Annotated in this window: 104 protein-coding genes, 1 tRNA gene and 2 pseudogenes (1 of these 107 only partly in view); 42 read left to right on the forward strand and 65 right to left on the reverse strand. The window is 61.4% G+C overall.

What is annotated here, in order from left to right; translation table 11 throughout:
- Positions 1-62: 62 nt before the first annotated feature.
- On the reverse strand, positions 63-245 hold the full coding sequence (locus ACOQOT_RS12080; protein WP_420559513.1) for a YdcH family protein: 183 nt from the start codon (positions 243-245) through the stop codon (positions 63-65).
- Between the two features lie 299 nt (positions 246-544).
- On the opposite strand from ACOQOT_RS12080, the gene ACOQOT_RS12085 reads away from it, so the two are divergent.
- A complete protein-coding gene (locus ACOQOT_RS12085) occupies positions 545-751 on the forward strand; it encodes a YdcH family protein (protein WP_420559514.1) in 207 nt (68 codons plus the stop codon).
- A 13-nt stretch (positions 752-764) separates the two neighbouring features.
- Here the strand turns inward: ACOQOT_RS12085 and ACOQOT_RS12090 are convergent, their stop codons facing one another.
- Entirely contained in the window at positions 765-1508 is a 744-nt protein-coding gene (locus ACOQOT_RS12090) for a GGDEF domain-containing protein (protein WP_420559515.1), read from the reverse strand.
- Positions 1509-1751: 243 nt separating this feature from the next.
- Here ACOQOT_RS12090 and purE point away from each other — a divergent pair, with 243 nt between their 5' ends.
- The 3 genes from purE (at position 1752) to ACOQOT_RS12105 (ending at position 4104) form a co-directional block, all read left to right on the forward strand.
- Positions 1752-2255 (forward strand): 5-(carboxyamino)imidazole ribonucleotide mutase, encoded by a 504-nt coding sequence (purE, locus tag ACOQOT_RS12095; protein WP_420559516.1) that lies wholly within the window; start codon positions 1752-1754, stop codon positions 2253-2255.
- Positions 2256-2273: 18 nt separating this feature from the next.
- Positions 2274-3374: a 5-(carboxyamino)imidazole ribonucleotide synthase gene (locus ACOQOT_RS12100; protein ID WP_420559517.1), complete on the forward strand. Its 1101-nt coding sequence runs from the start codon at positions 2274-2276 to the stop codon at positions 3372-3374.
- Positions 3375-3507: 133 nt separating this feature from the next.
- Complete coding sequence (locus tag ACOQOT_RS12105) at positions 3508-4104, forward strand: PAS domain-containing protein (RefSeq protein WP_420559518.1); 597 nt, start codon at positions 3508-3510, stop codon at positions 4102-4104.
- A 24-nt stretch (positions 4105-4128) separates the two neighbouring features.
- Here the strand turns inward: ACOQOT_RS12105 and ACOQOT_RS12110 are convergent, their stop codons facing one another.
- The gene (locus ACOQOT_RS12110) at positions 4129-4785 is read right to left on the reverse strand and encodes a COQ9 family protein (RefSeq protein WP_420559519.1); all 657 of its coding nucleotides are present in this window, start codon (positions 4783-4785) and stop codon (positions 4129-4131) included.
- Between the two features lie 57 nt (positions 4786-4842).
- On the reverse strand, positions 4843-5400 hold the full coding sequence (gene def / locus ACOQOT_RS12115) for a peptide deformylase (RefSeq protein WP_420559520.1): 558 nt from the start codon (positions 5398-5400) through the stop codon (positions 4843-4845).
- Positions 5401-5649: 249 nt separating this feature from the next.
- On the opposite strand from def, the gene rpsU reads away from it, so the two are divergent.
- Positions 5650-5922, forward strand: coding sequence for a 30S ribosomal protein S21 (gene rpsU / locus ACOQOT_RS12120; RefSeq protein WP_420559521.1), 273 nt, complete (start codon positions 5650-5652; stop codon positions 5920-5922).
- Between the two features lie 173 nt (positions 5923-6095).
- A complete protein-coding gene (locus ACOQOT_RS12125) occupies positions 6096-6704 on the forward strand; it encodes a glutathione binding-like protein (RefSeq protein ID WP_420559522.1) in 609 nt (202 codons plus the stop codon).
- Between the two features lie 12 nt (positions 6705-6716).
- On the opposite strand, the gene ACOQOT_RS12130 is transcribed toward ACOQOT_RS12125, so the two are convergent.
- From ACOQOT_RS12130 to ACOQOT_RS12180, 11 genes and pseudogenes are all read right to left on the reverse strand, one after another.
- A complete protein-coding gene (locus ACOQOT_RS12130; protein ID WP_420559523.1) occupies positions 6717-7196 on the reverse strand; it encodes a GNAT family N-acetyltransferase in 480 nt (159 codons plus the stop codon).
- Positions 7196-7546 carry a DUF6614 family protein gene (locus tag ACOQOT_RS12135; RefSeq protein WP_420559524.1) on the reverse strand — a complete coding sequence of 117 codons (351 nt, stop codon included), beginning with the start codon at positions 7544-7546 and terminating at the stop codon, positions 7196-7198. The genes ACOQOT_RS12130 and ACOQOT_RS12135 overlap by 1 nt, the downstream gene beginning before the upstream one ends.
- Before the next feature lie 98 nt (positions 7547-7644).
- Positions 7645-9051: an NAD(P)(+) transhydrogenase (Re/Si-specific) subunit beta gene (locus ACOQOT_RS12140; RefSeq protein ID WP_420561943.1), complete on the reverse strand. Its 1407-nt coding sequence runs from the start codon at positions 9049-9051 to the stop codon at positions 7645-7647.
- 12 nt (positions 9052-9063) lie between these two features.
- Positions 9064-9435: pseudogene (locus ACOQOT_RS12145) on the reverse strand (NAD(P) transhydrogenase subunit alpha); the annotation flags it as partial.
- Complete coding sequence (locus ACOQOT_RS12150; protein ID WP_420559525.1) at positions 9378-10517, reverse strand: Re/Si-specific NAD(P)(+) transhydrogenase subunit alpha; 1140 nt, start codon at positions 10515-10517, stop codon at positions 9378-9380. The gene ACOQOT_RS12150 and the pseudogene ACOQOT_RS12145, both read right to left, overlap by 58 nt.
- Before the next feature lie 163 nt (positions 10518-10680).
- Positions 10681-10830 carry an aa3-type cytochrome c oxidase subunit IV gene (locus ACOQOT_RS12155; protein WP_081875561.1) on the reverse strand — a complete coding sequence of 50 codons (150 nt, stop codon included), beginning with the start codon at positions 10828-10830 and terminating at the stop codon, positions 10681-10683.
- A gap of 146 nt (positions 10831-10976) precedes the next feature.
- Entirely contained in the window at positions 10977-11969 is a 993-nt protein-coding gene (locus tag ACOQOT_RS12160) for an alpha/beta fold hydrolase (RefSeq protein ID WP_420559526.1), read from the reverse strand.
- A complete protein-coding gene (locus tag ACOQOT_RS12165; RefSeq protein ID WP_420559527.1) occupies positions 11969-12406 on the reverse strand; it encodes a PaaI family thioesterase in 438 nt (145 codons plus the stop codon). The genes ACOQOT_RS12160 and ACOQOT_RS12165 overlap by 1 nt, the downstream gene beginning before the upstream one ends.
- Before the next feature lie 63 nt (positions 12407-12469).
- Complete coding sequence (locus ACOQOT_RS12170; RefSeq protein WP_420561944.1) at positions 12470-13783, reverse strand: ABC1 kinase family protein; 1314 nt, start codon at positions 13781-13783, stop codon at positions 12470-12472.
- Positions 13784-13875: 92 nt separating this feature from the next.
- Entirely contained in the window at positions 13876-15714 is a 1839-nt protein-coding gene (locus tag ACOQOT_RS12175; RefSeq protein WP_420559528.1) for a M3 family oligoendopeptidase, read from the reverse strand.
- A gap of 194 nt (positions 15715-15908) precedes the next feature.
- Positions 15909-16751, reverse strand: a complete 843-nt coding sequence (locus ACOQOT_RS12180; protein WP_158597189.1) for an OmpA family protein — start codon at positions 16749-16751, stop codon at positions 15909-15911.
- Between the two features lie 426 nt (positions 16752-17177).
- On the opposite strand from ACOQOT_RS12180, the gene ACOQOT_RS12185 reads away from it, so the two are divergent.
- Positions 17178-18668, forward strand: coding sequence for a sigma-54-dependent transcriptional regulator (locus tag ACOQOT_RS12185; protein WP_420559529.1), 1491 nt, complete (start codon positions 17178-17180; stop codon positions 18666-18668).
- Between the two features lie 103 nt (positions 18669-18771).
- Here the strand turns inward: ACOQOT_RS12185 and ACOQOT_RS12190 are convergent, their stop codons facing one another.
- The 5 genes from ACOQOT_RS12190 to ACOQOT_RS12210 all read right to left on the reverse strand — a co-directional run bounded on the left by ACOQOT_RS12190 (position 18772) and on the right by ACOQOT_RS12210 (position 22825).
- Positions 18772-19212, reverse strand: coding sequence for a hypothetical protein (locus ACOQOT_RS12190; RefSeq protein WP_420559530.1), 441 nt, complete (start codon positions 19210-19212; stop codon positions 18772-18774).
- A gap of 117 nt (positions 19213-19329) precedes the next feature.
- Positions 19330-21087: an alpha/beta fold hydrolase gene (locus ACOQOT_RS12195; protein ID WP_420559531.1), complete on the reverse strand. Its 1758-nt coding sequence runs from the start codon at positions 21085-21087 to the stop codon at positions 19330-19332.
- A 160-nt stretch (positions 21088-21247) separates the two neighbouring features.
- The gene (locus ACOQOT_RS12200) at positions 21248-21514 is read right to left on the reverse strand and encodes a DUF2312 domain-containing protein (RefSeq protein WP_045447128.1); all 267 of its coding nucleotides are present in this window, start codon (positions 21512-21514) and stop codon (positions 21248-21250) included.
- 121 nt (positions 21515-21635) lie between these two features.
- Positions 21636-21947, reverse strand: a complete 312-nt coding sequence (locus ACOQOT_RS12205; RefSeq protein WP_420559532.1) for a DUF1244 domain-containing protein — start codon at positions 21945-21947, stop codon at positions 21636-21638.
- A gap of 23 nt (positions 21948-21970) precedes the next feature.
- Positions 21971-22825, reverse strand: coding sequence for an N-formylglutamate amidohydrolase (locus ACOQOT_RS12210; RefSeq protein ID WP_420559533.1), 855 nt, complete (start codon positions 22823-22825; stop codon positions 21971-21973).
- A gap of 43 nt (positions 22826-22868) precedes the next feature.
- On the opposite strand from ACOQOT_RS12210, the gene ACOQOT_RS12215 reads away from it, so the two are divergent.
- Genes ACOQOT_RS12215 through pyk form a run of 3 tightly spaced genes read left to right on the forward strand, consistent with a single transcriptional unit; the run spans position 22869 to position 26085 of the window.
- Positions 22869-24149 (forward strand): glycerate kinase type-2 family protein, encoded by a 1281-nt coding sequence (locus ACOQOT_RS12215; RefSeq protein ID WP_420559534.1) that lies wholly within the window; start codon positions 22869-22871, stop codon positions 24147-24149.
- Between the two features lie 26 nt (positions 24150-24175).
- Positions 24176-24646: a DUF1036 domain-containing protein gene (locus ACOQOT_RS12220; RefSeq protein ID WP_420559535.1), complete on the forward strand. Its 471-nt coding sequence runs from the start codon at positions 24176-24178 to the stop codon at positions 24644-24646.
- A gap of 5 nt (positions 24647-24651) precedes the next feature.
- Positions 24652-26085 carry a pyruvate kinase gene (gene pyk / locus ACOQOT_RS12225; RefSeq protein ID WP_420559536.1) on the forward strand — a complete coding sequence of 478 codons (1434 nt, stop codon included), beginning with the start codon at positions 24652-24654 and terminating at the stop codon, positions 26083-26085.
- Positions 26086-26123: 38 nt separating this feature from the next.
- Here the strand turns inward: pyk and ACOQOT_RS12230 are convergent, their stop codons facing one another.
- The 6 genes from ACOQOT_RS12230 to ykgO all read right to left on the reverse strand — a co-directional run bounded on the left by ACOQOT_RS12230 (position 26124) and on the right by ykgO (position 30653).
- A complete protein-coding gene (locus tag ACOQOT_RS12230) occupies positions 26124-27125 on the reverse strand; it encodes an alpha/beta fold hydrolase (RefSeq protein ID WP_420559537.1) in 1002 nt (333 codons plus the stop codon).
- Between the two features lie 83 nt (positions 27126-27208).
- Complete coding sequence (locus ACOQOT_RS12235; protein WP_420559538.1) at positions 27209-27904, reverse strand: tetratricopeptide repeat protein; 696 nt, start codon at positions 27902-27904, stop codon at positions 27209-27211.
- 97 nt (positions 27905-28001) lie between these two features.
- On the reverse strand, positions 28002-29060 hold the full coding sequence (locus ACOQOT_RS12240) for a saccharopine dehydrogenase family protein (RefSeq protein ID WP_420559539.1): 1059 nt from the start codon (positions 29058-29060) through the stop codon (positions 28002-28004).
- A gap of 71 nt (positions 29061-29131) precedes the next feature.
- Complete coding sequence (locus ACOQOT_RS12245) at positions 29132-29785, reverse strand: HAD family hydrolase (protein ID WP_420559540.1); 654 nt, start codon at positions 29783-29785, stop codon at positions 29132-29134.
- Entirely contained in the window at positions 29782-30399 is a 618-nt protein-coding gene (locus ACOQOT_RS12250) for an HAD family hydrolase (protein WP_420559541.1), read from the reverse strand. The genes ACOQOT_RS12245 and ACOQOT_RS12250 overlap by 4 nt, the downstream gene beginning before the upstream one ends.
- Before the next feature lie 128 nt (positions 30400-30527).
- Entirely contained in the window at positions 30528-30653 is a 126-nt protein-coding gene (gene ykgO / locus ACOQOT_RS12255) for a type B 50S ribosomal protein L36 (protein ID WP_045447145.1), read from the reverse strand.
- Positions 30654-30945: 292 nt separating this feature from the next.
- Between ykgO and ACOQOT_RS12260 the strand changes: the two genes are divergently transcribed.
- Positions 30946-31962: an alpha/beta fold hydrolase gene (locus tag ACOQOT_RS12260; RefSeq protein WP_420559542.1), complete on the forward strand. Its 1017-nt coding sequence runs from the start codon at positions 30946-30948 to the stop codon at positions 31960-31962.
- Positions 31963-31978: 16 nt separating this feature from the next.
- On the opposite strand, the gene ACOQOT_RS12265 is transcribed toward ACOQOT_RS12260, so the two are convergent.
- The gene (locus ACOQOT_RS12265; RefSeq protein WP_420559543.1) at positions 31979-32341 is read right to left on the reverse strand and encodes a DUF4345 family protein; all 363 of its coding nucleotides are present in this window, start codon (positions 32339-32341) and stop codon (positions 31979-31981) included.
- 362 nt (positions 32342-32703) lie between these two features.
- On the opposite strand from ACOQOT_RS12265, the gene ACOQOT_RS12270 reads away from it, so the two are divergent.
- On the forward strand, positions 32704-33387 hold the full coding sequence (locus ACOQOT_RS12270) for a CPBP family intramembrane glutamic endopeptidase (RefSeq protein WP_420559544.1): 684 nt from the start codon (positions 32704-32706) through the stop codon (positions 33385-33387).
- 28 nt (positions 33388-33415) lie between these two features.
- Here the strand turns inward: ACOQOT_RS12270 and ACOQOT_RS12275 are convergent, their stop codons facing one another.
- Positions 33416-34996, reverse strand: a complete 1581-nt coding sequence (locus ACOQOT_RS12275) for an MFS transporter (RefSeq protein ID WP_420559545.1) — start codon at positions 34994-34996, stop codon at positions 33416-33418.
- Positions 34997-35292: 296 nt separating this feature from the next.
- Here ACOQOT_RS12275 and ACOQOT_RS12280 point away from each other — a divergent pair.
- Positions 35293-36521: pseudogene (locus ACOQOT_RS12280) on the forward strand (acyl-CoA dehydrogenase family protein).
- A gap of 147 nt (positions 36522-36668) precedes the next feature.
- On the opposite strand, the gene ACOQOT_RS12285 reads toward ACOQOT_RS12280, so the two are convergent.
- Positions 36669-37322 (reverse strand): TetR/AcrR family transcriptional regulator, encoded by a 654-nt coding sequence (locus ACOQOT_RS12285; RefSeq protein ID WP_420559546.1) that lies wholly within the window; start codon positions 37320-37322, stop codon positions 36669-36671.
- 76 nt (positions 37323-37398) lie between these two features.
- On the opposite strand from ACOQOT_RS12285, the gene ACOQOT_RS12290 reads away from it, so the two are divergent.
- Together ACOQOT_RS12290 and ACOQOT_RS12295 are read left to right on the forward strand one after the other, a co-directional pair.
- Positions 37399-37869 carry a DoxX family protein gene (locus tag ACOQOT_RS12290; protein ID WP_420559547.1) on the forward strand — a complete coding sequence of 157 codons (471 nt, stop codon included), beginning with the start codon at positions 37399-37401 and terminating at the stop codon, positions 37867-37869.
- Positions 37870-37948: 79 nt separating this feature from the next.
- Complete coding sequence (locus tag ACOQOT_RS12295; RefSeq protein ID WP_420559548.1) at positions 37949-38650, forward strand: nitroreductase; 702 nt, start codon at positions 37949-37951, stop codon at positions 38648-38650.
- Here ACOQOT_RS12295 and ACOQOT_RS12300 read toward each other — a convergent pair.
- On the reverse strand, positions 38630-38944 hold the full coding sequence (locus ACOQOT_RS12300; RefSeq protein WP_420559549.1) for a hypothetical protein: 315 nt from the start codon (positions 38942-38944) through the stop codon (positions 38630-38632). The two genes, ACOQOT_RS12295 and ACOQOT_RS12300, sit on opposite strands and share 21 nt — an antisense overlap.
- A 172-nt stretch (positions 38945-39116) precedes the next feature.
- Here ACOQOT_RS12300 and ACOQOT_RS12305 point away from each other — a divergent pair, with 172 nt between their 5' ends.
- The 8 genes from ACOQOT_RS12305 (at position 39117) to ACOQOT_RS12340 (ending at position 48267) form a co-directional block, all read left to right on the forward strand.
- Positions 39117-39728: a glutathione S-transferase family protein gene (locus ACOQOT_RS12305; RefSeq protein ID WP_420559550.1), complete on the forward strand. Its 612-nt coding sequence runs from the start codon at positions 39117-39119 to the stop codon at positions 39726-39728.
- Between the two features lie 96 nt (positions 39729-39824).
- The gene (locus ACOQOT_RS12310) at positions 39825-40670 is read left to right on the forward strand and encodes a TauD/TfdA dioxygenase family protein (RefSeq protein WP_420559551.1); all 846 of its coding nucleotides are present in this window, start codon (positions 39825-39827) and stop codon (positions 40668-40670) included.
- A gap of 167 nt (positions 40671-40837) precedes the next feature.
- Positions 40838-41896, forward strand: a complete 1059-nt coding sequence (locus ACOQOT_RS12315; RefSeq protein WP_420559552.1) for an SPASM domain-containing protein — start codon at positions 40838-40840, stop codon at positions 41894-41896.
- A gap of 258 nt (positions 41897-42154) precedes the next feature.
- Entirely contained in the window at positions 42155-42745 is a 591-nt protein-coding gene (locus ACOQOT_RS12320; RefSeq protein ID WP_420559553.1) for a TetR family transcriptional regulator C-terminal domain-containing protein, read from the forward strand.
- A gap of 25 nt (positions 42746-42770) precedes the next feature.
- A complete protein-coding gene (locus ACOQOT_RS12325; protein ID WP_420559554.1) occupies positions 42771-45113 on the forward strand; it encodes an efflux RND transporter permease subunit in 2343 nt (780 codons plus the stop codon).
- A gap of 77 nt (positions 45114-45190) precedes the next feature.
- Complete coding sequence (locus ACOQOT_RS12330) at positions 45191-46051, forward strand: outer membrane lipoprotein-sorting protein (RefSeq protein ID WP_420559555.1); 861 nt, start codon at positions 45191-45193, stop codon at positions 46049-46051.
- Between the two features lie 111 nt (positions 46052-46162).
- Positions 46163-47386, forward strand: a complete 1224-nt coding sequence (locus ACOQOT_RS12335; RefSeq protein WP_420559556.1) for a hypothetical protein — start codon at positions 46163-46165, stop codon at positions 47384-47386.
- A 101-nt stretch (positions 47387-47487) separates the two neighbouring features.
- Positions 47488-48267: an SDR family oxidoreductase gene (locus ACOQOT_RS12340; RefSeq protein ID WP_420559557.1), complete on the forward strand. Its 780-nt coding sequence runs from the start codon at positions 47488-47490 to the stop codon at positions 48265-48267.
- A gap of 68 nt (positions 48268-48335) precedes the next feature.
- On the opposite strand, the gene bfr is transcribed toward ACOQOT_RS12340, so the two are convergent.
- The 4 genes from bfr to ACOQOT_RS12360 all read right to left on the reverse strand — a co-directional run bounded on the left by bfr (position 48336) and on the right by ACOQOT_RS12360 (position 50539).
- A complete protein-coding gene (bfr, locus tag ACOQOT_RS12345) occupies positions 48336-48812 on the reverse strand; it encodes a bacterioferritin (protein ID WP_420559558.1) in 477 nt (158 codons plus the stop codon).
- Positions 48813-48921: 109 nt separating this feature from the next.
- Positions 48922-49119 (reverse strand): (2Fe-2S)-binding protein, encoded by a 198-nt coding sequence (locus ACOQOT_RS12350; RefSeq protein ID WP_420559559.1) that lies wholly within the window; start codon positions 49117-49119, stop codon positions 48922-48924.
- 134 nt (positions 49120-49253) lie between these two features.
- Complete coding sequence (locus tag ACOQOT_RS12355) at positions 49254-49886, reverse strand: pyridoxamine 5'-phosphate oxidase family protein (protein ID WP_420559560.1); 633 nt, start codon at positions 49884-49886, stop codon at positions 49254-49256.
- A gap of 185 nt (positions 49887-50071) precedes the next feature.
- Positions 50072-50539 (reverse strand): carboxymuconolactone decarboxylase family protein, encoded by a 468-nt coding sequence (locus ACOQOT_RS12360; RefSeq protein WP_420559561.1) that lies wholly within the window; start codon positions 50537-50539, stop codon positions 50072-50074.
- A gap of 287 nt (positions 50540-50826) precedes the next feature.
- On the opposite strand from ACOQOT_RS12360, the gene ACOQOT_RS12365 reads away from it, so the two are divergent.
- Positions 50827-51309 carry a GNAT family N-acetyltransferase gene (locus ACOQOT_RS12365; protein ID WP_420559562.1) on the forward strand — a complete coding sequence of 161 codons (483 nt, stop codon included), beginning with the start codon at positions 50827-50829 and terminating at the stop codon, positions 51307-51309.
- 50 nt (positions 51310-51359) lie between these two features.
- On the opposite strand, the gene ACOQOT_RS12370 is transcribed toward ACOQOT_RS12365, so the two are convergent.
- From ACOQOT_RS12370 to cpdR, 3 genes are all read right to left on the reverse strand, one after another.
- Positions 51360-52532: an NAD(P)/FAD-dependent oxidoreductase gene (locus ACOQOT_RS12370; RefSeq protein WP_420559563.1), complete on the reverse strand. Its 1173-nt coding sequence runs from the start codon at positions 52530-52532 to the stop codon at positions 51360-51362.
- A 175-nt stretch (positions 52533-52707) separates the two neighbouring features.
- Positions 52708-52782 (reverse strand) — tRNA-Val (locus ACOQOT_RS12375).
- A 177-nt stretch (positions 52783-52959) separates the two neighbouring features.
- Positions 52960-53322 (reverse strand): cell cycle two-component system response regulator CpdR, encoded by a 363-nt coding sequence (cpdR, locus tag ACOQOT_RS12380; RefSeq protein WP_045447189.1) that lies wholly within the window; start codon positions 53320-53322, stop codon positions 52960-52962.
- Between the two features lie 413 nt (positions 53323-53735).
- Here cpdR and ACOQOT_RS12385 point away from each other — a divergent pair, with 413 nt between their 5' ends.
- From ACOQOT_RS12385 to ACOQOT_RS12400, 4 genes are all read left to right on the forward strand, one after another.
- On the forward strand, positions 53736-54572 hold the full coding sequence (locus ACOQOT_RS12385) for an N-formylglutamate amidohydrolase (RefSeq protein WP_420561945.1): 837 nt from the start codon (positions 53736-53738) through the stop codon (positions 54570-54572).
- A 460-nt stretch (positions 54573-55032) separates the two neighbouring features.
- Positions 55033-55938 (forward strand): lytic transglycosylase domain-containing protein, encoded by a 906-nt coding sequence (locus ACOQOT_RS12390; protein WP_420559564.1) that lies wholly within the window; start codon positions 55033-55035, stop codon positions 55936-55938.
- Between the two features lie 161 nt (positions 55939-56099).
- Entirely contained in the window at positions 56100-57662 is a 1563-nt protein-coding gene (locus ACOQOT_RS12395) for an FMN-binding glutamate synthase family protein (protein ID WP_420559565.1), read from the forward strand.
- An 18-nt stretch (positions 57663-57680) separates the two neighbouring features.
- Positions 57681-58430, forward strand: a complete 750-nt coding sequence (locus tag ACOQOT_RS12400; protein WP_420559566.1) for an HAD family hydrolase — start codon at positions 57681-57683, stop codon at positions 58428-58430.
- Between the two features lie 6 nt (positions 58431-58436).
- Here the strand turns inward: ACOQOT_RS12400 and ACOQOT_RS12405 are convergent, their stop codons facing one another.
- Positions 58437-59327 (reverse strand): diacylglycerol/lipid kinase family protein, encoded by an 891-nt coding sequence (locus ACOQOT_RS12405; RefSeq protein ID WP_420559567.1) that lies wholly within the window; start codon positions 59325-59327, stop codon positions 58437-58439.
- 416 nt (positions 59328-59743) lie between these two features.
- On the opposite strand from ACOQOT_RS12405, the gene ACOQOT_RS12410 reads away from it, so the two are divergent.
- The 5 genes from ACOQOT_RS12410 (at position 59744) to hisN (ending at position 65451) form a co-directional block, all read left to right on the forward strand.
- The gene (locus tag ACOQOT_RS12410; protein ID WP_420561946.1) at positions 59744-60586 is read left to right on the forward strand and encodes a UDP-2,3-diacylglucosamine diphosphatase; all 843 of its coding nucleotides are present in this window, start codon (positions 59744-59746) and stop codon (positions 60584-60586) included.
- A 73-nt stretch (positions 60587-60659) separates the two neighbouring features.
- Positions 60660-61763: a glycosyltransferase family 4 protein gene (locus ACOQOT_RS12415; RefSeq protein ID WP_420559568.1), complete on the forward strand. Its 1104-nt coding sequence runs from the start codon at positions 60660-60662 to the stop codon at positions 61761-61763.
- A gap of 121 nt (positions 61764-61884) precedes the next feature.
- Complete coding sequence (locus ACOQOT_RS12420) at positions 61885-62472, forward strand: YceI family protein (RefSeq protein WP_420559569.1); 588 nt, start codon at positions 61885-61887, stop codon at positions 62470-62472.
- Between the two features lie 164 nt (positions 62473-62636).
- Positions 62637-64481, forward strand: a complete 1845-nt coding sequence (gene typA, locus ACOQOT_RS12425) for a translational GTPase TypA (protein WP_420559570.1) — start codon at positions 62637-62639, stop codon at positions 64479-64481.
- Positions 64482-64623: 142 nt separating this feature from the next.
- Positions 64624-65451 carry a histidinol-phosphatase gene (gene hisN, locus ACOQOT_RS12430; protein ID WP_420559571.1) on the forward strand — a complete coding sequence of 276 codons (828 nt, stop codon included), beginning with the start codon at positions 64624-64626 and terminating at the stop codon, positions 65449-65451.
- Positions 65452-65456: 5 nt separating this feature from the next.
- On the opposite strand, the gene ACOQOT_RS12435 is transcribed toward hisN, so the two are convergent.
- Both ACOQOT_RS12435 and ACOQOT_RS12440 read right to left on the reverse strand, forming a co-directional pair.
- Positions 65457-66428 (reverse strand): alpha/beta fold hydrolase, encoded by a 972-nt coding sequence (locus ACOQOT_RS12435; RefSeq protein WP_420559572.1) that lies wholly within the window; start codon positions 66426-66428, stop codon positions 65457-65459.
- Positions 66425-66775 (reverse strand): SCP2 sterol-binding domain-containing protein, encoded by a 351-nt coding sequence (locus tag ACOQOT_RS12440; protein WP_420559573.1) that lies wholly within the window; start codon positions 66773-66775, stop codon positions 66425-66427. The genes ACOQOT_RS12435 and ACOQOT_RS12440 overlap by 4 nt, the downstream gene beginning before the upstream one ends.
- Positions 66776-66954: 179 nt before the next feature.
- Here ACOQOT_RS12440 and ACOQOT_RS12445 point away from each other — a divergent pair, with 179 nt between their 5' ends.
- On the forward strand, positions 66955-68508 hold the full coding sequence (locus ACOQOT_RS12445) for an acyl-CoA carboxylase subunit beta (RefSeq protein WP_420559574.1): 1554 nt from the start codon (positions 66955-66957) through the stop codon (positions 68506-68508).
- Positions 68509-68758: 250 nt separating this feature from the next.
- Here the strand turns inward: ACOQOT_RS12445 and ACOQOT_RS12450 are convergent, their stop codons facing one another.
- The 6 genes from ACOQOT_RS12450 to ACOQOT_RS12475 all read right to left on the reverse strand — a co-directional run bounded on the left by ACOQOT_RS12450 (position 68759) and on the right by ACOQOT_RS12475 (position 74349).
- Positions 68759-69535, reverse strand: coding sequence for a PepSY domain-containing protein (locus ACOQOT_RS12450; protein ID WP_420559575.1), 777 nt, complete (start codon positions 69533-69535; stop codon positions 68759-68761).
- A 110-nt stretch (positions 69536-69645) separates the two neighbouring features.
- Positions 69646-70497, reverse strand: a complete 852-nt coding sequence (locus ACOQOT_RS12455) for an ABC transporter ATP-binding protein (RefSeq protein ID WP_420559576.1) — start codon at positions 70495-70497, stop codon at positions 69646-69648.
- A gap of 9 nt (positions 70498-70506) precedes the next feature.
- Positions 70507-71250 carry an ABC transporter ATP-binding protein gene (locus tag ACOQOT_RS12460; protein ID WP_420559577.1) on the reverse strand — a complete coding sequence of 248 codons (744 nt, stop codon included), beginning with the start codon at positions 71248-71250 and terminating at the stop codon, positions 70507-70509.
- Positions 71247-72215 (reverse strand): branched-chain amino acid ABC transporter permease, encoded by a 969-nt coding sequence (locus ACOQOT_RS12465; protein ID WP_420559578.1) that lies wholly within the window; start codon positions 72213-72215, stop codon positions 71247-71249. The genes ACOQOT_RS12460 and ACOQOT_RS12465 overlap by 4 nt, the downstream gene beginning before the upstream one ends.
- Entirely contained in the window at positions 72212-73114 is a 903-nt protein-coding gene (locus tag ACOQOT_RS12470; RefSeq protein WP_420559579.1) for a branched-chain amino acid ABC transporter permease, read from the reverse strand. Before ACOQOT_RS12470 ends, ACOQOT_RS12465 begins: the two co-directional genes overlap by 4 nt.
- Positions 73115-73128: 14 nt before the next feature.
- Positions 73129-74349, reverse strand: a complete 1221-nt coding sequence (locus ACOQOT_RS12475; RefSeq protein ID WP_420559580.1) for an amino acid ABC transporter substrate-binding protein — start codon at positions 74347-74349, stop codon at positions 73129-73131.
- A gap of 250 nt (positions 74350-74599) precedes the next feature.
- Between ACOQOT_RS12475 and ACOQOT_RS12480 the strand changes: the two genes are divergently transcribed.
- Together ACOQOT_RS12480 and ACOQOT_RS12485 are read left to right on the forward strand one after the other, a co-directional pair.
- Positions 74600-75070, forward strand: a complete 471-nt coding sequence (locus ACOQOT_RS12480) for an Hsp20 family protein (protein WP_420559581.1) — start codon at positions 74600-74602, stop codon at positions 75068-75070.
- Between the two features lie 276 nt (positions 75071-75346).
- Positions 75347-77578, forward strand: coding sequence for an ATP-binding protein (locus tag ACOQOT_RS12485; RefSeq protein WP_420559582.1), 2232 nt, complete (start codon positions 75347-75349; stop codon positions 77576-77578).
- 27 nt (positions 77579-77605) lie between these two features.
- Here ACOQOT_RS12485 and ACOQOT_RS12490 read toward each other — a convergent pair whose 3' ends face one another.
- On the reverse strand, positions 77606-78019 hold the full coding sequence (locus tag ACOQOT_RS12490) for an Hpt domain-containing protein (protein ID WP_420559583.1): 414 nt from the start codon (positions 78017-78019) through the stop codon (positions 77606-77608).
- A 149-nt stretch (positions 78020-78168) separates the two neighbouring features.
- Complete coding sequence (locus ACOQOT_RS12495) at positions 78169-79179, reverse strand: glutathione S-transferase family protein (protein WP_420559584.1); 1011 nt, start codon at positions 79177-79179, stop codon at positions 78169-78171.
- Between the two features lie 95 nt (positions 79180-79274).
- Between ACOQOT_RS12495 and ACOQOT_RS12500 the strand changes: the two genes are divergently transcribed.
- The 3 genes from ACOQOT_RS12500 (at position 79275) to ACOQOT_RS12510 (ending at position 87253) form a co-directional block, all read left to right on the forward strand.
- A complete protein-coding gene (locus ACOQOT_RS12500) occupies positions 79275-80627 on the forward strand; it encodes a dicarboxylate/amino acid:cation symporter (RefSeq protein WP_420559585.1) in 1353 nt (450 codons plus the stop codon).
- A 471-nt stretch (positions 80628-81098) separates the two neighbouring features.
- A complete protein-coding gene (gltB, locus tag ACOQOT_RS12505; protein WP_420559586.1) occupies positions 81099-85832 on the forward strand; it encodes a glutamate synthase large subunit in 4734 nt (1577 codons plus the stop codon).
- A 2-nt stretch (positions 85833-85834) separates the two neighbouring features.
- Complete coding sequence (locus tag ACOQOT_RS12510) at positions 85835-87253, forward strand: glutamate synthase subunit beta (RefSeq protein WP_420559587.1); 1419 nt, start codon at positions 85835-85837, stop codon at positions 87251-87253.
- Between the two features lie 65 nt (positions 87254-87318).
- On the opposite strand, the gene ACOQOT_RS12515 is transcribed toward ACOQOT_RS12510, so the two are convergent.
- From ACOQOT_RS12515 to ACOQOT_RS12545, 7 genes are all read right to left on the reverse strand, one after another.
- Positions 87319-87606, reverse strand: a complete 288-nt coding sequence (locus tag ACOQOT_RS12515) for a GIY-YIG nuclease family protein (protein WP_420559588.1) — start codon at positions 87604-87606, stop codon at positions 87319-87321.
- Between the two features lie 274 nt (positions 87607-87880).
- Positions 87881-88339 carry a hypothetical protein gene (locus tag ACOQOT_RS12520; protein WP_420559589.1) on the reverse strand — a complete coding sequence of 153 codons (459 nt, stop codon included), beginning with the start codon at positions 88337-88339 and terminating at the stop codon, positions 87881-87883.
- A 29-nt stretch (positions 88340-88368) separates the two neighbouring features.
- Positions 88369-89820, reverse strand: coding sequence for an MBOAT family O-acyltransferase (locus ACOQOT_RS12525; RefSeq protein WP_420559590.1), 1452 nt, complete (start codon positions 89818-89820; stop codon positions 88369-88371).
- A gap of 124 nt (positions 89821-89944) precedes the next feature.
- Positions 89945-91279: a hypothetical protein gene (locus ACOQOT_RS12530; protein ID WP_420559591.1), complete on the reverse strand. Its 1335-nt coding sequence runs from the start codon at positions 91277-91279 to the stop codon at positions 89945-89947.
- Positions 91254-92288, reverse strand: a complete 1035-nt coding sequence (locus tag ACOQOT_RS12535; RefSeq protein WP_420559592.1) for a DUF459 domain-containing protein — start codon at positions 92286-92288, stop codon at positions 91254-91256. The genes ACOQOT_RS12530 and ACOQOT_RS12535 overlap by 26 nt, the downstream gene beginning before the upstream one ends.
- Before the next feature lie 381 nt (positions 92289-92669).
- Positions 92670-94199, reverse strand: coding sequence for a VWA domain-containing protein (locus ACOQOT_RS12540; RefSeq protein ID WP_420559593.1), 1530 nt, complete (start codon positions 94197-94199; stop codon positions 92670-92672).
- 20 nt (positions 94200-94219) lie between these two features.
- Positions 94220-95161: an AAA family ATPase gene (locus ACOQOT_RS12545; RefSeq protein ID WP_420559594.1), complete on the reverse strand. Its 942-nt coding sequence runs from the start codon at positions 95159-95161 to the stop codon at positions 94220-94222.
- A gap of 236 nt (positions 95162-95397) precedes the next feature.
- On the opposite strand from ACOQOT_RS12545, the gene ACOQOT_RS12550 reads away from it, so the two are divergent.
- Together ACOQOT_RS12550 and ACOQOT_RS12555 are read left to right on the forward strand one after the other, a co-directional pair.
- Positions 95398-97485: a 3-hydroxyacyl-CoA dehydrogenase NAD-binding domain-containing protein gene (locus ACOQOT_RS12550; RefSeq protein WP_420559595.1), complete on the forward strand. Its 2088-nt coding sequence runs from the start codon at positions 95398-95400 to the stop codon at positions 97483-97485.
- Positions 97486-97654: 169 nt separating this feature from the next.
- Complete coding sequence (locus ACOQOT_RS12555; RefSeq protein ID WP_420559596.1) at positions 97655-98356, forward strand: glutathione S-transferase family protein; 702 nt, start codon at positions 97655-97657, stop codon at positions 98354-98356.
- A gap of 70 nt (positions 98357-98426) precedes the next feature.
- On the opposite strand, the gene ACOQOT_RS12560 is transcribed toward ACOQOT_RS12555, so the two are convergent.
- Together ACOQOT_RS12560 and ACOQOT_RS12565 are read right to left on the reverse strand one after the other, a co-directional pair.
- Positions 98427-99404 carry an NAD(P)H-dependent flavin oxidoreductase gene (locus ACOQOT_RS12560; protein WP_420559597.1) on the reverse strand — a complete coding sequence of 326 codons (978 nt, stop codon included), beginning with the start codon at positions 99402-99404 and terminating at the stop codon, positions 98427-98429.
- An 82-nt stretch (positions 99405-99486) separates the two neighbouring features.
- A complete protein-coding gene (locus ACOQOT_RS12565; RefSeq protein ID WP_420559598.1) occupies positions 99487-100536 on the reverse strand; it encodes a formylglycine-generating enzyme family protein in 1050 nt (349 codons plus the stop codon).
- Positions 100537-100604: 68 nt separating this feature from the next.
- Between ACOQOT_RS12565 and ACOQOT_RS12570 the strand changes: the two genes are divergently transcribed.
- A complete protein-coding gene (locus ACOQOT_RS12570; RefSeq protein ID WP_420559599.1) occupies positions 100605-101027 on the forward strand; it encodes a helix-turn-helix domain-containing protein in 423 nt (140 codons plus the stop codon).
- A 163-nt stretch (positions 101028-101190) separates the two neighbouring features.
- Here ACOQOT_RS12570 and ACOQOT_RS12575 read toward each other — a convergent pair whose 3' ends face one another.
- The 8 genes from ACOQOT_RS12575 to ACOQOT_RS12610 form a co-directional block, all read right to left on the reverse strand.
- On the reverse strand, positions 101191-102312 hold the full coding sequence (locus ACOQOT_RS12575; RefSeq protein ID WP_420559600.1) for an acyl-CoA dehydrogenase family protein: 1122 nt from the start codon (positions 102310-102312) through the stop codon (positions 101191-101193).
- 37 nt (positions 102313-102349) lie between these two features.
- The gene (locus ACOQOT_RS12580) at positions 102350-103558 is read right to left on the reverse strand and encodes an acyl-CoA dehydrogenase family protein (RefSeq protein WP_420559601.1); all 1209 of its coding nucleotides are present in this window, start codon (positions 103556-103558) and stop codon (positions 102350-102352) included.
- Between the two features lie 30 nt (positions 103559-103588).
- On the reverse strand, positions 103589-104200 hold the full coding sequence (locus tag ACOQOT_RS12585) for a glutathione S-transferase family protein (RefSeq protein ID WP_420559602.1): 612 nt from the start codon (positions 104198-104200) through the stop codon (positions 103589-103591).
- A gap of 202 nt (positions 104201-104402) precedes the next feature.
- Positions 104403-105644 carry a lytic murein transglycosylase gene (locus ACOQOT_RS12590; protein WP_420559603.1) on the reverse strand — a complete coding sequence of 414 codons (1242 nt, stop codon included), beginning with the start codon at positions 105642-105644 and terminating at the stop codon, positions 104403-104405.
- A 194-nt stretch (positions 105645-105838) separates the two neighbouring features.
- Positions 105839-107521, reverse strand: a complete 1683-nt coding sequence (locus ACOQOT_RS12595) for a methyl-accepting chemotaxis protein (protein ID WP_420559604.1) — start codon at positions 107519-107521, stop codon at positions 105839-105841.
- A gap of 26 nt (positions 107522-107547) precedes the next feature.
- Positions 107548-108360, reverse strand: coding sequence for a hypothetical protein (locus ACOQOT_RS12600; RefSeq protein ID WP_420559605.1), 813 nt, complete (start codon positions 108358-108360; stop codon positions 107548-107550).
- Positions 108361-108533: 173 nt separating this feature from the next.
- Complete coding sequence (locus tag ACOQOT_RS12605) at positions 108534-109913, reverse strand: alpha,alpha-trehalose-phosphate synthase (UDP-forming) (protein ID WP_420559606.1); 1380 nt, start codon at positions 109911-109913, stop codon at positions 108534-108536.
- A gap of 16 nt (positions 109914-109929) precedes the next feature.
- Positions 109930-110780: the final stretch of a glycoside hydrolase family 15 protein gene (locus tag ACOQOT_RS12610; protein ID WP_420559607.1), read on the reverse strand. 940 nt of this gene lie beyond the right edge of the window; the window shows 851 of its 1791 coding nt (coding positions 941-1791); its start codon lies off the right edge, out of view; its stop codon occupies positions 109930-109932.

A 110780-nucleotide genomic window follows, 5' to 3' on the forward strand; every position in this document is an offset into this window, starting at 1 on the left:
CCTGTTCCGGCGTTTCCAACTCATCTCGTCTGGAAGACCGTGTGCGGCCTCCCGTGAGGGCCTCAGGCCGCTTGAGGAGAGGCCAAGGTCAGCTTTTCGATCTCGTCCTTGAGCCTCAATTTTCGTCGCTTGAGCTCTGTAATATGGAGGTCATCGCTACCGGGACTAAGGAGTTCACGTTCGATTCGTTTCTCCAATTCCTCATGCCGACGCGTCAGTTCGGCAACATGCGATTCCAGAGCCATACATACCCTCCTTTTCGGTGTTTGGGGTAACCTGAAAAGTGTGACTCTTTTTTTTCGGCTTGTCGAATTTCGCGGATTTCTGCGGTAAAAATGCCGCAGCTTTTGAGCGGCCCGAACCGCGTAAAGGACAGAGTAAAAAATTTGTTTCGCAAGGCGCCGGAATGGCGGGCCAAGCGCCGCTCTCCTTACAAAGAGACATGGACTTGGCCCGGCGCGCGCGGCACTCTATGAGCCGCTAAAGAGGCAGAACCCGGCGCAAGACAAACGCCCAAATGGATCAAAGGGGATGCGGCCCGTTCATGGATAGTATCGACGAAGAGGAACTGCGCACGCTGCTCATCGCGCTGAAGGAAGAACACCGGGACCTCGACACCGCCATCATGGCGCTTGAAGCGCTGACCTATCCCGATCACCTGCAGATCAAACGGCTGAAGAAAAAGAAGCTGGAACTGCGCGACCGCATCCTGAATATCGAAGACGAACTTTTCCCCGACATCATCGCGTGAAGCAAGTGCGGCGCTAACCGCTTTTCTTGATCTCATACATGGCAAGATCGGCGCGCTTGAGCGCCTCTTCCGGATCTTCCGAACCGGTAAGGCCAACCGCGCCTGCCGACGCGCCAAGATCGATCGCCACCCCGTCGATCTTCACGGGGTTCTGCGCGATTGTCTCGACGATCTGCTGCGCCTTGCGCCGCGCCGCCGTTTCATCGGCGCGCATCATGATGACGCCGAACTCATCCCCGCCCAACCGGCCGATCAGATCGGATTCGCGCACCTGGGAGAGAATGAGCCGCGCGATATGGCGCAGCGCCTCGTCGCCCGCCGCATGGCCATGGGCATCGTTGAGGCTTTTGAAGCGGTCAAGATCGATATAAACGAGGCCCGCCGGTTCCCCGTGGCGCTGGCCGTAAGAAAGCACACGGGCCAGCTCACGCACAAAGGCGCGGCGGTTGAGAAGCGGCACAAGCGGGTCATGATCGGCAAGCTGCTCGGCATCGCGCAGCCGCGCTTTAACCCCGTCAAGCTCACGGCGCAGTTCCGCCACCTCGCCCATCAGCGTCATCAAGGCGTTGCGCACGGCTGGTGTCAGCTCGGTTTCCGGCACGCCCATGATCGAGGTTGTATCGGTGATAACGCGCCCGCCTGCAGCCCCGGCAGCGCCCTGCGCCGCCCCGGCTCCTCCGGTTTTCGCCGTGCCCCCATAGGCCCGCGAGGCAGCGCTGCCTGCGGCCGATCTGGATTTACTATCGCCAACTTTCATGCAAAGCGCCCCATAGGCTCAAAATACGGCAGTCCGGCGCACCGCGCCAAGGAAATTTGGTGCATTTGCGCCGTCTCCGGCCCTCCCTGCCCCGATTAGGGGTATCCCAAGACTTAGCGCCGCAATCCTTGCCTTAAAGCCCCTTCTGCCTATAATCCGCCGCTTTCCGGCGTCCTCTCACGGGGCGCCGCCAATTGAGCGAAGATGGCAAACCCGTCTTTTCACGACCGGCCGGAGGAAGGCATGACCACGTCGAGCGAGACAGCCAAAGTGGGCATCATTATGGGCAGCCAGTCCGACTGGCCGACCATGAAACATGCCGCCGACGTTCTGGACGCGCTCGGCGTGCCTTACGAGGCGCGTATCGTCTCCGCCCACCGCACCCCGCAGCGCCTTTACGATTATGCCCATAGCGCCAAATCCCGCGGCCTGCAGGTGATCATTGCAGGCGCCGGGGGCGCCGCCCACCTGCCGGGCATGGCTGCCTCCATGACGCCGCTGCCCGTGCTCGGCGTACCGGTAAAGAGCCGCGCGCTTTCAGGTCAAGACAGTCTTCTTTCCATCGTGCAGATGCCCGGCGGCATTCCCGTCGGCACGCTCGCCATCGGCGATGCGGGCGCAAAGAACGCAGGGCTTTTGGCAAGCGCCATTCTGGCCCTGCAGGACGAGGCACTGGCCGCGCGCCTCGACGAATGGCGCAAGGCGCAGAGCGAGGCCGTCGCCGAAACCCCCGAAGACAGCCAATAAGAAGACAGCCAATAAAACATGACGCACACGCCGCCTTCTTCCGCACCGCTTGCCCCCGGCGCCCGCATCGGCATTCTGGGCGGCGGCCAGCTTGGCCGGATGCTCGCGGTCTCCGCCGCCGAGCTGGGCTTCAACTGCCATATCTATTGCCCGGAAGAAAACCCGCCCGCAGGCGAGGTTGCCGCCCGCACCACCTGCGCGGCCTATGAGGACGAAGCCGCCCTCACCCGCTTTGCCGAAAGCGTCGATGTTGTCACCTATGAGTTTGAAAACGTGCCGGAAAAGGCCGCAGCGCTTCTGGAAGCCCATGTACCCGTGCGTCCCGGCCCGCTCGCCCTCGCCACGGCACAAGACCGGCTGACGGAAAAAACCTTCCTGCGCGAGGCGGGTATCGCCACCGCGCCCTTCGCCGCCGTTTCAAGCCTCGAGGATTTGAAACAAGCCGTGGAAACGGTCGGCCGCCCGTCGATCCTGAAGACCCGCCGCTTCGGCTATGACGGCAAGGGCCAGGTGAAGATCGAAGGCGACACGGATCTTGCCGCCGCCTTTGAAGAGATCGGCAAACAGCCCGCCATCCTGGAAGGCTTCGTCCCTTTTACCCGCGAGATTTCCGTCATCGTCGCGCGCGGTACGGACGGTAAGATCGCCGCTTACGATCCCGGCGAGAACGTTCACAAGGATCACATTCTGCACACAACGACCGTACCCGCCGCCATCGGCGAGACAACCGCGGCAGAAGCCATGGAAATCGCCCGCAAGCTGATAGGCGCGCTTTCCTATATCGGCGTAATGGGCGTGGAGATGTTTCATCTTGAAACAGAAGGCGCGCTGGTCGTGAACGAGATTGCACCCCGCGTGCACAATTCCGGTCACTGGACCCAGGATGGCTGCGCGGTGTCGCAATTCGAGCAGCATATCCGCGCCATTACCGGCTGGCCGCTCGGCGATCCGGCCCGCCACGCCGACACGCAAATGCTCAATCTGATCGGCGATGATGCCCATAATTGGCAGGCATTTGCACAAGATGCGAAATGCCATGTTCACCTTTACGGGAAAAAGGAAGCACGGCCGGGCCGCAAAATGGGCCACGTTAACCGTATCCGCGCGCTTTCCCGCTAAACTTCTCCGTGATCGGAACACGCGGCGATCCGCCGCATCGACTTTTGGTTAATCCGCCCGCATCAACACGCCGGGCGGGAGGGGGACCGAACCACAAACCACCGCGAGACGTATGGATTTAGACCCCACCCAGATGAGCGACACGGATATCCGTAAGGAACTGCAGGCGCTTCTCCCGGCCGATACTCCCAAATCCTTTCTCGATCTTTGGGTCTATTGGTATTCCATCCGCTATGGGAAAGTGCTGCCGGATGTGGCCGATTTCGACCCGATGCGCATCACCCGGCTTCTGCCCGACATTTCCGTTTTCGAACGGCGCAAACCGGACGAGCTAATTTACCGTCTGGCCGGCACCGCTATCGCAGAGCGCATGGGCCATGACCCGACGGGCGAGAACCTGGTCGATCTGACCGATCCGGCGCGGCACACTTTCGTCACCGATCTTTTCACCGGGATCATCGAAACCCCGGCAGGTGCCTTCGTGCGCTACGAAAACACCTATGCCTCGGGCCGCAAGGCCATGGTGCAAAGTTTCTTCCTGCCCATGGTCGGGCCGAAGAAAGAAGCCGGAGCCGGGACAAGCCAAGGCTTCCTGCAGCGCGTCCTTTCCATCCATCATATGGAAGCGGCAAAGGAATATGAAAGCGAGCGCCAGCGCACGACGGTCGGCAGCGACATCGACAAAACCGTCTGGATCGATATCGGCCAGGGCGTGCCGAAGAACGGCTGACCGTCTTAAAAAGCCTGTTCTCTTTTAGCGCGGGCCCGGATAACGCAGCCGCCCCAGAAAAGAGACGGGATCGGGAAATTTCGACAGGGCCTTGGCAAGCTTCGCCTTGCCCTTTTCGATCTGCATCACATCGGCAATGCGCCGGTCGAGAAAGGCATATGTCTCGGCGAAATCTTCCGATGTATCCCCGAACCAGACAAAGAGCGTCGAAACGAAAACGCCGGAGAGCAGTGCGCGCTTCGTATAGAAATTAAAATCCGTCGCCGTATCGCCCGCCGCCAGCCAAATGGCATCCACCGTCCGGTAAAGCGCCTGCGCGCCGGTAAAATGCGTGGGCGAGAGGGAAAGCACGGCAGCCGCCCGGCGCACCGCCTCGCGGTTATCCGCATCCACCTCAAGACGCACCCGCACCGCATGGGTGATCCGCTCACGGATTTTCATCGAGGCAAGATCGTCCTTCGCCAGCCGCTCCAGCATTGCCTTATCGCCGCGGGCGAAGAAATGGGCGATCGCATCCCGCACCCCGTCCGGGAAAAGCAGCCGCACCTCGCCTTGCTCGAGCCCGGCTTCCTCGCCTGCCCGGATGAGCCCCTGCAACGTCCAGCCATCGAAAGCGACATCCGGAAGCGCGGCATCCAAAACCGCGTCTTTCTTCTGCTCTTCGGTCAATTTCGCTGCCATTGGTTTAGCTCCCATCGGGGTTTGACGCCCATCGGTTCTGCTTCTAAGAGCGCCCTCTTAAGGCTTGCGTCCGGAGGCAAGCCAATGGCGCACCTCGCTTTCGAAAATCAGTTTGCCGAGATCGCTCATCCGCTGGGGATAGAGAATCCCGTCGAGATGATCGCATTCATGCTGCACGACGCGGGCATGAAACCCCTTGGCGCGCCGTTCCATGGGCTTGCCGTCGAGCCCCACGCCCTTATAGACGATATCAGTATAGCGCGGCACCAGCCCGCGCAGGCCCGGCACGGAAAGGCACCCTTCCCAGCCCTCTTCCATCTCATCGCTCTGGGGCTCGATTTCAGGATTGATGAGCACGGTGAGCGGGGCCGTATGGTCGAAAGCCTCCTCCTCATCGAGGCCGCCTTCGGCCCGCGCGCCCGGCGCCTGGAAAATCACCACCCGAAGGCCCTCATGGACCTGCGGGGCGGCAAGCCCTGCCCCATTGGCATCGATCATGGTCTCGATCATATCTTCCACCAGCGCGCGGATTTCCGGCGCGCCGGGGTCTTTCACCGGCTCGGCAGGCAATTTCAGGATCGGATGGCCCATCCGGGCGATTTTTCGGATCGTCATGGAGGTTAATATGGGGGGCGCCGGAAGGCCCGTCAAAGCCCGAAAGCGGGGGTTTTAAGGGGCCGATCGCCGCATCCGGCCCTCTTTAGTCCCGCCCGGCCTGTCTGCGATCCTCTTGAGGCCGGAATAAGCCCTGAAAGGCTGGACAAGGCTCGAATCTTTTGCTAGTTAACCGGCCTCAGCGGGGCCCTTGATGTGGCCCCGGCATTTCTTTTGGCCGTTTAAAGGTATCTGACCGTTTAGACGCCATTGGAACTGAAATCAGGAAATTTGACCGAAAGGCAGGGATTCCTCGTGCAGGTACTCGTTCGCGACAACAACGTCGATCAGGCGCTCAAAGCGCTGAAGAAAAAAATGCAGCGGGAAGGTATCTTCCGTGAAATGAAGCTGCGTGGCCATTTCGAGAAGCCTTCCGAGAAGAAAGCCCGCGAAAAAGCCGAAGCGATCCGCCGTGCGCGCAAACTGGCCCGCAAACGCGCTCAGCGCGAAGGCCTGCTGCCCGGCAACAAGCGCGGCCGCTAAGCCTTCAAGGCCAAAGAGCCAAGCGGCGGGGACAGCACAAAGCTCTCCCCCGCATCCCAAAGCCCCCTAACGGGGGCTTTTTGCGTTTGGCGGAAATGGTGGCGCCTTTGTCCGCCGCAGCTTACCCGACACCAGTATATTGCGTCCTCATGCCCCCCAAGCAGGAGTACGCCTTGAAGCTCTATATCATCCGCTCCGCCTGCTCGCTCGCCGCTCATATTCTGGTGCGTGAGGCCGGCCTCAATATCGATCTCGTTAAAGTGGACTTGGCAACCAAGAAGCTTGCCGACGGCACGCCCTATAGCGACATCGTGCCGAAAGGCCAGGTCAGCGCCATGACCCTGGAAAACGGAGAGCTGCTCACCGAAAATATCGCCGTCCTTGCCTATCTCTCCTCGCTTGCCCCTGAACACAATTTCATGGGCACACCGGGCTCGATGGAGTCTTTCCGCGTCCTGGAATGGCTCTCCTTCGTTTCAACGGAAATGCATAAACAGATTTACTGGACGACGTTCAACACCGAGGCCCCGCGCCCTTACAAAGCCTATTTGCGCACTTTGCTGCACAGGCGTTTCGACACGCTTGCCCGGCAACTGGAAAAACAGGACTTTATTGCCACCGGCAGTTTCACGGCGGCGGATGCTTATCTGACATGGGCGCTGCATTTGGCGGGTCTTCTGGGCGAAACGGTGATTGCCTGGCCGGCCCTCGAGGCCTACCGGACGCGCATGTTCGCCCGCCCCGCCGTTGTCCAGGCGCTTGCCTTCGAAGCGGCGGACTGACCGGCACCAAGGCTAGAGATACTTGCGCAGCGAGACCTCGTAGAGCCCATAGCCCGATTTCTCATAAAAGCGCTGGGCGCTCTTATTGCCCGCAACGGCGAAAAGCCGGACCTGGGTGAGCCCCAGCGCTTTGAAATGGGCCTCGGCCGCCGCCATAAGCGCCTGGCCGGCGCCGCTGCCGCGCGCGGCTTCTTCCACATAAATATCGGCGATATAACCGAAGCGCCGCTCCGTCTCGGCAACGAAGAAACCGGGGTCGGTGTCCACCATGGCGGCGATGAAGCCGAGGGGCTTACCCTCCTCTTCCGCGATCAGCATGACGCCCTGATGGGCGGCGGCTTCCTCTTCCAGATGGCTGAGATGCGGCTTCGCCATTTCAGGGCCGGGCGTGCGGTTTGCCTCCAGTGCGCGCTCATATTCCTGCAGCGCCGCCATGAAACGCAAAAGAACGGGCCGGTCCTCCGGCCCCGCGACGCGCACCTGAACAGTCACTAGAACTTCTCCTCGCCGCGAATGCGCTGGGGATCGGGGAAATCCCGGTAAAGCGCAAAGGTCACATCCTCGACCAGGGAATTAACGCCGTGATGGGCGGTCTCGATAGGCTCGCCCCGCGCCGAGACGAGCTTGAACGCCTCATCGAGCTGCGCGAGATCCTTCACCTCGATCATGAAATGAAATTCGGCCAGATGCGCCGGGCCGAGCCCGAGCTTGCGGCGGGTGAGCCTGTAGCTTTCGATCTTCCCGCGCGCTTTCAGATCGCCCATGTAATTGGCAAAAGCCTCGGCAAAGGCGGTATCGCTCACCCCCGCCTTCAGGTTGCACCAGCCGTGATAAATATCCATCGCCTCATCCCTCTTTTGGCCGACAGGCTAAAGAAACATGGCCAAAGAAAAAGGGCGGCGCAAGCGCCGCCCTCTTATCCGGATGGAACCGATCCGCCTTAAAGAGACTTCACGATCTCTTCCACCATCTTCTTCGCATCGGCAAAGAGCATCATGGTGTTGTCGCGGAAGAACAGCTCGTTCTCCACACCGGCATAGCCCGAGCCCATGCCGCGCTTGACGAAGAGCACCGTCTTGGCTTTTTCCACATCCAGCACCGGCATGCCGAAGATCGGGCTGGCCGGGTCGGTTTTGGCCGACGGGTTGGTCACATCATTGGCGCCGATGACGAAGGCGACATCCGCCTGGGAGAACTGGTTGTTGATGTCTTCCAGCTCGAACACTTCGTCATAAGGCACGTTGGCTTCGGCCAGGAGCACGTTCATATGCCCCGGCATACGGCCTGCCACCGGGTGAATGGCGTAAGAAACTTTCACGCCTTCTTCCTTCAGCACGTCGGCCATCTCTTTAAGCGCATGCTGGGCCTGCGCCACCGCCATGCCGTAGCCGGGCACGATGATGACGGAACCGGCATTCTTCATGATGAAAGCCGCATCATCCGCCGAGCCCTGCTTGACCGGACGGGTTTCGACCTGGCCTGCGCCTGCGGCCGCCGCATCCGCGCCGAAGCCGCCGAGGATCACGCTGATGAAGGAGCGGTTCATGCCCTTACACATGATGTAAGAGAGAATGGCGCCCGAAGAGCCCACCAGCGCGCCCGTGATGATGAGCGCGAGGTTACCCAGCGTGAAGCCGATACCTGCCGCTGCCCAGCCCGAATAGGAGTTGAGCATGGAGACCACCACCGGCATATCCGCCCCGCCAATCGGAATGATGATCAGGAAGCCGATAATGAAGGAGAGGATCGTGATCGCCAGGAAGAGCTCGACGCTCTGATTGGCCGGATCGAGGCAGAGGAACACGATGCCGCCGACAATGGCCAGCGCCATGAGGATGTTGATCACATGACGGCCCGGCAGAATGATCGGCGCGCCGGACATATTGCCGTTGAGCTTGGCAAAGGCGATGACCGACCCGGAAAAGGTGATCGCACCGATGGCAACGCCGAGCGACATTTCAACGAGGCTAGCCACCTTGATGTGCAGGAAGGAACCGATGCCGAAGGCCTCCGGCGCATAGAACGCGCCCCAGGCGACGAGCACGGCCGCGAGACCGACCAGCGAGTGGAACGCGGCCACAAGCTGGGGCATCTGCGTCATGGCGATGCGCCGGGCGATAACTGCGCCAACGCCGCCGCCGATCACCAGCGCCACAATGATAAGGCCCCAGGTCAGCGCATTATTCGCTTCCAGACTCACCAGCGTGGTGAGAATGGCGATCGTCATGCCGATCATGCCATAGGTGTTGCCCTGGCGGGAGGTTTCCGGCGAGGAAAGCCCGCGCAGCGCGAGGATGAAAAGGACGCCCGATACGAGGTAAAGCAGCGCCGTTACGTTTGCTGACAACATGCTGCCCCCTTACCGGTCTTTTTTCTTGTACATCGCGAGCATGCGCTGCGTGACAAGAAAGCCGCCAAAAATGTTCACCGCCGCGAGCGCCGTCGCCACGAAGCCGAGGCCCTTGGCGAAAATGCCGCCATCGGCCTCACCGAGCTGCACGCCGACGGAAATCAGCGCGCCGACGATGATCACGGAAGAAATGGCGTTGGTAACGGACATGAGCGGCGTGTGCAGCGCAGGCGTCACGCTCCACACCACGTAATAGCCCACAAAGATCGCAAGCACGAAAATCGCCAGGCGGAATACAAACGGATCTACGATTGCCGCTTCCATCATGCGCCTCCTTCTTGGAGTGCCGAATGCACCACTGCGCCGTCTTTGGTCAGCAGCGTTCCGGTAATGATTTCATCTTCCCAATCGATGGCGAGCTGTCCGCTCTCCTTGTCGATAAGGGGGGTGAGGAAATTGACCAGGTTGCGCGCGTAAAGCGAGGACGCGTCGGCGGGCAGACGCCCGGCAACATTGGTATGGCCGACAAGCGTCACACCGTGCTTCTCGACGACTTTCCCGGCTTCGGAAAGCGGGCAGTTGCCGCCCTGCTCCACCGCCAGATCGACGATGACGGAGCCCGGCTTCATGGACTGCACCATTTCCTCGGTCACGAGCACCGGCGCGGGACGCCCCGGAATGAGCGCCGTGGTAATGACGATGTCCTGCTTCTTGATATGTTCGGCAATGAGCGCGGCCTGACGGCGCTTGTAATCTTCGCTCATTTCCTTGGCATAGCCGCCGGAGGTTTCGCCGGTATCGCCTTCATCGGCCTCGACCATGATGAAGTCGGCGCCAAGGCTTTTCACCTGTTCGGCCACCGCGGCGCGCACATCCGTCGCCGTGACGATGGCGCCCATGCGCTTGGCCGTGGCAATGGCCTGCAGACCGGCAACACCGGCCCCGAAAACGAAAACGCGCGCCGGGGCGATCGTGCCCGCCGCCGTCATCATCATCGGCAGCGCCCGCCCGTATGTGGCGGCCGCATCGACCACGGCTTTATAGCCGGCAAGGTTCGACTGCGAGGACAGCACGTCCATGGACTGCGCGCGCGTGATACGCGGCATGAATTCCATGGCAAAAGCGTTGATCCCGGCATCGGCATAGGCTTTCACCCGGTCCCGGTTCCCGTAAGGGTTCAGGATCGCCGCCACCATGGCGCCTTTCTTCATCTGGCCGAGTTCGCTGTCGCTGGGACCGCGCACCTTGAAGACGATGTCGGCGTCTTTCAGCGCATCGCCCGCCGAGGCGGCAATCGCCGCGCCGGCATCCTTATAAGCATCGTCGGAAAAATTGGCATGGGCGCCCGCGCCGGTCTCCACCACCACGTCGAGACCGAGGGACACGAGTTTCTTCACCGAATCGGGAGAAGCGGCAACGCGCGTTTCCCCGTCTTGGGTTTCTTTGGGTATTGCGAGTTTCATGAGTGGTTCGCCTAGCCCTCTTTTCGCGCGGGGTCTGACGCCCGCGCATTTGACTGACAAGCAGCGGTCCGCACCACTTGCTAATTGGAATTATTCTTAAACAATCCGGAGCCTCAAATAGGCTCGAAACGCCGGATGACAAGAGCGAGCTGAACGGAAAAAACTAGAGAAGCGTAATCGCCATCAGGATCAGAAGGACGGTCAAGGCAATCGTGCCGTATTTCGTCCCCTTCACGAACCCGTCATAGGTCCGCATATGTTCCTCGGCAGCCATTTCCTTGCTCCAGCCCGCCTGCGCGTTTTCTTGGGTCATTTTGTGCCTCTAATGCTCACGCAATTCACATGTGCGCCGGACTATACCAGACGCCCCCCCGGCGGCAAGCATCGCCTCTGCGTAAGGCCTGCGCATGAGCGCACAAGTCCCCGGAGGAACATACCGGGCGGCGTAAAAGCCTGAATTCAGGATTTGCGGTGCGGGTGAGAGTGATTCCAGTCCGCGAGCAGCGCCCGGAGCGCGGCCACGAAGGCCAGAGGCTGATCGAGCAGCACATGGTGGCGGGCCTGAGGGATCTCGATCACCGGGGCGGCGCGGCCGAGAAGCGAGAACATGTAATCCCCGATTTCCTCCGGCAGCAGCACGGAATATTCCCCGCGCATCACCGCGATGCGGCATTTCGTGGCCCGGAGCCGCTCCGCCGGATCGCCGATGGAAAAGCGCCGCCAGATGCGCGGGTCGAATTTCCAGGTCCAGCCCCCTTCCACTTTTTTCAGGGAATGGCGGGCGACATATTCGGTGATGTAGAAATTCTCGCAAGGCTGCGGCGGGGCGAGGCGGAAGCGCCCCATCGCCTCTTCCAGCGTCGGATAGACCCGGTGCGGGCGAATCGTCCGGTTGGGCGGCCCGCCGGGCCGGTCCGGCGGATTGACGGGGCTGTCCACGATGACCGTGCCCGCCAGCCGCTCGCCGTATAGCGCCCCGGCAAGGATCGTCACGAAACCGCCGAAGGAATGGCCGACGACAATGGGCGGCTCTTCATTGTCGAAGAAGCCCGCATCCTCGCACACCGCCATCAGCTCTTCGGCATAGCTTTCCATCGAATAATGGGAGCGGAAGCCGCTATCACCCATGCCCGAAAGATCCATGGCCGCGACGGAATATTCCTTGGCGAGAAACGGTGCGATGAAGGACCACCAATAGGCATGCGCCCCGTTGCCATGCACCAGCAGCAGGCCCGGCTTATCGGGATCGCCCCAATGCAGGTAATGGATGGGCGTACCTTCCACATCCACCTTGCGGCTTTCAACGGGCGTCTCGACGGCACGCTTGAACCATTCGGGCGGGGCCACCACCGTCGGGCCGATGGAATCGCCGGGCGCCAGCTCGAATTGGCGCTGCTCGGCTTCCTGCTCGGCCACCAGCGGGCTTTTGGAAGGTTTCTCGGTGTCACTCATTATGGGCGCTCCCCAAGCGCCTTGAAGACGCCCGTTCCCGTCATGATGGTGCGGTCCCCGCACCATATCCGGCCTTTCACGGTGATGAAATCATCTTCATCGCCCGTGGCAATGCCCGTGCCTTCCACCCAGTCGCCGACCTTGGCCGCCGAGATGAAATCCGTCAAAAGCCGCACCGTCACCCAGTAGCGGTGATAGGCCATGGTCACCGCATGGCCGAAAGCGACATCGGCAAAGGCCATAAGCATGCCGCCATGGCAATTGCCCATGCCGTTTGTGTGATGTTCCTGCACGAGAAAGGCGCGCCGGTAGGTGCCGTCTTCTTCGATGCGCTCATAAAGCGGTCCGATCTGACGCCCGAAGCCGCGGGTCCAGTTCATGGACTGGTAGCCTTCGGGAATGGGAACGGCATTTTCTTCCAGAAGATCGTCGGTCATGAGCGATACGCACCCCTTTATCGCCCCGCTTCATCGGGCAGACCGCTCAAATAGCGGGCGCCCTCAGGCAGCGGATATAAGACCTGCCTTCTTTAGCGCGTGGGCTTGGCGCTTTTCAAGCTGGGTGACGTCGAAAGCGTCGATCGCCTCATTAAAGAGCTTATAGAAATTAAGCTCGGCGCCGAGATGCAGGAACACCCCGCCAAGCCCGATCGCCGCCCTGTCCATGAAAACGAACTCGCGCGGCGGCGTCACCGGCCCGTGCTCTTTCAGCGCCTTATGAACGGCAAAGGCCTGGGCGCGGCCATATTCCCCCGGCGTCACCCCGTCGGCGATGGTGCGCACGCGGTCATCGAGAAGCGGGCCATAGATGAAACCTGCCCAGAGATTGAGAATATCGACGAGCTTGCGCGAGAGGTTTTTAAAGCCCCAGCGCTCATAGGCCGCTACCGCGCGGTCCGTATCGTTCGTCTCCAGCGCCCGGTAAAGCTCGATCACCCCTTCGACGAAGGAAGGCGGAAATTTCCGGATGCAGCCGAAATCGAGAAGATTGATCCCGCAATCCTCCCGCACCGTGTAATTGCCAAGATGCGGGTCCCCGTGAATGACGCCGTAGCGGCTGAAGGGATGCCACCAGGCAACGAACATGGCAGAGGCAATGGCGTTGCGCCGCTCGAGCGTGTCTTCTTTGAAGGAAAGAAGCGGCTTGCCTTCGAGCCAGCTCATCGTCAAAAGCCGCTTGGTGGAAAGCTCGGGCAGCACATCCGGCACCTCGATGCGCGGCTCGTCCGAGAGCATATCGCGGTAAAGAGCGATATGCCTTGCTTCCAGATCGTAGTCCAGTTCTTCGCGCAAACGCTCGCCGATCTCCTCGGCAATCTCACGCGGATCGATCGCCGGATCGAGGCGGCGGTAAAGCGAGAAGATGAAATCGAGCTGCTTCAAATCCGCATTCACCGCCGATTGCATGTCCGGATATTGCAGCTTGCAGGCAAGGGGCATGCCCTCCAGCGAGCGGGCTTTATGCACCTGGCCGAGCGAAGCGGCAGCGGCCGCTTCCTTTTCGAACTCGGCAAATCTCTTCTGCCAGCCTGCGCCGAGCTCGGCCATCATGCGCCGTTTGACGAAGAGCCAGCCCATGGGCGGGGCGGCGGATTGGAGCTGCGCCAGTTCCTCGGCATATTCGGCCGGCAGCGCCTCGGGGATCGTCGCCATCATCTGAGCGACTTTCATGATCGGGCCCTTCAGCCCGCCCAGCGCCGCGGCAAGCTCGCGCGCATTCTTGTCGCTGTCGACATCGAACCCGAAAAACCGCTGGCCGGCATATTTCGCGGCGAAACCGCCCACACCCGCGCCCACCCGGGCATAGCGGGACATGCGCCCGGAAAGCCGGTTGCTCTCTTTGTCGCGAACAGACTTGGCTTTCTCGCGGGCAGGTTTGTCTTTGCCCCGCGGCGGCTTTTCCTTGCTCAAAGGTCGGCCTCCAATTCGTCGATGAGACCGCGAATGACCGAAAGCCCCTTGTCCCAGAACGCCGGATCGGACGCATCGAGACCGAAGGGGGCAAGCAGCTCCTTATGGCGCAGCGTGCCGCCCGCGCGCAGCACATCGAAATATTTCTGCGCAAAGCCGTCAGGCGTGGCCTCGTAAGCGGCATAAAGCGAATTTACGAGGCACTCCCCGAAGGCATAGGCATAGACATAAAAAGGCGCATGGATGAAGTGCGGGATATAGCACCAGAAGGTCTGATACTCCGCATCAAGATGAATGGCGGGACCGAGGCTTTCTCCCTGCACCTCCATCCAGATCCTGCCCAGGTCCTGCGATGTCAGCTCGCCGCCGCGCCGCGCTTCATGCACCCGCCGCTCGAACGTGTAAAACGCGATCTGCCGGATCGCCGTGTTGATCATGTCTTCGATCTTGGAGGCAAGCAGCACCCGGCGCTGCGAGGCGTCCTTGGCATTTGCAAGGAGCCTGCGGAACGTCAGCATCTCGCCGAAGACACTTGCCGTTTCGGCCAAAGTCAGCGGCGTGTCGGAAAGAAGCGGACCTTGATCCGCGGCGAGCACCTGGTGCACGCCGTGGCCGAGTTCATGGGCAAGCGTCATGACATCGCGCGGGCGGCCCATATAGTTCAAAAGCACGAAAGGATGCGCGCTCGGCACCGTGGGGTGGGAAAAAGCGCCCGGCGCCTTGCCCCGGCGGGCGGGCGCATGGATCCATTGGCGCTCGAAAAACTCCCCGGCAAGGCGGGCCATTTCCGGGTCGAACCCTTCATAGGCGCTCAGCACCGTTTCGCGCGCCTCGCCCCAGGAGACGAGCTTGTTGTCGTCTTCGGGCAGCGGCGCATTGCGGTCCCAGAAATTCAGCCGCTCCTTGCCCATCCATTTGGCTTTGAGCGCGTAATAGCGGTGTGAAATATCGGGATAAGAAGCCCTGACCGCGCTTTGCAGCGCATCGACCACCGGCGCTTCCACGCGGTTCGCCACATGGCGGGACATGGCGACATCTTCAAAACCGCGCCAGCGGTCCTCGATCTCCTTGTCCTTGGCGAGCGTATTGGTGATCAGCGTATAAAGCGGCACTTCCTCGGCAAAGCTCGCGGCGATTGCCTTGCCCGCCTTCTCGCGCACCAATTCATCGGGTTCGGAAAGCTTGTCGAGCGCCTCGTTGAGCGAGACCTTTTCACCGTCGAGTTCGACGCGCAGCCGCGCCATGCTTTCATCGAAAAGCCGGTTCCAGGCGGCGCGCCCGGTCACCGACTTCTCGGTCAGAAGGCGCTCCATATCCGCGGCAAGCTCGTATGGCCGCTCGAGCGCCAGATCGCGCAGGAAGGGACGGTAGCGGGCAAGGCGCGGCTCGCGCGCGCAGAGCGCCGCCAGCTTTTCCTCCTCAATGGCATTCAGCTCCAGCGTGAAGAAGAGGAGCTTTGCCGCCATGTCCGAGCTCCAGCCCTGAATATCGGCATAGAGCTTGGCATGAGCGGGAATGGTCGAATCCTCGGCATAAAGCAGCGAGGCATAAGAGCCGAGCCGCCCGGCCTTGTCCTGCAGGGCATCGAAAGCCTCGATCGCCTCGGCCAGCGCCAGCGCGTCCCCTGCTTCGGCAAGGGCCCCGAGCTTCGTTTCATAGCGCTCTGCAAAGCGTGCGGCCTCTTCGAGCGCGGCTTTACGGTCGGCGGCGATCCGCGCATCGTCCGGGCCTTTATAGAAGACGGAGAGGTCCCATTGCGGCAGCTCGCCCAGCGCCTTGGCGCCGCTTTCAGCTTTATCGAAGCGTGGGCTGGTCGATGCATCGCGCCGTCTCATACAAGGCTCCTTTGCCGGGAATTTTCCGATCCCTTCAATATCGGCCTCAGGGCCCCGCGATCAATGGGGCGGGCGGCCAAAAGCGACGAGCCGGCCATGCCCGCGAAACACAAAATACTGAAAAAAGAAAAGCCCCGGCGTTGCCGCCGGGGCTGATCTCTTCGTCTTTAAGGCGATGCCTTAAAGGCGCTGGCTTATTCGGCCGTCACAACCGCGCGGCGGTTGAGCGGTTCGCGCACACCGTCACCGGTCTGCACAGCCAGGTTCGATTCACCGTAGGTGCCGGTCGTGCCGACCGAAGCGCCGCGGGCGCTCAGAGCACCGGCAACGGCGTCAGCACGGCGCTGACCCAGAGCCTGGTTGTAAGCGGACGAACCGGACGTATCGGTGTAGCCCGAAACGTTCAGCGTCTTGCTGCCGGCAACATTGGCGATTTCTTCCACAACAGCTTGAGCTTCAGCCGTCAGGTTCGACTTGTCGAAGCCGAAGTAAATCGTCCACGGGCCAACCGGTGCGGCTTCACATTCGGTCAGAGCTTCGTAGAAAGCTGCTTTTTCAGCTTCCACACGCTCCGGCTGAACGGGGCCGCCGGGGCCGCCGAACCATGCGCCGCCTTCACCGAGGTCGTTGTCGCTGGCCTGTTCGACCCAGCCGTCATAGTGACGCTGAGCTTTGGCGCAAGCGCAAGCCTGGTCGCCTTCGCGGCCGCCATTGTCCAGTGCTGCCATCAGGCGGGCACGGGCATCCTGCAGCTCGCCGAGATCGCTCGGCAGAACGGCATGGTTGGCCGGATCATAGGGCAGTACCGTTTCGCCGGCCTGGGCAGCGCGGCCCTTCGCGACGATCTTGGCAGTATCGACCCAGTTGCAGTCCACATAAGCTTCCGACGTTGCACGGTCTTGGTATTCGCGCGCGAGGCAGGCATTGAAGTCGTTACCCGAAATCTCGTCGTCCAAATACGATTCCGCAGTCCAGGTGCCGCACGCAGCCAGCCCCAGGAACGCAGTTACCGCAATTAGCCGGGATAGAATGTTCATCCCAATCTCCGTCATTTTTTGATCTACCCCCCGTGTTTAAGAGACGGGTGGCCCGGACCCCACCGGTTCGCAGTCAACCGGTTTTGCATGAATATTATGGATGACACGGAAGACCCGCGGTCTTCAAGCCATATCGAGGATTTTAGTCTCTTTTCAGCTACAAGAGTCACTTGACCGCAACACCCGTATTCCAAGGAAATCTCTAGCTTTTCTGCGCTTTGCCATGGTAACGCGCAAATTAACGATAAGTTTCCTTATCGTGCCTTCCCGGCACAAAACTCTTCCCGCCTTAAACCGGCCTTTACCACTTGCCCGCCACCATGCCCCGGAAATTGACGCGGCGCGCCTGCCCGCCTTGCTCTTTCGGTATTCAAGCCGGCCGGGCGGCAAAAGCGGGCGCATAAAGGTTCTGTTGGGGACAAAGGCATGGCTCAGACGATTCTCGTCGTCGATGACGATCCGGCACAGCGGCGGATTCTCGAAGAAGTAGTAAAACGCGACGGCTACCGGACGCTCACGGCTGAAAGCGGCACCGAGGCCATGGAGATCATGGGCGGCATTCACGCCAAGGACATCTCCATGATGATTCTCGATCTCGTCATGCCCGGCATGGACGGGATGGAAGTGCTCGAAGCCCTGCGCCCGCAGCACCCGTCCCTGCCCGTCATCGTGCTCACCGCCCATGGCGGCATCGAGACGGTGGTGAAAGCCATGCGCGCGGGTGCCGACGATTTCGTCGTCAAACCCGTCAGCCCCGAGCGCCTGCATGTCTCCATCCGCAATGCGCTGAAAGTCACCGCGCTTACCGGCGAGATCAACCGGCTGCAGAAAAAAGCGCAAGGCCAGCTCACCTTCGACGACATCATTGCCGGCGCACCCTCCATGGGCAACGCGCTGAAGCTCGGCCGCCGGGCCGCCCAGTCCAACATCCCCGTTCTCATCGAGGGGGAAAGCGGCGTGGGCAAGGAAGTCTTCGCCCGCGCCATTCAGGGCGAGAGCGACCGCGCGGGCCGGCCCTTCGTGACCGTCAACTGCGGCGCGATCCCGGAAAACCTGATCGAGAGCATTCTTTTCGGTCATGAGAAAGGCGCCTTTACGGGGGCAAGCGAAAAACACGCCGGTAAATTCGTGGAAGCGAATGGCGGCACGCTCTTTCTCGACGAGATCGGCGAGTTACCTCTAGATATGCAGGTAAAACTGCTGCGCGCCATTCAGGAAGGCGAGGTCGATCCCATCGGCGCGAAGAAACCGGTGAAAGTGGATATCCGCCTCATTTCGGCCACGAACCGCGACATGATCGAGATGGTGAAGCAGGGCCATTTCCGCGAAGACCTTTATTACCGGCTCAACGTTTTTCCGATCAACATTCCGCCCTTGCGCGAGCGGCGGGAGGATCTGGGCGAGCTTGTCTCGCATTTCGTCAGCCGCCTGGCCGCCGAGGAAGGCAAGAACATCGCCGCCGTCTCGCAAGACGCCATGCAGATGCTCAATGCCTATGACTGGCCGGGCAATGTGCGCCAGCTGGAAAACACCATCTTCCGCGCCATCGTGCTGGCGGACGGGGCCGAACTGACAATCGCCGATTTCCCGCAAATCGCCTCGCAGCTCGACGGGTTCGATGCGACCCCGCCCGCGCCCGCCGAAACGCCCATGCCCGTCATGCAAGGCGCGGCAGCAAGCGGCGGCTTCCGCCAGACGCTCACCGATTTTGCCATGTCCAACATTTCCGATGGCGTCTCCGTCATGGACGAGCAGGGCAACATGCGCCGTCTGGAAGACGTGGAGGCCGATCTCATCCGCCTCGCCATCGACAAATATAAAGGCCACATGTCCGAAGTCGCCCGGCGGCTCGGCATCGGCCGCTCGACGCTTTACCGCAAGGTCCGCGATCTCGGCCTTGATGTGAGGGGTGAATAGTCTCACGGACTATCCAAACCGGGAGAATGCAAAGGGGCGCCGCAAGCGGCGCCCCTTTCTACTGGCGGCCTTCGCTGGGGACGTCGGCTACCAGCAGTCAAACTCAGGAACAGCCGCGGCCCTGATAAATGCCCATCAGCGAGGTCCGGCGCAGCTGTGCGGCCTGAGCCCGTTCCTTGGCGCTTTGCTGGGCGGCCTGCTGGGTCGAGCCGAGGAACCCGCTGAGAACGGACGCCGCCGGCAAGGCCCGGCCGAGCGCCGCCCCCGCGCCGCCATAAATCGCCGCCTGCTCGGCCACGGCAATGCCCGCGCCGGTGAGCTGGCCTTCGGTTTCGGCAGCGCCCGCCTCGCCGATAACCTGATCCATCGCGCCGATTTCACTGGCAAGCTGCGCGCAGCTCATACTGGCATCGCCCGGCTGCTGCACCTGCAAAGACTGCTGCTGCCCCGTCGTCTGGCAGGCGGCGAGCAAAAAAGCCGAGGCCAGAAGGCTGACCGCTGGTTTTGCCCGGCACCTGGCCGGCTGAGTTGTTACGCGAACCATATCTATCCCCTTCCCTGCCGCCCGCAGCGCGGGCGGGTGACTGTCTGAAAGGGAGAGTGCCCAGAAGGGCAAAAGGGCGGAATGGTACAGATATACCAGGAGGCAAAAGAAAGCCGGCTAACCGGCCTTTGAGGATGCGTGAACAAGCTCGTCCAATATCTCGGCAAGGCGCGCGGCGCTGATGAGATGCCCCTCGCCTTCGAAGACGCGCAGGCTCGCGGGCGAAAAGCGGGCAATGCCTTCCCGCGCCTCTTCCAGCGGCACCTGCGTATCTTCCCCGCCGAGCCAGACATGGAGCGGACAGCGGATCTGCGTCGGGTCGAGCTGATAGCCGCCCGAGGCAAGCTCGCTTTCCCGGATCACCCCTTCCACCTGCAGACTGAGAGAATCATAAAGCGCATCAAGAAGCTCTTCCGCCAGGGCAGGGTCCGCCTTCAGCCGCGCGGCATCCGCCGGCGCACTTTGGAAGAAGCGCTGCATCATGCCGCTCAGGATTTTCCGCGAAAGCTTTTGCCGCAGAAGCTGCAGCGCGCCGCGCCGCAGCCAGCCATTGCGGATGAGGCTGCCATAAAAAGAAAGCGCCGGATTGTTGCGGTAGTCTTTTTCAAGATGGACATCGATGCGCGGCGCAGCGAGCCCGGCCCGCTCCACCCGCTCGCCAAGCTCGCTGGCCGCGGCAAGCACGAAGGGCGCCGCCGAGGCCGAGCCGTAAAGCAGGGCGCGTTCAAGCCCCAGCCTATCCATGAAGACGCGCAGGTCTTTCGCAAAACTTTGGATCGTCATGTCCGGATCGAAGGTGGAGCCGCCCGTTCCCGGCCGCTCCACACGGATAAGCCTGATGTTGCTGCGCTGTAGCGCTTCAGCCTTGCGGCGGGGCAGAAAGCTGCCCGTAATCGCCGGTACGAGATTGAGCACAGGCTTGCCCTCGCGCGCGCCATATTCCCTATAAGCAAGCCGGCGCCCATCCGGCAGTTCGACATAAAGGCGTGCATCGCTCTCGGGCGGGCTTTGCCGCACGCCTGAAAGATGCGCGCCCAGCACCATAAGCTCGGCGACATGGCGGATGAGATCGCCCTGCCGGTTGAGGCCGAATTTTTCGAAGACGTTTGCCAGCTGATTGCGCGCCGTGTTGGGCGAAATGCCGAGCGCGCGGGCCGCTTCTTTGAGCGCCAGGCCGCGCGTCAGCTCGCCCACAAGCCGCGCCTCGGCCGGAGAAAGACCGAGAAGCGAGGCCGACAGCACCTCTTCATCGAAACTGAGCGCACGGGCGGGCATGAGAAACACCACCGCCGCTTCTTGGCTGAGCGCAGCGGAAAGCGGCAGGCCCGTTTGCGGCAGCCGCGCGCCGTCGAGCAGGAACCCGAAAACCGGCAAGGTGCCGGGCGCATGAATATTGAGCCGCACCAGCCGGGCACCCGCGCCATCTTTTAGCGCCGCGAAAGCCTCTTCAAATGCGCTGCGGTCTTCGCGCGCGTTCCAGGAAAGCGTCGCGCCTTCTTCAAGCGCGCCAGTGAGGGGGCGAAGCTGCGCGGCCATCGCCTCGTTGAAAGTAAGAAGACGCCCGCGCCCATCGAGCGCCAGAAAAGCCGCAGGCGGCGGCTGCGCCCCGGATGCTTCGCTTTGCGCCATGCGTTCTTCAGCAAGGCGCGCGGCTTCTTCCAGATGGCGGGAAATTTCGGCGAGAAGGTCTTTGGGCAGGCTCTCTTCCTTGCGGTCCACAAGCTCGGTGAAACGCAAGAGGTCTTCCCAGTTTTCCGGATCGGCAGCATAGGCATAAAGACTGGCGATCACGTCGGAGAGAAGCGCATAAGGCGCGCGCGCCTCCTCTCCCTCGCCTAGGCCATGCGCCCTACCGCCTATCGGTGCGCTGCTCATCCCCTCGTCTTACGCCCCCAGATGCGCCGCCTGACAATGGCAGCCGACATGAGGCCAAGACTACGCAGAAAGAAAACGCCCTGCTACCCCGCACCAAAACAAAAGGCCATCCCCTTCGGAACGGCCTTTTAGAAACAAGACAGCGCGAGAAGCCTCGCGCTTAGCCCAGCATGCCGAGCGCGTGCAGATAAAGTTCCAGCACCGCTTCTTCTTCCTGGCGTTCGGCCTGATCTTTCTTGCGTAAAGAAATCACCTTGCGCATGACTTTGGTGTCGAAGCCGTTTCCTTTGGCCTCCGCATAGACTTCCTTGATATCGGCGGCAATCGCAGCCTTTTCTTCTTCAAGGCGTTCGATCCGTTCGATATAGGCCCGCAATTGATCTTGGGCGATGGTCGTTGCGCCCGCAGGCGCGTTTCCGTCCGCCATGAGGAAAGTCTCCGCTCGTCAAACTGGTACTGAAATTTAAGGAGCGGCAACATAGCGCCGCCGCCCTCCGCCCGCAAGCGCCGCTCACGCGCAAATTGCGGATGCCGTCTAAGCCCAGCTATTACCCATGTTTTTTCTGCGCTGCCTCGAAAGCGGCGATCTGTTCGGGGCTGGCTTTGGCCTGGTATTTTTCTTTCCATTCGGCAAAGGGCATGCCGTAGACGATCTCACGCGCTTCCGTCTTGTCGAGCGCGATGCCCTTTTCTTCCGCCGCTTCCTTGTACCAATCGGCCAGACAATTGCGGCAAAAGCCGCCATGGATCATAAGATCGATATTCTGCACATCCTTGCGTTCATCCAGATGCGCCAGAAGCCGGCGGAAGGCGGCGGCCTGCAATTCCGTTTCCGTCTGCTTGTCGATGTCCTTCGTCATGAGCGGCTCCTTTCAAATGATCCTTACCCGCGCGCCTCATGGCTGCGCGAGCCGAAATGCTGAACGCGGGCAATATCGCCGCGCTCCAGAATGGGGGTCAGCAGGCGGGCAAGGCGGGCGGCCCATTCCGCCTGTCCTTCGCGCGCGGCGATCAAATCCTGGCGGATTTCGATCAGCGCATGGGCATAGCCGTTCACCGTGCCGTGCCGGTAAAGCGTATCGCCTTTCAAATAGCCGATATAGGGAAGATTGTCGCCGACGGTCAAACCGCCTTCCCGCGCAAAGCCTTCGAAAAGCGCATCCGGTACGCGGTGATCGCGGTCCCAGAGCACACCCGTATGCCAGGGCCGCTGCACCCCGCGCCAGGCCGGTGTAAAACTGTGAATGGAAATGATCACCGGCACATGGCCGCGTGCGCTTAAATGCTGAAGCGCGCCCGCAACGGCGCGGTGATAGGGCTGGTGAAAACGCGTCAGGCGGTTTTGAAATTCTTCCGCGTCCCGGTAAGGATCGACGAGCCGGTTCGCGGGCACGATTGCTCCATCCGACAGCTTCATGACAAGGGTCGGATCGTCCTCGCCCCTGTTTAGATCGATGAGGAGGCGTGAATAGCGCCCGAGCAGCGCCGGGGCTTCCATCATCTCCGCAAGGCGCCGCGTCACTTCCGCCGCGCCGATGTCATAGGCGATGTGGCGGGAAAATTCTTCTTCCGCAAGCCCCAGCGTGCCATATCCTTCCGGCAAGGCATTGGAAGCGTGATCGCAGAGCAAAAGCAGCCCGGTGCGGGCCGCGCCCTCGATCACTTCAACCGCGCCGTCGCGGCCCGGTTTCAAAGAGGCGGATTTCAGGATAGGAGAAGGCGGGGTTTCGGTCAGCATGGCCGCAATATAATCACGCCGCGCGCCAAGGAGAACGGGGCCAATGGCTTTTCTGGAAGACCCGGCTGTTTTTTTACCGCGCCTTTTCGCGCGCGCCATTGCCCATGTGCAGCCCGAAACCTGCCTGCCGCCCTATCTTCCCGCACTGCCTGCCAACAAAAAATTGATCGTGCTGGGCGCAGGTAAAGCTGCCTCCGCCATGGCGCTCGCCGTGGAAAAGGCTTACGCGGACCACCCCTCTTTAAGCGGCCTCGTCATCACGCGCTACGGGCACGCGCTGCCCACCGCCCGCATCCGCACGGTGGAAGCCGCCCATCCCGTGCCCGATGCCGCCGGCCTTGCCGCCACGCAGGAACTGCTTTCCCTTGCCCGCGAGGCCGGGCCGGAGGATTTCGTGCTCGTCCTTCTTTCCGGCGGCGGCTCGGCGCTGATGACCGCGCCCATCGACGGCGTTTCCTTTGAAGAAAAACAGGCTCTGACCCGCGCGCTCCTGCGCTCCGGCGCGCCCATTCAAGACATCAACAAGGTGCGCGCGCAATTCTCGAAAGTAAAAGGCGGACGCCTTGCCGCCGCGATCAACGCCCCCGCCCTCACCCTCGCCATTTCCGATGTGGCAGGGGACGATCCTGCCGCCATCGCCTCCGGCCCCATGGTGCCGGCTAAAGGGACACGCGAAGAGGCCCTTGCCGTTTTAAAGTCGCGGGGCCTTCTCACGCCCGCCCTTCAAAAAGCGCTGGAGGCGGCGCCGGAGGCCCCGCGTGCGCTCAATCCTGCCTTCAAAAACAAACGCTACGAAATTGTCGCCGCTCCCAAAGATGCGCTCGCGGCAGCTGCGGAGGAAGCGCGCGCCGCCGGGCTCGGCGTCACATTGCTTGGCGATGCGCTGGAAGGCGAAGCGCGCGATCTTGCCCGCGCCCATGCAAAGCTTGCGCTCGCCTATAAAGGGCCGCCGCAGCTTTTTCTTTCCGGCGGTGAAGTGACGGTGACGATGGACAAAGACGCCGTGCCCGGCAATGGCGGACCCAACCAGGAATATGCCCTGGCGCTCGCCCTTGCCCTTGAAGGCGCGCCCGGCATCTTCGCCCTTGCCGGGGATACGGACGGCAATGATGGCGGCAGCGGTGAAAAAGACGACCCGGCCGGCGCGCTTATCACGCCTGAAACACTCGCGCGCGGCGCGGCAAGCGGCCTGAGCGGGGAAGAGGCGCTTTCCCGCCATGCCTCGGGTGATTTTCTGCGCGCGGCGGAGACGCTTCTCACCCCCGGCCCCACTTTTACGAATGTGAACGATTTCCGCGCTATTCTCGTCCTTCCCAGCCGTTGAGTCGCGCCTAATTCAGAGTTCCCCGGATGTTTTCCCTGCCCGCAAGGTTCTTCTCTATCGCAGCACCTCTTGCGGGCGCGCTCATCATCGCTCTTTCCGCTGCGCCTCCGGCACGCGCCGATCTCAGCGTTTGTAACCGCCTTGCCGTGCCGCTTTCCGCAGCGCTCGGCTATCATGACGGGCAGGACTGGGTGTCGGAAGGCTGGTGGCAGCTGGCGCCGGAAAGCTGTACAAAGCTGCTCGCAGGCAAGCTCACCGCCCGGTTCTATTATCTTCATGCCGTCGATACGCGGCAAGGACGGATCTGGGGCGGGTCTGCCCCCTTGTGCATTTCGCCCACCGCCTTCACCATCAAAGGCAGGTCGGACTGCACCGGACGCGGCTATGCGCGCGCCGGTTTTCATGAAGTTGATACCGGCACCGCGCTAGACTGGCGTCTCGACATTCCTTTCTCCGCCCGCAGCCAGGGCAATATGCCGGAACCGAAAGACAGGTAAAAAACATGCGCCGCCGTAACGTAAAGATCCTTGCGACCCTTGGCCCGGCAACGAACACGCCCGAGCGCATCCGCGCGCTGCACGATGCCGGCGCCGATGCCTTCCGCCTCAACATGAGCCATCTGGACCATGAAGGGCTGAAAAAGATGCATGGCTATCTGCGCCAGGTGGAAGCGGAAGTCGGCCGGCCCATCGGCATTCTGGTGGACCTGCAAGGCCCCAAACTGCGCGTCGGCAAATTCGCAAACGGCCCGGTGGAGCTGAAGGAAGGGGCAAGCTTCCGCCTCGACCTCGATACTGCGCCGGGCGATGTCACGCGGGTAAACCTGCCGCATCCGGAAATTTTCGCCGCCATTGCGCCGGGCCGTAATCTGCTGCTCGATGACGGACGCATCCGTCTTGAAGTGAAGGAAGCCGAAGCCGATTACGCCGTCACGAAAGTCCTACAAGGCGGCGTGCTCTCCGACCGCAAGGGCGTCAACCTGCCCGATGCGACGCTCGGTCTTTCCGCGCTTTCGGACAAGGACCGCGCGGATCTGGAAGCCGCGCTCTCGCTCGGCATCGACTGGCTGGCGCTTTCTTTCATTCAGCGTCCGGACGACGTCGCCGAAGCGCGCAAGCTGGCGCGCGGGCGCGCCGCCATCATCGCGAAAATCGAAAAGCCCAACGCGCTGACCGAGCTTGACGGCATTCTCGATCTTGCCGACGGGCTCATGGTGGCACGCGGGGACCTTGGCGTCGAACTGCCGATCGAACAGGTGCCCGGCTGGCAAAAGCGCATCACGCGCCTTGCCCGCAAGGCCGGCAAGCCCGTGGTCGTAGCAACGCAGATGCTGGAATCCATGATCTCCTCGCCCATGCCGACCCGCGCGGAAGTCTCGGACGTGGCGACCGCGGTCTTCGAAGGGGCGGACGCCATCATGCTTTCGGCTGAATCGGCGGCGGGCGATTATCCCATCGAGGCGGTGGAGATGATGAACCGCATCGCCGTCGAGGTGGAGGACGATCCCAACTATTCCTCCATCATTTACGGCCAGCGCACGGAGCCGGAGGCAACGAGCGCCGATGCGATTTCCGCAGCCGCCCATACCGTTGCCGATACGCTCAATGCCGCAGCCATCGTCTGCTGGACGAATTCCGGCTCGACCGGCATCCGCGCCGCGCGCGAGCGCCCGCAATTTCCCATCATTGCGCTGACCCCGATCACCGAGACCGCCCGGCGCCTCGCGCTTGTCTGGGGGCTGCACTGCGTTCTTACCGAAGACGCGCAAAACCTTGACGATGTGGTGGACCGCGCCTGCCGCATCGCCTTCCGGGAAGGCTTTGCCCAGCGCGGCCAGCGCATCATCATCACCGCAGGCGTGCCGCTCGGCACGCCCGGCGCCACGAACATGCTGCGCGTGGCCTTTGTGGGGGAAAAAGGCGGCATGGTGGGCTAAAGCCCGCCGCCTCTGTTCTTTAGCGGAGCCCGGATCTTTTAGCGCACCTCAGGCGCCTCGATCTCATGGAGGCCGGGGCGCAGCGCCCCGCCCGTTGCCAGGCGCGAAAGCGCCTCGCGCACCACGCCCCCATGCACATGATGGGGCATATGGCCCGTGCCTTTCAGCTTGATCAGTTCCGATCCCTCGATCTGCTCATGCAGCACATAGGAATGGATTTTGGCGCGCACCGTCCGGTCTCTGTTGCCGGTCAGAATGATGGTGGGCACGGAAATTTCGCCATAGCGTTTCGACTGGCGGGCAAGATGGGATTTGAGATTGCCCGTATCCTCGCTGTTCGCCTTGAAATTGGCCGGGCGGAAAAGCAGCGGCAGGCCGATATCCGCACCGAACCCGTCGGGCGCGGGATCGGGCGCAAAATTCCCCGCGATCCCGGCTTGCGAGAGAAACCGCCCGCCCGGCACCGCAAGCGTGCGCGCAAAAAGCCCGCCGATGAGAGGCGTGCGCACCACCGAATGATACCAGGCGACCCCGCCCTCCCAGGGATGCGTCGCCCCGGACATGACAAGAACCCCGGCAAGGTTTTCGGGAAAATGCAGCGCATAGGCGGCCGCCACCGCCCCGCCCCAGGAATGGCCGAGCACCACGGCCTTTTCGATGCCGAGTTTAAGCAGCGCATCGCGGATCAATTCCGCCTGGCGGGCCGGGTCGTGAATATCCTCGATACCGGGCCGCTCGCTCCAGCCATGGCCGGGCCTGTCGAAAGCAAGCACCCGGTGCTCCTTGGCAAGGCCGGGAAAAATAGAGACCATAAAATCGCGCAGGTTCCCGCTTGCCCCGTGAATAAGCACGATCGGCACGCCCTTGCCGCCGCCTTCCGGCGCCGCTTCCACATAATGAAGCCGCGCGCCCTTCACTTCGACGAACTTGCCGAGCGGGGGATATTTCTCCGCCGCCTGCCCGTTCATGAAAGCGGAATAGGCAAAAGCGGCAATCAGAAGCGCGCCAAGCGCGCCGGCAATCCAGAAAAGAAACGACACATCAAACCCCTGCGCTCACTCTGCCTTTCGGGCAGCATCACCGGTCATCACTGAAGTGAGAGTATAGGACGGCGGCGCAGCGCTTAAATACCCTGGCCTTCCACTTCTTCGGAAAGCTGCTCCACCGCTTCTTGCGCGCCGGGCAGATGAGGATAGACCTTCAGCACCTTGCGGTAAGCGGAAAGCGCCCCTTCCTTGTCTCCCAGCTCATTGAGCAAAAGCGCGAGCCCCCCCAGCGCGCCGAAATGGCGCGGCTCGAGGCGCAGCGTCTGTTCGATGTCTTTGAGCGCGCGCTGATAATCTTCCATCAGATAATAAAGCGTGGCGCGCTTCGACCAGCCTTCCGCATAGCCCGGCGCGAGCGTCGTCACTTGCGTGAAATAAATCAGCGCCTCGCCCTGCTCGCCCGCCGCCATGGCGCCGAGCCCCTGATCCATCAGATAATCGATGCTGGCGCTGCCCGAATTCGTCCAGAGCTTCCAGATCGCCGCTTCCACGATCTTGGCCTGTTCGGGGTTTTTGGCTTCTTTCAAACGGTCGAAAAGGGAATCGAGAAACGCCTCGCGCGAGGCAAATTCATCCGCCGGCAAAGCATCCTTGGAAGGCGCAGCTTCTTTGCCAGCCTCCGCTCCCGCCTCAGGCTCCACTGCCTCCGGGCGCGCATCCGGCGTCAGCCCAAAGCGTTCCTTCAGCCCCTGCCCGGTTTCCGCCTGGGCAGCGCTTGTCATTACCGCAAAGAAAAGACCACCCATCAGGGCAGTGAGAACAGGGGGCTTCATGACCTCAACGATAGTGCGCAAGAGGCCGCTTGGCCATGGGGCAGGCGAAAAGAACCTGAAAAGGTTCCCCCCGCCCCATCACAAGCCGGTGATGACATCAGGCCGAATTCAGGTCTTCCAGCTCGCAGCCCGGGAATTCCGTAATGAAATCGGGTCCGAAAACACTTGAAGGTGTCTGATAGCCCGGCACCGCATTGCCCTGCATGACGCGGCGCACGATCTCCAGCGAGGTGAGCGCGGTCAGCGAATAGCCCTCCGGCGTGCGCAGGCGCGAAACCACCCGGTCGCCCGCCGCGTTCACCGCCTCGCCGAGCAGGATGGAATAACCTTCGGCGCGCTGGGCATCGTCCGGACCTTCCGGCTGCTGATCGATCTTTTTCTTCAGCATCCGCTGGGCCGGCCCGGTGCTGAGCAGCCAGCGCAGGAAGGGGCCGATATTCGCCGCCTGTTCAAGCTGCGCCGTTGCCTCGAAATAGACCGTGATATTGGGAATGCCGGTCGAATGGTAAGCGGTCGAAACATCGCCCCAGCCCACGGCAACGCTTTTCTTCACGCCCTGGCCGAAATCGATCTCACGCACGAGCGGGGCTTTGGAAGAAAGAATTTTGCCCTCGCGCCGGATGCGCGTGCCGAAGCGGATGCTCTCCACCCCCGTTTTCGCCGTGCCGCGCGACATGGAGCCGAGGCCGGAAATGGCAAGCGTCAGCTCGCTGGCATCGGGCATGCGCCGTTTCATATGCGCGGCAAGACAGTCGGAGGGCACGACGTCGAAGCCGACGCCGGGCATCAGCATGACGCCTGCCTGTTTGGCTTCCGCATCGCGCGCGGCGCACGCCTCGAAGACATCGATCTCGCCGGTAATGTCGAGATAATGCGTGCCCGTTGCGATGCAGGCATCGACCATCTGCCGGGAGGTCTGGGAGAAGGGGCCGGCAATATGCAGGACCACATCGACCTCCTTCAAAACTTTCTCAAGACCTGCCCGGTCGTTCAGGTCCACGGTGCGGTGCTCGAAAGCGACCTGGCCGGCCACGCTTTTCAGCTTGGCGGGGCTGCGCCCGCCCAGAATGGGCCGCAGCCCCTGCTGCTTGGCCGTACGGGCAACCAGTTTACCGGTATAGCCGGTCGCTCCGTAGATCAGGATACGATCAGGCATGGTCTTTCTCCTCCATACTGCGCGCCTTAATCACTCGCAGCGGCGCAGTGAAAATTCAAGTGGCAGGTTTCCTATCCCGCCCGTCCCTTGTCTGGCAAGAGCCCATGCGCGCAAAGCGCGCCTTGAAGCCCTGCTGGGGTCTCGAAAACATGCCCATGCATGCCAAGTGCCTCGGCGGCGGCGATGTTCTCGGCCAGATCGTCGACGAAAAGCGCCTCGCCCGGCGAAAGCCGGAACCGGGAAAGCGCCAGCCGGTAAATTTCAGGATCGGGTTTGCGCAAACGTTCCTGCCCCGACACCAACACATCCTCGAAGAGGTCCAGGAACGCATAATGCGCCTTCGTGCCCGGCACGGCGCGGTGCGGCGGCCAGACCTGATGCGGCCAGTTCGTCAATCCGTAAAGCTTGATGCCTGCCCCATGCAGCGCATGGACAAGCGCGACACTTTCCTCAATGAGCCCAGTGAGAAACGAGCCCCAGTCTTTTTCATAGACCTCGATGAGATGACGCGCATGAGGATGCTTTTCTTTCAGCGGCGCAAGACAGGCCTCCATCTCCCGCTCATCGTCGTGAACGGCATCGTAAATCTCGCGGAAGAGCGTGCGGAAAAACGCATCGAGCGCCGCGTCGCTATCGAAATGCGCGCGGTAGCGGGCGCGCGCATCCCAGCCGATCAGCACATTGCCCATATCGAAGATAACGGCCTTCGGGCGCCCTTCCCTCATGACACCTCCAAAAGCCCGAGCTGAGTAAGCTCGCGGGCAAGCCCATCCGCATTCTGGAAATGATGCCCGTACATGCCCAGCTTTTCGGCGGTGCGCACATTGGGCGCGGAATCGTCGATATAAAGCGTGCGTTGAACGGGTAGTCCCGCACGGGCGATGAGAATCTCATAAAGCCGGGGATCGGGTTTCAGCGTCTTTTCCTCGCCCGAGACGACCGTCACCTCCAGCGCCTGCATGGCCGGATAAAGCGCGTGCAGCTTGGGATAGATGCTTGAGGGCATATTGGTGAGGCCGTGCAGCGCGAAGCCTTTCTCCTTCAGCGTTCCGACTAGCGCTTCCATGCCCGGCACCGCGCCGGGCGACATTTCCAGATAGCGCGCGCCCCAGATGTCGATGAGCCCATGATGATCCGGATGGCGGGCTTTCAGCTTCTCGGCATTTTCCTCAAAAGAGACGCCGGCATCATGGGCGATATGCCAGTCCATGGTGCACACGTTGGAAAGGAAGGCCTCCATCTCCGCCTCCCGCTCGAAATGCTTGCGGTAAAGATGGCGCGGGTTCCATTCCACCAGCACATTGCCGATATCGAACACCACATGGGTAATGCCGCTCAAGCTCTCCTCCCCACCTTCTCCGGTTTTGGCCGAATCGCGAAAGTCATTATGCCAAACAAAAAGGCCGCACCCGAAGGCACGGCCTTTTCAAACTCTATCGCAGCGCCGAAGCGGCTGCCACGCCTCGCTTAGCCCTGGCGGGCCTTGAAGCGGCGGTTCGTCTTGTTGATCACATAAAGACGGCCTTTGCGGCGCACGATACGGTTGTCCCGATGGCGGCTGCGCAGCGACTTAAGCGAATTTCTGACTTTCATGGGCCCGTCCTCTGGGATGGTTCGCTGGGCATTGGGACAGGCTGAAAAGCGCCCGCACCCGGCGACCGGCGGAAATTGGAAACTGGGCGCGGAACCTAAGGGGAGAATGCCCCCCTGTCAACCGGGCAAACAGCGCCTTTTCCGGGCTTTTTTGCCACCAGGCCGCCCCCATATGCTTCCCAGCGTCCCATGCAGGTCCCATGTAGGCCCCATCCAGGCTTTGCAAAGCCCGGCCAGCCGCGCTAGACCATGGCGCAAAAGATGACGCAGGCGCCATTTTTACGGAATTATCATGAGTAACCAGCCAGAAATCGCCCTTTTTCCGGAAGAAGACCTCATTCACCACCGCCCGGACTGGTTCCGCAAGGCGCTGGCCGAAGAAGGCGAAACCCGGTTCGTGACTTCCGAGGGCACGAAAATCCATTACCGGTTCTGGAAAGCGAAGCGGGCGGACCGGCCGGGCCTCGTCTTCGTTCATGGTAACGGCGCCCATGCGCGCTGGTTCGACTTCATCGCTCCCCAGCTCACGGACGATTATAACGTCGCCTCCATGGACCTGCCGGGCATGGGCGATAGCGGCTGGCGCACCGAATATACCCGCGAGACCTATGCTCATGCCATCGCCGCCGTCGCCTTCGAAGGCGGGCTCGGCGAAAAGCCGGTCATTGTCGGCCATTCCTTCGGCGGTTTCGTCACACTGATCACCGGCGGCCTTTATGGCGACCGGCTCGGCGGCGTCATGCTCTGCGACTTCCGCGTCTGCCCGCCCGAAAACGCGATGGAATGGTTTAAGAACGATCCCCCGCGCCGGGCAACACGCATCTATCCGGATTTCGAAACGGCGGCGGCCCGCTTCCGCCTTGCCCCGCTGCAGGACTGCGTGAACCGCTATATCCTGGATTACATCGGCGGCCATTCGCTCATCGAAGTGAAAGAAGGCGAAGACCGGGGCCGCGGCCCGGAAGCGGCGAGCGGCTGGACCTGGAAATTCGATCCCTTCGCCTATGAAGGCCTGCATATGGGCCCGGACCATGCCGAGATGTACCGCACCATGCCCTGCAAGGTCGCCGGTATCTACGGCGCGCAGAGCAAGGATTATGATCCCGAGACCATCGCCTTCATGCGCAAGACCCGGCCCGATGCGCCGATCTTCACCATTCCCCATGCCCAGCACCACATCATGCTGGACCAGCCCATCGCTTTTTCCAGCGCCGTTCACGCGCTGATGAGCTCCTGGGAAGCGGAAGGCGCGCTCGGCGCAAAGGCTGGCGCCCCCAAAACCGGTGACCTCTGCGCGGCGGCGGAATAAGGCCACCGCGCCTTTCTCACGCGGTCAAAAGAAACAGCGGCGCCAAATGCAGCGCGCCGATGGTAAACTCCGTGGTCGTGCCCATGAGATTGGGCCCGTTGACGATCCTGTCCGCGATCATGGAAGCGGTGCGCGCGATGGCCGCGCCGAACCAGGCCGCCGCGCCGACGAGATAAAGCATCGGCTCGCCGCCCAGAAGAATAGCTGCCTCCATGCCGACAAAGAGCCCGCCATAAGTCGCGCGCACTTCCGAGACGCCGTGCGGCGCCCCCTCACGCAGGCCGAGGCCCACAAGCCTCAAGGCTGCATGCGGACGCAGCAGCCCAAGCGCGCCGAGCCCAAGGCCCGACAGCGCGCCAAGCAGTCCGAGATAGAACATATTCCGCTCCTTCTTCCTCTTTTTCTTTCTGCCGCTTACCGCCGATAAACCGTCCCGCTTCGGGAAACCGGGCCAATTCAGCGTGACCTTCCCGCATCACCGGGCAAGAACCGGCCCGGCACACGCCTTTATCCCCGCCCCATACCTTGGCGCCCTTAGCCCAAGCCCCCACTATAGAGCCGCGAGGTTGGATCGCTGGGGACATGCAGCCCGGTTCAACAAACCGGCTTTAGAAAGATACGCAAGAAGACGGAAGTAAGTTCATGGACCCCCTTGAAAGGGCCCCGGAAAATGAGGGCCCGGCGGCAGACCCGGCCCTAGATACGCCCGCGCGAGAGCCAGCGCCTGAGCCGCGCCCGGCCGTGGAAGGGCGCGATATCCTGATTATTCCGTTTGTGGCTTTCGCCATCACCGTTCTGGCCGCCGCTATCTGGCGCTTCTTCCCGCCGGATTTTTTAAGCACGCTCGACGGCGCCCTGCTGCCCCATCTCATCGCCGCTGTTCTTTATCTCATTACGCTTATCACCTGGGGCGCGATCCTCGCCGCGCGGCGCATCCCGCCTGCCCGCGCAGGGCTTCGCACAACCCGGCCGCGCTGGGTACTCATCACGCTGGCACTCTGGACCGGCTTCATCCTCATCTTTGCCGGGCTCAATCTCTGGCTAAATGCGGAAGGCGTGGAACTCATCGAAGAGCAGAACCGGCAGGTGCTCGGCAATGGCAACATTCTGCTGACCTTAGCAGTGCTCGGCCTGCTGGCGCCCGTTGCGGAAGAAATTTATTTCCGCGGCGTTTTTTTTGCCTGGCTGCGCGCGAGGATCGGCGTTTTTGCAGCGGCCTTTCTCACCAGCGCCTTTTTTGCCGCCGTGCACACCAACTACATGGTGGGCGACGGGGCGGCGACGGCGCTCGCGCTCGCACAGATCGGCACGCTCGGCTTTATCTGCGCCCTGCTCTATCAGAAATCGGGATCGCTACTGCCCGCCATTCTCTTTCACATGACGAACAATCTCATTGTGACCGTCGCTACCGCGAGCGCGCTTTAATTCGTCAGTGGACGTGCCAGGGGACCCATCAGTGAACGTGAATGTCAGGGTCTTCATCTTCCTCGATGCTGTCCGACATATCGCGCACGGAAGGATGAAACGCCACATAGGCAAGGAAGCAGAGCATCAGGCCCGCGCCGAGGAAGTACGGCGCTTCGGGCATCCACTGATAAAGCGGCATGCCGATGAGGGGATTGATAATGTGGCCGGTCGCCGCCGTCGAACCGATGATCCCGGCAATCGCGCCCTGCTCGTTTGGAGAGACCATAAGCGAGCCTTTCGCCTGCAGCCCGGGGCGCAGGAAACCGAAACCGAGACCCGATAGCGCAAAGGCAGCGACGAGCAGCCCGTAACTGTCCCCGAAGCCCATCAGAACAAAAGCAATGGCGGTGATGCCCGCGCCCCAGCGCAGGAGAAATTGCACCGAGAGGTTGAAGCGCTGAATGAGTCCGATCTGCGCGAAAAGCGTCGCCATGGCCATGGCCATCAGCGCCACGCCCACCATCTGCGCCGCTTCCTTGCTGTCGAGATGCAGCTTGTCGATGAAATAGAAAGCGACGGTCTGCATGGCGATGGTCTGGCTGAAGGCAAGCACCACCCCCATGATGAGGATCGGAATGACGCGCCGGTCGGTCAGCGCCAGTTTCGGCTTTTCGTTTTCATCGCGCGCCGGCCGCGGCAATTTGCTGAGCGGCAGGATGACCCAGATCGGCGCCGCCGCTGCCGCCCCCACCGCGCCCATGAGCAGGATGCCCGTCCAGCGCACGGCGCGCGGGCTCGTCATGCCCAGCATGGCGGCAAGATCGCTCGCCACATGCTGCACGAGCGAGGTCATGGAAAAAGCAAGCGCGATCGCCATGACGATGGCGGAAAGCACGCGCGGGTCCTGCATGGACACTTTCAGGCTCTTGTCCCAGCGCCGCTTCTTGCGCTTGGGCGGCGTGCGCTCGGGCAGGAAAATCCAGATCGCAATGGCGCTGACAAAGGCAATGGCGGCCACCGCAAAGAAGGGCGCGAGAATATGGATATTGGCGAGCGCCGCGGCAAAGCCCGGCCCGACGACGAGACCGATGCCGAAAGCCGCCCCGAGCGAGGCCACCGCCGAGGCGCGCTCCGAGCGCGAGGTGCGGTCGGCCACGTAAGCCTGCGCGGAAGGCTGCGCGCCCGACCCGAACGTGCCGAAAATCGCCCGCACGAACATCAGCATCGGAAAGACGAGAGCAAGGGAAATCCAGTTCGACAGGCCCGCAAGAACCACGAGCGCAAAGCCCGTCGTCGACACGGCAAAACCCGTCAGCCCGATCATGATGACGGGCTTGCGCCCGATCACATCCGAGCGCCGCCCCCAGAACGTGCTGGAAAGCACCCAAAGAAAAGCAGAGAGCGAAAAGATGAGGCTGGTGTCCACCTCGCTCATGCCGAGATCGCGGGCGATGGGCGGCAGGATGGCGAAGAAAAGGTTCTGCCCCATGCCGAGGCCGAGCAGACAGGCAAAGAGAATGCGGAAGGCGCGCTGGCGCTCGGCAGGCGTTGTCGCGCGCAGACCCGGCAGGTTTTCCCTGTCTGTTTCCGGAAGCTGTTTTTCTTTTTGATCTTCTGGAGCAGACATGGGCATTTCCGATCCGGCGGCAGGCGCACCTCGCGCGCCCCTCATTTACGCTATTCGGGCCCCCGCGCCAATGCCCGCAGGATAAATTACCGGAGATTCCCTCTCCCGCTTTTCAGGTTTCACATGTTCAAGAAGGACAATTTTGACGCAGCGGCGCCATGGCCGCGCGCCAGCGCCATTGACGCGCCTTGAGGAGCGGCTACCGTTCGCACGGGCGGTGACAAGCCCAGGGTCTGGGGAACCAAAGGACCGGCACAAATCCGGCACAAATAAAGACCGGAAAGGGAGGACGCGCGATGGACCTGAAACTGAGCCCGAAACACGAGGCCTTCCGCGAGGAGGTGCGCGCCTTTCTCGATGAAAAGCTCACCCCCGAGCTTGCCGAGGCGGGCGCGCGCATGACCAGCGTCTATTCCGATTATGAAAGCTCCATGGCCTGGCACCGCATTCTTCACGCCAAGGGCTGGATCGCCCCCGGCTGGCCGGAAGAACATGGCGGCACCGGCTGGGACATCGTGCAGCGCTACATCTTCCAGAGCGAATGCGCGCGCGCCGGCACGCCCTCCATCTCGCCCATGGGGGTGGGCATGTGCGGGCCCGTGCTGATCGGCCACGGCACGAAAGAGCAGCAGGACTATTACCTGCCCCGCATTCTTTCCGGTGAGGATTTCTGGTGTCAGGGCTATTCCGAGCCTGGCTCCGGCTCCGACCTTGCCTCGCTGCAAATGAGCGCGGTGGAGGACGGGGACGATTTCATCTGCAACGGCACGAAAATCTGGACCACCCATGCCCAGCACGCCAACCGCGTCTTCTGCCTGGTACGTACCGACAATTCCGGCAAACCGCAGGAAGGCATCACCTTTGTGCTGATCGACATGGACACACCCGGCATCAATGTCGATCCCATCATCATGCTGACGGGCGAGCATATTCAGAACCAGATCTTCTTCACCGATGTACGCGTGCCGAAAAAGAATGTGGTGGGCGAGATCGGCAAAGGCTGGACGGTCGCCAAATATCTGCTCGAATTCGAGCGCGGCAATGCCTATGCGCCGGGCCTGCATGAGCGGCTGAAGAAAATCCGCGCCATGGCCGCCGAAGAACGCTCCGGCGACGGCGCGCGGCTTTTGGACGATGCCGCCTTTGCCGGCAAGCTTGCCGAAGCCGAGGTTGAACTGACCGCCATCGAGTTCACCGAGCACCGCGTCCTTTCCACGCTCTCGCAAGGCGGCGCGCCGGGCTCGGCCTCTTCCATGCTCAAAACCGCGGCACGGAAATGAGCCAGCGGCTGACCGAGCTCGCCATCGAGGCGGCGCAGTATTACATCGCCCCCTTCCAGCCTCATGCCACCCGTCCGGGCGGCCCGGTGCCGGGCTATAAAGCGCCCGCGCAACAGGACATTGCCGGGCCGGAGCACAGCCTGACGGTGATGAGCAAATATCTGAACGACCGCGCCGGCTCCATCTATGCCGGCTCGAACGAAATTCAGCGCGGCATCATGTCGAAGGCGGTGCTGGGGCTTTAAGCGCTTCGCCCCTCTATTTCGCTTACCCCCTCACCCCAACCCTCTCCCCTCCGGGGAGAGGGCTTTTGTTTCCCTCGCCCCTTGGGGAGAGGGAGGGGCCCATTGCGCCCAGCGATGGGAGGGTGAGGGGGAAGCCGTATGGCACAATCACCGCCCAAGCCCATTGCGCAGGTATGAAGTAACAAGCGCGCTCAGCGTTTCGATATCAGGCGCGCCCATCGCCTCGCTATCGAAGCCGCGGTCGTTGATCAGCGTGGCAAGCCCGTGGACAAGCGACCAGGCGGCCATGGTCGCCGCTTCCAGGTTTTCCGCATCGCGCCTTATCTCTTCAAGATAAGCCGCCACCGCCTCCCGGATCATTTGGTAGGAGCCTGAAGAAGCCTCGAGCAGCGCGGGATAAGACGCCTTCTCGCCGATCAGCGGGCCGAACATCAGCCGGAAGCGGCCGGGATTTTCCGTGGCAAAGAGCACATAGGCCGTGCCGAGCGCGCCAAGCCGGGGAGAGGCGCCAGCGATGGCGCTCCCCCGCCTCGCCATCTCCGCAGAAAGATCGCGGAAGCCGGTCGCGGCAATCTCCGCCAGAAGCGCTTCTTTATCGGCGAAATGATGATAGGGCGCGGTTTGCGAGACCCCTGCCTCCCGCGCCACCCCGCGCAGGCTGAGCGCCATCACCCCGTCCCGCTCGACGATGCGCGCGCCCGCTTCCACCAAAGCCGCTTTCAGATCGCCATGATGATAGGCGCGCGGCTTGGCGGGTTTCCGGGCTTTGGATTTCGGTTTTGCTTGGGGTTTTTCCGGCATGAGAAAGAAATTGGCAGCCTATCTTGACGGCGTCAAGATTCTCCTTATCTTGACACCGTCAAGATAGGAGATGCTCATGCTGTTCGTTTTCATGATGCTTGCCATAGCGGCTCTGGCCGCGCTTTTCGGGCGCCTCGGCGTGGTACCGCTCAAAGACGCGCGCCTTGCCATGCGGATCGGCATGGCCGCCGGCTTTTTCTTTGTCGGCACCGACCACCTTCTCACCCCCGAGCGCTACATGCCGATGATGCCGCCCTACATCCCCTTCCACGGCGAAGTGATTTTCTTCACCGGGCTTTGCGAGATCGCGGGCGCCATCGGCCTTCTCACGCCGCGCCTGAAGGAGCTTGCGGCGATGATGCTTGCGCTTTATGCGGTGGCGGTTTTTCCGGCGAATGTGCACAACGCGCTGAATGGGCTTTCCGTGGCCGGTCTTCCGGAGGCCAATCTTTATTATTGGGCGCGGCTCTTCTTTCAGCCGCTCATCATCTGGTGGGCGCTTTATGCAGGCGGCCTCATCGGCAAGCGCGCGCCCCAAGCCGCTTGAAGCCCCGCCTCTTGCGCTCCAAGCGTTCCGTGTTAACACTCCCGCCAACAGATATTGACGCAATGGCGGGAGTTAACCCATGCAGCTTCAAGACGCGATCAAAGAGCGCAAATCCATCCGCGCGTTCAAACCGGATCCCGTTCCCTTTGAAACGGTGAAGGAACTTCTGGAACTCGCCGCGCTCGCCCCTTCCGGCACCAATGTGCAGCCTTGGAAAGTCCACGTCGTGACGGGCGCGGCGCGCGAGCAGCTGGTGGAAGGCCTGCTTGCCTACCGCGAGGAAAATCCCGGCGACACGGCGCAGGAATTCGAGCACTCGAACAAACGCGTCGAGCCTTATCTCGGGCGCATGCGCAAGCTCGGCAAGGATATGTACGGGCTGATCGGCATCCCGAAAGGCGACAAGGAACGGGCCTGGGAGCAATGGGGCCGCAACTACAAGTTCTTCGACGCGCCAGTCGGGCTCATCTTCACCATCGACAAGGAACTCGATGCGCGCAGCTGGCTCGATATCGGCATGTTCATGCAGAACCTGATGCTGGCCGCCACGGAAAAGGGGCTCGCCACCTGCGCGCAAGGCGCCTGGAACATGTTCTGGAAGGCAACGCGCCCGCTGCTCGATATTCCGGAAAGCGAATACATCATTTGCGGCCTCTCGCTCGGCTATGCCGACCCGGACGCGCCCGTGAACGCGCTCATTTCAGAGCGCGAGCCGGTGGAGGCCTTTGCGACCTTCCACGGTTTTGAGGAAAAAGAAGGCTCAGCGGCGAAAGCCGGCTGAAATCCCGGCCGCGGCAAAACCGGCGGCCCGGCGGGCGGCATGAAACCCGTCGCGGCGCACGAAGATGAAGCGCGTCCCGTTATCGATATAGACCGAAGCGGGCCGCTCCACACCGCCCTGAAAGCCCGTCAAATCGATCTTGCCGTTCAGCACGAGGCCAGCGTCCGCCGTCTGCGCGTGCGGCTGTGCAGTTCCCGCCCCCGCATTACTGGCAAGTGGCCAGGAATCTGCAAAGGCCGGAGAAACGGCACCGGCAAGGAGAAGGCAAAGAGCGGCAAAAAGCGGTTTACGCATAGCGTCCTCATGAACAAGGCGGGACATATGTTCAATATAGGGACAGACGGGCAAAAATGCAGCCTCGTTCTGGCACAGCGGCGCGACTATTTCCGCAAACATGGTTAATGCAAAACGCCGCTGAAATCCGCTAGGCTTGCCTCAGAAGCAATAACAATGCAGGGAGCCTTTTATGCTGAAAGTCTATCACGCCCCCAATACGCGCTCGGTACGCATCGTCTGGCTGTGCGAGGAACTGGGCCTCGACTATGAGAAAGTCGCGCTGGAATTCGACCCGAAAGTCCTTCAGTCGGAAAATTATTTGAAGATCAATCCGCTCGGCAAAGTGCCGTCCATGGAAGAGGACGGGCTGGTGATCAACGAGTCCGGCGCCATCGTGCAATATCTTCTGGAAAAGACCGGCGACAAAGACTTGCAGCCCGCCCCCGGCACGCCGGAACGCGGACGCTATCTGCACTGGTTCCATTTCGCCGAAGCGACCTTGATGCCGCCGCTCGGCAATATCGCGCAGCACGCCTTCATCCGCCCGGAGGAAAAACGCATTTCCGCCGTTGCCGAGGAAGGCAAGGAAACGGCGATCAAAATTCTGAAGCTGCTCGACAAGGAACTGGAAGGGCGCAATTACATCGCAGGTGAGAAATTCTCCGCTGCCGATATCATGCTCGGCTATGACCTGCTGCTCGCCAAGCTCTTCGGCCTTCTAACCGACGCCATGCCCAATGTGCTGGCCTATTTCAACCGCCTGGCCGAGCGCCCCGCCTTTAAAAAGGCAACGGGCCAGTAAGAGCGCCGGAGCAGAAGCAGATGTCTCACCCTTGGCGGCGGGCAGGCAGCCGTGCCAAACTTCCTGCCAAAAGAAGGCCGCCAAGGGAGAGATGATATGAGCTACAAGACCATCGACGTCAAACCGGTTTCAGGCGCGCTCGGCGCGGAGATTTTCGGCGCGGATCTTGGCGCCGATCTCGACAACGAAACTTTCGACGACATCCACCAGGCCTTTCTCGACCATCAGGTGATCTTTTTCCGCGATCAGAATTTGACGCCGGAAAAACACAAAGAATTCGGCCGCCGCTTCGGCTCGCTCAACATCCATCCTTATGTGAAAGGCATGGACGGCCATCCGGAGATCATGGAGATCATCAAGGAGCCGGAAGACAAACTGAATTTCGGCGGCGGCTGGCATTCGGACATGTCGTTCCAGAAAGAACCTGCTCTCGGCTCCATTCTCTACGGCATCGATATTCCCCCTTATGGCGGCGACACGCTTTTTGCGAGCCAGTACCGCGCCTATGAAACGCTTTCGGAGGGCATGAAGAAACTTCTGGACGGACTGACCGCGCTGCACACCGCCAAGGCCGAATATGGCCGCGCGGGCAATTCCGCTCAAAAGCGCAGCGCCATGGATGTGAAAAACGCCGAAGAAGATGTCCCCGCTTACGAGCATCCCGTCGTGCGCACGCATCCGGAAACGGGCCGCAAGGCGCTTTACGTAAACCCCGCCTTCACCGAGCGCTTTTCGGGCATGACGCGGGCGGAAAGCAAACCGCTGCTCGAATTTCTCTATGCCCATGCAACGCGGGAGGAATTCACCTGCCGCTTCCGCTGGCAGAAAGGCTCGCTCGCCTTCTGGGACAATCGCTGCGTCCAGCATTTCGCGCTCAACGATTATCACGGCCACCGCCGCCATATGCGCCGTGTGACGGTGAACGGCGATCTGCCGCGCTGAGGAACGGCTAGGTCACATCATCGTGCGGAAGCGGCGGATGATTTGCGACAGCGCGCGATTGACGGTGAGCGGCAGCCTTTGCCATCGTCGATCCGGCAAGCCCCTATCTGCGTAGACTTTATGAGACCCCCTTGTGCCGTGAGGCGGCAAGACCCGAAGGACAGAATATGGAATCGATCTATTACGTCATCTCCTGGGCCTGCCACCGGCGCTGCAAACATTGCTACGACACCCGCTTCCGCCCTTATGTGCGTAGCGCGCTGGACAATGTGATCGGTGAAGGCCAAGACGCCTATAAGAAGATCATCGCCAATCTTCCCGACACCATGATCTACAAAGACCCCAAGCATAAGGATGCGGAGGGCAACCCCGAAGAGCGGATCGGCCGGCTCATTCTCGCCGGCGGCGAAGTCCTCATCGATGCGATGCGCGAGCCGCTCTTTTATCCGGTGCTCGATGCCGCGAACGAGAAATACGGAAAAAATGTGCGCCTTTCCATGCAGACAACAGGCGATCTCGTCACGCCGAAACTCATCGATGAATTGCTGGAGCGCAATGTCTGGATGATCGCGGTGGCAGGCATGGACGATTTTCATGTCGGCATGGAAGGCGACAAACGCCTGGGGCTGATGGAAGAGCTGACCCGCATGTTCGAAAAGGCAGGCATCGGACCGGTGCCCGGCCCGAAAAGCGGCCGCGACCACCTGACCGAGGACGGGCCTTTCTATTTCTTTTTCGGCGCCGACCCCAACCAATGGATCGGCGAGCTTTGGCCGCGCGGGCGGGCCTGGGAAAACGGGCTTTCCAAGGCCACGATGGAAACGAATTTCTGCGCCCGTCATTCAGGCGGCAAAAACTTTCTCAATCACGGCTGGGCGGGTTCCGAAGTCGCTATCGAACCGAGCGGCAATGTCTTTCCCTGCTGCCTGAAAACCAAGCGGCCCATCGGCAATCTGCAGGAAGAAAAGCTCACCGATATTCTGGACAGCCTGAAAGACCATCCGGTTTTCGAGGCGATCAATCAGGGCGCACCGGACAGAATGGGCACCGCCCATGGCTGGGATGCGCAGCGCTTTGCCGCCGCCTCCCACACCCAAACCCCGAAAGGCGAGCCCTATGCCAATCTCTGCATCGGCTGCGACCGCTTTTTCGAGGAAGTGATGGGCCCGGTGCTGGATGAAGCGCGCGCCAAACGCCTTGGCTCCGGCGCCGCCGCCCCCGCCTAAAGGCGCATTTATCCCCGGGGTTATTGCCGGGGCTTATCCTGCTGAAACAATTTGCAACAGAGCGGACATGCCCGGGATACGCGCCCGCCGCAGGCTCGCCCTCAACAAAACTTGATGCGGCGGCTTGACGCAGCTTGCACAGGCCCCTACATAAACCATACCAACTGGTCGGTTTGTTTAACTTTGATGACGGATATGCAGGAAAAAATTCCCTCAAACTCCTCCGTTCCCCTGACCTCTGACAAGGATGGCCGCCAAATGCGCGGCGACCGGACCCGTCAGGCGCTGGTGGAATCGGCCTTTGAAGAAATTTACATGCACGGCTTCCGCGCTGCGAGCCTGAACGACATCATCAAGAAAGCCGGCTGCACGAAAGGCTCCCTCTACCACCATTTTGCCGACAAGCACGCGCTGGGGCTGGCCGCCACGGCGGAGTTCATGGGCGCGCATATCAAGGAGCTTTGGATAGCCCCCCTGGCCGAGACGGCGGACCCCCTCACCTCGATCCGGACCATCATCGGGCATTATGCCTTTGGCGATGTCGGTCACGATCCCCGTCTCGGCTGCCCTTTTCAGAACCTGACACAGGAAATGGCGGGTATCGACGAGGACTTTCAGAATTACTTCAAGAACCTCTTCGAAGCCTGGCGCGACGCGCTGGTCGATGCGCTCAAAAGGGGCGAGCGCAACGGCACGGTGCGCAAAGGCATTGACGCGGAAAGTGTCGCCACCTTGATCATTGCCAGCCATCAGGGCGTGGCGAGCATGATCAAAGCCACGCAGGACGAAGGCGTGGGACACACCGCAACTTCTGCATTCTTCGATTATCTGGACAGCCTGCGGCCTTAAAGGCACGCAGGCCAAGTGAGGCAACATGAACAACTGGGTTGTGGCTTACGCCAAGGCGGTCGTCAAACTGCGCTGGCTTATCGTCCTGGCATCGATTGCCGGGGTGATGTTCCTGGCAAGCGGCGGACGTTTTATCGAATTCTCCAACGACTACCGCTATTTCTTCACCGAGCAGAACCCCAACCTGCAAGCCTTCGAGCGGCTGGAGCGCACATACACAAGCCCGGACACGCTGCTTTGGGTGATGCGCCCGAACGAAGGCACGATGACGACGCCCGAACGGCTCGCCATCATCAAGGACATTACCGAACGCGCCTGGCAGACGCCCTTTTCGATCCGCGTCGACAGCCTGACGAACTATCAGCACACGACGGCTGAAAACGACGATCTGACCGTACGCGATCTCGTGCCCGATCCCGAGGCGCTCGATAAGCAAGACGCCAATGAAGTGGGCGACATCGCCCTTGGCGAGCCCGTCATCGCCAAGCGCCTGATCTCGGAAGATGAAACGACGAGCGCAGTCGTCGCCACGCTGCGCATGCCGCGGGACGATCAGGTCGCCACGTCCAAGGTCATGGCATATGCCCGCTCGCTGCTGGCCGACATGCGGGAAAAACATCCCGAGATCCGTTTCGAGCTGACGGGCTCCGTCGCGCTTTCCAATTCCTTCTCGGAAGCAGCCCAGAACGATCTGAAAATCCTCACCCCGGCCATGTATATCGTGCTCGGTCTGACGGTCTTCCTTCTCACCCGCTCCTTCTCGGGCACGCTGGCGACCATTCTCGTCGTCACGCTTTCCGCTTTCGGGGCGATGGGCCTCGTCATGGGCTGGCTCGGCGTCAAGCTGACCCCGCCATCCGCCGGGGCACCGACGATCATTCTGACCATCGCGGTGGCCGATTCCATCCACGTGCTCGTTACGATGCTTGTGGAGATGCGCAAAGGCCGCACCAAGCATGAAGCCATTGTGGAAAGCCTGCGCGTCAACTGGGGGCCGGTCTTCCTGACCTCCGTGACGACCGCCATCGGCTTTGCCTCGCTTAACTTCTCCGATGCCCCGCCCTTCCGCGATCTCGGCAACACGGCGGCCGCCGGCGCCATTATCGCCTGGGTGCTCTCGGTCAGTTTCCTGCCCGCGCTCATCGCCATTTTGCCGGTCAACGCCAAAGGCGCCATCGTGCGGCAGAGCGAGTTCATGGAACGGTTCGCGGAAACCGTGATCGGCAACTGGCGCAAGCTGCTGGTGGTGATGACCATCATCATCATCGCCTTTGCAACGCTCCTGCCGCGTTTCGTCTTCAACGACCGTTTCGTAACCTATTTCGACGACCGGATGGAATTCCGCGTTGCTTCGGACTGGGCCGCCGATCACCTGACCGGCATTTACCAGATCAGCTATTCGCTTTCGGCGGGCGAGCCGGGCGGCGTTTCCAACCCGGAATATGTCGCCAAGCTCGAAGAATTTGCCGACTGGTTCCGCCAGCAGCCCGAGGTTGTGCACGTCTCCACCTTCTCCGACGTGATGAAACGCATCAACAAGAGCATGCATGGAGATAAGGAAAGCTATTACCGGGTGCCGGACGAGCGGGAAATGGCGGCCCAGTTCCTGCTGCTTTATGAAATGTCCCTGCCCTACGGGCTCGATCTCAACGACCAGATCAATGTGGACAAGTCCGCCACCAAGCTGACGCTGACGCTGACCGATATTTCCACGGTGGAAATGCAGGACCTGATCAACCGGGCCGATACTTGGCTGCGCGAGAACGCGCCGGAGCATATGTATTCCTACCCGGCCGGCCAGGCGGTGATGTTCGCCTTTATCGGGCGCAACAATTTCAACGCCATGACGAGCGGCACGGCCATCGCGCTCTTGCTGATCTCCGGCTGTCTGATGCTTGCCCTGCGCAATCTCAAGCTCGGCCTGATCAGCCTGATCCCGAACCTGACCCCGCCCATCGTCGCCTTCGGCATCTTGGCGCTCTTTACGGCGGAGGTCGGCTTCTGGTCCACTTTCGTCATCGCCACGGCGCTCGGCCTCATCGTGGATGCGACGGTTCACTTCCTGTCGAAATACCGCCGCGCCCGTTTCGAGCACGGCAAGGATGCGGAAGACAGCGTGCGCTACGCCTTCTCCACAGTTGGCACCGCGCTTTGGGTCTCGACCTTCGTGCTGGTGATCGGCTTTGCGATCCTCGCGCTCTCGCCCTTCAAGGTGAATGCGATGCTGGGTCTCATGGTCGCGCTGACCGTCGCCTGTGCGCTCGTCATCGACTTCCTGCTGCTGCCTTCGCTTCTGATCGCGCTCGACCGGCGCAAGAAGGCGGCCCATTCCAAGCTCGAGGCCGCGTCCTCGGCGCCGGCAGAATGAGGGAGGCAAAGATGCTCACAAACAGGTATAACCGTTTCGCATTTTTCGGGAACGGAAAACCGAACAAGGAGGATTTAATGACCATTCGGCAAGCCACCCATTGCCAGATCAAACAGGGCATCATGATCGCCGCTCTGATGCTGGCCCTGCCCGCAGGGATCAGCGCGGCCCTCGCCGCCGATGCGCCCACGCTCCCCGAAGACCCGGTTGCCAAGGGCCTGGCGATCGCAGAGGAGACGGACCGGCGCAATCAGGGGTTCGGCGACACCAAAGCCTCCATGAAGATGATCCTGGAAAACGCTTATGGGGAAACCAGCGAGCGGGAGCTGCGCTCCATGACGCTGGAAAACGAAAAGGAAAATGAAGGCGACTGGACGTTGAACGTCTTCGACCGCCCGCGCGATGTGGACGGCACCGCTCTTCTGACCTATTCGAAAATTCTCGACCCGGACGATCAGTGGATGTACTTGCCGGCCGTGAAACGCGTCAAACGTATTTCCTCGGTCAACAAGTCCGGCCCCTTCATGGGCTCCGAATTCGCCTTTGAAGACTTCTCTTCGCAGGAAGTAGGCAAATATAGCTACAAGTGGATCCGCGACGAAGCCTGCCCGGAACCTGTGGCCGACCGCACCTGCCACGTCACCGAGCGCTATCCGCTTTACGAGCATTCCGGCTATACGCGCCAGGTTGTGTGGACCGACACGCAGGATTATCAGCCGCGCAAGATCGAGTTCTATGACCGCAAAGACAAGCTGCTGAAGACGCTCGCCCTGACCGAGTACAAGCTCTATCAGGACAAATACTGGCGCGCCCATGACCTTTACATGGAAAACCATGTGACCGGTAAATCCACCCGTCTGACCTGGGAAGACTACGCCTTCAACACGGGCCTGACGGAAGACGACTTCAACACCAATTCGCTCAAACGCGCCCGTTAAACGCGTTAACGGAGTGTGAGGCCTGCCGTGATAGAAACGCGCGGCAGGCCGGCGCCCGTCTCGTGTGAGGAGAAGGCGCCGCAAGACCGCATCTGGTTCCCGGGGGATAGAATGGCAATCGGTACTGTCGCCAAAAAAACGGCCCGCGCTTCGCTCGCCGCCTTTTCACTTGCAGGCATGTTTGCCAGTGCGGCTCACGCAGCCGAGCTGGAAGTGACCGGCTACATCGAACCCGAGTTTCAGCTTTTCCCGCAAAGCCCGAGCGGCAGCGAGCAGCGGCGCGTCAACGCCTCCGTGGCCGCCGAAGTGACGTTCGAAAGCTTCTGGGACAATTCCAATCAGTGGATCGTCGTCAAACCCTTTGCCCGCTGGGACCGGCGCGACGGCAACCGCACCCATGCCGATCTGCGCGAAGCGAAATATGCGCGCGTCGTGGATAATTGGGAATTCCGCATAGGCATGGACAAAGTGTTCTGGGGTGTGACGGAAGCCGTGCATCTCGTCGACATCATCAATCAGACCGATCTCGTTGAAAGCATCGACGGGGAAGAAAAACTCGGCCAGCCCATGATCATGGTCTCCTCCTTCTGGGATTTCGGCACGGTGACGGGCTATCTGCTGCCCTATTTCCGCGAGCGCACCTTCCCGAGCCTTTCGGGCCGGCCCGCCTTCGACATTCCGGTCGATGAAACGCAGACCCGCTATGAAAGCGGCGCCAAGCGCCAGCATCTCGACTTCGCGCTGCGCTATTCCAACACATTCGACATCTGGGATGTGGGGGTGAGCTATTTCCGCGGCACGAACCGCACGCCTATCCTCCAGCCCGGCCTCAATGCCGGCGGCGAGCCCGTGCTCATTCCCTTTTATGCGCAGCTCGACCGGGTGAGCACGGATATTCAGGCCACCTCCGGTGCCTGGCTTTATAAGTTCGAAGGCTTCTGGCAGGAACAGCTGGATGAAGGCAACCTGCAGGCAACGGGCGGGGTCGAATATACGCTTTACGGCATTTTCGACAGCCCCGCCGATCTCGGCCTTGTCGCCGAATATGTCTGGGACGACCGGGGCGCGAACCGGCAGAACAATTTTGCCAATGACGCCTTCCTCGCCTTCCGCTGGACGGCGAACGACGTCGCCTCCACCGCCATTCTGGCTGGCACCACCGTTGACCTCGACACCCAGGCGCTCGGCTTTTCCATCGAAGCGGAACGCCGTTTCGGCGCGGATTATTTCGTCACTTTGGAAGGGCGCTTCTTCGAAAATATTCCCCGCTCCGATCCCGGCTATTCCTTCGAGGATGACGATCTCATTCAGCTGCGTATCGCCCGCTATTTCTAAAGATCCCCCGCCAGATACGGAGTGAGGCACGCGCGCCACTGCGCCATGAGTCCTTCAAGAAGCCGGGCCGCCGCCCGGCAGAAGATAAGGACACATGGACCATGCATTCACTTACCGGCAGAACCATCATCATTACCGGCGCAAGCTCGGGCATCGGCGCGGCAGCGGCAAAGCGCTTTGCCCGCGAGGGCGTGCAGCTTGTCCTCTCTTCCCGCCGGGAAGAACCGCTTGCCGAACTGACGCGCGCAATTGAAGCAGGCGGCGGCACGGCACGCTACCTGCCCGGCGATGTAAGCGATGAGGCTTGCGCCGCGCAGCTCGTTGCCTTTGCCTGCCGGGCATTCGGCGGGCTGGACGGCGCCTTCAATAATGCCGGCACACTCGGCACGCTCGGCCCCGTCACCGACCTCTCGCTCGCCGATTGGAACGAGGCACTAAGCGTCAATCTGACGGGCGCCTTCCTGGCCGCCAAACACCAGATTCCGGCGCTTCTCGAAAGCGGCAAAGAAGGTGGCACGGGCGGCTCACTGCTCTTTACTTCGTCCTTTGTGGGCAACACCACAGGCATGCCGGGCACCGCCGCTTATGCCGCTGCCAAAGCGGGGATTGCCGGACTGACACGCTCGCTCGCCGCCGAATACGGGCCGCAGGGCCTGCGCGTCAACGCCCTGCTGCCGGGCGGCACCGACACGCCCATGGCCCGCGTGATGAACGATACGGAAGAAGCGATCGATTTTGTGAGAGGCCTGCACGGGCTCAAACGCATCGCGCAGCCCGAAGAAATCGCCGAGGCCGCGCTTTTTCTTCTCTCCCCCGCTTCAAGCTTTGTAACGGGGACGGCGATGCTGGCCGATGGCGGCGTTTCCATTCAGCGCACATAAGAGGCCATAAGAAAAAGCCGGGAAGCGTTGCAGCTTCCCGGCTTTCAGGCCATGTCAGTAGGCGGCGCTTACTCGCCGGATTTCATCTGCGATTGCAGGTAATTCTGCTCGCCCACTTTCTCCAAGAGGCTGAGCTGGGTTTCCAGCCAGTCGATATGCTCTTCTTCGGAATCGAGCAGATCCACGAACAGCTCCCGCGTCACATAATCACGCACGGATTCGCAGTAGGTCGCCGCGTCCTTATAGAGCGGGTGGGCCCGCATTTCGCTTTTCAGGTCGCATTCCAAGATCTCTTTGACGTTCTCACCGATCATCAGCCGGTCGAGATCCTGAAGATTGGGCAAGCCTTCAAGGAAAAGAATCCTTTTAATCAGCTTGTCCGCATGTTTCATCTCGTCGATGGATTCTTCATAGACCTTGTCGCCAAGCTCATCGAGCCCCCAGTCATGCAGCATCCGGGCATGGAGGAAGTACTGATTGACGGCGGTCAGCTCCTGCTTGAGCGCGAGATTGAGATATTCAATGACCTTCGCATCGCCTTTCATCGGGGCCTCCTGTCACAGCGAATCTGAGAGGCACCCTATCACGGGCGGCGGCAGGCTTCCCGGAAAAAGGTCAACAATAAGAATGAGTTGCAGAGATTCCTGGAGGACCTCAATCCGCAGCGATAAGCAGCGAGGCGGCGGGGCGCGGCGTGCCCTCTTCCAGGACTTCGCGAGCAAAGCAGATGCATTTGCCGCAGCGCGGCCGGCAGCCAAGCGCGCGGTAGGCGGCGGAAACCGAGCCTCCCGCTTCCGGGGCGACCGATTTGACCTGGCGGACGGTCAAGGCGTTGCAGCTGCATACATACATGGATCTCTCCTGACCCTTGCTCTTGCGAGCTAATCTCAAGACCTATGTAGCGATAATGCGAATGATTGTCAAATGCTAGAATGTCGCAGCGGGCGGTCAATGCCCCCTGCCGTCTTGCTGCCCTCTCAGACCGCTCAATAAAGTTCGGTGCGGGTATTCTCGTCCAGGGCCTCGTCCACGGCCTTGGCGGGCACGTCGAGCTTCATCTGGTCGCGGAAAATCTCGCCCGCCGTCGGGAAAGAGGAGCGCTCGATCTGCGTTTCCGCCTTCCAGAGCCCGGAGCGGGCCACCGCCTTGGCGCAGTGCAGATAAGCTTCTTTGACCTCCACCAGCATGACCGAGCGGGGCGGCTTGCCGTTCATCTCAAAGCGCTTCATCAGCGCCGGCTCGACGGAGAGCTTGGCCACACCGTTGATACGCAGCATCTCGTTGACGCCGGGCAGGAAGAACAGGAGCCCCACCGCCGGGTTGTGCAGAAGATTGGTCAGCGAATCGAGCCGGTTGTTACCCGGCCGGTCGGGAATGGCGAGCGTCGTCTCATCGAGCACATGGACAAAGCCCGGCTCACCCCCACGCGGGGAGACATCGCCGAGCCCGTCGGCCCGCGAGGAGCCGAGACAGAAGAAAGGCGAGAGCTCGATGAAACGTTTGCAATGGGGATCGAGGCGGGCGAGCTCTTTGGCCACGGCGCCGTGGGAAGGCTCGGCATAAATCTCACGCAGCTTGCCTTCGTCCTGAATGACATGATCCGTCCCAGCCTTCGCCATTACCGCCTCCCTTGAGAATTATTCTCAAGTCTTAAGAGAAAGCCCCCGCTGCCGCAAGTTGGACAGCGGGGGCCAAAGCCGCTCACCTGACCGCTCCTGCCAAACCAATCACCCCGCTCACATGCTTTGGCCCATCGGCCGGATAAACCAAAGGGCGGGCAAGACAGGCGCGGATCAGGCGGCGGTCAACTTGCCAGCGCCAGCGGCGCATCGGCGCTCAAATGCCGCCCATGCGCCCCCACCGCCAGCCGGTTCCAGGCATTGATCATGACGATGGAGAAATTGAGCGCCCGGATTTCCTCCGCGTTGAAATGCTTTTCAAGCGCAGCAAAAGCGCTGTCGAGCTCGCGGGTTTGCGGCAGATGCGTGAGGAGCTCCGCCCAATTCAGCGCGGCGCGCTCGGCCGGGGTGAAATCCTCCACCTCCCGCCAGACGGCAAGATGGTCGAGCCGCTGCTGGGTTTCATTGTCGCCGCGCGCTTCTTTCAAATGCATGGTCACGCAATAAGCGCAGCCATTGATCTGCGAGACGCGCAGCTTGATCAAATGCCGAAGCTGAGCATCGAGCGGCGAGGCCGCCAGCGCTTCTTCGGTTTTGACCATGCCTTGCACATAATTCAGTTCACCTTTGTAAGGATCATATCTCTGGGTCATGCCGGGTATCTCTCATCCTTGGTTGTACCAAACCTTCAAGAGCACTGACGGGCGGGAGGGCGCGGCTGTGACAGAATGCGCTAGCACATATGTACGAATTGAGCCTCCGGGCGCCCGCTTTCTAGTTTCAACAGGCATTCTGCGGCTGGGATAGGTCCCCAGCCTGTTCAGGCCGCAGGGCAAAAGCCGGGCATCCGTTCCGGCTTTTGCTTTTTTGCCCGCCCCGGCGCCGAAAAGATTTGAAACCCCGCCCACGCTCCCCATTTCTTTTCAAAACGGGGAGTGAGATGCGGATAAGAAAAGCCGAAACGGCGGACAAGGCAGCCATCTGGAAAATTCTCGAACCCATGATCCGGGAGGGCGAAACCTTTCCCCTGCCCCGGAACATGACCGAGTGGGAAGCACTGGAATATTGGTTCGGCAAAGGCGCTTCGGTTTTCGTCGCCGAGGAAGCGGGAAACATTCTCGGCACCTATCACCTCACGCCCAACCAGCCGGGTGGTGGCAGTCATGTCGCCAATGGCGGCTATGTGACGGCGCCTGAGGCGCGCGGGCGCGGCATTGCCCGGGCCATGTGCCTGCATTCTTTCGATATGGCCAAGACGCTCGGCTACCGCGCCATGCAATATAATCTCGTGGTGAGCACGAACGAGGCCGCCGTTCATCTCTGGCAGGATTGCGGCATGAAACTAATCGGCCGGTTGCCCGGCGCTTTTCATCACCCTGAGAAAGGCGATGTGGACGCGCTCGTCATGTACCGCACGCTCTAAATGAAAAAGGGAGCCGAAGCTCCCTTCCCCCTGCCGTGATCTTGCAGCACTCAGGCGGCGCGTTGCAGATCCGCCTTTTTTACCTTCGGCCACATATAAAGCGGCAGTTTGAGGCGGCGTTCATAAGCAATCGAGCGCCAGGTGAATTTACAGATGAATTCCTTATGACGCGCACCGGCCTTGCCGGTTTTGATCTTGCCGTTCGCGCGGTCGAACTTGTCCACATACTGAATAATGCCGTCCTTGCGCCCGAGGCTGATGCAGCGGAAAAGATAGGCGGCATTATGCGGCTTTGGCGCGCGGCCCTTGACGAGGCGGGCAACATTCTCCGCCGCCTGAATACCCATCGGCATCGCCATGGCGCAGGACGCCCGGTAAGGCTCGCCGTCCATACCCGCCACCGCCGAGGCATCGCCCGCCGCCAGAATTTCAGGATGAGAAAGCGCCTGCAGCGCCTCATTGGTGCGCACGCGCCCAGCCTCATCGACGGCAAGGCCGCTGCGCCGGGCAAGATCCGGCACAGCGAAACCCGCACACCAAAGCAGCGTGTCAAACCCGTGCCGAGCGCCGTTGCCAAGCACCAGCTCCTTGCCTTCCACCGCGCTGACCCGCGCGCCTTCATGCAGCTCGATGCCGAGCCGGTCGAAGGTTTTCAGCACATAGTCGCGCCCAGGCGCGGAGAAACCGGGATCGAGCAGCGGCGTTAAAAGAGAGACCTTGGCGCCTTTCACCCGTTCGGCAAATTCCGTCGCCGCCTCGATCGCGGTGAGCCCGCCGCCGACGATGGCGATGCGGCCCGGTTTCGATTTCAGCTTCTCGCGCAGCCGTTCGGCAGAAGGCAGGTCCGCCAAACTGTCGGCGGCCCCTTCCAGCCCCGGCACCTGATCGTGCGGGATATAACTGCCAAGCGCATAGATCAGATAATCGTAAGAGAGCCGCTCCGGCGCGCCCTCGCCCGAGAGCAGAAGCTCGCGCGCATCGGCGCGGATTTCCTCCGCCCGTGCCTGCACGAAAGAGATGCCGGACTTTGCAAGAAACGGCGCATAATAATGCTGCTTGAGCCTGTCGCCCGCCGCCACCTGATGCAGGCGAATGCGCTCGACGAAATGCGGCTTCTCATCGATCAATGTCAGCTTGATAGGCAATTTCTTTTGCGCCAGCCGCACCGCCGCCATGAGCCCGGCATAGCCGCCGCCCAAAATCACTACATGCTTCTCGCTCATCACCGTCTCCTGATCCCCGTTCCGCAAAACGCGCGTTCACCGGCGGGCGCATTGCCCGCTCCGCCCTTCAAGACGAAGCGGCGGGCAAGTTTGTGACAGGAGAGTTGGAAGCAGCGCAGAAGGCGCTGCGCCTCACGCAATGGTGATGGCAAAGAGATACGCGAGGGGAGAAAAATGGTGGGCGTGACTGGGATTGAACCAGTGACCCCTACGATGTCAACGTAGTGCTCTCCCGCTGAGCTACACGCCCACTTGGTCCGGCGGCGGGATGGACCCCGAAAGGTCCGGGCCGGAGCGCAGGATATATCGAGATTAGACGGCTCTGGCAAGTCTTCCGGCAGGCGGAAGCGGCGCAAAAATGCGCTTTTTCGAGCAAAAGTCCGGCAAAACCGGAAGGAAGGCGGCAAGCGGCCTTTAGACGGCAGCCTTAAGCGGCGGCCATCAGCCGGTCGACCTCATTGACGAGATCGCGCAGATGGAAGGGCTTGGAGAGCACCTTGGCGTCTTTCGGCGTTTCCCGCTCGCCGGAAAGGGCGACGGCGGCAAAGCCCGTGATGAACATGATCTTCATGGTGGGGTCGAGCTCGGCGGCCCGGCGGGCAAGCTCGATGCCGTCCATTTCCGGCATCACGATATCGGTCAGCAGCAGATCGAAAATATCGTTCTGCAGCTTGTGGTAGGCGTGATCGCCCTGCCCATAAGAGACGACTTCATGACCGGCCTTCTCAAGCGCTTTGGCGAGAAAGCGGCGCATCGATTCATCGTCTTCTGCCAAAAGGATACGTGCCATGAGTTTGCCTGTTTGCTGCGGAGCGGGCGCTGGGCCCTTGCCCGGCGCCGATTCGCCCCCTTCACCGTCTCCACTCCTTATAGGTTTCCAAGAGTAAACGCCGCGTGAAGAGTCGCAAAGGGCGTTGTTTTGACTTTTCGCAGCCCCATTTCTCACAAACGGCACTAAGGGCACCACTGAGGGCTCGCCCTTGGCGCGAGCTATGCTAAGCTTTTCAGGCAGAGGCCCGGAAAAAGGCGCGAAACCGGGCATATCGGAGCACGACGCGGGTGGATATGGATTTCGACGATCTGCCAGACAACAGACCGCCGGAAGGGCAGATGAGCGAGCCCGGGCCCGCCGTGCATCACACCGCAGGGGACCCGGCGGCGTTTGCCCCGCCCTTTGGCGTTTTACGCCCGCCCCGCCCGCTCATGCCGTTCGTTTTTTCCTCGCCCCATAGCGGGCGCGTCTATCCGCCGGAATTCATCGCTGCCTCCAAGCTCGACCCGCTAACGCTGCGCCGCTCGGAGGACAGTTTCGTCGAAGAGATTTTTCAGGGCGCCGCCTCGCTCGGCGCGCCGCTGCTGCATGCGCATTTTCCGCGCGCCTATCTCGATGTGAACCGGGAGCCTTACGAGCTCGACCCGGCGATGTTCGCCGATCCCCTGCCCCCGCATGTCAATTCCCGCTCGCTGAGAGTAGCAGGCGGGCTCGGCACCGTGGCGCGCATCGTCACCGAGCAGGCGGAAATCTACCGCCAGCCGCTGACCTTTGCGGAAGTCGACCGGCGCATCCGCCTTCTTTACATGCCCTTCCACGACACGCTGCGGGACCTTTTGCAAAATGCCTATAGCCATTTCGGCTGCGCCGTTTTGGTAGACTGCCATTCCATGCCCTCCGTCGGCGGGCCAATGGACGGGGACCAGGGCACGAACCGCCCCGATATCGTGCTGGGGGACCGCTACGGCACTTCCTGCGCGCCGGAGCTGACGGATACGGCGGAGGAGATTCTCACCCGCCTCGGCTATTCGGTGATGCGCAACAATCCTTATGCCGGCGGCTTCAACACCGAGCATTACGGGCGCCCGGCCCGCGGCCTTCATGCGCTGCAGATCGAGATCAACCGCTCGCTTTATATGGATGAAGCGCGCCTGCGCCGGCTGCGGGGCCTGAAACGGCTGCGCGGCGACATGACCACCTTCATGCGCGAGCTCGGCGCCGCCTCGGCCGATTTCCTGCTCGGCGCGCGCGGGGAAGCCGCCTCCTGACTCCAAAGAACGCTTGAAGAGAGCGCTGATCCCTTCCGAACTTGGCCTTCAGGCAAAAAAAGGGGCCATGCCGAAACCGGCATGGCCCAAGTCTAGGGAGGAAACGCCCAGGAAGGGCTACGGGGCAGAGGAGCTAGGCTCAACTCTGCCGCGCTGAGTTCATATTGCACTGCAGCGCACAAATTTCAAGAAATTTTTGCTGCACTGCGCATAAATTTCCGAAAAATCGCCCGGCGCCCGCCGGATTCTGACAAATTTGTGACGGTGTTAGCATTTTTGCACTGCACAATGACCGGCAGTGCGCCAATACCCCTTCCCGAAGTAAGACATTTTTCCGGCCCCGCAACGCCCCGATAAGGGCCGGTTAACCGCATTCTGCGACACTTCTTCTTTGAACGGGCCCTTGGGCCGCAATCCACTGCCCCCGCACAGCCAGGCGGGGAAACAGGCGGAAGGCAGGATGAAGAAAGCACTCGTCACCTCGCTGCTTTGCATGGCCATCGCAAGCTTTGCGCATTCCGCGCGGGCGGATACCGGCGCGCTTTTGCAGAAGCTCGACAGCGACTGGTCGCAGTGCCGCTATGCAGCTCAGCAGATGGAGCGCATGAGCGGCATTCCCAAAGGCCTTCTCACCTCCATTTCCATGGTCGAAACCGGCCGCCGCGCGCCCGGCGGCAAGGTCGAGCCCTGGCCCTGGACCATCAATGTGGAAGGGCGCGGCTATTATTATGCCAGCAAGGCAGAGGCGATCCGCGCCGTGCGCCGGCTCATGGCCGCAGGCTCGCGCAGCATCGATGTGGGCTGCATGCAGGTCAATCTGCGCTTTCACCCGCGCGCCTTCACCAGCCTTGAAGAAGCCTTCGACCCGGATGCGAATGTTGCTTATGCCGCTTCTTTCCTCTCGGATCTGCAATCGCGCTCGGGTTCCTGGGATAAGGCGGCCGGGCACTATCATTCCTATTCGCCGCATCTCAATCAGAAATACAGCGCCCGCATCCAGAAAGTCTGGGCGAGCGAGAAAACCCGCGCGCCCCTGGAAGACCCGCGCTTTGACGTGCTGCGCCGCGCCGTTCCCGGCATTGCGGCAAGCGAAGAAAAGGGGCCTGCCACCGCTTCCAGCGAGCCTGAAATGCAGGCACCCGACGCGGTCCGGCCGGAGCTGCGCATCATTCTGCGCGCCTCCCTTACTCCGGACCATGACGAGAAAGCTGCACCCGGCCCCGCCAAAACGCGCAATACCGTGACCGTTGCCATGCGCCCTGCGCCGCAGGTTCTTGGCACCGCGGCCTCTATCGTGCGGCAGGAGCCCGAACGGCCCGCTCCGCAGGTGATTTATCCGGCCAATGCCCGTGTCGCGATGCGCTAACGCTCTGCCCGTCACGAGCACCCGCACCGGCAGCACTGGCCAGTCTTAAAACGGCAAAAAGATTGGGGCATTGTGCCAAGCTGCCAATTCCTTGATGCTGAGGGGAATGCTGAGAGCCGCCCCAGCGGAGCGGCGAAACATCTGGCACGGAGCAAAGCGGCATGGAACAGCTTTTCAGCTGGATAAATGCGCCGTTGATCGTGGAATCGCTGAATGTGATGGCCGGACTTTTCGTCCTTGCCGTCGGCTTCGGCGTCTTTTCCGTGATCGTTCTTTACATCGCCGACCGCACTCAGACGACACACGCCATCAGGCGCAACTATCCCGTTATCGGGCGCTTCCGCTATCTGTTCGAAAATCTGGGCGAGTATTTCCGGCAATATTTCTTCGCCATGGACCGCGAGGAAATGCCCTTCAACCGCGCGCAGCGGGCCTGGGTCTACCGCGCCGCCAAAGAAGTAGACACGACCGTCGCCTTCGGCTCGACCCGCGATTTGCGCCCCGCCGGCACGATTTCCTTCGTCAACACCGCCTTTCCGACACTCGATGCGGATGCGGCCAGCCCCTCACCCATGGTGATCGGCCCCTATTGCCGGCATCCATTCGAGGCCCGCTCCTTTTTCAATGTTTCGGGCCTGAGCTACGGGGCAATTTCGAAACCGGCCGTGCGCGCCCTTTCTCTCGGCGCCGCCCGCGCCGGCTGCTGGCTCAACACGGGTGAAGGCGGGCTGTCTTCCTTCCATCTGGAAGGGGGCGGTGACATCGTCTTTCAGATCGGCACCGCCAAATACGGCGTGCGCGACCGGGAAGGCAAGATGAGCGATGAAAAGCTTGAAGCGCTTGCCGCGCATGAGAACGTGCGCATGTTCGAGGTGAAGCTGTCGCAAGGCGCCAAACCCGGCAAGGGCGGCATCCTGCCCGGCCCGAAAGTTTCCGCCGAGATCGCCGCCATCCGCGGCATTGCCGAAGGTCAGGACTCGGTCAGCCCCAACCGGCATCCGGAGATCGACGATCTGGACGATCTTCTCGACATGCTCTCCCATATCCGCGAGGTGACGGGCAAGCCCGTCGGCTTCAAGCTCGTGCTGGGGGACGGGGCCTGGCTCGACACGCTGTTCACAGCCATCGGCGAGCGGCCCATCGAGGAAGCACCGGATTTCATTACTCTCGACAGCGCCGATGGCGGCACGGGGGCGGCCCCGCAGCCGCTGATCGATTATATGGGCATGCCGATCTGGGAAAGCCTGCCGCTGCTTGTCGATGCGCGCAATGCCCATGGCTTTGAAGACCGAATCCGCATCATCGCGTCGGGCAAGCTCATCAATCCGGGCGATGTGGCCTGGGCGCTCTGCGTGGGCGCGGATTTCGTCAATTGCGCGCGCGGCTTCATGTTCGCGCTTGGCTGCATTCAAGCGCTTCAATGCAACAAGAACACCTGCCCGACCGGCGTGACGACCCATGACAAACGCCTGCAGCGCGGCCTGAACGTGCCGGACAAGTCCGCCCGTGTGCATCACTATCACGACAAGGTGGTCAACGAGGTTTGCATGATCGCCCATTCCTGCGGGCTGCCCGAGCCGCGCCTCCTGCGCCGTCGCCATGCGCGCATCACGACGGCAAGCGGCATTTCGCTGCCGCTGAGCGAATATTACGAGCGCTGGAAGAAGGGCGAGGAACCGGCGCTCGACGCCCGCCCCAGCACGAAATTGCGGGTGCATCAGTAAACACGCTATGATCGGGCTATGCTGAACCGCCCGAAAGCCATTCTCTTCGATCTCGACGACACGCTCATCTCCGCTTATGCGGACCCGGGGCCCGTCTGGCAGGCGCTTTTGAGCGAGCATGCCGAGGCGCTTTCCCCGCACGATCCTGAGGAATTGACCGCCCATGTCGGCGCTTATGCCGCGGAGTTCTGGTCGGACCCGGCCCGGCATAAAACCTGGCGGCTGAAACTTTACGACGCGCGGCGCGAGATTATCCGCGGGGCCTTCGAGCGGATGGATATTCTCAAAGGCGATCCGCGCCTTGCCCTTATCGCCAATGATATTGCCGACCGCTATTCGGCCCGGCGCGATGAAGCTATGACGCTTTTCCCCGACAGCCATGCGCTGCTCGATCATTTGAAAGAAAAAGGCATCAAGCTCGCGCTCATCACCAATGGGGAAGCGGCAATGCAGCGCGCCAAGGTGGAGCGTTTCGAGCTCACCCACCGGTTCGATCATATCCAGATCGAAGGGGAAGTCGGCTTCGGCAAACCGGAAGAAGAAGCCTATCACCATGCTCTCGGCGCGCTTGACGTGCGCGCGGAAGAGACCTGGATGGTGGGTGATAATTACGAATGGGAAGTCATAGCGCCCGCCGCGCTTGGCCTCACCACCATCTGGCATAACAGCCACAAGGCCGCGCCGCCCGAAGGCAAGCCCGCGCCCCACCACACGCTGGAAGACTTGAGCGGCTTCTGGCCGCTTCTCGAACAAACCGGCCTTGCCTGAGCGGGACTAACGCCCTGCCGCCGGCATGACGAGCCTGAGGAAGCGCGTGCCTTGCGTGACCGTGCGCGGCAGATACCCCCGCTCATCCCCATCGACCTCGACAGGCACCCCTTCCGGCCCCAGAAAATCGATATGGCGCGCGCGCCGCACAGTCACGGATTTTAGTTTCCCGGCGCGGCCGAGCCCGAGCGCCAGCAAATAGCCGGCAAAAGCAAACCGCCCCGGTTTACGGAATAAAAAGACATCGAGCCCCGGCCAGGTGATGTCGGCCTCCGGGGCGAGCACGAAGTTGCCCGCATAATGGCGCGCATTGGTGACGACCGCCCAAGCCGCCTTTTCACGCCGCCCATCGACGATCAGATCAAGCGGGGCGCCCGGCCCCCGCAGCCATTCGCAAAGGCCGGCCCAGACAAAGGCGCCCTTGCCGAAGCGCCGCTTGAAGCGCGGATTTATGCCATGGACGATGCGCCCGTCGAACCCGGCGCCGACCATGAGAAGAAACAGATCACCGTCAATATCCCCCGTGCCGATGAGCCGCGCCTCCCCGAAAAGCAGCATATCGGCCACCGCCCGCGCCTTGGTCTTAAGACCGATCTCGATGGCCAGCACATTGGCCGTGCCGAGCGGGATGATACCCATGGGCGTGCCGAAGCCGAGAAGCCCGCGCGCCACTTCGTTGATCGTGCCGTCGCCGCCCGCCGCCACCACGACGTCCGCCTGCCCGCTTGAGGCGGCTCTATAGGCCAGCACGGTGGCATGCCCCGGACCGTTCGTTTCCTCCACACTCACGGCCGCGCCGTCCTTTTTTAAAAGCGCCGTCACATATTCGAAAAGCCCGCCATGGCGCGAGCCGGCAGCGGGATTAACCACGATATGGATGGACTTTCGCCGCGACATGCTCCGCACCCGGATTGAAAGCTACACAAATGTCTCACGCATCCGACACAAAATAGTCACGCCCAAATCCGACCATAGCCTTATCGAATCGGGCAGCGCCTGGCGCGGGACCCGGTCATCATATCGACTGGATATATGACGCGGCTATGACACTTCTCGACACGGCTTCCTGGGGCGCGGCATTGAAATTCCGCCGGACATCCGGCGCAGATAGCAGACAAGCGCCGAAAACGAAATCCGTTTCCCCGCGCATCGGGCGCTCCCGCCGCCCCTCGGCGCCTGAAGGGAAATTACCCGTGCCCGCAAGCCCGCCCGGCCTTCCCGCGCCAATAACAGACCCTGCGGCAGATCCGGCGGCGGAGCCTGCGCCAAAAAAGAAACTCCGCGCCGCCCGCACCCGCGTCGGGCGCGGGACGATCCACGAAAAACTCTATAACAGCCCTCGCCCGAAAAAGACGAAGAAGCACCGCACGCTTTTCCTCTCCGACATTCACCTCGGCACGCCGGGCTGCAAGGCGGACCTCCTCTACGACTTCCTGCGCAACAATGACGCCGAAACGATCTATCTCGTCGGGGACATTATCGACGGCTGGCGGATCAAGCGTTCCTGGTACTGGAATGAGAGCCACAACGCCGTGGTGCAGGAGCTGCTGAGAAAGGCGCGCAAGGGCACGAACGTCATTTACGTGCCCGGCAATCACGACGAGGCGCTGCGCGATTATACGGGTCTCAATTTCGGCGGCATCGACATGGTCGGCGAAGCGCTGCACGAAACCGCGGATGGACGCACGTTCCTGATCATTCACGGCGATCAGTTCGACAGTGTGGTGCGCTATGCAACCTGGCTCGCGCATCTGGGCGACCGGGCCTACACGGTGGCCCTCGCGCTCAACACATGGCTGCATGATGTGCGCCGTCTCTTTGGCCTGCCTTACTGGTCGCTCTCTGCTTACCTGAAACACAAAGTGAAAAACGCGGTCGAATATATCTCCCGCTTCGAAACCGCCGTTGCCCGCGCCGCCCGCGAGCGCGGCGTCGACGGGGTGATTTGCGGGCATATTCACTTTGCCGAGATCCGCGAGATCGACGGCGTGCTTTACTGCAATGACGGCGACTGGGTGGAAAGCTGCACGGCCATGTCCGAGGACGAAAGCGGCCAGCTCAGCATCATCCGCTGGCATCACTTCTCCTGGGAAATGCAGCCCGAGCTCATCGAGCCGGAAGCGCGCAGCGCCCCGCCCGTCCTTGATGCCGCCTGACACTCTTTTGAAAACGGAACATCCCATGGCCTCTTCCGCGCCGCGCCACACTAGCCAGAAAGCGGCCCCAAGAATGGGCGATCAGGCAGGCCGTCCCCTTCACATCGTCATCGTAACCGACGCCGCCCCGCCGCAAGTGAACGGCGTCGTGCGCACCTTGCGCCAGACAAGCGAAGAACTGCAGCGGCTCGGCCATAAGGTGGATACTGTCACGCCGGAAGATTTCCGCACCGTGCCGCTGCCGAGTTACAAGGAAATCCGCATCGCGCTGCGCCCCTATCCGCGCATTGCCCGCTTCCTCGACCGGGAAAAGCCCGACGCCATTCACATCGCCACCGAAGGCCCGCTCGGCCATGCCGCCCGGCGCTATTGCTTGTCGCGCGGCCTGCCCTTCACCACCTCCTTCCACACGCGCTTTCCCGAATATCTGCACGCGCGCACCCGCTTTCCCCAAAGCTGGTCATATGCCTATGTGCGCCGCTTCCACGCACCCTCTAGCTCCGTCATGGTGGCAACACCGACCTTGCGCCAGGAACTGGAAGAGCGCGGCTTCACGAATTTGAAGCTGTGGTCGCGCGGCGTCGACACAGAGCTTTTCCGGCCGCGCCCGGAGCTGAGAGAAGGGGAGCAAGAACAAAAAAGCCCGCTCTGGCTCTATGTCGGGCGCGTGGCGGTTGAAAAGAACATCGATGCCTTTCTGGAAACGGACCTGCCCGGCACGAAAATGGTGGTGGGAGATGGGCCGCGGCTCGAGCATCTGAAAAAGAAATTCCGGGATGTCGCCTTCACCGGCGCGCTTTTCGGCGACAAGCTGGCCGAAGCCTTTGCCCGCGCCGATTGTTTCGTCTTTCCCTCAAGAACGGACACATTCGGCCTCGTCCTTGTCGAAGCGCTGGCAAGCGGCACGCCCGTTGCCGCCTATCCGGTGCAAGGCCCCATCGACATCATCACCGACCCGGCAACAGGCTGCTTGAATGAAGATTTGCGCACCGCCTGTCTTACCGCCCTTGAGAAAGGTGATCGCGAGGCCTGCCGCACCCACGCGCTTTCTTATTCGTGGGAGGCCTGTACAAGGCAGTTTCTCTCCAATCTGGTGCTGATCGACCGGGAGCGCGAGGCCGGTTCCGGCACGCTTGAAAGCGCGGCAGTACAAGCAAAAGCGCCCGTCCCCGCCTAAAAGCCTTCTCTCAGCGCCCGGCGCGGCTATCTATTTGAGACGCACTATCAGGAACGTGATCGCATTTGCCGGCACGGCTGATAGACTTGCGCCGTCACGCCATAACCGGGAGAGAGGAAACATGAACAGCTATCTGGCACGTATTGCGCTCACCGCAAGCCTTGGCGCGGGCCTTGCCTTCGCCGCGCCGGCCATGGCCGCCACCTACAAGATCGATTCCAGCCATGTGCATACCGCCTTCGAGGTGAACCATCTGGGCTTTTCCACCACGATGGGCCAGTTCGACGATGTGAGCGGCACGATCGAGTTCGATGAGGAAAACCCGGCAGCCAGTTCTGTGGAAGTCACGATCCAGACCGCCAGCGTCGATACCGGCCATAAAGAGCGGGACGAGCATCTGCGCAAGGCCGATTTCTTCGATGTGGAAAATCACCCCACCATGACGTTCAAATCGACCGCCATCGAGATGACGGGCGAGGACACGGCGAAAATCACCGGCGATCTGACCCTTCTGGGCGTCACCAAACCCGTGGTGCTCGATGCCAAGCTGAACAAGAAGGGCGAGCATCCCTTCGATGCCTCGCGCTATGTGGCCGGTTTCGCCGCCACGACGACCATCGACCGGACAGCTTTCGGCATGGATTACGCGGCGCCCGCCATCGGCAAGGAAATTAAGATTTCCATCGCAGCCGAGGCTATCCGCCAATAATCGGAGCTTCGGCCATCCGGCCCGGCACCCGGCCCTGCCCCGCAAAGCCCTGAGACAAATGGGCACTTGAGGCGGCAGGCCCCGGGGGATATAACGCCCGCAAGCTTTCGCCCTCGCAAGATGCTCTTGCGGGGGCATATTCATTCGTATGATTGGCCGCTCTTATGACCTTGCGCAATATCGCCATTATCGCTCACGTCGACCATGGCAAGACCACTCTCGTTGACCAGCTCCTGAAGCAGGGCGGCGTTTTCCGCGAAAACCAGCACGTCGCCGAACGGGTGATGGACTCCAACGACCTGGAGCGCGAACGCGGCATTACCATTCTGGCAAAGTGCACCTCCGTCGCCTGGGCCGATAATGGCGAGACGACGCGCATCAACATCATCGACACGCCCGGCCACGCCGATTTCGGCGGTGAGGTGGAACGTATCCTCTCCATGGTGGACGGCGTGATCCTGCTCGTGGATGCCGCCGAAGGTCCGATGCCGCAGACGAAATTCGTGACCTCCAAAGCGCTCGCCCTCGGGCTGAAGCCGCTTGTCGTGGTCAATAAAGTCGACCGGCCGGATGCGCGCATCAATGCGGTGCATGACGAGGTCTTCGATCTCTTCGCCGCGCTCGATGCCAATGAAGAACAGCTCGACTTCCCCACCCTCTTTGCCTCGGGCAAGGAAGGCTGGGCCTGCGAGGATCTCGATGCGCCGGACGCGCGCGAGCATGGCATGACCCCGCTCTTCCGCCGCATCGTTACGCATATCGCGCCGCCGGAGAACGCCACCGAGGAAGAAGCTGCCAAGCCCTTCCGCATGCTGGTGACGACGATCGAAAGCGATCCTTATCTCGGCCGCATTCTGACGGGCCGCATCGAAACCGGCACTGCAAAGCCCAACATGGCCGTTCACGCGCTGCGCCCGGGCAAGGGCACCGTGGAGACGGGCCGGATCACCCGCGTTCTTTCCTTCCGGGGCCTCACCCGCGAGCCGGTGGAAGAAGGCAAGGCAGGGGACATCGTCGCCATTTCAGGCCTTGAAACGGCCACCGTGGCCGACACGATCACGTTGCCGGAAATCACCGAGCCGCTCGACGCGCTGCCCATCGACCCGCCGACCCTTGCCGTGACCTTCGGCATCAACACCTCCCCGCTTGCCGGGCGCGAAGGCGACAAGGTGCAGTCCCGCGTCATCCGCACACGGCTGATGCGCGAGGCGGAAGGCAATGTGGCAATCCGTATCCGCGATACGGAAGAAAAAGACGCATTTGAGGTGGCAGGGCGCGGCGAATTGCAGCTCGGCGTTCTTATCGAAACCATGCGCCGGGAAGGCTTCGAGCTTTCCATCTCCCGCCCGCGCGTTCTCTTCAAAGAAGATGAAAACGGCCAGCGCCTGGAGCCCATCGAGGAAGCCATCGTCGATGTAGATGACGAATATACCGGTGTCGTCATCGAGAAGCTCTCGCTGCGCAAAGCGGAAATGACCGATATGCGCCCCACGGGCGGCGGCAAGACGCGCATTACCTTCGATGCGCCCTCTCGCGGGCTGATCGGCTATCACGGCGAGTTTTTGACCGACACGCGCGGCACCGGCGTCATGAACCGCGTCTTCAAACATTACGGCCCCTACAAGGGCGAGATCGAAGGCCGGCGCAACGGCGTGCTGATTTCCAACTCGGACGGCGATGCGGTTGCCTATGCGCTCTGGAACCTGGAAGAGCGCGGCGTGCTCTTCATCGGCACGGGCGTGCCGGTTTACCGGGGCATGATCATCGGCGAAAACTCGCGGCCCGACGATCTCGACGTCAATCCGCTGAAATCCAAACAGCTCACCAACGTGCGCGCTTCGGGCAAGGACGACGCGATCCGCCTCACCCCGCCGCGCCCCATCGCGCTGGAACAGGCCATCGCCTATATCGACGATGACGAGCTGGTGGAGGTCACCCCCCACTCGATCCGTCTGCGCAAGCGCGCCCTCGATCCGGTGGAGCGCAAGCGCCGCGCGAAAGCCTCTTAACACCCCCTCACCCAACCCTCTCCCCTAAGGGGAGAGGGCTATGGCCGGCGATCCTTCGCCCCCTTGGGGGGAGCGAAGGCGCGCGGCTTGCCCTCGCCTCTCCTTTCCCGTAATTCTTCCCCCTCACCTGCGGAGAGAGCCTATGTTCAAAGCACCGCCATCACAGCTGAGCGATCTTGAGGCAGACGAGCTTTCCCGCTTTGCGCTGACCCTTGCGCAGGCCGCAGCCGGGGTGACGCTGCCGCATTTCCGCACCGGCACCCGGATCGACAACAAGGCGGCGGTCGGCGATTTCGACCCCGTCACCGCCGCCGACCGCGATGCGGAAACGGCGATCCGCCGCGCCATCAAGGCGGCCTATCCCGACCACGGCATTTTCGGGGAAGAACACGGCAAGGAAGAAGGGGCAAGCCCGCTCACCTGGGTGCTCGATCCCATCGACGGCACGCGCTCTTTCATTTCCGGCGTTCCCCTCTGGGGCACGCTGATCGGCCTGAATGACGGGACGTATCCGCGCGTCGGGCTGATGAGCCAGCCCTATCTCGATGAAATTTATCTGGGCACCGGCAGCACGGCCCGGCTGATCCGCCACGGACGTGAAAGCACCTTGAAGACCCGCCCTTGCGACGGGCTGGAGCACGCCATTTTGGGCGCAACGGACCCGGCGATCTTTTTCGGCGCGGGCGAGCACGAGGCGTTTGAAACGCTTTCGGGCAAAGTGCGCCTGCGCCGCTTCGGCGGAGACTGCTATTTCTACTGTCTGCTCGCCGCAGGTCAGATCGACCTTGTCGTGGAATCCGCGCTCAACCCTTATGACATTCAGGCGCTTATCCCCGTTATCGAAGGCGCCGGCGGCATCATCACGACCTGGGCAGGCGGGGACCCGCAGGAAGGCGGGCAGATTGTGGCGGCGGGTGACAAGCGCACCCACGAAGAAGCGCTTGCCATTCTCTCCAAGGCCGCTTCCTAAGCGCCTTAAAGCACTTCTTCAGTGAGCTTGTCGAAGGCGTCCCAGAAGCGGGCGCGGGCGGCGTCTTTTTCCATCAGGATTTCATGGCGGGCGCCTGCAATCTCGACAAGGCGGCAATCGGGCAGAAGTTCTGCGGCGCGTTTCACCGCCGCATTGTCCACCAGCACATCTTCCTCCGCGACCGCGATCATCACCGGGACGGAAATTCCCGCAAGATAAGCCGGCTTCGTCACCTCGCGGCAGGAGGCCATGGCCGCCTTGAACCAGCCGTAACTCGGGCTGCCCAGCTTCAGATTCGGCTCGGCTTCGAGAATATCCATGGTGCGCAGAAAGCGGCGCTCGTCATGGGTGACGATATTTTCCGCAAATGTGGAGCCTTCCATCATGTCCGGTCCGCCGCCCGGCACATAAGACTGCGCCTTGCCCATCCTAACGGCAGCATGCGCCAGTAAGGAGGCGCCGAGCCGCGCCAAGGCATTCGGGAAACGAATGCCGAGCATGGGCGCGGAAAAGGCAGCGCCTCTCAAAAGCCCGGGCTCGCGGCCCAGAAGCCGCATCAAGAGATTGCCGCCCATGGAATGGGCAAGCCCGATGAAGGGCGATGGCAGGGAGGGTTTGACGATCTGCTCCAGAAAAACCCCGAGGTCCCGGTCGAAGGCGGCAAAATCGTCGATATGCCCGCAATAGCGGTCCCCCAATGGGCGGTAGGACAGCCCCTGCCCCCGCCAATCGAGGCTCGCCACCGCAAAACCGCGCGCGATGAGCTCACCGATCACCTCGAAATATTTCTCGATGAATTCCGTGCGGCCATTTAAGAGCAGCACCGTGCCCCGGCAAGTCTCGATGCCTGCATTTTCCGGACGCCAGATCATGGTGCGCATGGGGGCGCGCCCTGCCACCGTCAGCCAGATAACTTCACCGCCCGGCGGCATGGGGTTGGCGTCCGTTTCGACCGGCGCGGCGCGAAGATCGCTCATGCGCGCCGCCCATGATAACGGGCCACCACCGGCCCGAGCCGGAGCGGAACGAGAGGATCGCCGGAAATTTTCAGCTTGCCCTGCCGGAAAGCCTGTGTCTGGTCGAGCTCCATGTTGAGCATTCTCCAATGATCGTCCGGCGAGAGCACCACCGTACAATCAGCCGCTTCGCTGCGGCTATGTACTTTAGGCGGGGTGGCGGTTCCGTCAATGAAGACGCAGCCATCGGCTCCGTAATCGAACTTCAGCCGCGCGCCGATAGTCCCGCCTTCCGCCGCAAAGGCCGCTTCCAGAAAGCCGAGAATCTGCGCCACGCGCTCTTTGCCGCTTACCTCGTCGTCCATCATGTCTCCTGCCTTTTCTCCCCGCCCATCTGACCACCTTCCCTGTCCCCTCTCAAGCCTCGCGCGCGGGATTTACGCGAGTGTGAAAACCCCGCAAACGTGTGCAGAAAGGGATTTTCCGCTAGGCTCGGCGCCAATCCGCAAATAACGCAGACAATTTGACGAAAAGAACAGGGACGCCGATGAGCTGGGAAAAGGAAGTCGAGGAAATTCACCTGCGCCGGAAGCTCGCCAAGCAGCAAGGGGGCGTAGAGGCTGTGAACCGCCAGCACGAAAAGGGCCGGCTGACGATCCGCGAGCGCATTGGCGAGCTTGCCGATGAAGGCACCTTCCGGGAAGCAGGCGAAGGGGCAGGCGTGCCGGAATTTGCCGAAGACGGCAGCCTGAAGGATTTCCAACCCGCCAATTACGTGCTCGGCCTTGCCAAAGTCGGCGGGCGGCGCGTCGTCATCGGCGGGGAGGATTTCACGCTGAAAGGCGGCTCACCCAATCCGGCGGGCCTGCGCAAAAGCGTTTACGCCGAGGACATGGCGCTTAAATACAAACTCCCGCTGGTGCGCCTGCATGAAGGAGGCGGCGGCTCGGTGGCAGGTTCCGGCGGGAAAGGGGCAAGACCGACAGGCGATCCGGTATTCGCCCGCTCGCGCTTTCTTTCCATCGCGCAGGTTGTAGGCACCGTGCCCGTTGCCACCGCCGCGCTGGGGCCCGTCGCAGGCATGCCGGCGGCAAGGCTCGTCGCCTCGCATTTTTCCGTCATGACCGAGACGTCTCAGGTGATCATTGCCGGACCTCACGTGGTCAAACGCGCCATGAACGAGGATGTCACGAAAGAAGAACTGGGCGGGCCGCAGATCCACGCCAAATCCGGCGTCGTCGACAATGTGGCGAAGGATGAAAAAGACGCGCTCGGCCAGATCGCCCGCTTCCTCTCCTATATGCCGGACAATGTCTGGAAACTGCCCCCTTCCCTAGAGCCGGAAGACGATCCGGAGCGCATGGAAGAAAAGCTTCTTTCCATCGTGCCGAAGGAACGGCGCAAGCCTTTTCAGATGCGCCAGATCATCAAGGCCGTCCTCGACAAGGACAGCTTTTTCGAAATGACGAAAAAATACGGCCCCTCGCTCATTACCGGCCTTGCCCGGCTGAACGGGCACAGTGTCGGCGTCATCGCCAATGACTGTATGTTCTATGCAGGCGCCATGACGGCGGATGCGGCCCAGAAGCTGCGCCGCTTCGTCGATACCTGCAACACATTCAACCTGCCGGTGATCTCTTTCGTCGATGAGCCGGGTTTCATGATCGGCTCGGCTTCGGAAAAAGCAGGCACGATCCGCTATGGCACCTCGGCAATTGCCGCGGTGATGCAAAGCCGCGTGCCCTGGGCCAGCGTCATCGTTCACAAGGTTTTCGGCGTGGCGGGCGCGGCGCATTTTGCGCCCGATTCTTACGTTCTTTCCTGGCCCTCCGCGCAAACCGGCGCGCTGCCGGTGGAAGGCGGTGTCGCCGTCGCCTTTGCCCGCCAGCTTGCCGAAGCAGAAGACCCGGAGGCCCTGCGACAGGAGATCGAGGAAAAGCTCGCCGCCGCTCAGTCCCCCTTCCCCCGCGCCGAAGGGTTTTCGGTACATGAGCTGATCGACCCGCGCGAGACCCGCCCGCGGCTTTGCGAATGGCTCGACTGGGTGAACCCCACCCGCGACCTCGCCCTTGGGCCTTATGAAACGACGATGCGGCCTTGAGGTGAGAGGATGTCGTCTCACTCGTCACCCTCGGGCTTGACCCGAGGGTCCATAGCTACGGTTGCGGCAAGTCATAAAGCTGCTTGGACCCCGGCATAAAGCCGGGGTGACACACAGTGTTTGACGTCAAGCAGTCCATCGCCTTTTACAAAAGCTGTCACCCCGGGCTTGTCCCGGGGTCCATGAGAAGCAGCAACGTGTTGCACGGTCCAATGGACCCTCGGGTCAAACCCCAGAGTGACGATCTGCGTTAGTAATACTGCGTGCCAAGCACCTTGCCCGTATAGGCGCAGACTTTCAGCTGGACGTTCCGCCCCTGCCGGTCCCGGGCGCGCACATCGTAATAATCCTCATGGGATTTGATTTGCGTGAAGCGGGAATAATGCTGCTTCTGCAGGCCCGAGCGCCAATGCTTGAACTGGCGCCGCTCGCCCTTGGCATAGGCCGGGCCGTTGTAATTGCGCGCCGGCTTCACCGCGAGGATATGCCCGTTGCGCGCCGCAACTTTCACATTGACCGGGCGCCCGCGCCGGTCGAGGCCGCGCGCCAGATAAGTGCCCTGACGCTCTTGATAGACCACGCGGTCGAAGTTCCGGTACCCGTGGCGCGTCAGGTCGCGCACGATGTGATCGATCGGCGTGAAACGGCCCGGGCGGTGCACATGGCCGCGCCCCCGGCTGATATCGTAAAGCGCGCCCGTGCGCGCATCCACCTTCGCGGAAACGGGGCGGCCCTGCCGGTCGAAGCCTTCCAGCTTGTAAAAGCGGTTATTGGGAGAAAGGACGATATCCGTTACCCGGCCGCCGGAACGGTTCTCGACAAGCTGCACCATGCGCGGCAGAGAGCGCACCTGGGTCACACGTTCGTGATGGCCGTAATTGCGGTCATCATCGCTCCAGCGCGCTTCCAGATGCGCGGCGATCGCCTGCGCCAGAATATCGCCGAAGAGATTGTTTTGCGCCTGAGCGGCGGGTGCCGCGCCCAGAAGCATGAATGCCATGCCCGAAGCTGCCAGAATTTTTTTCATGATGTTTCTCCGCCTGCTGCGTGATTGAAGACAGGCGAAGAATGACGCCGCCTTGCTGAACGCCCCCGGCATGGCGGATTTAGATGAGGTTCATGTAGCTGAATGGAAATCTAGCCGCCGAGGAAGAGCCGCCCGACTTCCGGATTCTCCAAAAGCTCAGCGCCTTTGCCTGCAAGTGCCGCGCGGCCCGACACAAGCACATAGCCAAGATCGGCAAAGCCGAGGCCTTTTTTGGCATTCTGCTCGACCATGATGATGGTCTTGCCTTCGCTTTTCTGCAGGTCTTCCAGAATCTCGAACACCATGTCGATGAAGCGCGGCTCGAGCCCGATGGAAGGTTCATCGACAAGCAATACCTGCGGGTTCATGACGAGCGCGCGGCTGATTTCCAGAAGACGCCGTTCGCCGCCTGACAGAACACCCGCCCGCTCGCGCCGCCGTTTGGCAAGGCGCTCATATTTGCCGAAAATTTCTTCCGCCGCCTCCTGCGCTTCCCTCGGGCGGGATTTCAGATAGCCGCCCATCAGAAGATTTTCTTCAACGCTCATATCGGGGAAGACGGAATTGTCCTGCAGGATATAAGCAATGCCCGCTTTGGCGAGTTTCTCCGCCGGGCTGAGCGCGGTGACGTCCTTGCCCGCCATATGAATGCTGCCGCCCATGATCCGGGTGAACCCGAAAATGGAATGAAGCACGGTGCTTTTGCCCGCCCCATTGGGACCTACAAGGCAAAGGCTCTGCCCCTTGCCCACCGCAAGATCGAGACCGTGCAGGATTTCCATCTTCCCGTAACCGGCCTGCAAGCCTTTCAGCTCGAGAAGCGGTTCACCGGCGCATAAGGAGAGCGCCTCCTCGCTTGTGATCCCGCTGCCCAGCGCCTCGGCCTCGCGCGCCACCGCATCGACGGATAAAACCGTCTCAGTGCCGCCCTCGCCATATCCGCTGATTTTATCCGCGCTCATATCCGCCCCCTATTGCGCGCCAAGATAAGCATCGAGCACGCGCGGGTCCTCGCGCACCTCATCCGGCGTGCCGGAGGCAAGCACCTGTCCATGAGCAAGACAGGTGATGCGGTCGGCAAGGTTCATGATCACGCGCATATTGTGCTCGATGACGAACAGCGTCACGCCGAATTCTTTGTTGGCGCGTTTCAGCCGGTCGATCAGCCCGTTGATGAGCGTCGGGTTGATGCCCGCCGTCGGTTCGTCGAGCAGCAGCATTTTCGGCTCGCTCATCAGTGCCATGGCGAATTCCAAAAGCTTCTGCTGGCCGAAGCTCAAAGAGCCTGCCAGAAGGTCGCGCTTTTCATAAAGCCCGACGAAAGAAAGAAGATCATGCGCGCGGGTCTCGCTTGCCCGCCCGGCCCGGCGGAAAAGCGGCAGGATGCCTTCTTTCACGTCCGGCGCACTGATGCGCATATTGTCGATCACCGGCATTTGGCCATAGATGCGCGTTTGCTGGTAGGTGCGGGTGAGCCCGCGCCGCGCGATGTCGGAAATCCGCAAAGAGGAAATATCCCGGCCTTCATAAAGGATTGCGCCCTCATCGATGGGATGCGCACCAACGATGGAACTGAACAGCGTCGTTTTACCCGAGCCATTGGGACCGATAAGCCCGGCAATCTCGCCCTCGCGCACGCTGAGCGAGACGGCATCATTCGCCACCACACCGCCGAAACGCTTCGTTACGCCTTTCACGTCCAATAGCAGGCTCATTGGACCTCCGCTTTCGAGCCGAAGCGGCCGGGGAATTTTTCCCGCAGCGTGCCGAGAATGCCTTGCGGGAAGAAGACCACGATGGCGACGATCAAAAGGCCGAGCGCCACACGCTGCCAGCCGAGAAGATAGGTCCAGAAGATTTCCTGCGTGATATGGAAAACCGCCGCGCCGATGGCGGGGCCCCAAAGCGTGCCCTTGCCGCCCAAAATGGCCATGAGCACCATCCACACCCCGTAAGTCGCGCCCGCAAAGGCGACATCGCGCGGATCGATAAAGCCGATGAGATTGCCCGCCAGCGCCCCGCCGATGCCGAGAAAGAAAGCCGAAAGGCTCCAGGCCGCTGTCTTGAGCCGCGCCGTATAAAGCCCCATGGCTTCGGCTTTGTCTTCATCGTCGCGCACGGCATTAAGCGCCAGGCCGAAGCGCGTGCCGTAAAGCCAGCGGAGTGTGAGAAACGTGGCCAGCGCCAGCGCTGCCAGGGTGAAATAAAAGAAGAGCGCGCGCAGCTCCAGCGCACCGGGGAAAAGCGGCACGGTCATCCCCGAGCCCGCACCGACATAGTCCCAGCCCCCGGCAATCTCCCCCGCCGCAATGCCGAGACCGAGCGTGCCGATGGCAAAATAATGCCCCCTGAGGCCCAGGATACCGAGCCCGAGAAAAGCGGCGGCGGCGGCGGCGAGAACGCCGCCCAAAGCCGCGCCAAGCGCCAGCGCTTCATAATAGCCAAGCCCGCTGTCGCGCTGAAACACCGCGCAGGCATAAGCGCCGATGCCGAAGAAAAGAATATTGCCGAAGGAATTATAGCCTAGCTGGCCGCCCATCAGATCCCAGGTCAGCGCGAAGACGATCATCAGCCAGAGAAAAGTGAACTGCGTAACGAAGGCGGGCGCGAGAAACGGCGCGGCAAGGACAAGCAGCCCCGCCCCGCCGATCGCGGCATATCTGGCGGCGCTTCGGCTCATTTCAGATACATCCTTTTGCGCTGCAGACGGAGATTGCGCCAGACCAGCACCGCCACCATGAGAAGGAAGACGAGGGCGATCTGATATTCCGTGCCGAAGATGAAGCCCGCGACATTTTCAAAGGCCCCGAGACCGAGCCCCGCCGCCACCACCGCGCCGATATTGCCGACCCCCGCAACGATCACGATGAGGAAGGAACGCACCGTGTAAGGAAGCCCGATATAGGGATGGATGGCCCAGGCCATAACGACGAGCGCGCCTGCCGCCCCGCACAGCGCGGCATTGAGCGCATAGGTCGCGGCATAGACCCGGTCTGTATCGATGCCGAGAATGGACGCGGCGCGCGGGTTCTGCGCGGTTGCGCGGATCGCCTGGCCGAGGCGGGAATATTTCAGGAACAGCCAGAGCAGAAGCCCGAGACCGAGCGCGAGAAAGAAAGCCAGCACCTTGATCTGCGCCAGCGCCACCGCCCCGTCGAATAGCAAAAGCGTGCCGAGCCCGGCTTCGAGCGTGCGCACATCCGCGCCGAAAAGCTCGTTCGATAGCTGCTGCAAGACGATGGAAAGACCGAAAGTCGCCAGCACCGAAACGAATAGATCCCGGTCGATGACGCGGAAGATCACCAGCCGGTAAAGCCCCCAGCCGAGAACAAAAAGCGCAATCGCTGCAATGGGAATGCCGAGCAGCACGGGAAGGCCGGCCTCCGCCGCCATCAGCGCAACGAAGCCGCCCAGCATGACGAACTCGCCCTGCACGATATTGATGATGTTGAGCACGCCCCAGACAAGCGCCATGCCGAACGCTGCGAGCACGAAGACCGCGCCGATGAGCAGCCCATTGAGCGCCAGATCGGCGCTGAGCACCGGATAATCGAAAAGCAGGAGAAAATTATCGATCATGAGGTCCGCCCGGCTCAGCGCGCGTTCATCGGATAGCGCAGCTCGGCTTCGGCAGGCTCCGGCGGATAAACGACTTTATATTCACCGTCCTGCACCTGATAAAGCACCATGGGCTTGGCAACATTCTTGCCGCTCTCATCGAAACGTATCGGGCCGTAAAACGTCATCATGTCGGTTTCTGCCAGCGCATCGCGCACGGCTTTAGGATCGAGCGTGCCGGCCCGCTTAAACGCATCGGCGAAAACCATGACAGCGGCGGCGGATTCGGCTGCCTGATAAGGCGGCGGCGCGCCATACGTCTCCTCATAGAGCTTGGCGAAATCCGCCGCAGAGCCGAAAAGCGGATCGCTATATTTCAGCGCCGGGGCCCACTGCGCCGCGCAGAGAAAACCTTCCGCCTTCTCCCCGAACTTCTCGATGATCTGCGCGGAATCGCAATGGGTGAGCCCCACCATCGGCAGCTCGATGCGCATGTCGGAAAGCTGGCGCACGGCAAGTGCCGCCCCGCGCGCATGGCCCGAGACAAGCAGCACATCCGGGCGCAGCGCACGCACCTTGGCAAGCGTCGCGGACATGTCATTGAGCTCCGGCGGCAGCTTGTCCTCGATCACCATGTTCATGCCGTGCCGTTTGATGTCGGCAAGCACGCCGTTCTGCACATCCTGCGAAAAAGGATCGTTCTCGAAAGCGCCTGCCACGCGCACGCGCGAAGGGTCATCCGCCACTTTCGCGGCAAGATCGACCACGGGCTGCAAGTACTGCTCGGTCGTAGAGAGCACCGCGAAGAGATATTGATAGCCTTCGGTAAAAAGCGAAACGGAAGCGCCGTTCGCCTCGACCATGGGCACGCCGTATTTTTCCGTCACCGGCGCCATGGCCTTGGTGAGACCGGAGCTATAAGGGCCCAGAATATATTTCACCCCGTCCTGAGCGATCAGCCGCTCGGCAAGCTGGGCGCCGCGGGCCGGCGTCGATTCATCGTCGTAATAAACGATCTCGAGCGTATATGCCTTGCCCGCCACTTCCACGCCGCCGCGCTCGTTGATCAGCTTGGCGGCCAGGTCGTAGCCTTTCTGGGTAAAATCACCATTCGTGGAATATTTACCGGTCAGCGAGATGGCCGAGCCGAGGCGGATACTCTCGGCGAGCGCGGCGCCCGGCTGCAAGGCGCCCCAGATGAGCGCTGCCGCCAGCGCCGCTCGCCCCGCTTTTCCCGTCCATTTCCGCTTGGTCATGCGCGTCCCCCCGCCTTGCCCCGATTTCACCCGTTCCGGGTCTTCTGCCCGCTTTGAACGGGCGGCCATCTTACAGACTCCCCCTCCCCCTGCAAGGCAAGGGGAAAGGCTTGAAAAAGGGGAGGCCGATCCAAATATTTAAAAGCGCGGACGCCGGAAGGGTCCGCCTGAGATGCCTTGCCCGCCGGCCCATCAGGGCGGCTCTTTCAAGGCATGTCACTGGATCATCGCTTTAATGGAGGATGTTCTTATGAACGCGTTTGATTTTTCCCCGCTTTACCGCTCCACGGTCGGCTTCGACCAACTCGCTTCGCTGCTTGATTCCGTGCTTTCGGAAGGCAATCAGCAAAGCTTTCCCCCTTACAATATCGAGCGCACCGGCGAGAACGAGTACCGTATCTCGATGGCCGTTGCCGGTTTTTCCCAGGAAGAACTCGGCATCGAAGCGCGCCAGAACCTTTTGACCATTACCGGCCGCAAGGAAGAAAAGCCCGAGAGCGCGAACGATAAGGTACGCGTGCTGCACCGGGGCATCGCTACCCGCAGCTTCGAGCGCCGCTTCCAGCTGGCCGATCATGTGGAAGTGCGCGGCGCGAGCCTGGAGAACGGCTTGCTGCATGTGGACCTCGTCCGGGAAATTCCAGAGACGATGAAACCGCGCCAGATCGCCATCGGCCAGGCGGGCGGAACCAAAACAATCGAAAGCAAAGCCGCCGACTAAGCATCCGCCATAGCTGCCCGCAAAACGGGAAGCGGCAGGATACTGCACAAAAAGGGAGCGTTTACGCTCCCTTTTTACTTGCCCGCCCCCTTGCTGCTCATGAAAAGGGCGCCGGGTTTCCCCAATAAAGCTAGCGTCTATTAGAAAAAATCAGGAAAGGCTTCCTGAAGACCCTTCTCTTTTAGGGTTTTAAGTGTCCCTTAAAACGCTTTTACTATCTTCAAGGGGCAGAACGCCCGTCATTAGCGGTACGCCGCTCGGAACGCCAGGGTTGAAATGGCACAGTTTGCCAGCAAGGGAAAAATCTGGCCGAAAGCCGCGGCCTGGCAGGCGGTCCTGCTGAAAGCGGGCCGCAACGACCGTTTGCATGCGGCGGCGGCAGGCGTCTTTCTTTTTGCCTTTCTGCTGCTCGCCGAGTTTGCCTTCTATAAGCTTTGGCCCGCACCGGACCTAACCCTCTTCTTGGCCGCGCAGGCCGGTATTGCCCTAGCCACGCTCGGCCTCACCTTCGCCTTTGGCTATTGGCGCCTTTTGCGCCCGCTGCATGACTTGCTGGCCAGGACGGCGCGCAAAAGCGCCCAGCTCGATCTGCCAGAACCTGCAATCGGGCGCGAGCAGTCGGCCGCCGCGCTGCATCAGATCGTCAATCTGCTCATCCATCAGCTCGAAGAACAGGACGACCGCACGCTGCGCCTTTCGCTGGCCGCAAGCCACGCCGAATATGGCGTGATGCTGACCGACCCCAAGGGCGTCATTCTCTGGATCAACCGGGCCTTCACACATCTGACCGATTACGAGCCGGATGTCATTTTAGGCCGCAAAGTCGCCGAGTTCGCCGAAGACCGGCTGGGCGGGCCTCAGGTTTTCGATGCCGTGGCCGATGCCATGAAATCGGGCCATGGACGGGAGATCGAAACGGTCAATTACACCCGCAACGCGCATCGCTATTGGTCGGCCATCAACGTCAAACCGATCGAAGACGAAAGCGGCCAGCTCGAAGGCTATATCGCCTATGAGCGCGATATCACCGCCACCAAGACCACCCAGTCCGCGCTTGAGGCCAGCCGCACCCAGCTTCAGCAGCGCGTGCAGGACCTGCAGACCACCCAGCACCAGCTCGAACACGAGCAGGGAAAACTTGCCGAGGTTGCCAAAGACCTCATCCGCGCCAAAGAAGCGGCCGAACAAGCCAACCGCGCGAAATCCGATTTCCTTGCCACGATCAGCCACGAGCTGCGCACGCCCATGAACGGCATTCTGGGCATGGCGGATCTGCTGCTCGCCCAGAACCTGGAAGACGAACAGAAGAATTATGCCCGCACGATCCGGGAATCCGGTGAAGGGCTGCTTGTCATTCTGAACGACATTCTGGACCTATCGAAACTGGAAGCGGGTAAACTCGAACTTGAAACCGTGCCGCTTTCCCTCGATCAGATCGTCAAGGCCGTCACCACGGTCATGCAGCCCAATGCAGCGGCGAAGAACCTGACCCTCCGCACGCATATCGACTCCAACCTGCCCCCTCTCATCGAAGGCGATCCGACGCGGCTGCGCCAGATCCTGTTCAATCTGACATCCAACGCCATCAAATTCACCGAAGCGGGCAGCATCGATATTCGCGTGAGCGCGCAGAAAAACGAAGAGGGCGATGCGCTTGCGGTGATCGCCATCGAAGATACCGGCATCGGCATCGCGCCTGAAACCCAGTCGAAACTCTTCGAGCGTTTCTCGCAGCTCGATTCTTCCATTTCCCGCACCCATGGCGGCACGGGGCTCGGCCTTGCCATCTGCCAGGAGCTGACCTTCCTGATGGGCGGCAACATCGAAGTGGAAAGCACGCCGGGCAAGGGCAGTCTCTTCCGCGTCTCCCTGCCGCTGAAAGCCGCCGAAGCGGAAAAAGGCGCGCCCGCGCCCAAACCTTTGGGAACGAATGAGGCGCTGGCCGCCATTCCGCCTCACATGAACATTCTTCTGGCCGAAGACAACGACGTGAACCAGCGCCTGATGCGCGCCATCATCGACAAGCTGGGACACAATCTCACCATCGCGAAGAACGGCATAGAAGCGGTCAAGCATCTGCGGCGCGCGCCCTTCGATCTCGTGCTGATGGATATTCAGATGCCGGAAATGGACGGCGTCATCGCCACGAAAGTCATCCGCGCTTCCGACGCGGACTGGGCGGGCATTCCCATCATCGCGCTGACCGCCCATGCAATGCAGGGCTCCAAGGAGCAATATCTGCAAGTGGGTATGGACGGGTTCGTCTCCAAACCCATCCACCTGCCGCTGCTTTTGGGAGAGATCGCCCGCGTTCTCCACGAGCGCGGACGCATCGTGCTGCCGACAATTGATGATGCCGCGTCTGCGCGGCCCTGCGCGGAGCAGAACGCCCTGTCGCCCAAACAGAAAGCGGATACGAAGGACGCTTTACGGCTTCTCTTGAACAAGATGGAGCATCAATCGGGCGGCCAATCCTCCGGCCAGCCGCCGCGCAAAGCAACCCACTGATCCGGCAGCAGAACGCCGGACGTTTCCTTAGGCCGCTTCCTGCAAACGTTTGAGTTTTTCCACCACCTCGCTGCCGAGCGCGCCGCCGCTTCCCTCCACATCATGATCGACAAGCAAGGAGAGCGCATCAACATGAGCGCGCACGATCAGCACCACATCGTCGCTGAGCGCCGGTTTGGCGCGCAGAAACTCACACAGAAGTTCGCTGATCGAGGTGATGAGATCATAACCGAAGGTGCCGGCCTGGCCTTTGACATTATGACTGGTGACGAAAAGCTCCTGCAGCGGATGCTCGCCGTCCGGCACACCCGCTTCAAGCTCGCGCAGACAGGCGCGCAGCGTCTCGACATCCTGCACGAGCTGCTCACGGTAGCCTTCTTTCAGCGCCGCAACGGCTGCATGCGCGCGTGCGAGAATTTCATCCGCGTTTTCTTCAGACAAGAGCCGTCCTCCCGCCATCTGACATCCCGCGCCGGCAACCGGTGCTCTTCATCAGAACCCCGATTAAATCACCCGGCGCATACCGAGAAAACGAGTTTATCCGGCAGGGCTGAACAGAATCTGAACCGGCGGGAGGTCAGCTGTCCGGCTTACGCGAGATAGGTCAGGCAGCCTGTCTCTTTCAGGATAGGATCGAGCCGGTCCTTGGCCGGTGACGCTGCGTAACGCTCTTTCAGCGCCTTCAAAGAACGGGCGTGGTATTTCTGCGGCTGCTGCGCAAAACGCCCGCCTTCAATCTCCACCTCGAACGTCTCCGCGCCGCTGGCAAGCGCCGTCGCATTGGCCGTGCTCCAAGGTAAAAAGCGTGCGCCCACTTCCCGCTTAAGAAATGGGATAAGCGTTCCCGCAAGGCTCTCCCAGCTCTCGAAGCCCCCGTCCTTGCCGGCTTTGGGGTCCGGGTTCAGCATGCGCTCGCACCAGGCAAGAAGACCCGGATGATTTTCTTTCAGGTAAGCCCCCGCCGTCGGATCGAGGCTCATTTCATAAAACTGCGCATAAAGCCCGAAATCGGCAAAGGACGGCCGGCTACCCAAAACATAAGCGCGCCCGTTCAGATGCGCCTCGAGCAGCGCCGCTGCCTCTTTCATCGAGCCTTCGATAAGCGGCGCGGTTTCAGGCGAAGAGCCCACGAAAAAAAGCCGCCCGGACATGCGTTCGCGCACCATGTCCGCCACCGCTTTCAATTGCGCCTCTTCGAGCCCGGGCGCCTGCATCGCGGCGATGCTATGAGCGGTTGCGATCTGATCGGGCTCATAGGTCCAGCGATAGTGGAACATGTGCTTATTGCCCCATTCATCCGCATATTCTTCCAAGAGCGCGGAAATAAACGCGAGCACCGGATCTTCCGGCTGAATGGCAGGTTCCGGGTACCGCGCCTCCATTTTTTCAAGGATCGGCGTTGAATCCTGCAGGCCCTCGTCTTCCGGTGCCACAACCAGAGGAATGAGCGGCAGCTTGGCGTATTTCTGGAACTCGCCCTGCGTGCTCGCATCCCGCACCACCCATTCGTGCGGGATCTGCTTGTAGCGGAAATAAGAGCGCACCTTCACCGAATAAGGGGAAAGCTCGGCCCCGAAAATTCTATATACCGCCTTTGCCATGCCGCATCTCCCTATTGATCTGTTTCATTGATGTGTTTGAGCGTCATCTTAGTATGGAGCAGGCCGGATCGCTAACTCCCTCATACAGGCTTCACATGTCGCCAACCGCCGAAACGCCCATCAGGATTGCCAGACAGCGCTTCAAGCTGCGCGTCTGGATCACCTCCCGTCTTTGGGCGCAGGTGATCGCGGGCATGGTGCTAGGCTTCGCGCTCGGTCTTTTCATGAGCCAGAACAGCGAGCTGCTGGCCCCCGGCAGCATGGAAATTATCGGCCTCTGGCTTGCCCTGCCCGCCAAGATCTTCATGGCGCTCATCGCCATGGTGCTCGTGCCGCTGATTTTCTGCTCGATCGTTGCGGGCCTGATGAGCGCGGCATCGGGCACCGAGCTGCGTTCGGTCGGCCTGCGCCTCGGGGCGTTCATTCTGGCAACAACCGCAGCAGCCGCGACCGGCGGCATCCTTCTGGCAAGCTGGCTGAAACCTGGCGAGGGGCTGGGCGCGGCAAGCAGCCCCGCGTCCCCCGCCATGCCATCTGCCGCAGCAGACGCCGCACCGGCGCTGCCGCTGGAACAAGGCGTCGCCGCGCTGCCCGAAATGATCGCCGCCATCCTGCCCGCCAATCCCACCGCCTCCATCGTGCAAGGGGATATGCTGGCCATCGTGGTGCTGGCGCTCCTTGTCGGCATTTCCGTAATGCAGGTGGAGCGCGAGCGCGCCCAGCCCTTTTTGGCACTAGTGGACGCGCTGCTTTCCATTTCCATGAACATCGTCAAATGGGCGATGTTCCTCACCCCTTACGCCGTTTTCGGCCTCATGGTGCAGCTCGTCACCCGCATCGGCCTTGAAACAGTGCTCGGCATGTCGGTCTATGTCGGTACGGTGCTGCTCGGCCTCGCGCTGCTGCTTACACTCTATCTTCTGATCGCCGGTATTTTCACGCGGACAGGCCCGGCGGAATTTCTGAAAAAGGCGGGCGGCAACCTGCTTCTCGCCTTTTCCACCTCCAGTTCCTCCGCCGTCATGCCCGTCACCATTCAGACCGCGCGCCGCCTCGGCGTGCCGGGTAATATCGCCAATATCGTCATTCCCCTCGGCGCCACCATGAATATGGCCGGCACCGCCCTTTATCAGGCCGTGGCGATTCTCTTTCTCGCCCAGCTTTCCGGGGTGGAGCTCAGCCTTGCCCAGATCGCTATCGTCACCGGCACACTTATCGCCTCCTCCATCGGCGCGCCCGGCACGCCGGGGGTGAGCATTGCGATTCTCAGCTCCGTCGCCCTTTCCATGAACATTCCGGTGGAAGGCATGGTCATTATCCTCGGGGTGGACCGCCTCCTTGATATGTGCCGGACTGCGGTGAACGTGACCGGCGATCTGACCGCTGCCCTGCTTCTGCAGGGGGTTTCGGATTCGCAAAGCACACCAGGCGCGCCCGCAAGCGCCTAAGGCTTGGATTCCTCCCTGATTCGCTTATGGTTAACGAAGAAAACCCGGCATTTGACCTATAGGTCAGCACCCCTGTCATATTTGCTTGATCATGCGGGGGTATTTCTGGCAATATCCGGCCTCCGGTGGGGAGAGTTGTCCCCACTGGCCGGTAAGGGCTGCAAAACCGCAGCCGACAAGGCCTCGCCCGGGCTCCGGCAAGAAGTTAAGGGCGTCCAGCAGAAAAAGCCGCGTTCAAAGCGGCACTGCAAAGGACACGTGGCAGCGCGTTGACGTTCGGCTCTGACAGCGGCGCCCCGACGGTTCGGGGTGCGCGAATTGACGCGGAGAGGCAAAAAACGGCACCCGCCGGACTTGCCATCGAACGCCAACCCGTTAGGGTGCGCCGCCCCGCATGGCCGAATGCCCGTTAAGGGTAAAGGACGGGCGGGGCCCATAGGTGCTGACAGTTTTTGGAAAGAGATTTAGGGAATGACTCAGAATCGCGATTCTTTGAGCCAGCTACCCGGTGAGGCAAGAAACCGTGCCGGGGCGGTCGTGACCCCTCCGGCGGGGCAGCCGTCTGCGCGCGGTCTTTACGACCCGCGCAACGAGCATGATGCCTGCGGTATCGGCTTTGTGGCGAACATTCATAATAAGAAAAGCCACAAGATCGTGGCCGACGGCCTGAAAATTCTCGAAAATCTCGAGCATCGCGGCGCCGTGGGCGCCGACCCGAAGGCGGGCGACGGCGCCGGCATTCTGGTGCAGATGCCTCACGCTTTCTTCCAGACGAAAGCCGCCAATCTGAGCTTCGAGCTGCCGGATGAGGGCGATTATGGCGTCGGCTTCTTCTTCCTGCCGAAGGACGATGCCGCGCGCGCCAAGATCGAGAAACTGGCAGAAAAGACCGTGACGGACGAGGGCCAGAGCGTTCTCGGCTGGCGCGATGTGCCGGTTGACCCGTCCGACCTTGGCGAAAGCGTGAAGCCGACCGAGCCCACGCACCGCCAGCTTTTCGTCAAGCGCGCCGACGGCCTCAGCCAGGACGCCTTCGAGCGCAAGCTCTATGTCATTCGCAAACTGATCGAGAAAACGGTCTATGCCGATGACGGCGAAGAGAACAACCGCTTCTTCTATATCCCGTCCTTCTCCTCGCGCACCCTTTGCTACAAGGGCATGCTGCTCGCGGTGCAGGTCGGCCAGTACTATAAAGACCTCCAGAACGAAGATTTCGTCTCCGCGATTGCCCTCGTGCACCAGCGTTTCTCGACGAACACCTTCCCCACCTGGTCGCTTGCCCACCCCTTCCGCATGATCTGCCATAACGGCGAGATCAACACGAAGCGCGGCAACGAAAACTGGATGTATGCCCGCCAGGGCTCCATGAGCTCGGAGCTTTTCGGCGAGGATATGACCAAGCTCTATCCGATCATCCATGAAGGCCAGTCCGATAGCGCCAGCTTCGACAATGCGCTCGAGCTGCTGGTGGAATCGGGCTACTCGCTCGCGCACGCCATGATGATGCTGATCCCGGAAGCCTGGGGCGGCCACACGCTCATGGACCCCGAGCGCCGCGCTTTTTACGAACACCACGCCGCGCTGATGGAGCCCTGGGACGGGCCCGCCGCCGTCGCCTTCACCGATGGCCGCCAGATCGGCGCGACGCTGGACCGCAACGGCCTGCGCCCTGCCCGTTATTATGTGACGGAAGACGGCACGGTCATGATGGCCTCGGAAATGGGCGTGCTGCCGGCCGAAGAATCCACCATCGTGGAAAAATGGCGCCTGCAGCCCGGCAAAATGCTGCTGATCGACCTGGAAGAGGGCCGCATCATCTCCGATGACGAGATCAAGATGCAGCTTGCCAAGTCGCACCCCTATCAGAGCTGGCTCGACAAGACGCAGATCTATGTCGAAGACCTGCCCGAGCCGGTGAAGGAATTCGAACATGTGGCGCCCGAAAACCTGCTCGATATGCAGCAGGCTTTCGGCTACACTCAGGAAGACATCAAGATCCTGATGTCGCCCATGGCCGAGACCGGCCAGGAAGCCATCGGCTCGATGGGCACCGACACGCCCATCTCCGTGCTCTCCAACCGCTCGAAGCTGCTCTACACCTATTTCAAGCAGAACTTTGCGCAGGTGACGAACCCGCCGATCGACCCGATCCGCGAGGAAATCGTCATGTCGCTGATCTCGCTGATCGGCCCGCGCCCCAATCTGCTCGATCTGGAAGGCACGAGCGAACAGAAGCGCCTGGAAGTGCGCCAGCCCATTCTCACGAATGAGGACCTGGAAAAGATCCGCGAGATCGGCGATGTCGAGGACAATCACTTCCAGACCATCACGCTGGATATCACCTACCCCGCCTCCGAAGGCGCCGCCGGCATGGCAGGCGCGCTTGAGCGGCTGTGCGATGAAGCCTGCAAGGCAGTGGAAGAAGGCGACAACATCATCATCCTGTCCGACCGCAAGGTGGGTAAGGACCGCATCGCCATTCCGGCGCTGCTCGCCACCTCCGCCGTCCACCATCACCTGATCCGCGCCGAACAGCGCACCTCGGTCGGGCTTGTCGTGGAAACGGGCGAGGCGCGCGAAGTGCAGCATTTCTGCTGTCTGGCGGGCTATGGCGCGGAAGCCATCAACCCTTATCTTGCCTTCGAGACGCTGGAAAAAATGCGCCAGGCCGGCGATCTGCCGCAGGACCTGTCCCGCGAAGACGCCCAGAAGCGCTACATCAAGGCGATCAACAAGGGCATTCTCAAGGTCATGTCCAAGATGGGCATCTCGACCTACCAGTCCTATTGCGGCGCGCAGATCTTCGATGCGATCGGCCTCTCCACGGACTTCCTGAAGCGCTATTTCTACGGCACGGTGACCACGATCGAGGGCATCGGGCTTGATGAAGTGGCCGAGGAAACCGTCCGCCGCCACGCAGAAGCCTATGGCGCTTCGCCGGTTCTCGCCGACAGCCTGGAAGTGGGCGGCGAATACAACCTGCGTATCCGCGGCGAGGAACATGCCTGGACGTCCGACAGCGTGCGCGACCTGCAGCATGCTGTGCGCGGCAACAGCCAGGACCAGTACCGCGAGTTCGCCAAGCGCATCAACGAGCAGAACGAACGCATGCTCACGATCCGCGGCCTCTTCCGCCTGAAGAGCGCGGAAGAACTGGGCCGCAAGCCCGTGCCGCTTGAGGAAGTGGAACCGGCGGCCAATATCGTGCGCCGTTTCGCCACGGGCGCCATGTCCTATGGCTCGATCTCCCGCGAAGCGCACACGACGCTCGCCATCGCCATGAACCGGCTGGGCGGCAAGTCCAATACCGGTGAAGGCGGCGAAGAGGTGGACCGTTTCACCCCCATGCCCAATGGCGACAGCATGCGCTCCGCCATCAAGCAGGTGGCCTCGGGCCGCTTCGGCGTGACGACGGAATATCTCGTCAATTCGGACATGATCCAGATTAAGATGGCGCAGGGCGCAAAGCCCGGCGAAGGCGGCCAGCTGCCCGGCCACAAGGTCGACAGCGTCATCGCCAAGGTGCGCCATTCGACACCGGGCGTGGGCCTCATCTCCCCGCCCCCGCACCATGACATCTATTCGATCGAAGACCTGGCCCAGCTCATCTTCGATCTGAAGAACACCAACCCGGCCGCGGACATTTCCGTGAAGCTGGTCTCGGAAGTCGGCGTCGGCACCGTTGCCGCCGGTGTTTCCAAGGCCCGCGCGGACCATGTCACGATTTCCGGCTATGAAGGCGGCACCGGCGCAAGCCCACTGACCTCCATCAAGCATGCCGGCAGCCCGTGGGAAATCGGCCTCGCCGAAACGCACCAGACGCTGGTGATGAACCGTCTGCGCGGCCGTATCGCCGTGCAGGTGGACGGGGGTCTGCGTACAGGCCGCGACGTTGTCGTGGGCGCGCTTCTAGGGGCCGATGAATTCGGCTTCTCCACCGCCCCGCTTATCGCCGCCGGCTGCATCATGATGCGCAAGTGTCACCTCAACACCTGCCCGGTGGGCGTTGCCACGCAGGACCCGGTCCTGCGCAAGCGGTTCGTCGGTGCGCCCGAACACGTCATCAACTACTTCTTCTTCGTCGCCGAAGAAGTGCGTGAGTTGATGGCCGAACTCGGCTTCCGCACCTTCGATGAAATGGTCGGTCAGATGCAGGTGCTCGACAAACGCGCCGCCATCGAACACTGGAAGGCGAAAGGGCTCGATTTCACGAAGCTCTTCACCAAGCCCGAGACGATCGAAGGCGTGAACATCCATAAGTGCGAACCGCAAACGCACATGATCGACGACGTGCTGGACCGCAAGCTCATCGAGCTTTCAAAGCCCGCCATCGAAGAGAAAAAGCCGGTGCAGATCGATCTGCCGGTGAAAAACACCGACCGCACGATCGGCACCATGCTCTCCGGCGAAATCGCCAAGCGTTATGGCCATGCCGGTCTGCCCCAGGACACGATCCATGCCAAGTTCAAAGGCACGGCGGGGCAGAGCTTCGGGGCCTGGGTGGTGCGCGGCGTCACGCTCGAGCTGGAAGGCGAAGCGAACGACTATGTTGGCAAGGGCCTTTCCGGCGGGCGTCTCGTCGTCTATCCGCCGGCCGAAGCCAAGAAGATCGTGCCGGAAAAGAGCATCATCGTCGGCAACACGGTGCTTTACGGCGCCATTGAAGGCGAATGCTATTTCCGCGGCGTGGCGGGCGAACGTTTTGCCGTGCGTAACTCCGGCGCCATCGCCGTTGTGGAAGGCGCCGGCGATCACTGCTGCGAATACATGACGGGCGGTGTGGTTGTCGTGCTGGGTCCGACGGGCCGTAACTTCGCAGCCGGCATGTCCGGCGGCATCGCTTACGTGCTCGATGAAGACGGCATGTTCGAGGACCGCTGTAACCTGGCGATGGTCGAACTGGAGCCGGTGGAAGCGGAAGACGAAGCCATGGTCAATTCGCACCATCAGACGGGCGATCTGGAAGGCCATGGCCGTGTCGACATTCTCGGCGACATGACGCGCTTCGACGCCGAGCGTCTGCGCCAGCTCGTCGAGAACCACGTGCACTACACCAATTCGGCACGCGGCAAGGCCATCCTGGACAAATGGGAAGAATATCTGCCCAAGTTCCGCAAGGTCATGCCGGTTGAATACCGCCGCGCCTTGCTTGAGCTCGCCGCTCAGCGCGAGGAAGAACAGAAACTTGCGGCAGCAGGAGAGTAAGTATGGGAAAGATTACAGGCTTTCTTGAGATCGATCGTCAGGACCGCAGCTACAAGCCGGCCAGCGACCGTATCCGCAATTACAACGAGTTCGTCATTCCGCTCGGGGAAGAAAAAACCCGCGAGCAGGCGGCGCGCTGCATGGATTGCGGCATCCCCTACTGTCACAATGGCTGTCCGGTGAACAACCAGATCCCCGATTTCAATGATCTCGTCTATCACGACGATTGGAAACGGGCGTTCCATAACCTGCAGTCGACGAACAACTTCCCCGAATTCACGGGCCGCATCTGCCCCGCCCCGTGCGAGGCGAGCTGCACGCTCAACCTGATCGACAAGCCCGTGACGATCAAAACCATTGAATGCGCGATCATCGACCGCGCCTGGGAAGAAGGCTGGGCACAGCCCATGCCGCCGAAGTTCAAGACCGGCAAGAAGGTTGCCGTCGTCGGTTCCGGCCCCGCCGGTCTTGCCGCCGCTCAGCAGCTCGCCCGCGCCGGTCACGACGTTCATCTTTACGAGAAGAACGCGAAAGCCGGCGGCCTGCTGCGCTACGGCATTCCCGACTTCAAGATGGAAAAGCACTATATCGACCGCCGCGTCGAGCAGATGAAGGCCGAAGGCGTGACCTTCCACTGCAATGTGCATATCGGCGTCGACAAGAAGGCCGAAGAGCTGACGAAGGAATATGACGCGGTCATTCTTTCCGGCGGCTCCGAGCAGCCCCGTGATCTGCCCATCGAAGGCCGGGACCTGCATGGCATTCACTTCGCCATGAACTTCCTGCCGCAGCAGAACCGCCGCGTCTCCGAAGAACCGCTCGACAATGTCGAGCCGATCCTGGCAGGCGGCAAGCATGTCGTCGTTATCGGCGGCGGCGACACGGGTTCGGACTGTATCGGCACCTCACGCCGTCAGGGTGCGCTGTCGATCACGCAGCTTGAAATCATGCCCAAGCCGCCCGTGATGGAGAACAAGCTCCTGACCTGGCCGGATTGGCCGCTCAAGCTACGCACCTCCTCCAGCCAGCAGGAAGGCGCAGAGCGCGAGTTCGCGGTGATGACGCAGAAATTCACCGGCGAAGACGGCCAGGTGAAAAAGCTGCACTGCGTGCATGTGGATGAGAATATGAAACCCATCGCGGGCACGGAATTCGAGCTGAAAGCCGACCTCGTGCTGCTTGCCATGGGCTTCGTTCATCCCGTCCATGAAGGCATGCTGGAAGAGCTCGGCGTCGAGCTCGACCCGCGCGGCAATGTGGCGGCGGACACGATCCGCTACAAGGCCAGCCGCGAGAAGATCTTCACTTGCGGCGACATGCGCCGCGGCCAGTCGCTCGTCGTCTGGGCCATCCGCGAGGGCCGCCAATGCGCCCGCGAGGTCGACCTTGCCCTGATGGGCAAAACAGACCTGCCCCGCTAAGCCCGGCAGAGAACACGCAAAAGCCCCGCTTCATCCGAAGCGGGGCTTTTTCTTTGCGTCGATGCTCATCGCTGCAACTCGTCCCACAAGTCCCGCCAAGCCGGATTGCTAGAAACGATCAGATCGATCTTCCATTGCCGCACCCAATGCTTGAGAACCTTTTCGCGCTGAATTGCGAGCAGCATAGTCTCATGCCTTTCGAAAAAGACGAGCCGCTTAAGGCCGTAGCGGCGGGTAAAACCATCGGCAAGTCCCTCCCGGTGCTCCCATACCCGGCGCACGATGTCGTTCGTCACGCCGATATAAAGCGTGCCTCTTGGCTTGTTCGTGAGGATGTAAACAAAGCCGCCCATGCGAAATGAGAGGCTGCATGGATGCTCGGGTCAAGCCCAAGCATGACGAAGGAGACAAATGAGAACCGTCACCCTCGCGCCCAACGCGAGAGTCCATCGGTTATGTGCGTATAACGAGATACCGGAAAGAATGGAAAAACTACCAAACGCATTGAGAGCCTATAGATGCGCGGGGCCAGACCCGAGCATGACGAGTGAGACAAAAGAAAATCGTCACCCTCGCGCTTGACGCGAGGGTCCATGTGGCATGTGCTTGCGGCTTGATGCCAGTGAATCAGACCCCGCCCTGCGCCCCGCGCAGCTGCGCGCCTTCGCGCTCACCCGCGGGCAGCTCCTCTTCCACATCATCCCAGGTTGCCGCGCGCCAGGCATCGATCTTGGCGCGCACCTCTTCGGCAAATTGCGCAAGGCCGCGCTCGTTCATCTGCTCGTGCCAGGTCTCGGACATGACGATGATCGTGTCTTCCACCGGGCCGACGGAAAGCCCGCTCACCATGGTGACAAGCCTCCCGCTGTTCAAAAGCGCAAGCACGGCGGCGGCGATGATCAGCGCCCGCCAAAGCCGGCCGATCTGGTAATGGGTTTCGCGTTCCTCGCGCAGGAAGCCGCGCGGCACAGCTTCCCAGCCCTGCTCGACCTCGCCGTTCTGAAAGATCACCCGGTCCGTCGTTGCCAGCGCCTGGTTCTGCGGCACGATCTCGCCCGGATTGGAAAGCGCTACATCCTGTCCCATAGCCCCTGTACCCTCATATTTCAGCCCGCCTAGAACTGGAAATAGATGAACGGCGCAACGCCTGCCGGCGCCGCAGCCCAGATAAGAAAGATACCAAGCCCGAGCACCAGCCCCAAGACGGCGGAAGGCGCATATTCAAGCGGACGCGCCAGCCATTCGGCAAGCTTCGGCGGGGTAAACTGGAAGCAAAGCGAGCCCGCGATCAGCGCCGCAATGAAGGGCGTCACGTAAAGCGAGGGCACGGACCAGTCGGCAAGCCCCGTCACATAGGTCGACGCCAGCGTGAAATTCTCCGCCCGGAAGAAAATCCAGGCAAAACACACGAGATGGAACGTGGCGATGACACCGAGCACCCTGTTGAGCGGGCGCGAAAGGCGGGTGATATAACCGGGTTCTTCCCCTGCAGGCGGGGCAAGGGCGTTCAGCTTCTGGCGGGCAAAACGCTCGATCCCAAGCGCTGCCCCGTGAAACGCGCCCCAAAAAACGAAGGTCCAGGCCGCCCCGTGCCAGAGTCCGCCCAGAAACATCGTCAAAAAGAGATTGCGGTAAGTGGCAAAGCCACCGCCCCGGTTGCCGCCCAAGGGAATGTAAAGATAATCCCGCAACCAGGTAGAGAGGGAAATGTGCCAGCGGCGCCAGAAATCCTGCAGGGATGAGGCGCGGTAAGGCTGATTGAAGTTTTCCGAGAACTTATAGCCGAGCAGCGCCGCGACCCCGATGGCAATATCCGAATAGCCGGAAAAATCGCAATAGATCTGCACCGCATAGCCGTAAACCCCGATCAGAAGATCTGCGCCGCCGAGCACGGAGGGATCGAAAAAGACCGGGTCCACGAGCTCGGTCGCCAGATAATTGGCGATCACCATCTTCTTGATGAGACCGGAGATGATCAACACCACGCCGATCGCGCCCATGGCACGCGTCAGGCGCGGGGTCTCATCAAGCTGCGGCAGAAAATCCGCCGCGCGCACGATGGGCCCGGCGACAAGCTGCGGGAAGAACGAGATATAGAGGAAGACATCCAGCACCGAGTGCGAGGCACGCACATGGCCCCGGTAGACATCCACCACATAGGAAATCCCCTGGAAGGTGAAGAAGGAGATCCCCACCGGCAAGATGACCTGCATGAAAGGCAGATCCCGCTCCAGATTGAGCGTTTCCAGAAGCACGCGCAGGCTGTCGAGGAAGAAACCGTAATATTTGAAGAAGCCGAGAATGCTCAGATTGAGAATGACGGCGAGCGCCACCACGGTTTTGCGCATGGAAGGCCGGCCCAGCCTGTCGAGCAGCCAGCCGGCGGAAAAATTGATCGCGGAAGACAAGACCAGAAGGCCGACGAAGCGCCAATCCCACCAGCCATAGAAAAAATAGCTCGCGCCGACGAGAAAAAGCTTACGCCAATTCGGATCGCGGCGAAGCTCCCAGCCCACCGCGAAGACAACGAGAAAGAAAACGCCAAACTCGAAAGTTGGGAAAAGCATCCGCCGCCTGACACATGTTACGCGCTACATTAACCGTCAGGGGGCGTGACGGAGCCCAGATTGTCAGGCTTTGCACGCCTTTCCGCAACAGGCGCATGACATCTTGGTTAATGGGGCGGCCCGCTCAGAAAAGCGTCTTTCCCGCGCCCCGCGCCCGGCACTGCGCCGCCTCATAAGGCCCCATCAACGCCTCCCAGAAACGCGCGGCAAGCCGCTCGGCGCCCGCAGGGGTCAGATGCACATGATCGGGATAGGCGAGCGCCGGTTCGGCGAGCGCCCAGTCATGAATGGCGCAGGCAGTTCCATCCCCTGCCGCCATGGCCGCCGCCGCATTCCAGAAGAAAGCACCCTCGGCAGCCGCCGCCTCTTCCTGCGCGGCGCGCACGGCGCTCAAAGAAGGCGGTTCGTGCCAGCGGGCGAGCACCGGGCTTTCCTGCGCGAGGAGCGCTCCATATTTCGCTTTCTCGTTCAACGCCAGCGGCACGCAAGGATAGGTCCGCCGCTCCGCCCCGGTTCTCAGATAAGAGGGAAGCCGCGCCCCGCTGCGCGCACCGATAACGGCAAGGGAGGCGCCGGACGCCCACTCGCTGAGCCTGCGCAGTTTCTGCCCGAGCAGGCGCTTATAGGAAACAGGCGAAAGCGCATCGTCAAACCCTTCATTCGTACCGTAATCGAGAATGATGAGATCGGGCTGCAGCGCCTCCAGTTCGGCGCGCAGAATATCCTCATCCCAGCGCTCCATGATGGAAAGGCGCGCGCCCGGAATACCCTGCGCCTCATAGAGAACGCCGCTTGCAGGCACCGCGCTCCCCCACCCGAGCACCGTGACGGGCCCGTCGCCCATGGGGCGCAGTTCCGCCCGGCTGGCCATCCCGCCTTTCAGCGCAACGCGGATAAGCCCCCGGCCTTTCGTGGAAAAGACCCCCGCTTCTTCTCCACCCAGAAGAAGCTGAAAAGAGCCGCCCTCGGGCGTGCCCCAGACATCCACGGCAAAGGAGGAAAAAGCCCCCGCCCGCGCGGCAAGGCGCATGAAGTCCTCTGCCGAGCCGCTTTGCGCGCGAATGCCGGTCAGGCCGAACGGCCCTGACGCCTCCACACGCTGGCTATTGGCGATTTGCCAGCCCGCCGAGGCCGACACTTCATACCCCTGGCGCGCAAAATAAGGAAAAGGCTCGGCAGGCGGAAAAAGCCCGCGCCCGCCATTGCCGAAACGGACCTGAAAGCGTGCGGCAAGATCGCCGCTGAAGCGGTCGGCGGCGATATGGCTGTCGCCGAGATGCAGAATGGAAACCGCGCGGGTGCGCGTACCGCTCTCAAGCTCCTGCAATGCGCCGTAAAAAGCGGCAAGGCCGGGCGCCGGCGCAAGCGCCGGCCCGCAGCTTCCAGAAGCGCAGGCGCTGAGCGCTGAACCAAGAAGAAAGGCGAGCCCCGCTTTAGCGCAGCGGCCAGCTCCAATCATCGGCGCGGCCGGGGCGAAGCTCCGGCACCTCGATGGGGGCGACCTGCGCGCTTTGAACTTCGCTTTCAGCGCCGTCAGCCCCATCGGCAGAGGCCTCTTCCTCATTGCCTTGAACAGGCGCTTGAGGTTCGGCCACCGCCTCCCCTTGAGGTTCAGAGACAGCCGCGCTTTGCCGGACTTTCCCGGCCGGCGCATCGAGGCGCACATAGCCCTTATCGATATCGGTTTTAATCGCATCCGCTACTATAGAGGCGAGCACCTGATAACCGGCAAGGGTGAAATGAATGCCGTCATCGGCGCGCAGCAGCTTTTCCCGCCCGCGCAGATCCGGCCCATAGGCCGTGTACTCGCCCTTGGCATTCGCAAGGCCTTCCCAGGTCGGCACGAAGGGCACACCCGCGCGCACCGTTTCCTCGCGGTAGATCGAATTGAAATATTGCATGTCGCCGCCGAAACGCGCCGAGCGCATCACCGGAATGCCGACCCAATAAATATAGGCCCCGCGCGCCTGCAGCGAGGCGGTGAAGCGGCGGATGCGCTCGCGGTATTCCTTTTCCCAGCCCTTAGCCCGCAGCGGGTAGCGCTCGCCCTTGCCATTGACGATGACCTGCCGGTCGTTCGTGCCGATCATCACCACGGCAATATCGACACGCTCTTCCTTAAGCACCCGCTCGACATTCGCGTTCCAGTCGTAATATTCCGAGCGCACAAAGCCCGAGGCGACTTTCGAACGCTTGATGACCTCGAAACGCTTGTCGCCTTTCAAGACACGGTAAAGCCCCGCCCAAAGCCCGTCACCGAGCGAATCGCCCAGCACCACGACATTGAATTTCTTGCGGGCGGCGTAATCGGGCGCGGGCAGCACTTGGCCCGCCCCGCCCGGATCGCCGGGCTCGCGGATCGGTTTGGAAAGAATGGCATCGGAAGGCGCCGGGCGGGCCAGCGGCAGATAATCGGCAATTTCCGCGCGGGTGGCGGACGCCCAGAAAAGCGCGCCGCCCAAAACCAAGAGCGCGAATGCAGCCCGTTTGATCTTTGCCGCCCTGTCTATGTGCGCCCTGTCTATGTGCGTCCTGTCCGCGCTTGCAGCGCGGGCGGCGCTTGCCCCCCTGGTCATCCTGTCCAGTCCCCATGTTACAAATGCAAGGTCCAGCCTGTCCCGCAGCGGCACAGAACTGCCCTTTGCGCCTTCCAAGCCCCTCCCATTGCAGGGATCGGGCCGGAGAACCCTTCATAAGGCGGTATCGCGGATCGATGCTGAAATACCGGCAAGCGGCCCCCCGCTTTGGCCCGGCAGCATGTCTCGCCAAGTCCCGCCCCAATCATAATCGGCACTGGCGGTCACGCCAAACGTTCCGGCAAGGGCCCGCTTAAGCGCTTGATTTGGCTCTTAAACTGCCGTGCGCAAAAGCTCGCTCACCACCCGTTCCAGGTCTTTGAGCGAGGCGCAGGTCTGCGCCCGGTCGCAGTGGGGGGTGAAGGAGCGCATGACGCTGTCACCCGTATTCCAGAGCGATTTCGGCTCCGGGTTGAGCCAGATGACGCGCCGGGCGCGGTCATGGATCTTATCAAGAATATCGGCGCGCGGATTGGCGTTATTCGAGCGCCCGTCTCCCAGCATGATCACCGTCGTATGATGGTCCACGTCATCAAGAGCAAGATCGGCGAAATCTTCCAGCGCCATGCCGTAATCCGTCGCCCCGCCGCCATGCACATGCATAGTCTCGGCAATCGCCTTCTCGATCCCTTCCTTCTCGAAGAGCTCCGTCACTTCCCCCAGCCGGCCGGAAAAAGCAAAGGCGCGCACCTGCGGCAAAACCTCGCTGAGGCTGTAAAGGAACATCAGGAGAAAACGCGTATATTGCGCCACCGAGCCGGAGACATCGCAGATCGCCATCACCTTCGGGCGGTCCACCTTCTCGCTTTTCCAGACGATGTCGAAAAGAAGTCCGTCATATTCGATATTCTTGCGGATGGTCTTGCGCACATCGAGCTGGCCGCGCAGCGTGCGTTTCTTCCGGCGGGAATTGAGCGCGATCAGCTTCTTCGCCATCTTCTTCACAAGCTGGCGAATGACCTTGGCGTCCCTATGGTCGACATTGGAAAGGCGCACCTGGGAGAGTACTTCCTCGCGCAGGCGCTTGCCGGCATTGGCGGTATAAAGCTCAAGCTGCTGCTCGACATAATCGCGCACCTGCGCACGCAAGCCGTCACGCATCTCGCGGATTTCCTGCCCGCGCGCATCGCCCGCTTCCGTGCCCTGCCGCTCCGCCGCCTCGATCGCCTGATCGAGTGTTTCGAGCCCCATTTCCTCCAGAATGCGCCGCACATACATGCCGCGCTGCGTGAAAAGCCGGATGCGGTTGAGCTGCGTGCGCCGGGCCGCCTCCGCCAGCGCCATTTGCAGGGCGGCGGCATCGCCTGCTTCGAGCATTTCTAGAAGGTTCTGCCCGCCGGGCGCATTGGGGCCTGCTTGCGGTACATCGCCCTCATTGACCGGCCCGCCGCTGGGCTTGCCGCCGGACTGCGCCCCTTGCGGCGCGCCGCCATCGCCGCCGGAGCTTTGGCCGGGCATAGGCTGATCTGCGCCGCCTTCACCCTCGCCGTCGCTCGGCGCTTCCTGCCCGCTCTCGCTTTCCTCGCCTTCGCCGTCCCCATCCTTCGCCTGGCCGGGGCCGTCTTCGCGCTTGGGCGGCGGCTTGAACTGGTCGAAGGCAAAGAACTTGTCGAAGGTTTCGTCGAAGGAGAACTTTTCTTCTTCGGTTTTGGCGAGCACCTGGCCGAGCGAGTGCTTGAGCACCTGCCTATTATCGAAGCCCACGAGCTCGACAGTGCGCCCCGCATCGATACTTTCCGATATCGACACGCGCACATCCGCCGCCCGCAGCGCCCGGATAAATTCGGTCAGAACCTCGCTCATGGTCTCGTCCCCGACGCCGGCTACGCGCTCGCCTTTTGCGCTTGAGAGGTCAGGGCGTTGATTTCCCCGTCCACATTCTCGATATCGTCCTGGAACTTAAGGAGCACGTTCAGCGTGTCACGCACAAGCTCCGCATCGAGCGCTTCGGCATGAAGCAGCACCAGCGTGCGCGCCCAGTCGATCGTCTCGGAAACCGAGGGATGTTTTTTCAGCTCGAGCGTGCGCAGGCCCTGCACGAAGGCGACGAGCTGCTTGCGCAAACCTTCTTCCACATCCGGCACCCGCGCCTTGATGATGTCGTTCTCAAGCTTGGAATCGGGGAAGGGAATGTAAAGGTGCAGACAGCGCCGCTTCAGCGCATCGCCGATTTCGCGCGAATTATTCGAGGTCAGAAACACGATAGGCGTGCTCTTCGCCTTGATCGTGCCGAGCTCGGGCACGGAAATCTGATAGTCCGACAAAAGCTCCAGCAGGAAAGCTTCGAACTCATCATCCGACTTGTCGATCTCGTCGATCAGAAGCACCGCGCCCTTTTCCGCCCACAGCGCTTTCAGCAGCGGGCGCGGCTCCAGAAACTCGGTGGAGAAAAATGTGTCGTCGAATTCATGCAAGCGGTCCATGGACTGTTTCAGCCCGCTCGCCCCTTCCATCAGATCGCCGAGCTTTTCTTTCAGCACCTGCGTGTAAAGCAGCTGTTTGCCGTATTTCCATTCATAAAGCGCCTTGGCTTCATCGACGCCTTCATAACATTGCAGGCGGATCAGCTCCTGGCCGAGATATTCCGCCGTCGCCTTGGCAAGTTCCGTCTTGCCGACGCCGGGCGGGCCTTCCACGAGAATGGGCTTGCCCAGTTTCCGGGAAAGGAAAATCGACGTGGCGATCTGCTTGTCGCAAATATACCCGCCCTTGGCGAAGCCTTCGCGGACCGCCTGAATTTCGTCCTCGGGTTTCACGTGACGCATGCTCCCTGATGCTGCTTTCTTATTGGCCGGGAGACTATCAGCCGGGCCCGCGCGCCGCCAGCCGCCTGAGCCCTGCAAATACCCCGTTTTGCCCCTCACTCCTGTCCATAGGTGCGCGCGCTTTGTACATGAGTGAGCAGCAAAAGAGCAAAACGCAGGGGAAAGCAGGGCTGGCTCTCGGGCTCAAACTGGCTACAATCCCGGCAATTTCAACGACCAATAATGGGAGATGCGTCATGGGCAATATCAACGACGTCGCCGACCTTTCCACGGAAGGCGAGATTGCCGTCCTTACCTTGAATTCGCCCCCCGTCAACGCGCTGTCCGCGCCGGTGCGCGAGGGGATTTTCGAAGGCATTAAAAAAGCGACCGCCGACAGCGCCGTGAAAGCCATCGTGCTGATCTGCGACGGGCGCACCTTCATCGCCGGTGCCGATATTACCGAATTCGGCAAGAAACCGACGGGCCCGAGCCTTTTCGATGCGCAGGACATGATCGAGAACGCCTCCGTTCCCGTCATTGCCGCCATCCACGGCACGGCGCTTGGCGGCGGTCTCGAAGTGGCGCTGACCTGCCATTACCGCGTGGCGGTTCCCTCCGCCAAATGCGGCCTGCCGGAAGTGAACCTCGGCCTGCTGCCGGGCGCCGGCGGCACGCAGCGCCTGCCCCGCATCGTCGGTCCGGAAAAGGCGCTTGAAATGGTCACGACCGGCCAGCATGTGCCGGCGAAGAAATGCCTTGAAATGGGCCTCGTCGACGAGCTGGCCGAAGAAGGCAAGCTGCGCGAGGGCGCCGTCGCCTTCGCCAAGAAAGTGGTTGCCGAAAACCGCCCGCTGAAAAAAGTCCGCGAGATGAACGACAAGGTGGAAGCAGCCCGCGGCAAGCCGGAAATCTTCGACAATTTCCGCAAATCCATCGCCCGCAAGACGCGCGGCTTCCTCGCCCCGGAATATAACATCCAGTGCATCGAAGCGGCAGTGAACAAATCCTTCGATGAAGGCATCAAGGTCGAGCGCGATCTTTTCACCAAGCTCGTGACGGGCGAGCAGTCCGCGGCCCAGCGCCACGTCTTCTTTGCCGAGCGCCAGGTCTGGAAAGTGCCGGGCATCGACAAGGACACGAAGCGCATTCCTATCGAAAAAGTCGGTATCATCGGCGCCGGCACGATGGGCGGCGGCATTTCCATGAACTTCGCCAATGCCGGCATCCCCGTCACCATCGTCGAGCGCGATCAGGCGCCCCTCGACAAGGGCCTCGGCACGATCCGCAAGAACTACGAGAACACGGCCAAGAAAGGCCGCATCTCCATGGACGATGTGGAAAAGCGCACCGGCCTCATCCAGGGCTCGACGGATATGAAGGCGCTGGCCGATTGCGACCTCATCATCGAAGCCGTGTTCGAGAACATGGACGTGAAGCAGGACATTTTCCGCCAGCTCGATGAAATCTGTAAGCCGGGCGCCATCCTCGCCACCAATACCTCGGCGCTGAATATCGACGAGATCGCCAGCGTGACGAAGCGCCCGGAAGCGGTGATCGGTCTGCACTTCTTCTCCCCCGCCAACGTCATGCGGCTTCTGGAAGTCGTGCGCGCGGACAAAACCTCGAAAGAGGTGATCGCCACCTCCATGGACCTTGCCAAGAAGATCGGCAAGATCGCCGCCCTTGTCGGCGTCTGCCCCGGCTTCGTCGGCAACCGCATCCTCGCCCAGCGCCAGCGCGAAGCGAACAAGCTCATCATGGAAGGCGCCATGCCCTGGGATGTGGACCGCGTGCTTTTCGATTTCGGCCTGCCCATGGGCCCCTTCGCCATGTCGGACCTTGCCGGTCTCGACCTTGGCTGGCGCAAGGAAAACTCCAAAGGCGAAACGATCCGCGACGTGCTCTGCGAAATGGACCGCCGCGGCCAGAAGACGGGCGCCGGTTTCTACGATTATGACGAGAACCGCAAAGCCACGCCGTCGAAAGTCGTCGAAGACATCATCAAGGATTTTGCCGAGAAGAAGCAGATCCAGCGCCGCGATATTTCCGATCAGGAAATTCTGGAACGCTGCGTCTATCCGATGATCAATGAAGGCTTCAAGATCCTGGAAGAAGGCAAGGCCATCCGCGCCTCCGACATCGATATCGTCTGGATCAACGGCTATGGCTGGCCGGTCTACCGGGGCGGCCCGATGTATTACGGCGAAAAGATCGTCGGCCTGGATAAAGTCCTCGCCAAGATGCAGGAATTCCAGAAAGCGCACGGCGACGATTTCGAGCCTGCCGCGCTGCTGGAAAAAGCGGTCAAGGAAGGCAAAAGCCTTTCCGAGCTCGGCTACTAAGCCGCTCCAGCACAAACAAAAAAAGCAAAGGCCCGCCTCACCGGCGGGCCTTTTTGCATCCGCGCTCTTTTCCCGATCCCGCAGAATTGAGCCCCCGCCCCTGTAAAGCGGCAGGCGAAATGCTTAGGTTGGACGCATCATCTTTTTCATCTCGCAGGGAGCGACCCCCATGAGCATCACTCTTTATGACCTTTGCGGCCAGGATGACCGGCGCTTCAGCCCCTTTTGCTGGCGCACGAAATACGCGCTCGCCCATAAGGGTCTGGCGTTCGAAACCATGCCCGTCTCCTTCAGCGCCATCAAGACGATCGGCGACGGCTCCTTCAAGACCGTGCCGGTGATCGAAGATAACGGCACCTGGGTCGGCGACAGCTGGGAGATCGCGAAATATCTCGACAAGGCCTATCCGGATAAACCTGCTCTCTTCCCGAGCCCGGAGGTCGAAGCACTATGCCATTTCGTCGAGACCTGGCAATTCTCGAACGTGCTGCGCCAGGCCTTCCCCGCTTACGTCCATGACATCTATCTCCATGTGAAAGAAGAAGACCGGACCTATTTCAAAGAAAGCCGGGAAAAACAGCTGGGCGGCACGAAGCTCGAAAGCCTGGTCGAAACGCGCGAGGAAAAACTGCCCGGCCTGCGCTCCGCGCTCTTTCCCTTGCGCATGACGCTCGGCAATCAACGCTGGCTTTCCGGCGACACGCCCGGTTATGCCGATTATCTCATTCTCAGCACCTTCCTGTGGCTCGGCTCCGTTGCCACGCTGCCGGTACTTGAAAAAGACGATCCGCTCCTCGTCTGGCTGGAAAAAGGCCGCGACCTTTATGACGGTCTTGGCCGCACTTCTCCTTGCAACGAGATTGCCGCTTAAGACCTACGCTCCACGCAGCAAAAAACCCCGGCCTTTCGAGCCGGGGTTTTCATGCGCGATGGGCAACAAATTACGCCGCCGCGAATTTCGACAGGCGCTGATTGATGATCGCCTGGGCTTCCGTAACGATGCCTTCGATCAGTTCCTTACAGGTCGGAATATCGTGGATGAGGCCGGCCACCATGCCGCAGCTCCAGGCGCCTGCATCCATTTCCCCTTCCTGCATCACCTTCGGATAAACCCCGCCGACGAGATGCGCGATATCTTCGATCGTCGTCGCCGCGCCTTTTTCACGCTCGATCTCGACGATCTTTTCCACCGCCGCGTTGGAAAGCACGCGCTCGGTGTTGCGCAAGGGGCGCATCACAAGGCGCGTATCGAGCTCGGTTGCCGCAACCAGCGCCTTTTTCACATTCTCATGCACCGGGGCTTCTTTCGTCGCAATAAAACGCGTGCCCATATTGATGCCGTCCGCGCCGAGCGCCAAAGCGGCGACGAGCTGCGAAGCCGTGCCCATGCCGCCCGAGGCAACGAAGGGAATTTTCAGCTCTTCGGCGGCGCGCGGCAGAAGGATCATGTTCGGAATATCATCTTCGCCCGGATGGCCGCCGCATTCGAACCCATCGACGCTCACCGCGTCGCAGCCGATGCGTTCGGCTTTCAGCGAGTGGCGCACGGAGGTGCATTTATGGATGACCTTGATGCCGGCTTCCTTCAGCGCGGGCATATAGGCTTCGGGCGAGCGGCCCGCCGTTTCCACGATCTTCACGCCGCCGTCCACGATGGCCTTGATGTAGCCGGGATAATCCGGCGCGGCAAAGCCCGGCAGGAAGGTCAGGTTCACACCGAACGGCTTGTCCGTCATGGACTTGCACTTGGCGATTTCATTCGCCAGGTCCTCCGGCGTGCGCTGGGTGAGGCCCGTAATGATGCCAAGCCCGCCCGCGTTCGAAACCGCCGCCGCCATTTCGGCAAAGCCCACATAATGCATGCCGCCTTGAATGACCGGATGCTCGATGCCGAAAAGCTCGGTAATACGCGTTTTCATGACTGTCTCCCTGCAGAGTTTTGTTTTGGGATAATCGATTGGCCGACAGATTAGTGCAGGCGCGGGCCGGGCGCTACGCCGCTTATGAACCGTCGCCGTTCAAATTTGTACCAGCGACGCGCTTGACGGTGCGGAAACCGAGATGGCTCGCCCCAAGGCCGAGGTCCTGCGGATGGCGGGCGCCCGGCCGGTAGCGGCGGCAATAATTGGGCGCGCAGAGAAACGAGCCCCCCTTGATGACCCGCACCGGAATGCCCGGCTGGCGGGGATCATAGCTCGCCTCCCGCGAAATCCCTTGCGGGTCTGTCACCCCTTCTGCCTGGCGCGGGCCGTACCAGTCACCCGTCCATTCCCAGACATTGCCGATCATGTCGTAAAGGCCGTAGCCGTTCGGCTCATAGCAACCGACGGGACTTGCCAGATGCGCCCCGTCTTCCGCGCCGTCATAAAGCGGAAAGACGCCCTGCCAGGTATTGGCGAGATGCCGCCCTTCCGGTGTCAGCGTATCCCCTTCCCAGGCATAAGGGCGCCGCTCCAGCCCGCCGCGCGCGGCAAACTCCCATTCCGCTTCGCTTGGCAAGTCCCGCCCAGCCCAGCGCGCATAGGCAAGCGCGTCTTCGTAGGTGATATGTACGGCGGGATAATCCTCCCGTCCTTCAATGCTGCTCCCCGGCCCTTCCGGATGGCGCCAATTCGCGCCCTCCACGAATTGCCACCACTGCGTGATGTCCCCGCCCCGGGGAAGATCCGCCGGCATGATGAAGACAACCGAGCCGGGTTTCAGGAACTCCGCCGGAACGCCCGGAAAATCCGCCGGGTCCGGTCCCGTCTCCGCCACGGTCTTGTAGCCCGTCTCTTCCACAAAGGCGGCAAATTGCCGGTTCGTCACTTCATGGGCATCGATGGAAAAGGGGCCGACCTCCACTTCCCTAAGCGGGCCTTCATCCTCATAGACGGTCCCGCCCATGATAAAGCGCCCGCCGGCAAGGTGCACTTCGCTGCCCAGCTTATCGGCGGGAAGACAAGAGGCGCGCGCCGGCCCCGCTTCGGGCCGGCTGAGGACATAAGCCCCCGCCCCCGCCAGAAGGCAGAGCGCCAGAACGCCGAAAACCGCCCAATAAGCCCGTTTCATCGCCTCTCCTGAAAACCTCGTCCATAAGGGTTATGGCATATTGCCCGCCAATATCCCAATATGCCGCCATGACCAGCGGCAACAGCATAGACGGAAATAAAGAAGCGGGGATAAGTCTCGATCCGGCTCTTCTGGAGCGGTATCTCGCCTTTCTCGACCGGCTTTATGAAACGCGCATGCGCCTTCATGTGGGCGATGCCCAGGCCGCCGTCATGCGCATTCTCACCCGCGCCTGCACGATCGAGGGCGAGCCCGGCGTTTCCCTGCACGCTCTTGCCCGGCAAACCGGCATTCCCCGCGAGACCCTGCGCCGCAAAATCGGCACGCTCATCAACAAACGCTTCGTGGAACAGGATACGGAAAAGCGCTTCCGGCCGACCGAAGCCTACCGCCTCGCCTCCCGCCAGGACATGATCGAGACCACCCGCGAAATGCTGGCGCTTGCCGAGGAGCTGCGCCCCTTCATCGAAAAGCTGGACGGGAAGAAGTAGCCGGCACGCGCATTCGCTGGAATTGATGCTTCATGGACCCCGGCCCGGAGGCCGGGGTGACAGCTTTTATGTAAGGTAAGGCCCTGCCATTTACCAAAGCTGTCACCCCGGGCTTGTCCCGGGGTCCACACAGCCTATCCCTTTACCGCAGTGCCTTAGGGCCTCACCCCAAAAGCGCATCGGCTAGCAGGCGGCGGTGATAGACCGCATCGCCGTGCTGATACTCGCACCAAAGCGCCCGGCGCCGGTAAAGCTGCGCGTCGCATTCATAGGTAAAGCCGAAGCCGCCATGAAACTGGATTGCCCGGTCCGAGGCGAAGGAGAAGGCCTCGCTTGCCACGGACTTTGCCATGCGCGTCGCCGCCTCGCCTTCGCCCTGCTGGTTGAAATTGCTGGCGGCGCTATAAAGGTGTGAACGCGCCTGCTCATAAGCGATATGGGCATCCACCACCGTGTGCTTGAGCGACTGATAAGAGCCGATCAGCTTGCCGAACTGTTTGCGCGTCGTCAGATAGTCGAGCGTGTAATCGATGGTGCTCGCCGCCCCGCCGCACATTTCAGCCGACAGCAATAGCGATGCTGCAAGCTCGATATGGCTGAGCGCCTGAACGGCTTTGCCTTCATCGAGAAGCGCGGAGACAGGCACGGAAACCCCATCGAGCACGATCTGATAGGACCGGCGCGTCTCGTCGATCACGGTTTCCCGGCGCGCTTTCAGCTTGCCGATATCTTCTTTGCCGAGCACGGCAAGAACCGGCTTGCCGCCGAGATTGAGCGAGAGAATGAGATACTCCGCGGAAGGCAGATCGAGCACGAACGTCTTCTTACCGGAAAGCTTCAACACATCGCCTTCGCGCCGCGCCTCGGCCTCCAAATGGGTGAGGTGCCAGTCGCCATGTTCTTCCATCAGGGCAAGGCTCGCCGGCGCGCCGGCGCAGATTTCCGGCAGCAGCGCTTTCTTCTGCGCTTCCGTACCGCCCGCCAAGATCGCCTGGGCGGCGAGCGTCGTCGGCACGAAGGGCCCGGCCATCAAATGCCGACCCATCTGCTCGGCAACCGGCACGACCTCGGCAAGGGAAAGGCCGATGCCGCCGAATTCTTCGGGCACGGCAATGCCGAGCCAGCCGAGCTCGGCCATTTCTTTCCAGACGGCAGGATCGTAGCCTTGCTCGTCTTCCAGCAATTTGCGGACTTTTTCGACCGGCGACTTTTCCCGGCAGAAGGAGGCGGCAATATCCAGAAGCTGCGCCTGCTCTTCACTGAACCCGATGGTGCTTCTTTTCATAATCTTCTCTCTTCGGCTTTCTTAAAGACAGGACGCATCAACCCTTGGGCAGGCCAAGAACGTGCTCACCGATAATATTGTGCTGGATTTGGCTCGTGCCGCCGCCGATCGTGGCGGAGAAGGAATTGAGATAGGCGCGCTGCCAAATCCCTTCATCATAGGCATCTTCCTCGCCCACATAATAAGCCGCCTTCGGCCCTTGCAGGGAAAGCGCGAACTCGTTGAGGCGGCGGTAAAATTCCGTCGACATCAGCTTGGAGGAAAGAGCGAGCGAGGCAGGCCGTTCCTGCGTCAAAGGCTGAATGCGGCTGCGGCTCGAACAAAGCTGCAAGGAGCGCGCCTCGATCATCAATTGCACGAGCTTGTCGCGCACCACCGGGTCTTCCATCGCAGGTCTCCCGCCGCGCGTCGCCTTGCGGGCAAGATCGAGAATGGCTTCCGGGTCCGAGGCCACCATCACATGGCCGCCCGCCTGGCCGCGCCGCGCGCCGCGCTCATACTCCAGGGTGCGCATGGCCACAAGCCAGCCCTCGCCTTCCTTGCCCATCAGGCTTTCGGCGGGAATGCGCGCATCGGTAAAGAAAGTCTGTGTGAAACCGTATTCCCCGGTCAGCTTGCGGATCGGCACCGTCTCGATGCCCGGCACCGTCATCGGCGAGAGGAAGAAGCTGAGCCCGGCATATTTATTCGGCGCATCGGGGTTCGTGCGGGCGAGCAGGATCATGTATTTGGCGTAATTACCCTGCGTCGTCCAAATCTTCGAGCCGTTAAGCACATACTCGTCCCCCTCACGCACCGCTTTCGTCTGCGCATTGCCGAGGTCGGAGCCGTGATCGGGTTCGGAGAAACCCTGGCACCAGATATCTTCAGCCGAAAGAATGCCTTTGATATAGCGCTTCTTCTGTTCTTCGGTGCCGATATCGAGAATCAGCGGCCCGGCCCAGTTGAGCCCGATCGCATTCAGCATGATCGGCGTCTGCGCCTTGGCAAGTTCCTGGCTGGCGATGTCCTGAAAGGCCTGGTCGAGCCCATGGCCGCCATATTCCTTCGGCCAGGCAGCGCCGAGATAACCTGCCTCATAAACCTTGTTCTGCCATTCGCGCAGAAAATTGAACTGCGCGTCCGTGCCCACTTCCATGAAAGTGAGCGGCAGCATGAAACCGGGATTGGCGGGGGCATTTTCCTTCACCCAGGCCGCAGCTTCGGCGCGGAACTCGTCGAGCTCTTTTTGGCTGATCGTGCTCATGAATTTTCCTCTCGTCTCGAATGGCGGCGTTTAAAGCGTGATGGCTTTCTGGAAAGCGGGCCGCGCCTGAAGGCGTTCGTAATAGGCCAGCGTATTGGGCTTGAAGCCGTCCTTGAAGCCCAGCGTATCGGCAAGGTAAAGCGCATAGCCGACGCAGATATCCGCCACGGTGAAGCGGTTCGCGCAAAGATAGTCTTTTCCCTCGAGCCCCTTTTCCACCGAGCGCAGGCGGGCAAAGAACCACTGCGTGTAATCGTCGGCGGCCTGTTTCAGGCGCCGCTCTTCCGGCTCAAGCTGCGTGTAGCGCAGAACGATCGTCTGCGGGAACGTCAAGGTCGCATCGGACCGGTGAATCCAGTTGAGGTAATTGCCGTAGTCCTTGTCGCCCAGCCTGAGCGCGATATCGGTGGGCCCGTATTTCTCGGCCAGATACTGGCTGATCCCGGCGGACTCCGTCATCTGCGCTTCGCCGTCATCCATGAAAGGCACCGTGCCCAGCGGATTGACCTCGAGATAATTCTCCTGGAAGAAGCGCGGCGGAAATTTCATCGCTACCAGCTCGTAAGGCAGCCCCATTTCCTCCAGCGTCCAGAGCGGACGCACAGAGCGCGAGCCCTGACAGTGATAGAGTTTGACCGTCATCCTGGATGTCCCTGTTTATTCGTGCCGGGTTGACCCGGCTTTGCGGGGCAGCATACCCGATATGACAGGTTGTCACGAGGCCGCGCGGCGAAAGAGGCCATGCCGTAGGGGCAAGCTGGCCTGGCCTGCGCGATTCATTTCTTGAACCGCCCGGTCCTGCCGCTTTTGAAGCGATAAGCGCGGTGAATCGCCAAAGACGCGCTCAGCTCCGGCGCAGCCGCGCCAGAATTTCGGGCGTGGGATGGCCATCCGCCGGCAAGCCCTTGGCCCTCTGCCAGGCACGCAGCGCATCGCGCGTATTGGCGCCCAGAATGCCGTCCACCCCTTGCGTGTCATAACCTTTGGCGGTGAGGAGACGCTGCAGTTCCTCGCGTTCGGCGCGGGCCAGCGGGCGCTGGGCGCGCGGCCAGTCCGCCGCAATCGTGCCCTTGCCCTGAAAGCGCTCCGAAAGCAGCGAGACGGCAAGCGCATAAGAGGTGGAATTATTGTAGCGCAGGATGGCGCGGAAATTCTGGCCTACCAGAAAAGCCGGGCCTTCATAGCCCGCCGGCAGGACGAGCGAAGCGGCCTCCGCCTGCCAATCGAAACTGCTTCCCTTTGCCGGCTTCACGCCAAGATCTTTCCAGGCCGCCAAAGGCTTGCGCACGGAAGGATCGGCCAGCGCATAGTCGAACCCTTCCGGCAGTTTAACCTCAAGCCCCCAGCGCCGTCCGCTCTGCCAGCCCGAGGCGCTGAGATAATGCGCGGTCGAGCCCAGCGCGTCCGCCACGCTGTTCCAGATGTCCCGGCGCCCGTCCCCATCCGCATCCACCGCATAGGCGTTATAGGTGGTCGGGATGAACTGCGTATGGCCCATGGCCCCTGCCCAGGAGCCCGTCATTTCGGCGACGGGGATATCGCCGCGCTGAAGAATTTTCAATGCCGCCAGCAATTGCTGATTGCCGAAATCCTGCCGCCGCCCGGCATAGGCAAGGGTCGCGAGCGCGCGGGGCACATTATGCGTGCCCTTGAAGCGGCCATAACCGCTTTCAAGCCCCCAGATCGCGACAATGGCATGGCGGTCCACGCCGTATTTCTTTTCCAGCCCCTCGAGCGTGCGCGCGTACATGCGCAGCTTTTCCTGGCCATCCGCAACGCGGGTATCGGAGAGCGCGGAGTCGAGATATTCCCAAACCGCGCGGGTAAATTCGGGCTGATTGAGATTGGCCTCGATCACTTTAGGATCGGGCGAAGCGCCGCGCATCGCCTGATCGAAAATACGTGGAGAGATGCCCGCCTGCATCGCCTTCTGCCGGAACCCCGTCAGCCAGGCGGCAAAAGCCTCATCCTGAAAGGCGGGCGGGGCCATTGGCGTACGTTCACCGGCGGCCCCCGCCGCCTCAGCCGAGCTGATGGCGGCAAGTCCCGCCAAACCAAGTGCCGCACATTTTACGAAGAAACGCATTCCGCTCCCCATACTCATCCTCAAAGCAGCGCATTGCCGCCGCATCCCGCCTTTTCTGTCAGCGCATCATGGCGGAATTGCGCCCAAAACCCAACCGGCCAAAATGCCGCCACGCCAAGGTTGCAGAAAGGCCAAAAGAAAACCCCGCCGGCGGCAAGCGCAGGCGGGGTTCAACTTTGCTTATGAAACCGGACTTAGCTGGCTTTGATGCCGCTGAGGAAATCGTGCACCCGGGACTTCATGTTTTCGGCCTGGCGGGAAAGATCCTCGGCCGTGGTCAGCACGTCGGCGGAGGCGGAGCCCGTCTGCTCGGCGGCTTCCTTGACGCCGTGCATGTTTTCGCTGACACGGGCCGTTGCCGAAGACACCTGCTCGGCATTGCGGGAAATTTCGCGCGTCGCCGCTTCCTGTTCTTCCACGGCGGCGGCGACCTGCGTCACCACGCTTTCGATCTCACCGATCCGGCCGGTGATCTTTTCGATCGCGTCCACCGCCATGCTGGTGCGGTCCTGCACCTGCTGGATCTGGGCGGCGATCTCCTCGGTGGCAGATGTCGTCTGCTCGGCCAGCGCTTTGACTTCCTGGGCAACGACGGCAAAGCCTTTGCCCGCTTCCCCGGCGCGCGCGGACTCGATCGTCGCGTTGAGCGCCAGAAGGTTCGTCTGGGCGGCAATGTCGCGGATCAGCGTCACCACTTCGCCGATGCGGCCTGCCGCTTCCGCCAGATCCTGCACGGAGGCGTTGGTCGAGTTCGCATCGTCCTTGGTTTCCTTGGCCAGGTTCGAGGACATCGTGACCTGACGGGAAATTTCGCTGATAGAGCCGGAAAGCTGCGTGCTTGCGGTTGCAACGGCGCCGACATTGTTCGTGGTTTCCATGGAGGTTTCCACCACTTCGGAAACGCGGGTGGAGGAATCCTTCGCCATATCGGCGAGCGAGTTCGCCGTGCCCTGCAGCTCCGTCGAAGCGGAGGAGAGGATCGTGGTCAGCTCCGTGATCTCGCCTTCAAAGCCATGGATAAGGCCTTCCAGCCGGCGGGCCCGGTCGACTTCCGCCTGCTGGCGCTCGGCGGCGGCTTCCTGAAGTTTCTGGTTCTCGATCAAGCTGCCTTTGAAGATATCTACGGCATTCGCCATCTCGCCGATTTCATCACCGCGGCCGCGCGCAGGCACTTCCACACCGTAATCCTGCTGCGTCAGACGGCGCATCACATCCGTCAGCGCCATGATGGGCTTGGAAAGGCTCTGCGTGAGCAGCCAGCCCGCCGCCACCGCCAGGGCGAGCGACAGCGCACCGCCCACAATGGCGACAAGGATCGTGGTCGAGAAAGCGGAGAAGGCATCCTCACGCGCCGCGCCCACGGCGGCTTCTTCGGCTTTAAGAATCTCGACGAAGACCTTGTTGAATTCGCTCTGGAACGTATCGCTGCCGCCGATCGCTTCCATCACCTTGGCTTCATCCGCGGTCATGGGCTGGCGCATCAGCTGGATCTGGCGGGCGGCCACATCGGCGCGCCAGCTTTCAACGATGGTTTTCAGTTTCTCAAGGCTCGCGCGGCGCTCATCGCTCGTAACACTTTCAAGCAGCGCGGCATGGGTCTTGTCGAAGGCAGCGCCGGCCGCCTCATAAACATCGAGATTGCCCCGGTCGCCGGTCAAAAGCAGGCCGCGCACCGCCGTCGATTGCTCGAATGCAGCCTCGCGCAGATCGCCCACTTCCTGCAGCATGGAGAAGGTGTAAGCCATATTCTCCACTTCACCCTCGGCGCGGGAGATATTCGTCACCGTCACCAGACCGGAAAGCAGAATTAGCACCACAAGCACGCCGTAAGACAGCACCAGCTTGTTGGATACTTTCAATGAATCGAGCCAGTTCATCGTCATCCCCTTAAGATTATGGCCCATCAGATTCCGGCCTTGCTGCGGCGGGCAAGCTCGGTGAGATTGACCTCGATCGTCGCAGCCCCGATGCGGTCTCCCCCATCATCGGTCAAGGTCACGTTGACCTGCGCCCGCCACGTATCCGTTTCCTCGTGATATTCGGCCTCGTCGATAAAAACGGCGGAAGGGCCGACATCGTAAGTCTTCTGGAATTTTGCTTCATCGCCCTGCCAATAGTCGGAGGTGACGGAGCTCTGGCCCGCATTCAGCCCCTTGGCATCGATCACGAAGATTTCCGAATAAAGCCCGAGCTGACCTGCCTGCACGCGCAGCAGATAGGTGGAAAGCGGGCTGTTCAAGACGGCGGTGATGAGCGGCTGATCGTCGCTCTCCGTTTCCGCGCGCCATTGTTTATCGAGCGCATCGATATCGCTCTGGCCGAGAGAAGCATTCGCCTCATTGCGGCTTTCCAGCGTCAGGCGCACGACCGGCACATCGAGCCAGGTCTTCAAGCCTTCGACAAAAGCTGTGTCGAGGAGATCGGTGGAAGGCACGTCTTCCTGAACCGCGGCGACGGGCGGGCACTGCGCGGGCGCGGCGGCAAGCACATCGCCGCCTTCCTCATCCAGCATCCCGTCTGCCAGTTCGCCTTCGGCATCGATTTCGTTCCCGGCCACCGCGTCCTCGGCGGCGCCTTCTGCCGGCTGAAGCGCTTCGGCAAGCCCTTCTTCCGCCTGATCTTCGGCAAGCGCCGCGGCGCCGGCCATGGGAACCAGAAGCGCCGCAACAGCTGCGGCGTGCTTCAATGCGTCTTTTACTCGGTTAATCTCGGACATCCCCGCCAACCCTACCTTGTGGCCAAATCTTGCGGCCAATTCTCCTGGCCAGATTTGCAGTTAGCCACGACACGAATGAAGACGAGGTTAAATTCGAATCCTCCGGGCAAGGAGGATCGACAAAAACGATCAACTTGGAATGCGTTTAAAAAGCGAAGAAAAACTTCTAACTGCTAACTTTGCGAGACGGCCTCAAGCACCGAAAGGAACGAACTGCGCCACTTTGCGACATCCGTTTCCACGTTCACCCGCATCAGATCGCGGTGCCGCTCCACCCTTTCTTCGAGCGGCATTTGCAGCGCCGTCTGCAAGGCCGTCGCCATTTCTTCGGCGTTGTAGGGATTGACGAGCAATGCTGAAGTCATCATTTCAGCGGCGCCTGCAAAGCGCGACAGCACAAGAACGCCAGGGTCTTCCGGGTCCTGAGCGGCCACATATTCCTTGGCGACGAGGTTCATGCCGTCGCGCAAGGGCGTGACGAGGCCGACGCGGCTGGCCACGAAAAGCGCGGCTAGCGTGCTGCGCGGCACGGAGCGGTGAATGGAGCGGATCGGTGTCCATTCGAAATCCCCGAAGGAGCCGTTGATCGCCCCGGAGAGCCATTCCAGCTCCTGGCGCAGGTCCGAATAGGCGTCCACCGCCTCCCGGGTCGGCTGGGCGATCTGCATCAGCACCACCCGGCCCCGGGTTTCGGGATAATGTTCGAGCAATTTCTGGAACGCGCGGTAGCGCTCCGGCAGGCCCTTGGAATAGTCGAGCCGGTCGACGCCGATGATCTGAGCCCGGCCGAGATTGCGCTGGCGCATGCGCCGGATCGTGCGCCGGGCCTCCGCCGTCCGCGCCATCTCGCGGAAGGCTTCGACATCGATGCCGATGGGAAAGGCGCGCACCTCAAGCTCGCGCCCGAAAGCTTTCACCCGGCTCTCCCCCACCATCTCGCCGCCCGCCTGCTCCAACACATAGTGGAGAAAGTTCATGCAGTCGCCCTGGGTCTGAAAGCCCACAAGGTCATAAGAAAAGAGCGAGCGCACGAGCCATTCATGATCCGGCACCACCATCAGCGTGTCGGGCGGAGGGAAAGGCACATGCAAGAAGAACCCCATGCGCAGTCCGAGCTGCTGCGCCCGTAGTTCGGCGCCCAGCGGCATGAGATGATAATCATGCACCCAGACGAGATCGCCTTCCTGAAGCCGGGGAGCCAGCTGGTGCGCAAAGCGCCGGTTCACCCGCCGGTATTCGTCCACATATTCCCGGCGGAAGGAGACATGGTCGAGCCGGTGATGGCACACAGGCCAGAGAACGGAATTGGAAAAGCCGAGATAATAATTCTCATATTCCTGGCGCGTCATGGCGCCGGCAACGATCTCGACATTTTCTTCATGGGTGATATCGGGCTCGCCCGCGCTTGCCCCTTCCTCGGCGATCTGCCCGTTCCAGCCGAACCAGATACCGCCGCGCTGACGCAAAGCCGCGCTCAAGGCCACCGCGAGCCCGCCCGATGGGGATTTCGTGGTGCCGGTGCGGTTCGACACGCAGACAAGACGGCCGCTCATATCTCTCTCCTTTTCCTCAAACGCTTTCCGTCCAGGAGGCGCTGAGGCGCCTTGCGGCATTAATGATGCCGACCAGCGAATAGGTTTGCGGGAAGTTACCCCAAAGCTCCCCCGTCTTCGTCGAAAGGTCCTCCGACAAAAGCCCCAGATGATTGCGGCAGGCGAGAATTTCCTCGAACACCGCCCGCGCTTCATCTACCCGCCCGATCTGGGCCAGCGCATCGATGCGCCAGAAGGTGCAGATATTGAACGCGGTCTCCGGCTCGCCGAAATCATCCGGCGCTTCATAGCGGCGCATATGAGGCCCGTCGCCAAGCCGCGCCTCGATCTTTTCCACCGTGGCGACAAAGCGCGGGTCCATGGGATCGATAAGCCCGATCTCGCCCATCAAAAGGACGCTGGCATCAAGATGCCCGCCACCGAAGCTCTCCACGAAACAGCCCTGCTCCTCGTTCCAGGCTTCTTTGAGAATCACCGCGCGGATTTCATCCGCCCGCCCGCGCCAGTACGATGCGCGCCCTTCCATGCCCAAGTGGTGGCCGATCTTGGCAAGGCGGTCGCACGCCGCCCAGCACATGAGCGAGGAAGACGTATGCACCCGCGCCCTGGTGCGCAGCTCCCACATGCCGGCATCGGGCACATTGTGAAGCTGATAGGCGCGCTCACCGATCGCCTCCAGCCAGCGGAACTCTTCCACCCCGCACGGCCGGAACAGCCGCTTGTCGAAAAAGGCCTGGGCGATGGCAAGGACCACATTGCCGTAAACATCGTGCTGGAAATGCTCATAGGCCTGATTGCCCCGGCGCACCGGCCCCATGCCTCTATAGCCGTTAAGGTCGGGCACGATTTCCTCGGTCAGCGTTTTTT

It is taken from the genome of Tepidicaulis sp., assembly GCF_965222285.1.
In the GTDB taxonomy this organism is placed as follows: domain Bacteria; phylum Pseudomonadota; class Alphaproteobacteria; order Parvibaculales; family Parvibaculaceae; genus Tepidicaulis.

What these genes read in the sequence shown, in the direction of transcription:
- ACOQOT_RS12310 (WP_420559551.1), top strand. Translation starts at nt 39,825, where the DNA reads ATGAGCTACAAGACCATCGACGTCAAACCGGTTTCAGGCGCGCTCGGC.
- ACOQOT_RS12350 (WP_420559559.1), bottom strand. Translation starts at nt 49,119, where the DNA reads ATGTATGTATGCAGCTGCAACGCCTTGACCGTCCGCCAGGTCAAATCG.
- ACOQOT_RS12200 (WP_045447128.1), bottom strand. Translation starts at nt 21,514, where the DNA reads ATGGCGGACGGAAACGCGCCTGCGGGCGCAACGACCATCGCCCAAGAT.
- pyk (WP_420559536.1), top strand. Translation starts at nt 24,652, where the DNA reads ATGCGCCGCCGTAACGTAAAGATCCTTGCGACCCTTGGCCCGGCAACG.
- ACOQOT_RS12485 (WP_420559582.1), top strand. Translation starts at nt 75,347, where the DNA reads ATGGCACAGTTTGCCAGCAAGGGAAAAATCTGGCCGAAAGCCGCGGCC.
- ACOQOT_RS12400 (WP_420559566.1), top strand. Translation starts at nt 57,681, where the DNA reads ATGCTGAACCGCCCGAAAGCCATTCTCTTCGATCTCGACGACACGCTC.
- ACOQOT_RS12185 (WP_420559529.1), top strand. Translation starts at nt 17,178, where the DNA reads ATGGCTCAGACGATTCTCGTCGTCGATGACGATCCGGCACAGCGGCGG.
- ACOQOT_RS12590 (WP_420559603.1), bottom strand. Translation starts at nt 105,644, where the DNA reads ATGCGTTTCTTCGTAAAATGTGCGGCACTTGGTTTGGCGGGACTTGCC.
- ACOQOT_RS12595 (WP_420559604.1), bottom strand. Translation starts at nt 107,521, where the DNA reads ATGAACTGGCTCGATTCATTGAAAGTATCCAACAAGCTGGTGCTGTCT.
- ACOQOT_RS12105 (WP_420559518.1), top strand. Translation starts at nt 3,508, where the DNA reads ATGAGCGACACGGATATCCGTAAGGAACTGCAGGCGCTTCTCCCGGCC.
- ACOQOT_RS12135 (WP_420559524.1), bottom strand. Translation starts at nt 7,546, where the DNA reads ATGGATATTTATCACGGCTGGTGCAACCTGAAGGCGGGGGTGAGCGAT.
- ACOQOT_RS12170 (WP_420561944.1), bottom strand. Translation starts at nt 13,783, where the DNA reads ATGTCCCGCTATGCCCGGGTGGGCGCGGGTGTGGGCGGTTTCGCCGCG.
- ACOQOT_RS12220 (WP_420559535.1), top strand. Translation starts at nt 24,176, where the DNA reads ATGTTTTCCCTGCCCGCAAGGTTCTTCTCTATCGCAGCACCTCTTGCG.
- ACOQOT_RS12165 (WP_420559527.1), bottom strand. Translation starts at nt 12,406, where the DNA reads ATGACCGACGATCTTCTGGAAGAAAATGCCGTTCCCATTCCCGAAGGC.
- ACOQOT_RS12300 (WP_420559549.1), bottom strand. Translation starts at nt 38,944, where the DNA reads ATGCGTAAACCGCTTTTTGCCGCTCTTTGCCTTCTCCTTGCCGGTGCC.
- ACOQOT_RS12235 (WP_420559538.1), bottom strand. Translation starts at nt 27,904, where the DNA reads ATGAAGCCCCCTGTTCTCACTGCCCTGATGGGTGGTCTTTTCTTTGCG.
- ACOQOT_RS12415 (WP_420559568.1), top strand. Translation starts at nt 60,660, where the DNA reads ATGGGCGATCAGGCAGGCCGTCCCCTTCACATCGTCATCGTAACCGAC.
- ACOQOT_RS12305 (WP_420559550.1), top strand. Translation starts at nt 39,117, where the DNA reads ATGCTGAAAGTCTATCACGCCCCCAATACGCGCTCGGTACGCATCGTC.
- ACOQOT_RS12465 (WP_420559578.1), bottom strand. Translation starts at nt 72,215, where the DNA reads ATGAGCCGAAGCGCCGCCAGATATGCCGCGATCGGCGGGGCGGGGCTG.
- bfr (WP_420559558.1), bottom strand. Translation starts at nt 48,812, where the DNA reads ATGAAAGGCGATGCGAAGGTCATTGAATATCTCAATCTCGCGCTCAAG.
- ACOQOT_RS12600 (WP_420559605.1), bottom strand. Translation starts at nt 108,360, where the DNA reads ATGTCCGAGATTAACCGAGTAAAAGACGCATTGAAGCACGCCGCAGCT.
- ACOQOT_RS12445 (WP_420559574.1), top strand. Translation starts at nt 66,955, where the DNA reads ATGAGCTGGGAAAAGGAAGTCGAGGAAATTCACCTGCGCCGGAAGCTC.
- ACOQOT_RS12440 (WP_420559573.1), bottom strand. Translation starts at nt 66,775, where the DNA reads ATGATGGACGACGAGGTAAGCGGCAAAGAGCGCGTGGCGCAGATTCTC.
- typA (WP_420559570.1), top strand. Translation starts at nt 62,637, where the DNA reads ATGACCTTGCGCAATATCGCCATTATCGCTCACGTCGACCATGGCAAG.
- ACOQOT_RS12525 (WP_420559590.1), bottom strand. Translation starts at nt 89,820, where the DNA reads ATGCTTTTCCCAACTTTCGAGTTTGGCGTTTTCTTTCTCGTTGTCTTC.
- ACOQOT_RS12580 (WP_420559601.1), bottom strand. Translation starts at nt 103,558, where the DNA reads ATGAGCACGATCAGCCAAAAAGAGCTCGACGAGTTCCGCGCCGAAGCT.
- ACOQOT_RS12190 (WP_420559530.1), bottom strand. Translation starts at nt 19,212, where the DNA reads ATGGTTCGCGTAACAACTCAGCCGGCCAGGTGCCGGGCAAAACCAGCG.
- ACOQOT_RS12575 (WP_420559600.1), bottom strand. Translation starts at nt 102,312, where the DNA reads ATGAAAAGAAGCACCATCGGGTTCAGTGAAGAGCAGGCGCAGCTTCTG.
- ACOQOT_RS12565 (WP_420559598.1), bottom strand. Translation starts at nt 100,536, where the DNA reads ATGAAACGGGCTTATTGGGCGGTTTTCGGCGTTCTGGCGCTCTGCCTT.
- ACOQOT_RS12175 (WP_420559528.1), bottom strand. Translation starts at nt 15,714, where the DNA reads ATGAGACGGCGCGATGCATCGACCAGCCCACGCTTCGATAAAGCTGAA.
- ACOQOT_RS12265 (WP_420559543.1), bottom strand. Translation starts at nt 32,341, where the DNA reads ATGTTCTATCTCGGACTGCTTGGCGCGCTGTCGGGCCTTGGGCTCGGC.
- hisN (WP_420559571.1), top strand. Translation starts at nt 64,624, where the DNA reads ATGTTCAAAGCACCGCCATCACAGCTGAGCGATCTTGAGGCAGACGAG.
- ACOQOT_RS12555 (WP_420559596.1), top strand. Translation starts at nt 97,655, where the DNA reads ATGAGCATCACTCTTTATGACCTTTGCGGCCAGGATGACCGGCGCTTC.
- cpdR (WP_045447189.1), bottom strand. Translation starts at nt 53,322, where the DNA reads ATGGCACGTATCCTTTTGGCAGAAGACGATGAATCGATGCGCCGCTTT.
- ACOQOT_RS12390 (WP_420559564.1), top strand. Translation starts at nt 55,033, where the DNA reads ATGAAGAAAGCACTCGTCACCTCGCTGCTTTGCATGGCCATCGCAAGC.
- ACOQOT_RS12520 (WP_420559589.1), bottom strand. Translation starts at nt 88,339, where the DNA reads ATGGGACAGGATGTAGCGCTTTCCAATCCGGGCGAGATCGTGCCGCAG.
- ACOQOT_RS12450 (WP_420559575.1), bottom strand. Translation starts at nt 69,535, where the DNA reads ATGAAAAAAATTCTGGCAGCTTCGGGCATGGCATTCATGCTTCTGGGC.
- ACOQOT_RS12540 (WP_420559593.1), bottom strand. Translation starts at nt 94,199, where the DNA reads ATGAGCGAGGTTCTGACCGAATTTATCCGGGCGCTGCGGGCGGCGGAT.
- purE (WP_420559516.1), top strand. Translation starts at nt 1,752, where the DNA reads ATGACCACGTCGAGCGAGACAGCCAAAGTGGGCATCATTATGGGCAGC.
- ACOQOT_RS12160 (WP_420559526.1), bottom strand. Translation starts at nt 11,969, where the DNA reads ATGAGTGACACCGAGAAACCTTCCAAAAGCCCGCTGGTGGCCGAGCAG.
- ACOQOT_RS12570 (WP_420559599.1), top strand. Translation starts at nt 100,605, where the DNA reads ATGACCAGCGGCAACAGCATAGACGGAAATAAAGAAGCGGGGATAAGT.
- ACOQOT_RS12500 (WP_420559585.1), top strand. Translation starts at nt 79,275, where the DNA reads ATGTCGCCAACCGCCGAAACGCCCATCAGGATTGCCAGACAGCGCTTC.
- ACOQOT_RS12290 (WP_420559547.1), top strand. Translation starts at nt 37,399, where the DNA reads ATGCTGTTCGTTTTCATGATGCTTGCCATAGCGGCTCTGGCCGCGCTT.
- ACOQOT_RS12205 (WP_420559532.1), bottom strand. Translation starts at nt 21,947, where the DNA reads ATGACGAAGGACATCGACAAGCAGACGGAAACGGAATTGCAGGCCGCC.
- ACOQOT_RS12240 (WP_420559539.1), bottom strand. Translation starts at nt 29,060, where the DNA reads ATGCCTGATCGTATCCTGATCTACGGAGCGACCGGCTATACCGGTAAA.
- ACOQOT_RS12315 (WP_420559552.1), top strand. Translation starts at nt 40,838, where the DNA reads ATGGAATCGATCTATTACGTCATCTCCTGGGCCTGCCACCGGCGCTGC.
- ACOQOT_RS12560 (WP_420559597.1), bottom strand. Translation starts at nt 99,404, where the DNA reads ATGAAAACGCGTATTACCGAGCTTTTCGGCATCGAGCATCCGGTCATT.
- ACOQOT_RS12150 (WP_420559525.1), bottom strand. Translation starts at nt 10,517, where the DNA reads ATGAAACTCGCAATACCCAAAGAAACCCAAGACGGGGAAACGCGCGTT.
- ACOQOT_RS12330 (WP_420559555.1), top strand. Translation starts at nt 45,191, where the DNA reads ATGACCATTCGGCAAGCCACCCATTGCCAGATCAAACAGGGCATCATG.
- ACOQOT_RS12495 (WP_420559584.1), bottom strand. Translation starts at nt 79,179, where the DNA reads ATGGCAAAGGCGGTATATAGAATTTTCGGGGCCGAGCTTTCCCCTTAT.
- ykgO (WP_045447145.1), bottom strand. Translation starts at nt 30,653, where the DNA reads ATGAAAGTCAGAAATTCGCTTAAGTCGCTGCGCAGCCGCCATCGGGAC.
- ACOQOT_RS12385 (WP_420561945.1), top strand. Translation starts at nt 53,736, where the DNA reads ATGCCGTTCGTTTTTTCCTCGCCCCATAGCGGGCGCGTCTATCCGCCG.
- ACOQOT_RS12370 (WP_420559563.1), bottom strand. Translation starts at nt 52,532, where the DNA reads ATGAGCGAGAAGCATGTAGTGATTTTGGGCGGCGGCTATGCCGGGCTC.
- ACOQOT_RS12355 (WP_420559560.1), bottom strand. Translation starts at nt 49,886, where the DNA reads ATGGCGAAGGCTGGGACGGATCATGTCATTCAGGACGAAGGCAAGCTG.
- ACOQOT_RS12420 (WP_420559569.1), top strand. Translation starts at nt 61,885, where the DNA reads ATGAACAGCTATCTGGCACGTATTGCGCTCACCGCAAGCCTTGGCGCG.
- ACOQOT_RS12360 (WP_420559561.1), bottom strand. Translation starts at nt 50,539, where the DNA reads ATGACCCAGAGATATGATCCTTACAAAGGTGAACTGAATTATGTGCAA.
- ACOQOT_RS12585 (WP_420559602.1), bottom strand. Translation starts at nt 104,200, where the DNA reads ATGACGGTCAAACTCTATCACTGTCAGGGCTCGCGCTCTGTGCGTCCG.
- def (WP_420559520.1), bottom strand. Translation starts at nt 5,400, where the DNA reads ATGACGATCCGAAAAATCGCCCGGATGGGCCATCCGATCCTGAAATTG.
- ACOQOT_RS12100 (WP_420559517.1), top strand. Translation starts at nt 2,274, where the DNA reads ATGACGCACACGCCGCCTTCTTCCGCACCGCTTGCCCCCGGCGCCCGC.
- ACOQOT_RS12395 (WP_420559565.1), top strand. Translation starts at nt 56,100, where the DNA reads ATGGAACAGCTTTTCAGCTGGATAAATGCGCCGTTGATCGTGGAATCG.
- ACOQOT_RS12515 (WP_420559588.1), bottom strand. Translation starts at nt 87,606, where the DNA reads ATGGGCGGCTTTGTTTACATCCTCACGAACAAGCCAAGAGGCACGCTT.
- ACOQOT_RS12545 (WP_420559594.1), bottom strand. Translation starts at nt 95,161, where the DNA reads ATGCGTCACGTGAAACCCGAGGACGAAATTCAGGCGGTCCGCGAAGGC.
- ACOQOT_RS12480 (WP_420559581.1), top strand. Translation starts at nt 74,600, where the DNA reads ATGAACGCGTTTGATTTTTCCCCGCTTTACCGCTCCACGGTCGGCTTC.
- ACOQOT_RS12260 (WP_420559542.1), top strand. Translation starts at nt 30,946, where the DNA reads ATGAGTAACCAGCCAGAAATCGCCCTTTTTCCGGAAGAAGACCTCATT.
- ACOQOT_RS12295 (WP_420559548.1), top strand. Translation starts at nt 37,949, where the DNA reads ATGCAGCTTCAAGACGCGATCAAAGAGCGCAAATCCATCCGCGCGTTC.
- ACOQOT_RS12210 (WP_420559533.1), bottom strand. Translation starts at nt 22,825, where the DNA reads ATGCTGACCGAAACCCCGCCTTCTCCTATCCTGAAATCCGCCTCTTTG.
- ACOQOT_RS12405 (WP_420559567.1), bottom strand. Translation starts at nt 59,327, where the DNA reads ATGTCGCGGCGAAAGTCCATCCATATCGTGGTTAATCCCGCTGCCGGC.
- ACOQOT_RS12180 (WP_158597189.1), bottom strand. Translation starts at nt 16,751, where the DNA reads ATGAACATTCTATCCCGGCTAATTGCGGTAACTGCGTTCCTGGGGCTG.
- ACOQOT_RS12510 (WP_420559587.1), top strand. Translation starts at nt 85,835, where the DNA reads ATGGGAAAGATTACAGGCTTTCTTGAGATCGATCGTCAGGACCGCAGC.
- ACOQOT_RS12605 (WP_420559606.1), bottom strand. Translation starts at nt 109,913, where the DNA reads ATGAGCGGCCGTCTTGTCTGCGTGTCGAACCGCACCGGCACCACGAAA.
- ACOQOT_RS12335 (WP_420559556.1), top strand. Translation starts at nt 46,163, where the DNA reads ATGGCAATCGGTACTGTCGCCAAAAAAACGGCCCGCGCTTCGCTCGCC.
- ACOQOT_RS12320 (WP_420559553.1), top strand. Translation starts at nt 42,155, where the DNA reads ATGCGCGGCGACCGGACCCGTCAGGCGCTGGTGGAATCGGCCTTTGAA.
- ACOQOT_RS12215 (WP_420559534.1), top strand. Translation starts at nt 22,869, where the DNA reads ATGGCTTTTCTGGAAGACCCGGCTGTTTTTTTACCGCGCCTTTTCGCG.
- ACOQOT_RS12455 (WP_420559576.1), bottom strand. Translation starts at nt 70,497, where the DNA reads ATGAGCGCGGATAAAATCAGCGGATATGGCGAGGGCGGCACTGAGACG.
- ACOQOT_RS12435 (WP_420559572.1), bottom strand. Translation starts at nt 66,428, where the DNA reads ATGAGCGATCTTCGCGCCGCGCCGGTCGAAACGGACGCCAACCCCATG.
- ACOQOT_RS12085 (WP_420559514.1), top strand. Translation starts at nt 545, where the DNA reads ATGGATAGTATCGACGAAGAGGAACTGCGCACGCTGCTCATCGCGCTG.
- ACOQOT_RS12285 (WP_420559546.1), bottom strand. Translation starts at nt 37,322, where the DNA reads ATGCCGGAAAAACCCCAAGCAAAACCGAAATCCAAAGCCCGGAAACCC.
- ACOQOT_RS12365 (WP_420559562.1), top strand. Translation starts at nt 50,827, where the DNA reads ATGCGGATAAGAAAAGCCGAAACGGCGGACAAGGCAGCCATCTGGAAA.
- gltB (WP_420559586.1), top strand. Translation starts at nt 81,099, where the DNA reads ATGACTCAGAATCGCGATTCTTTGAGCCAGCTACCCGGTGAGGCAAGA.
- ACOQOT_RS12470 (WP_420559579.1), bottom strand. Translation starts at nt 73,114, where the DNA reads ATGATCGATAATTTTCTCCTGCTTTTCGATTATCCGGTGCTCAGCGCC.
- ACOQOT_RS12080 (WP_420559513.1), bottom strand. Translation starts at nt 245, where the DNA reads ATGGCTCTGGAATCGCATGTTGCCGAACTGACGCGTCGGCATGAGGAA.
- ACOQOT_RS12245 (WP_420559540.1), bottom strand. Translation starts at nt 29,785, where the DNA reads ATGAGGGAAGGGCGCCCGAAGGCCGTTATCTTCGATATGGGCAATGTG.
- ACOQOT_RS12110 (WP_420559519.1), bottom strand. Translation starts at nt 4,785, where the DNA reads ATGGCAGCGAAATTGACCGAAGAGCAGAAGAAAGACGCGGTTTTGGAT.
- ACOQOT_RS12090 (WP_420559515.1), bottom strand. Translation starts at nt 1,508, where the DNA reads ATGAAAGTTGGCGATAGTAAATCCAGATCGGCCGCAGGCAGCGCTGCC.
- ACOQOT_RS12550 (WP_420559595.1), top strand. Translation starts at nt 95,398, where the DNA reads ATGGGCAATATCAACGACGTCGCCGACCTTTCCACGGAAGGCGAGATT.
- ACOQOT_RS12195 (WP_420559531.1), bottom strand. Translation starts at nt 21,087, where the DNA reads ATGAGCAGCGCACCGATAGGCGGTAGGGCGCATGGCCTAGGCGAGGGA.
- ACOQOT_RS12460 (WP_420559577.1), bottom strand. Translation starts at nt 71,250, where the DNA reads ATGAGCCTGCTATTGGACGTGAAAGGCGTAACGAAGCGTTTCGGCGGT.
- ACOQOT_RS12155 (WP_081875561.1), bottom strand. Translation starts at nt 10,830, where the DNA reads ATGACCCAAGAAAACGCGCAGGCGGGCTGGAGCAAGGAAATGGCTGCC.
- ACOQOT_RS12275 (WP_420559545.1), bottom strand. Translation starts at nt 34,996, where the DNA reads ATGTCTGCTCCAGAAGATCAAAAAGAAAAACAGCTTCCGGAAACAGAC.
- ACOQOT_RS12325 (WP_420559554.1), top strand. Translation starts at nt 42,771, where the DNA reads ATGAACAACTGGGTTGTGGCTTACGCCAAGGCGGTCGTCAAACTGCGC.
- ACOQOT_RS12475 (WP_420559580.1), bottom strand. Translation starts at nt 74,349, where the DNA reads ATGACCAAGCGGAAATGGACGGGAAAAGCGGGGCGAGCGGCGCTGGCG.
- ACOQOT_RS12530 (WP_420559591.1), bottom strand. Translation starts at nt 91,279, where the DNA reads ATGATTGGAGCTGGCCGCTGCGCTAAAGCGGGGCTCGCCTTTCTTCTT.
- ACOQOT_RS12340 (WP_420559557.1), top strand. Translation starts at nt 47,488, where the DNA reads ATGCATTCACTTACCGGCAGAACCATCATCATTACCGGCGCAAGCTCG.